The sequence below is a fragment of the Bifidobacterium callimiconis genome (assembly GCF_003952005.1).
Lineage (GTDB): Bacteria > Actinomycetota > Actinomycetes > Actinomycetales > Bifidobacteriaceae > Galliscardovia > Galliscardovia callimiconis.
The window spans coordinates 1-115,343 of the sequence record NZ_QXGJ01000006.1; the positions used below are offsets into that span (position 1 = coordinate 1).

96 protein-coding genes and 2 pseudogenes are annotated in these 115,343 nt (G+C 63.0%); 70 read left to right on the plus strand and 28 right to left on the minus strand.

Going from position 1 to position 115,343, the window contains the following annotated elements:
• The 9 genes and pseudogenes from D2E23_RS11820 to D2E23_RS06490 form a co-directional block, all read left to right on the plus strand.
• A pseudogene (locus D2E23_RS11820) lies at positions 1 to 181 on the plus strand (restriction endonuclease subunit S); the annotation flags it as partial.
• 15 nt (positions 182 to 196) lie between these two features.
• Positions 197 to 385, plus strand: a complete 189-nt coding sequence (locus D2E23_RS06455; RefSeq protein WP_093961269.1) for an antitoxin VbhA family protein — start codon at positions 197 to 199, stop codon at positions 383 to 385.
• Complete coding sequence (locus tag D2E23_RS06460) at positions 378 to 1,040, plus strand: Fic/DOC family protein (RefSeq protein WP_126030151.1); 663 nt, start codon at positions 378 to 380, stop codon at positions 1,038 to 1,040. The genes D2E23_RS06455 and D2E23_RS06460 overlap by 8 nt, the downstream gene beginning before the upstream one ends.
• A gap of 23 nt (positions 1,041 to 1,063) precedes the next feature.
• Positions 1,064 to 4,273 (plus strand): type I restriction endonuclease subunit R, encoded by a 3,210-nt coding sequence (locus tag D2E23_RS06465; protein WP_126030152.1) that lies wholly within the window; start codon positions 1,064 to 1,066, stop codon positions 4,271 to 4,273.
• 131 nt (positions 4,274 to 4,404) lie between these two features.
• Positions 4,405 to 5,883, plus strand: a complete 1,479-nt coding sequence (gene argH / locus D2E23_RS06470) for an argininosuccinate lyase (protein WP_093961272.1) — start codon at positions 4,405 to 4,407, stop codon at positions 5,881 to 5,883.
• A 172-nt stretch (positions 5,884 to 6,055) separates the two neighbouring features.
• On the plus strand, positions 6,056 to 6,622 hold the full coding sequence (ahpC, locus tag D2E23_RS06475; protein WP_126030153.1) for an alkyl hydroperoxide reductase subunit C: 567 nt from the start codon (positions 6,056 to 6,058) through the stop codon (positions 6,620 to 6,622).
• A gap of 128 nt (positions 6,623 to 6,750) precedes the next feature.
• Positions 6,751 to 8,511 carry an FAD-dependent oxidoreductase gene (locus tag D2E23_RS06480; protein WP_126030154.1) on the plus strand — a complete coding sequence of 587 codons (1,761 nt, stop codon included), beginning with the start codon at positions 6,751 to 6,753 and terminating at the stop codon, positions 8,509 to 8,511.
• Between the two features lie 136 nt (positions 8,512 to 8,647).
• Positions 8,648 to 9,235: an HD domain-containing protein gene (locus D2E23_RS06485; RefSeq protein WP_126030155.1), complete on the plus strand. Its 588-nt coding sequence runs from the start codon at positions 8,648 to 8,650 to the stop codon at positions 9,233 to 9,235.
• Positions 9,232 to 10,191 carry a putative ABC transporter permease gene (locus D2E23_RS06490; RefSeq protein WP_420829287.1) on the plus strand — a complete coding sequence of 320 codons (960 nt, stop codon included), beginning with the start codon at positions 9,232 to 9,234 and terminating at the stop codon, positions 10,189 to 10,191. The genes D2E23_RS06485 and D2E23_RS06490 overlap by 4 nt, the downstream gene beginning before the upstream one ends.
• A gap of 211 nt (positions 10,192 to 10,402) precedes the next feature.
• Here D2E23_RS06490 and D2E23_RS06495 read toward each other — a convergent pair whose 3' ends face one another.
• Together D2E23_RS06495 and thiS are read right to left on the minus strand one after the other, a co-directional pair.
• On the minus strand, positions 10,403 to 11,269 hold the full coding sequence (locus tag D2E23_RS06495) for a thiazole synthase (RefSeq protein WP_126030156.1): 867 nt from the start codon (positions 11,267 to 11,269) through the stop codon (positions 10,403 to 10,405).
• 117 nt (positions 11,270 to 11,386) lie between these two features.
• Positions 11,387 to 11,581, minus strand: a complete 195-nt coding sequence (thiS, locus tag D2E23_RS06500; protein ID WP_126030157.1) for a sulfur carrier protein ThiS — start codon at positions 11,579 to 11,581, stop codon at positions 11,387 to 11,389.
• A gap of 417 nt (positions 11,582 to 11,998) precedes the next feature.
• Between thiS and D2E23_RS06505 the strand changes: the two genes are divergently transcribed.
• The 15 genes from D2E23_RS06505 to D2E23_RS06575 all read left to right on the plus strand — a co-directional run bounded on the left by D2E23_RS06505 (position 11,999) and on the right by D2E23_RS06575 (position 29,949).
• The gene (locus tag D2E23_RS06505) at positions 11,999 to 12,328 is read left to right on the plus strand and encodes a putative heavy metal-binding protein (protein ID WP_126030158.1); all 330 of its coding nucleotides are present in this window, start codon (positions 11,999 to 12,001) and stop codon (positions 12,326 to 12,328) included.
• Between the two features lie 104 nt (positions 12,329 to 12,432).
• Positions 12,433 to 13,242 (plus strand): HesA/MoeB/ThiF family protein, encoded by an 810-nt coding sequence (locus D2E23_RS06510; protein WP_126030294.1) that lies wholly within the window; start codon positions 12,433 to 12,435, stop codon positions 13,240 to 13,242.
• 62 nt (positions 13,243 to 13,304) lie between these two features.
• On the plus strand, positions 13,305 to 13,634 hold the full coding sequence (locus D2E23_RS06515) for a rhodanese-like domain-containing protein (RefSeq protein ID WP_093961278.1): 330 nt from the start codon (positions 13,305 to 13,307) through the stop codon (positions 13,632 to 13,634).
• A 90-nt stretch (positions 13,635 to 13,724) separates the two neighbouring features.
• Positions 13,725 to 15,035 (plus strand): tyrosine--tRNA ligase, encoded by a 1,311-nt coding sequence (gene tyrS / locus D2E23_RS06520; RefSeq protein ID WP_126030159.1) that lies wholly within the window; start codon positions 13,725 to 13,727, stop codon positions 15,033 to 15,035.
• Positions 15,032 to 16,909: a tetratricopeptide repeat protein gene (locus D2E23_RS06525; RefSeq protein WP_240541565.1), complete on the plus strand. Its 1,878-nt coding sequence runs from the start codon at positions 15,032 to 15,034 to the stop codon at positions 16,907 to 16,909. The genes tyrS and D2E23_RS06525 overlap by 4 nt, the downstream gene beginning before the upstream one ends.
• A gap of 36 nt (positions 16,910 to 16,945) precedes the next feature.
• The gene (locus tag D2E23_RS06530) at positions 16,946 to 18,022 is read left to right on the plus strand and encodes an HAD-IIA family hydrolase (protein WP_126030160.1); all 1,077 of its coding nucleotides are present in this window, start codon (positions 16,946 to 16,948) and stop codon (positions 18,020 to 18,022) included.
• A 33-nt stretch (positions 18,023 to 18,055) separates the two neighbouring features.
• The gene (locus D2E23_RS06535; protein ID WP_126030161.1) at positions 18,056 to 18,265 is read left to right on the plus strand and encodes a hypothetical protein; all 210 of its coding nucleotides are present in this window, start codon (positions 18,056 to 18,058) and stop codon (positions 18,263 to 18,265) included.
• Positions 18,262 to 19,002 carry a TlyA family RNA methyltransferase gene (locus D2E23_RS06540; RefSeq protein ID WP_126030162.1) on the plus strand — a complete coding sequence of 247 codons (741 nt, stop codon included), beginning with the start codon at positions 18,262 to 18,264 and terminating at the stop codon, positions 19,000 to 19,002. The genes D2E23_RS06535 and D2E23_RS06540 overlap by 4 nt, the downstream gene beginning before the upstream one ends.
• 72 nt (positions 19,003 to 19,074) lie before the next feature.
• A complete protein-coding gene (locus tag D2E23_RS06545) occupies positions 19,075 to 20,100 on the plus strand; it encodes a YihY/virulence factor BrkB family protein (RefSeq protein ID WP_241227242.1) in 1,026 nt (341 codons plus the stop codon).
• Positions 20,101 to 20,344: 244 nt separating this feature from the next.
• Positions 20,345 to 21,973 carry an ABC transporter substrate-binding protein gene (locus D2E23_RS06550; protein ID WP_093961282.1) on the plus strand — a complete coding sequence of 543 codons (1,629 nt, stop codon included), beginning with the start codon at positions 20,345 to 20,347 and terminating at the stop codon, positions 21,971 to 21,973.
• Between the two features lie 270 nt (positions 21,974 to 22,243).
• On the plus strand, positions 22,244 to 23,269 hold the full coding sequence (locus D2E23_RS06555) for an ABC transporter permease (RefSeq protein WP_241227248.1): 1,026 nt from the start codon (positions 22,244 to 22,246) through the stop codon (positions 23,267 to 23,269).
• A gap of 1 nt (position 23,270) precedes the next feature.
• Positions 23,271 to 24,404, plus strand: coding sequence for an ABC transporter permease (locus D2E23_RS06560; RefSeq protein WP_126030164.1), 1,134 nt, complete (start codon positions 23,271 to 23,273; stop codon positions 24,402 to 24,404).
• A gap of 2 nt (positions 24,405 to 24,406) precedes the next feature.
• Positions 24,407 to 26,146, plus strand: a complete 1,740-nt coding sequence (locus tag D2E23_RS06565; protein WP_126030165.1) for a dipeptide ABC transporter ATP-binding protein — start codon at positions 24,407 to 24,409, stop codon at positions 26,144 to 26,146.
• A gap of 272 nt (positions 26,147 to 26,418) precedes the next feature.
• The gene (locus D2E23_RS06570) at positions 26,419 to 28,050 is read left to right on the plus strand and encodes an ABC transporter substrate-binding protein (protein ID WP_126030166.1); all 1,632 of its coding nucleotides are present in this window, start codon (positions 26,419 to 26,421) and stop codon (positions 28,048 to 28,050) included.
• A gap of 306 nt (positions 28,051 to 28,356) precedes the next feature.
• Positions 28,357 to 29,949 carry an ABC transporter substrate-binding protein gene (locus D2E23_RS06575; RefSeq protein WP_126030167.1) on the plus strand — a complete coding sequence of 531 codons (1,593 nt, stop codon included), beginning with the start codon at positions 28,357 to 28,359 and terminating at the stop codon, positions 29,947 to 29,949.
• 45 nt (positions 29,950 to 29,994) lie between these two features.
• On the opposite strand, the gene D2E23_RS06580 is transcribed toward D2E23_RS06575, so the two are convergent.
• Positions 29,995 to 31,527 carry a PASTA domain-containing protein gene (locus tag D2E23_RS06580; RefSeq protein WP_164520720.1) on the minus strand — a complete coding sequence of 511 codons (1,533 nt, stop codon included), beginning with the start codon at positions 31,525 to 31,527 and terminating at the stop codon, positions 29,995 to 29,997.
• A gap of 10 nt (positions 31,528 to 31,537) precedes the next feature.
• Here D2E23_RS06580 and D2E23_RS11610 point away from each other — a divergent pair, with 10 nt between their 5' ends.
• Both D2E23_RS11610 and xylA read left to right on the plus strand, forming a co-directional pair.
• Complete coding sequence (locus tag D2E23_RS11610) at positions 31,538 to 31,864, plus strand: hypothetical protein (RefSeq protein WP_164520721.1); 327 nt, start codon at positions 31,538 to 31,540, stop codon at positions 31,862 to 31,864.
• Positions 31,865 to 32,108: 244 nt separating this feature from the next.
• Positions 32,109 to 33,458, plus strand: coding sequence for a xylose isomerase (xylA, locus tag D2E23_RS06585; RefSeq protein ID WP_126030169.1), 1,350 nt, complete (start codon positions 32,109 to 32,111; stop codon positions 33,456 to 33,458).
• Positions 33,459 to 33,714: 256 nt separating this feature from the next.
• On the opposite strand, the gene D2E23_RS06590 is transcribed toward xylA, so the two are convergent.
• Entirely contained in the window at positions 33,715 to 35,241 is a 1,527-nt protein-coding gene (locus D2E23_RS06590) for a xylulokinase (protein ID WP_126030170.1), read from the minus strand.
• Positions 35,242 to 35,570: 329 nt separating this feature from the next.
• Between D2E23_RS06590 and D2E23_RS06595 the strand changes: the two genes are divergently transcribed.
• Entirely contained in the window at positions 35,571 to 36,869 is a 1,299-nt protein-coding gene (locus tag D2E23_RS06595) for an ROK family protein (protein ID WP_126030171.1), read from the plus strand.
• A gap of 107 nt (positions 36,870 to 36,976) precedes the next feature.
• Here D2E23_RS06595 and D2E23_RS06600 read toward each other — a convergent pair whose 3' ends face one another.
• The 3 genes from D2E23_RS06600 to D2E23_RS06610 form a co-directional block, all read right to left on the minus strand.
• The gene (locus tag D2E23_RS06600) at positions 36,977 to 37,258 is read right to left on the minus strand and encodes a hypothetical protein (RefSeq protein WP_126030172.1); all 282 of its coding nucleotides are present in this window, start codon (positions 37,256 to 37,258) and stop codon (positions 36,977 to 36,979) included.
• Between the two features lie 274 nt (positions 37,259 to 37,532).
• Complete coding sequence (locus D2E23_RS06605; RefSeq protein WP_126030173.1) at positions 37,533 to 38,033, minus strand: NUDIX hydrolase; 501 nt, start codon at positions 38,031 to 38,033, stop codon at positions 37,533 to 37,535.
• 2 nt (positions 38,034 to 38,035) lie between these two features.
• Positions 38,036 to 39,655, minus strand: a complete 1,620-nt coding sequence (locus tag D2E23_RS06610; RefSeq protein ID WP_126030174.1) for an aminopeptidase P family protein — start codon at positions 39,653 to 39,655, stop codon at positions 38,036 to 38,038.
• Between the two features lie 255 nt (positions 39,656 to 39,910).
• Between D2E23_RS06610 and D2E23_RS06615 the strand changes: the two genes are divergently transcribed.
• Positions 39,911 to 41,326 (plus strand): bifunctional folylpolyglutamate synthase/dihydrofolate synthase, encoded by a 1,416-nt coding sequence (locus D2E23_RS06615; RefSeq protein WP_126030175.1) that lies wholly within the window; start codon positions 39,911 to 39,913, stop codon positions 41,324 to 41,326.
• Complete coding sequence (smc, locus tag D2E23_RS06620) at positions 41,326 to 44,925, plus strand: chromosome segregation protein SMC (protein ID WP_126030176.1); 3,600 nt, start codon at positions 41,326 to 41,328, stop codon at positions 44,923 to 44,925. The genes D2E23_RS06615 and smc overlap by 1 nt, the downstream gene beginning before the upstream one ends.
• Positions 44,926 to 45,124: 199 nt before the next feature.
• Here smc and D2E23_RS06625 read toward each other — a convergent pair whose 3' ends face one another.
• The 5 genes from D2E23_RS06625 to D2E23_RS06645 form a co-directional block, all read right to left on the minus strand.
• The gene (locus D2E23_RS06625; protein ID WP_126030177.1) at positions 45,125 to 45,841 is read right to left on the minus strand and encodes an aspartate/glutamate racemase family protein; all 717 of its coding nucleotides are present in this window, start codon (positions 45,839 to 45,841) and stop codon (positions 45,125 to 45,127) included.
• Between the two features lie 146 nt (positions 45,842 to 45,987).
• Positions 45,988 to 47,223 carry a carboxylate--amine ligase gene (locus D2E23_RS06630; RefSeq protein WP_126030178.1) on the minus strand — a complete coding sequence of 412 codons (1,236 nt, stop codon included), beginning with the start codon at positions 47,221 to 47,223 and terminating at the stop codon, positions 45,988 to 45,990.
• 36 nt (positions 47,224 to 47,259) lie between these two features.
• Positions 47,260 to 48,846 (minus strand): UDP-N-acetylmuramyl-tripeptide synthetase, encoded by a 1,587-nt coding sequence (gene murE, locus D2E23_RS06635; RefSeq protein ID WP_126030179.1) that lies wholly within the window; start codon positions 48,844 to 48,846, stop codon positions 47,260 to 47,262.
• A gap of 87 nt (positions 48,847 to 48,933) precedes the next feature.
• Positions 48,934 to 50,400 (minus strand): UDP-N-acetylmuramoyl-L-alanyl-D-glutamate--2,6-diaminopimelate ligase, encoded by a 1,467-nt coding sequence (locus D2E23_RS06640; RefSeq protein ID WP_126030180.1) that lies wholly within the window; start codon positions 50,398 to 50,400, stop codon positions 48,934 to 48,936.
• A 203-nt stretch (positions 50,401 to 50,603) separates the two neighbouring features.
• Positions 50,604 to 51,350, minus strand: a complete 747-nt coding sequence (locus D2E23_RS06645) for an exonuclease domain-containing protein (protein WP_126030181.1) — start codon at positions 51,348 to 51,350, stop codon at positions 50,604 to 50,606.
• Positions 51,351 to 51,434: 84 nt separating this feature from the next.
• Here D2E23_RS06645 and D2E23_RS06650 point away from each other — a divergent pair, with 84 nt between their 5' ends.
• Together D2E23_RS06650 and D2E23_RS06655 are read left to right on the plus strand one after the other, a co-directional pair.
• Positions 51,435 to 52,154, plus strand: coding sequence for a sigma-70 family RNA polymerase sigma factor (locus D2E23_RS06650; protein ID WP_206432009.1), 720 nt, complete (start codon positions 51,435 to 51,437; stop codon positions 52,152 to 52,154).
• Entirely contained in the window at positions 52,151 to 52,450 is a 300-nt protein-coding gene (locus D2E23_RS06655; protein WP_126030182.1) for a hypothetical protein, read from the plus strand. Before D2E23_RS06650 ends, D2E23_RS06655 begins: the two co-directional genes overlap by 4 nt.
• Before the next feature lie 147 nt (positions 52,451 to 52,597).
• On the opposite strand, the gene D2E23_RS12030 is transcribed toward D2E23_RS06655, so the two are convergent.
• Positions 52,598 to 52,672, minus strand: coding sequence for a 50S ribosomal protein bL37 (locus D2E23_RS12030; RefSeq protein WP_369299097.1), 75 nt, complete (start codon positions 52,670 to 52,672; stop codon positions 52,598 to 52,600).
• Positions 52,673 to 52,813: 141 nt separating this feature from the next.
• Complete coding sequence (locus D2E23_RS06660) at positions 52,814 to 53,764, minus strand: aldose 1-epimerase family protein (protein WP_126030183.1); 951 nt, start codon at positions 53,762 to 53,764, stop codon at positions 52,814 to 52,816.
• Between the two features lie 184 nt (positions 53,765 to 53,948).
• Here D2E23_RS06660 and D2E23_RS06665 point away from each other — a divergent pair, with 184 nt between their 5' ends.
• Positions 53,949 to 54,938 (plus strand): 4-hydroxy-3-methylbut-2-enyl diphosphate reductase, encoded by a 990-nt coding sequence (locus D2E23_RS06665; protein ID WP_126030184.1) that lies wholly within the window; start codon positions 53,949 to 53,951, stop codon positions 54,936 to 54,938.
• 74 nt (positions 54,939 to 55,012) lie between these two features.
• Positions 55,013 to 56,374, plus strand: coding sequence for a zinc ribbon domain-containing protein (locus D2E23_RS06670; RefSeq protein WP_126030185.1), 1,362 nt, complete (start codon positions 55,013 to 55,015; stop codon positions 56,372 to 56,374).
• Positions 56,375 to 56,384: 10 nt separating this feature from the next.
• Here D2E23_RS06670 and ybaK read toward each other — a convergent pair whose 3' ends face one another.
• Positions 56,385 to 56,894: a Cys-tRNA(Pro) deacylase gene (gene ybaK / locus D2E23_RS06675; RefSeq protein ID WP_126030186.1), complete on the minus strand. Its 510-nt coding sequence runs from the start codon at positions 56,892 to 56,894 to the stop codon at positions 56,385 to 56,387.
• A gap of 179 nt (positions 56,895 to 57,073) precedes the next feature.
• On the opposite strand from ybaK, the gene D2E23_RS06680 reads away from it, so the two are divergent.
• The 4 genes from D2E23_RS06680 to D2E23_RS06695 all read left to right on the plus strand — a co-directional run bounded on the left by D2E23_RS06680 (position 57,074) and on the right by D2E23_RS06695 (position 63,024).
• Complete coding sequence (locus D2E23_RS06680) at positions 57,074 to 58,567, plus strand: alpha/beta hydrolase (RefSeq protein ID WP_126030187.1); 1,494 nt, start codon at positions 57,074 to 57,076, stop codon at positions 58,565 to 58,567.
• 203 nt (positions 58,568 to 58,770) lie between these two features.
• Positions 58,771 to 61,254 carry a phosphatidylglycerol lysyltransferase domain-containing protein gene (locus D2E23_RS06685; protein ID WP_420897297.1) on the plus strand — a complete coding sequence of 828 codons (2,484 nt, stop codon included), beginning with the start codon at positions 58,771 to 58,773 and terminating at the stop codon, positions 61,252 to 61,254.
• Between the two features lie 216 nt (positions 61,255 to 61,470).
• Complete coding sequence (gene gap, locus D2E23_RS06690) at positions 61,471 to 62,526, plus strand: type I glyceraldehyde-3-phosphate dehydrogenase (protein WP_126030189.1); 1,056 nt, start codon at positions 61,471 to 61,473, stop codon at positions 62,524 to 62,526.
• Positions 62,527 to 62,646: 120 nt separating this feature from the next.
• Positions 62,647 to 63,024 (plus strand): arsenate reductase family protein, encoded by a 378-nt coding sequence (locus D2E23_RS06695; protein WP_126030190.1) that lies wholly within the window; start codon positions 62,647 to 62,649, stop codon positions 63,022 to 63,024.
• A gap of 55 nt (positions 63,025 to 63,079) precedes the next feature.
• Here the strand turns inward: D2E23_RS06695 and D2E23_RS06700 are convergent, their stop codons facing one another.
• Positions 63,080 to 63,847, minus strand: a complete 768-nt coding sequence (locus D2E23_RS06700) for a thiamine diphosphokinase (protein WP_126030297.1) — start codon at positions 63,845 to 63,847, stop codon at positions 63,080 to 63,082.
• A 41-nt stretch (positions 63,848 to 63,888) separates the two neighbouring features.
• The gene (locus tag D2E23_RS06705) at positions 63,889 to 64,458 is read right to left on the minus strand and encodes a TetR/AcrR family transcriptional regulator (protein ID WP_126030191.1); all 570 of its coding nucleotides are present in this window, start codon (positions 64,456 to 64,458) and stop codon (positions 63,889 to 63,891) included.
• 272 nt (positions 64,459 to 64,730) lie between these two features.
• On the opposite strand from D2E23_RS06705, the gene D2E23_RS06710 reads away from it, so the two are divergent.
• The 3 genes from D2E23_RS06710 to D2E23_RS06720 all read left to right on the plus strand — a co-directional run bounded on the left by D2E23_RS06710 (position 64,731) and on the right by D2E23_RS06720 (position 69,006).
• Positions 64,731 to 65,432 (plus strand): ABC transporter ATP-binding protein, encoded by a 702-nt coding sequence (locus D2E23_RS06710; RefSeq protein ID WP_126030192.1) that lies wholly within the window; start codon positions 64,731 to 64,733, stop codon positions 65,430 to 65,432.
• 10 nt (positions 65,433 to 65,442) lie between these two features.
• On the plus strand, positions 65,443 to 68,481 hold the full coding sequence (locus D2E23_RS06715) for an ABC transporter permease (RefSeq protein WP_126030193.1): 3,039 nt from the start codon (positions 65,443 to 65,445) through the stop codon (positions 68,479 to 68,481).
• Between the two features lie 120 nt (positions 68,482 to 68,601).
• Positions 68,602 to 69,006 carry a pyridoxamine 5'-phosphate oxidase family protein gene (locus tag D2E23_RS06720; protein WP_126030194.1) on the plus strand — a complete coding sequence of 135 codons (405 nt, stop codon included), beginning with the start codon at positions 68,602 to 68,604 and terminating at the stop codon, positions 69,004 to 69,006.
• A 172-nt stretch (positions 69,007 to 69,178) separates the two neighbouring features.
• Here the strand turns inward: D2E23_RS06720 and D2E23_RS06725 are convergent, their stop codons facing one another.
• Both D2E23_RS06725 and D2E23_RS06730 read right to left on the minus strand, forming a co-directional pair.
• Entirely contained in the window at positions 69,179 to 70,888 is a 1,710-nt protein-coding gene (locus tag D2E23_RS06725; protein ID WP_241227249.1) for a PH domain-containing protein, read from the minus strand.
• Positions 70,888 to 71,388, minus strand: a complete 501-nt coding sequence (locus D2E23_RS06730; RefSeq protein WP_164520722.1) for a PH domain-containing protein — start codon at positions 71,386 to 71,388, stop codon at positions 70,888 to 70,890. The genes D2E23_RS06725 and D2E23_RS06730 overlap by 1 nt, the downstream gene beginning before the upstream one ends.
• 108 nt (positions 71,389 to 71,496) lie before the next feature.
• Between D2E23_RS06730 and D2E23_RS06735 the strand changes: the two genes are divergently transcribed.
• Positions 71,497 to 72,294, plus strand: a complete 798-nt coding sequence (locus D2E23_RS06735; protein ID WP_126030197.1) for a Cof-type HAD-IIB family hydrolase — start codon at positions 71,497 to 71,499, stop codon at positions 72,292 to 72,294.
• 60 nt (positions 72,295 to 72,354) lie between these two features.
• Here D2E23_RS06735 and D2E23_RS06740 read toward each other — a convergent pair whose 3' ends face one another.
• Complete coding sequence (locus tag D2E23_RS06740; RefSeq protein WP_126030198.1) at positions 72,355 to 72,708, minus strand: VOC family protein; 354 nt, start codon at positions 72,706 to 72,708, stop codon at positions 72,355 to 72,357.
• Positions 72,709 to 72,810: 102 nt separating this feature from the next.
• Between D2E23_RS06740 and D2E23_RS06745 the strand changes: the two genes are divergently transcribed.
• The 13 genes from D2E23_RS06745 to D2E23_RS06805 all read left to right on the plus strand — a co-directional run bounded on the left by D2E23_RS06745 (position 72,811) and on the right by D2E23_RS06805 (position 85,673).
• The gene (locus tag D2E23_RS06745) at positions 72,811 to 74,481 is read left to right on the plus strand and encodes a spermidine synthase (RefSeq protein ID WP_240541566.1); all 1,671 of its coding nucleotides are present in this window, start codon (positions 72,811 to 72,813) and stop codon (positions 74,479 to 74,481) included.
• 345 nt (positions 74,482 to 74,826) lie between these two features.
• Positions 74,827 to 75,570, plus strand: a complete 744-nt coding sequence (gene infC, locus D2E23_RS06750; RefSeq protein ID WP_126030199.1) for a translation initiation factor IF-3 — start codon at positions 74,827 to 74,829, stop codon at positions 75,568 to 75,570.
• Positions 75,551 to 75,745: a 50S ribosomal protein L35 gene (rpmI, locus tag D2E23_RS06755; protein ID WP_093961319.1), complete on the plus strand. Its 195-nt coding sequence runs from the start codon at positions 75,551 to 75,553 to the stop codon at positions 75,743 to 75,745. Before infC ends, rpmI begins: the two co-directional genes overlap by 20 nt.
• Before the next feature lie 48 nt (positions 75,746 to 75,793).
• On the plus strand, positions 75,794 to 76,177 hold the full coding sequence (rplT, locus tag D2E23_RS06760; RefSeq protein ID WP_093961320.1) for a 50S ribosomal protein L20: 384 nt from the start codon (positions 75,794 to 75,796) through the stop codon (positions 76,175 to 76,177).
• A 119-nt stretch (positions 76,178 to 76,296) separates the two neighbouring features.
• Complete coding sequence (xerD, locus tag D2E23_RS06765) at positions 76,297 to 77,250, plus strand: site-specific tyrosine recombinase XerD (protein WP_126030200.1); 954 nt, start codon at positions 76,297 to 76,299, stop codon at positions 77,248 to 77,250.
• 122 nt (positions 77,251 to 77,372) lie between these two features.
• Positions 77,373 to 78,212 carry a ParA family protein gene (locus D2E23_RS06770; protein WP_093961324.1) on the plus strand — a complete coding sequence of 280 codons (840 nt, stop codon included), beginning with the start codon at positions 77,373 to 77,375 and terminating at the stop codon, positions 78,210 to 78,212.
• A gap of 14 nt (positions 78,213 to 78,226) precedes the next feature.
• Positions 78,227 to 79,120 carry a segregation and condensation protein A gene (locus tag D2E23_RS06775; RefSeq protein ID WP_126030299.1) on the plus strand — a complete coding sequence of 298 codons (894 nt, stop codon included), beginning with the start codon at positions 78,227 to 78,229 and terminating at the stop codon, positions 79,118 to 79,120.
• Entirely contained in the window at positions 79,121 to 79,711 is a 591-nt protein-coding gene (scpB, locus tag D2E23_RS06780; protein WP_126030201.1) for an SMC-Scp complex subunit ScpB, read from the plus strand.
• 155 nt (positions 79,712 to 79,866) lie between these two features.
• Positions 79,867 to 80,955, plus strand: a complete 1,089-nt coding sequence (bglB, locus tag D2E23_RS06785; protein WP_206432010.1) for a beta-galactosidase BglB — start codon at positions 79,867 to 79,869, stop codon at positions 80,953 to 80,955.
• A gap of 213 nt (positions 80,956 to 81,168) precedes the next feature.
• Positions 81,169 to 83,091, plus strand: coding sequence for a translational GTPase TypA (gene typA, locus D2E23_RS06790; protein WP_126030203.1), 1,923 nt, complete (start codon positions 81,169 to 81,171; stop codon positions 83,089 to 83,091).
• Positions 83,092 to 83,269: 178 nt separating this feature from the next.
• Positions 83,270 to 83,671, plus strand: a complete 402-nt coding sequence (locus D2E23_RS06795; protein WP_126030204.1) for an alcohol dehydrogenase — start codon at positions 83,270 to 83,272, stop codon at positions 83,669 to 83,671.
• A gap of 2 nt (positions 83,672 to 83,673) precedes the next feature.
• Positions 83,674 to 84,636 carry a prephenate dehydratase gene (locus D2E23_RS06800; RefSeq protein WP_126030205.1) on the plus strand — a complete coding sequence of 321 codons (963 nt, stop codon included), beginning with the start codon at positions 83,674 to 83,676 and terminating at the stop codon, positions 84,634 to 84,636.
• On the plus strand, positions 84,627 to 85,673 hold the full coding sequence (locus D2E23_RS06805) for a prephenate dehydrogenase (RefSeq protein ID WP_126030206.1): 1,047 nt from the start codon (positions 84,627 to 84,629) through the stop codon (positions 85,671 to 85,673). The genes D2E23_RS06800 and D2E23_RS06805 overlap by 10 nt, the downstream gene beginning before the upstream one ends.
• A 7-nt stretch (positions 85,674 to 85,680) precedes the next feature.
• Here D2E23_RS06805 and D2E23_RS06810 read toward each other — a convergent pair whose 3' ends face one another.
• From D2E23_RS06810 to D2E23_RS06820, 3 genes are all read right to left on the minus strand, one after another.
• Entirely contained in the window at positions 85,681 to 86,280 is a 600-nt protein-coding gene (locus tag D2E23_RS06810) for a TetR/AcrR family transcriptional regulator (RefSeq protein WP_126030207.1), read from the minus strand.
• Positions 86,281 to 86,387: 107 nt separating this feature from the next.
• Positions 86,388 to 86,648: a DUF6725 family protein gene (locus tag D2E23_RS06815; protein ID WP_126030300.1), complete on the minus strand. Its 261-nt coding sequence runs from the start codon at positions 86,646 to 86,648 to the stop codon at positions 86,388 to 86,390.
• Between the two features lie 316 nt (positions 86,649 to 86,964).
• Positions 86,965 to 88,440: a DASS family sodium-coupled anion symporter gene (locus tag D2E23_RS06820; protein WP_126030208.1), complete on the minus strand. Its 1,476-nt coding sequence runs from the start codon at positions 88,438 to 88,440 to the stop codon at positions 86,965 to 86,967.
• 265 nt (positions 88,441 to 88,705) lie between these two features.
• Between D2E23_RS06820 and D2E23_RS06825 the strand changes: the two genes are divergently transcribed.
• Both D2E23_RS06825 and D2E23_RS06830 read left to right on the plus strand, forming a co-directional pair.
• Complete coding sequence (locus D2E23_RS06825) at positions 88,706 to 90,337, plus strand: NAD-dependent malic enzyme (RefSeq protein ID WP_126030209.1); 1,632 nt, start codon at positions 88,706 to 88,708, stop codon at positions 90,335 to 90,337.
• A gap of 109 nt (positions 90,338 to 90,446) precedes the next feature.
• Complete coding sequence (locus D2E23_RS06830; protein WP_126030210.1) at positions 90,447 to 91,415, plus strand: LysR family transcriptional regulator; 969 nt, start codon at positions 90,447 to 90,449, stop codon at positions 91,413 to 91,415.
• A gap of 527 nt (positions 91,416 to 91,942) precedes the next feature.
• Here D2E23_RS06830 and D2E23_RS06835 read toward each other — a convergent pair.
• A pseudogene (locus D2E23_RS06835) lies at positions 91,943 to 93,727 on the minus strand (bifunctional ADP-dependent NAD(P)H-hydrate dehydratase/NAD(P)H-hydrate epimerase); the annotation flags it as partial.
• 219 nt (positions 93,728 to 93,946) lie between these two features.
• On the opposite strand from D2E23_RS06835, the gene D2E23_RS06840 reads away from it, so the two are divergent.
• Together D2E23_RS06840 and D2E23_RS06845 are read left to right on the plus strand one after the other, a co-directional pair.
• Positions 93,947 to 94,600, plus strand: coding sequence for a GNAT family N-acetyltransferase (locus D2E23_RS06840; RefSeq protein WP_164520723.1), 654 nt, complete (start codon positions 93,947 to 93,949; stop codon positions 94,598 to 94,600).
• 132 nt (positions 94,601 to 94,732) lie between these two features.
• Positions 94,733 to 95,452: an SGNH/GDSL hydrolase family protein gene (locus tag D2E23_RS06845; RefSeq protein ID WP_126030212.1), complete on the plus strand. Its 720-nt coding sequence runs from the start codon at positions 94,733 to 94,735 to the stop codon at positions 95,450 to 95,452.
• Between the two features lie 84 nt (positions 95,453 to 95,536).
• Here D2E23_RS06845 and D2E23_RS06850 read toward each other — a convergent pair whose 3' ends face one another.
• A complete protein-coding gene (locus D2E23_RS06850) occupies positions 95,537 to 96,607 on the minus strand; it encodes a glycosyltransferase family 2 protein (RefSeq protein ID WP_241227243.1) in 1,071 nt (356 codons plus the stop codon).
• 243 nt (positions 96,608 to 96,850) lie between these two features.
• On the opposite strand from D2E23_RS06850, the gene D2E23_RS06855 reads away from it, so the two are divergent.
• The 8 genes from D2E23_RS06855 to acnA all read left to right on the plus strand — a co-directional run bounded on the left by D2E23_RS06855 (position 96,851) and on the right by acnA (position 108,231).
• Positions 96,851 to 97,837 carry a tyrosine recombinase XerC gene (locus tag D2E23_RS06855; protein ID WP_126030214.1) on the plus strand — a complete coding sequence of 329 codons (987 nt, stop codon included), beginning with the start codon at positions 96,851 to 96,853 and terminating at the stop codon, positions 97,835 to 97,837.
• A 57-nt stretch (positions 97,838 to 97,894) separates the two neighbouring features.
• Positions 97,895 to 98,755: an exodeoxyribonuclease III gene (locus D2E23_RS06860; RefSeq protein ID WP_126030215.1), complete on the plus strand. Its 861-nt coding sequence runs from the start codon at positions 97,895 to 97,897 to the stop codon at positions 98,753 to 98,755.
• Between the two features lie 58 nt (positions 98,756 to 98,813).
• Positions 98,814 to 99,689 (plus strand): DUF3710 domain-containing protein, encoded by an 876-nt coding sequence (locus tag D2E23_RS06865; RefSeq protein WP_126030216.1) that lies wholly within the window; start codon positions 98,814 to 98,816, stop codon positions 99,687 to 99,689.
• Between the two features lie 6 nt (positions 99,690 to 99,695).
• Positions 99,696 to 100,430 carry a DUF3159 domain-containing protein gene (locus D2E23_RS06870; RefSeq protein WP_126030217.1) on the plus strand — a complete coding sequence of 245 codons (735 nt, stop codon included), beginning with the start codon at positions 99,696 to 99,698 and terminating at the stop codon, positions 100,428 to 100,430.
• 170 nt (positions 100,431 to 100,600) lie between these two features.
• Positions 100,601 to 101,923 carry a class I SAM-dependent RNA methyltransferase gene (locus D2E23_RS06875; RefSeq protein ID WP_126030218.1) on the plus strand — a complete coding sequence of 441 codons (1,323 nt, stop codon included), beginning with the start codon at positions 100,601 to 100,603 and terminating at the stop codon, positions 101,921 to 101,923.
• Between the two features lie 45 nt (positions 101,924 to 101,968).
• Complete coding sequence (locus D2E23_RS06880; protein ID WP_164520724.1) at positions 101,969 to 102,547, plus strand: substrate-binding domain-containing protein; 579 nt, start codon at positions 101,969 to 101,971, stop codon at positions 102,545 to 102,547.
• Positions 102,548 to 102,994: 447 nt separating this feature from the next.
• Complete coding sequence (locus D2E23_RS06885) at positions 102,995 to 105,490, plus strand: cation-translocating P-type ATPase (protein ID WP_126030302.1); 2,496 nt, start codon at positions 102,995 to 102,997, stop codon at positions 105,488 to 105,490.
• 41 nt (positions 105,491 to 105,531) lie between these two features.
• Positions 105,532 to 108,231 (plus strand): aconitate hydratase AcnA, encoded by a 2,700-nt coding sequence (gene acnA / locus D2E23_RS06890; protein ID WP_126030220.1) that lies wholly within the window; start codon positions 105,532 to 105,534, stop codon positions 108,229 to 108,231.
• A gap of 164 nt (positions 108,232 to 108,395) precedes the next feature.
• On the opposite strand, the gene D2E23_RS06895 is transcribed toward acnA, so the two are convergent.
• Both D2E23_RS06895 and D2E23_RS06900 read right to left on the minus strand, forming a co-directional pair.
• Positions 108,396 to 109,148, minus strand: coding sequence for a response regulator (locus tag D2E23_RS06895; RefSeq protein WP_126030221.1), 753 nt, complete (start codon positions 109,146 to 109,148; stop codon positions 108,396 to 108,398).
• A gap of 5 nt (positions 109,149 to 109,153) precedes the next feature.
• Positions 109,154 to 110,632, minus strand: coding sequence for a sensor histidine kinase (locus D2E23_RS06900; protein WP_126030222.1), 1,479 nt, complete (start codon positions 110,630 to 110,632; stop codon positions 109,154 to 109,156).
• Between the two features lie 198 nt (positions 110,633 to 110,830).
• Between D2E23_RS06900 and D2E23_RS06905 the strand changes: the two genes are divergently transcribed.
• Positions 110,831 to 111,439: an Ltp family lipoprotein gene (locus D2E23_RS06905; RefSeq protein WP_206432011.1), complete on the plus strand. Its 609-nt coding sequence runs from the start codon at positions 110,831 to 110,833 to the stop codon at positions 111,437 to 111,439.
• A gap of 329 nt (positions 111,440 to 111,768) precedes the next feature.
• Here D2E23_RS06905 and D2E23_RS06910 read toward each other — a convergent pair whose 3' ends face one another.
• Positions 111,769 to 112,161, minus strand: coding sequence for a hypothetical protein (locus D2E23_RS06910; protein ID WP_126030223.1), 393 nt, complete (start codon positions 112,159 to 112,161; stop codon positions 111,769 to 111,771).
• Between the two features lie 49 nt (positions 112,162 to 112,210).
• Between D2E23_RS06910 and D2E23_RS06915 the strand changes: the two genes are divergently transcribed.
• The 3 genes from D2E23_RS06915 to D2E23_RS06925 all read left to right on the plus strand — a co-directional run bounded on the left by D2E23_RS06915 (position 112,211) and on the right by D2E23_RS06925 (position 114,948).
• Complete coding sequence (locus tag D2E23_RS06915) at positions 112,211 to 112,930, plus strand: response regulator transcription factor (RefSeq protein WP_126030224.1); 720 nt, start codon at positions 112,211 to 112,213, stop codon at positions 112,928 to 112,930.
• On the plus strand, positions 112,927 to 114,243 hold the full coding sequence (locus D2E23_RS06920) for a sensor histidine kinase (protein WP_126030225.1): 1,317 nt from the start codon (positions 112,927 to 112,929) through the stop codon (positions 114,241 to 114,243). The genes D2E23_RS06915 and D2E23_RS06920 overlap by 4 nt, the downstream gene beginning before the upstream one ends.
• Positions 114,244 to 114,333: 90 nt before the next feature.
• Complete coding sequence (locus D2E23_RS06925) at positions 114,334 to 114,948, plus strand: isochorismatase family protein (protein WP_126030226.1); 615 nt, start codon at positions 114,334 to 114,336, stop codon at positions 114,946 to 114,948.
• The last annotated feature ends 395 nt before the right edge of the window (positions 114,949 to 115,343 follow it).

Below are 115,343 nucleotides of genomic sequence, written 5' to 3' on the forward strand. Positions count from 1 at the left end.
GGTCAATAACCTCAATAAAGATCTTGTCGGTAATGCAATGGTTCTTGTGCCGGGTAAGCATGAACAAAAGTTGATTGGTGGTTGCCTTGATTCTTTGGATTCCCTTATCACCCTTCATCAGCGTAAGTTGGAATTGCTGCAAAATATCAAGAAATCACTGCTTGAGCAGATGTTCGTCTGAGAATCGGAGGGAATCATGGATCGCAAACGCATCATGGAAGAGGCCATTCATTCCGGCGAGATGGAAGGCGCATACGTCTCTGCCGAATTTCGCAGTGACGCCGAACAGTACGTGAAGGGCGACTTTACGATCGAAGAGCTCATGACCAGAACCAAGCGCCGGTGGAAGATTGATAAGCCTGAAGCTAGGGTCGCTCATGCCTGATCGATTCGTTGACCCATATCTTGATCCGGCAAGCGGTGTACTGCGCAACCTCATCGGTGCTACAACCTATGATGAACTGCAGAACGCGGAAGGCGAGTTCGTTGCATTGCGAATGAACGAGTTTTTCACCCGCCCGATCCCTCATATGAGCGGATCGTTGGATGATTTCCGCATGCTGCACCGCAAGCTGTTTCAAGATATCTATGCTTGGGCCGGTGAAATCCGTATCGTGGAGATTCGCAAGAACGTTGCCGGAGCTGAGTTCTTCCTACCCTCCACAAACATCGCCATGGGTATCGGCTGGGCGCAGAATGAACTCAAAAAAGACAACATGCTGGTGGGATTTGAGCCGGAACGATTTGCGCAACGACTGGCCTACCATTACGACAACTACAATTTCGTGCACCCATTTCGTGAAGGCAATGGTCGGGTACAACGGCTGTTCTGGACCCTGCTGTGCCATGATGCTGGATACGACCTCGACTGGCGACTCGTCAGCGGCGAGGAAAACGACGAAGCGAGCCGACTCGCAGCGGAGAATCAGGATTATGAAGCGTTGGAGGCGATGTTTCAACGCATCGCGTCACCATGCGATCCACAAATGCCCATCAATGGAGAGTCACTGAGCGTTGGGCATCTACGTGCTAATGCGTAAGGAATGAGATACAGGAGGCGATCGTGATATTCGATAAGGAGTCGGATTTCGAGGAGAGCGTTATTTCGGTGCTTCAGCAGCATGGCTGGACGGACGGCGTGCTCACATATCCTACCGAGGCGGAGCTCATCGAGAACTGGAAGGGCATTCTCAACCGGCGCAATGCAGGCAAGGACTGCCTCAACGATCAGCCGTTGACCGACGGCGAGATGGCACAGATCATCGAGCAGATCGAAACGCTGCGCACCCCATTGGCGCTAAATTCATTCATCAACGGCAAAACCGTGTCCATCACGCGAGACAACAGAGATGACAAGGCTCACTTCGGTAAAGAAATCAGTCTAAAGATCTATGACCGCAACGAAATCGCCAGCGGCCACAGCGTCTACCAGATCGCCCAGCAGCCGGTCTACCCAGCCAAGAACAAGATGGTCAATTCCCGACGCGGCGACCTGTGCCTGCTCATCAATGGCATGCCACTCATTCATCTCGAACTGAAACGTAGCGGCATACCGGTGAGTCAAGCAATCAACCAAATCGAAAAATACGCACATGAGGGCGTCTTTACCGGGCTGTTCCGTCTCGTGCAGATTTTCGTGGCCATGAATCCGGACGATGCCTTGTACTTTGCCAATCCGGGAGTGGACAAGTTCAACCCGAGCTACTACTTCCACTGGGCGGATTTCAACAACGAGCCCATCTGCGGAGGTAACAAACCGGGTGCCGACGAATGGAAGACTTTCTGTGCAACGCTGCTCTCTATTCCCATGGCACACAAGCTTATTGGCTTTTACACCATTGCCGATTCGGCGGACGGCTGTCTCAAGGTACTTCGTAGCTACCAGTACATCGCCGCAAATGCGATTTCTGATACCGTTAGCACCTGCGATTGGGATTGCAAGCCTGCTTTGCCTGGCCGGCCTGGTGGCTACGTGTGGCACACCACTGGTTCTGGCAAAACCATGACTAGTTTCAAGTCCGCGCAGCTCATCGCCGACTCCAAGGACGCAGACAAAGTAGTCTTTCTCATGGACCGTATTGAACTCGGTACCCAGTCCCTGAAGGAGTATCGCAGCTTCGCTGATAATGAAGACGACGTGCAGGGCACCGAAAACACCGGCGTGCTGCGTACCCGACTCGCCAGCACTGATCCCTCAGACACCCTTATCGTTACCTCCATCCAGAAGATGAGCAACATCAAACTCGGCGAAGCCGGCGTCACCCAAGCTGAGCTGGACAGGATGGCGGACAAACGCATCGTCTTTATCGTGGACGAATGCCATCGATCCACCTTTGGCGACATGCTGCAGGATATCCGCCGGTCCTTTCCCAACGCGTTGTTCTTCGGCTTCACCGGTACGCCGATTCTGGATGAGAATCAAAAGAAGAATTCCACCACAGCCATGGTGTTCGGCAAATGTCTGCATCGTTATAGCATCGCCGACGGTATCCGAGATCATAACGTACTTGGTTTCGATCCGACCATGGTTACCACCTACCGAGATGATGATGTGCGATTGCGTGTGGCTCTGGATAAGGCGAAAGCTTCTGATGTGCCTTCGGCGTTAGCTGATCCGACCAAGGCCAAGGTATACGAACACTACATGGACAAGACCACAGTGCCGATGGGCGCGACCGTTTCCGAAACAGGTGAGCGCATAACTGCCATCGAGGATTTCCTTGACCGCGATCAGTACGGTGTCGGCAGTGATCATGAAGACATGGTCATCGCGGATATCCTCAGGCAATTCCCCGTGCTCAGCCATGCGAACAAATTCCATGCCATGCTTGCCACAAACTCCATTCCAGAGGCAATCAGCTACTACCGCTTATTTAAGGAACGAGCGCCCGAACTGCGTGTGACCGCATTGTTCGATCCGAACGTGGACAACAGCGCCGGCGCCACCGTGAAAGGCGACGCGCTCGCCGAAATCATGAGCGACTACAACGCGGCGTACGGGAAGGATTTTGGCATCGTCGACTGGCCTGCCATGAAGAAAGATATCTCAGCGCGTCTCTCGCACAAGACACCCTACGGTACCATTGATGCGAACCGAGAACAGCGACTCGATTTGCTCATCGTGGTCGACCAGATGCTTACCGGGTTCGACTCGAAATGGGTAAACACACTGTACTTGGACAAGGTGATCGAATACGAGAACATCATCCAAGCGTTCAGCCGTACCAACCGACTGTTCGGCCCGGACAAGCCGTTCGGCACCATCCGGTACTACCGGAAACCGCATACCATGCGCAAGAACATCGAACGTGCCGTGAAATTGTATTCCGGTGACCGGCCGCTCGACCTATTCGTACAGAAGTTACCGCAGAATGTGGAATCGATGGATTCACGGTACAAGGAAATCCTTGACGTGTTTTCGTCATCGGGACAGGGAGATCTACGGCAGCTACCCGAATCAGTGGAGGACAAACGCAAGTTCGCTAAGGAGTTCGTGGAACTCAGCCGATTCCTCGAAGCCGCGAAAGTGCAAGGATTCACTTGGGAGAGTGACTCGTTCGTATTCACGGACGAGAACGGCGAACAAGTGAGCGTACAACCGGAACTTGACGAACGCACGTACCTGATTCTGGCGCAACGATATAAGGAACTATTTGATGATCAGGAGCAGGGAGACGGTCAGGGAGACGGAGATAACGCGCCGGAAGCTCCTTACGAGCTGGACGGTTATCTGACCGCAATCGATACCGGTCTCATCGACACCGACTATATGAATGCCAACTTTGTCAAGTGGCTTAAGGCATTACGCGAGAATAGTCCTGAGCTGGAAGCAGCAGCCGCTCAGTTGCACCGCTCGTTCGCCACGTTGTCCACTGACGACCAGAGATTGGCGGAACTGTTCCTGCATGATGTGGAACGAGGGGACGTGGTTGTCGAGAATGGTTTAACCCTACGTGACTACATCACTCGATATGCAAAGCGTGAGAAGAATGAGCAGATCGACAAACTTGTGGAATGCTTCGGTGTGAAACGTTCACTGGTGGAGGAGTTCCTTGCCCGTCGTATCACCGAGACGAACATTGACGAATTCGGACGCTTTGGCGATTTGTATGCATCTGTTGACAGGAAGCGTGCGAAGGCCATACTTGAGGAATGGCAGCATACGACCATACCTCAACCCAAGGTGAACCGTAAGGTGCGCAGCCTGCTCCGGCGATTCGTACTCGAAGGTGGATTCGATATTGATGTGGCGCTCAGTCAAGGCGATGACTGAAGTGGCCCCCGATGTATCCGCGCGCTGATAGGCTGGCAGACGGTCGAAAACGTACGGAACGTTGATTTCGTTGATTTCCGCAAGCACTCAAGTACAAGCACCAAGCACAAGCATCATGAAGGAGAACATGCATGGCTGAGCAGTCCGAACACCTCGCCCTGTGGGGCGGCCGATTCACCTCCGGTCCCTCGCCCGAGCTGGCCCGTCTGAGCAAGTCCACCCAGTTCGACTGGCGACTGGCCGACGATGATATCGCTGGCTCCCGTGCGCACGCCCGCGCTCTCGGCCGCGCCGGACTGCTCACCGACGACGAGCTCAAGCGCATGGAGGACGCCCTCGACGAGCTGCAGCGCCGCGTCGACTCCGGCGAATTCACGCCGATCGAGGACGACGAGGACGAGGCCACGGCCCTCGAACGCGGTCTTATCGACATCGCCGGTGACGAACTCGGCGGCAAGCTGCGCGCCGGCCGCTCCCGCAACGACCAGATCGCCTGCCTCATCCGCATGTGGCTGCGCCGCCACTCCCGCGTGATCGCCGGCGAACTCATCAAGCTCGTCAACGCGCTGATCAAGCAGTCCGAAGCCGCCGGCCACACCGTGATGCCCGGCCGCACCCACATGCAGCACGCCCAGCCTGTGCTGCTCGCCCACCAGCTCATGGCCCACGCCTGGCCGCTGATCCGCGACATCCAGCGCCTCATCGACTGGGACAAGCGCATCGACGCCAGCCCGTACGGCTCCGGCGCGCTCGCCGGCAACACGCTCGGCCTCGACCCGGAGGCCGTGGCCCGCGAGCTCGGCTTCTCCCGCGTGACCGACAACTCCATCGACGGCACCGCCTCCCGCGATCTGGTGGCCGAGTTCGCGTTCATCGCCGCCATGACCGGCGTGGACATCTCCCGTCTTTCGGAGGAGATCATCATCTGGAACACTCAGGAGTTCGCCTTCGTCAAGCTCGACGATGCCTACTCCACTGGCTCCTCGATCATGCCGCAGAAGAAGAACCCGGACATCGCCGAGCTCGCCCGTGGCAAGTCTGGCCGTCTGATCGGCGACCTGACCGGTCTGCTCGCCACGCTCAAGGGTCTGCCCACCGCGTACGCGCGCGACCTGCAGGAGGACAAGGAGGCCGTGTTCGATCAGGTCGACACGCTCGAGGTGCTGCTGCCCGCCTTCACCGGCATGGTCGCCACCATGCGCTTCGACGCCGACCGTCTGGAGGCCGAGGCCCCCACCGGCTTCGCTTTGGCCACCGACATCGCCGAATGGCTGGTGAAGAACGGCGTGCCGTTCCGCCACGCGCACGAGCTCTCCGGCGCCTGCGTCAAGATCGCCGAAGGCCGCGGCCAGGAGCTGTGGGATCTGACCGACGACGACTTCATCGGCGTGTTCGCCGACTTCCTGCCCGCCGACAAGGCCCCGCAGGTGCGCGAGGTGCTCTCCAGCCGTGGCTCCGTCGACTCCCGCAACGGCAAGGGCGGCACCGCCTATGGTCGTGTGCGCGAACAGATCGTGGACGCCAAGGCCACCGTGGAGCCGCTCAAGCTGTTCGCCGACTCCACGTCGGACGGCTCCGCCTACAAGTCCCCGCGTGAGGTGCTGCGCTAGTCCGCATAGACCTGCACGGTCAAATCGCATGCGCCGCATGCGACAAATGTGATGTTGCTCATGCTCATTCTGCCGGCCGCGTTTCTTCAACGAACCTGAATCGCGGTCGGATACACTGGGCGTGGAAGCACAATGGTCGTACCGATCACGACCTTTTCGGAAAGGAATGTGCATGGGCAACTACATCAACACCGAAGTCGAGGACTTCACCGTCAACGCGTACCACGACGGCGAAATCGAAACCGTCTCTAAGCAGGATCTGCTGGGCCACTGGTCCGTCATCTTCTTCTACCCGGCCGACTTCACCTTCGTGTGCCCCACCGAGCTGGGCGATCTGGCCGACCACTACACCGACTTCAAGGCCGCTGACGCCGAGGTCTACTCCGTGTCCGAGGACACCGAATTCGTGCACAAGGCCTGGGCCGAGGCCACCGACACCATCGCCAAGGTGAAGTACCCGATGCTCGCCGACCCGGCCGGCAAGCTCGCCCGCTTCTTCGACGTGCTCGACGAGGAGTCCGGTCTGGCCTTCCGTGGTGTGTTCATCATCGACCCCGAAGGCAAGATCAAGTCCTACACCATCAACGACAACGGCATCGGCCGCAACGCCGAGGAGATCCTGCGTACGCTCGAGGCCGCCAAGTTCGTCCGCGAGCACGGCGACAAGGTGTGCCCGGCCAACTGGCATCCGGGTGAGGACACCATCGCCCCGAGCCTCGACCTCGTCGGCAAGATCTGATCGTCGCAGTCACTCCATCGATGATCAATCCGTCGATCATCGGCGATAGCACAACGCGATAACGTATCGTTTCCAAGGCGCCCGAATCATATTCGAGCGCCTTTTTCAGCAGTAAGGCAAGAATCATCATGAGCAACGAACATATCTACGACGTCGTCATCGTGGGCAGCGGTCCCGCCGGACTCACCGCCGGCATCTACGCGGGCCGCGCCACCATGGACACCCTGATCATCGAGAAGGACCAGGTCGGCGGTCAGGTCACCACCACGTCCGTGGTAGTCAACTATCCGGCGGTCAAGGAGATCGAGGGCACCGCCCTGATGAACCTGATGAAGCAGCAGGCCGAGGACTTCGGCGTCCAGATCGCGCACGACGACGTAACCGCCTACGAGCTCGACGGCGACGTGAAGGTGCTGCACGGCAAGAACCGCGACTATCGTGCCCGTGCCGTGATCATCGCATCCGGAGCCCAGCCCCGCCAGCTCGGCATCCCCGGCGAGCAGAAGCTGCGCGGCAGGGGAGTGGCCTACTGCTCCACCTGCGACGGCGAGCTGTTCAGCGGCCTGCAGGTGTTCGTGGTCGGCGGTGGCTACGCGGCCGCCGAGGAAGCCGACTACCTGACCCGATACGCCCGCAAGGTCACCGTGCTCGTCCGCGGCTCGCAGTTCAGCTGCCCGCCGCTCACCGCCGCCCGCGCACTCGACAACCCCAAGGTCGAAGTGCTCTACAACACCGAGGTCGAATCCCTCGACGGCGACGACTACCTGACCGACGCCACGTTCGTGAACAACAAGACCGGCGAGAAGACCCACTACCACGTGGCCGACGGCGATAACGTGTTCGGTATGTTCATCTACGTGGGCACCAAGCCTGAAACCACCGGTCTGGACGTGCTCGCCAAGGACGATCGCGGCTACATCACCGTGGACTCCTGGCAGCAGACCAGCATCCCCGGCGTGTACGCGGCCGGCGACGTGGTGTCCAAGCCGCTGCGCCAGATCGTGACCGCAGCCTCCGACGGTGCGATCGCCGCCACCGGCGCCGAGGAGTATGTGACCGCCGAGAAGAAGCGCCTCGGCATTCCCGTGGTGCCCAAGACCGCCAAGCCCAAGACGTCCGACGCCAAGAACGGCAATGACGGCGCCAATGCCAATGCCGCCGCCGCGACCGCGCCGAAGAAGTCCGCCACCGTGGGTCAGACCAGTACGATCTCCGACACCCCGTCCGTGCCGCAGCACAAGGGCGTGTGGTTCAGCGCCGAAATGAAGCAGCAGCTCGTCGGCATCTTCAACCGACTGACCGAGGATGTGACCCTGCTGCAGGTGGACGACGGCGGCCAGCCGAGCGTGGAGCTCGCCAGCTTCGCCAAGGAGTTCGCCTCCATGCACGAGCGTCTGCACTACCGCAGCGTGGCCGCCGATTCCGACGAGGGCAAGGCGATGATCGGCACCGCCGCCATCGTACGCTACCCGGTCTTCGTGCTGCTCGACAAGGACGGTACGTACACGGGCGTGAAGTTCAGCGGCATCCCCACCGGCCACGAGGTCAACTCGCTCGTCCTCGGCGTATACAACATCGCCGGTCCCGGCCAGGCCGTGGAACCGGAGCTCGCCGAACGCATCAAGGCCCTACCCGAAACGCACATCGAGATCGGCGTCTCGCTCACCTGCCACTTCTGCCCGGACGTGGTGGCCGCATGCCAGCACATGGCCGCCATGAACCCGAACGTGACCGCCGAGATGATCGACCTCGGGCTCTTCCCGGAGCTGCGCAAGGAGCGCAGGATCATGAGCGTGCCCGCCACCACCATCAACGACGGCGACATCCTGTTCGGCAGCCAGACGCTCGAACAGCTCGTCACCGCCTGCGAGAACGCACCCGCAGTCTGAGCGTTCATGACGCACTGGTGACCGGCATGTGACGGCCTTGTCAAATCATCCATACGGACGAAGTCATGCCCGTTATTGGTCATTTACAATCGGACTGACCAATAACGAGCATGACTTTTGTCGAAAAGGGGCTATTGTGCTGGCACGCCAGAGAATCCACGAAATCGTGCACGAATACGGGCGGGATGTACTCGAACACGAACGGATGCGCATCGAAAAGCACTGCTATCAGCATGGTGCCGTGACCACGTTCGAGCATTCGGTTCGCGTGGCCTGCCTCGCCGTGTATTTTGCCGACCGTCTGCACCTATGGCGGCACGTGGATCTGCGCTCGCTGGTTCGTGCCGCGCTATTGCACGACTATTTTCTGTACGACTGGCATTACGACGGCGACGGCTCGCACAAGCTCCATGGCTTCACCCATCCGCGTCGCGCGCTGACGAATGCGCTGCACGACTTCGACCTCAATCCCGTGGAACGTGACTCCATTCTGCGTCACATGTTCCCGCTCACACCGGTACCGCCTCGCTACATCGAAGGCTATCTCGTCACCATGGCCGACAAGATCAGTGCCACGCGTGAGACGTTCTCCATGGCGCGATTCTCCAAGCCCCAGCTCGACCCTGTTCCCGCCCGTCTTGCTCTGACCGACGGATCCGAGTCCGCGCAGAAGACGAACGACGGCGACGACGAGGCCGAACATCAGGAGGAAACCATCCGGTGAGCCATGACATCGTGTTGAGTGCGGGCATGACGTCCATGGACGCGGCTGTCACCGTACTGTATCTGGAGCATCTGTTCTTTTGGGCCGTGTGCTACAGCTTCCTCGGCTGGGTGTATGAGACGATCCTCGTTTCCGTTCAGGAACGACGATTCGTGAACCGAGGATTCCTCAACGGCCCGCTCTGCCCGATCTACGGTACCGGTGCGGTGGTCGCCATCGTGGTGCTCACCCCGTTGAAGGACACGCCGATGGCTGTGCTCACCATGTTCCTGCTGGGAGCCGTGGGAGCGTCGGTGCTGGAATACGCCACGTCATGGGTGATGGAAAAGGCGTTTCATGCCCGCTGGTGGGACTATTCGCATTTCAAATTCAACCTGAACGGACGCATCTGTCTGATCGGCGCGATCGTGTTCGGCGTGTTCGGCGTGCTGATCGTGGACGTGGCGCAACCGTGGGTGGAACGATGGACCGCACTGATCCCGTTGACGGCGTTCCATATCATCATCGCGGCGCTTGTGATCACGATCTTCATCGATTTCCTGATCACCGTGATCGGCCTCAGCGGCTTCGCCAGGCGTCTGGCCGAATTCACGCAGGCATTGGAACGCAGCCGCGACATCATTCGCGAACGGCTGGGCGACTATGGGCTCGATCCGATCGAGGCGCTGCAGCGGTATAGCGACGCAGCAGCCGGACGACTGCAGTCCTACACCGGTGCCGCCGCGGAGCGAATGCGTGATCTGGCCGACAATCTTCCCGAACTGCCGTCCTTGCCATCTCTGCCGCGTGTGCATGGTGTCGGCCGTCTGTATGACACATTGACCGACGCGCTCAACGCACAGCAGAAGCGTATGCTCCGTTCGTTCCCGCGTATGACATCCGTCGATTATGGCGAAACGATCAAGCAGCTGCGTGAGATGCTCAACCGCAACGACCGCAAGCACGACGACAAGTAGGGTCAGTTATTTTCCTTCCCCTTGAGGGGAAGGTGGCCGTCGAAGACGGACGGATGAGGTGACTGAGTTTTGGTGCCTTGTAGGGACGGGATCCCTCCCTCAGTCCGCCTTTGGCGGCCAGCTCCCTCCCTTGGAGGGAGCACGAAAAATTGGAGGTTCCCTCCGTAGAGAGGGGAACCTCCGCAAGAACGAACTCTGCAAAGAGCCAGGATCAGTGCAGGTAGCCGGTGGTGGGGCTGGACGGCACGGCCTGGCCTTCCGTCACCTTGCCCAGACCGGCCAGATAGGCGGCACGGCCGGCCGCGATCGCATCCTTGAACGCGCGAGCCATCAGCGGAATGTTGCCGGCGCTCGCCACGGCCGTGTAGGCCATCACCGCGTCGGCGCCCATCTCCATCGCATCACACGCCTGGCTCGGGCGGCCGATGCCCGCGTCAATAATCACCGGCACGTTGGCGTTGTCGATGATGATGCGAATGAAATCGCGCATGCGCAGACCCATGTTCGAGCCGATCAGCGAACCCAGCGGCATCACCGCCGCCGCGCCCGCCTCCTCGAGCTGACGGGCCGCGATCGGATCCGGGAACATGTACGGCATGACCACGAACCCTTCCTTCGCCAGCATTTCGGTGGCACGGATCGTCTCCGCGTTGTCGGGCAGCAGATACTTGGTCTCATGCTCGATCTCCACCTTCACGAAATCCGTATGGCACACCTCACGGGCCAGACGCGCGATGCGCACCGCCTCCTCGGCGTTGCGGGCGCCCGATGTGTTCGGCAGCAGCGTGATGCCCTCGGGAATGTAGTCGAGCACGCTGTTCTCCGTGGTCTGCGCACGACGCAGCGCCATCGTGACGATCTGCGTGCCGGCATGCTCCACCGTGGCCTTGATCAGGTTGAGATCGTAACGGCCGGAACCCAGAATGAAGCGGGACTCGAACTCATGGCCTCCAAGGTTCAGCGGCTTGTCGACCACCTCGGGAACGGGGGCGGCGGTGCCCACCGGATTCGTGACCGCCGGCTGCGGCGGCAGGGGAGTGGCGGCGACGGACTCTTCGGTGACGGGATTGGGAATCATGGTTACTCCTTTGTGCAATCGGCGCGATTGGGGTGATCAACGCGATTGCGTTCCAACGATTACGGACAATGAATGAACTGGCTGACTATTGATGATGTCTGTCGGCATGACCCGAACTCAGCCGCCTTGGACGAACTGGACGATCTCCATTACGGACTGATCGCCGAGCATGACGTCGGCGCGCTTGTCACGCGGCACAATGGCACCGTCCAGCTCCACCGCCACACGTTCGGCACGATAGCCGTGCTGCTCCAGATAGTCGGCGACACTCACCGCCTTATCCAGCGTGACCTGTTCTCCGTTGACCTGCATGGGCTCCTCCAAACTCGGCGAATATGAAAAAAGGGTGCACGAAACCAAGCCGTACCCTACGTGGTGCGCCCGTTCATGAACCCGTCATGCCATATTCGGTTATCGTCGTGGACACGGGATCGCGAAGAAAGCAAAGAAGAAACAGCCGTTCACGACGTGGGATTTGAAGACCATGCACTGCGTTGCGCAATCGAAGACGATTCCTTACGGCGGCATGACCCGCACAAGTTCCACGGTCGAAGCGATGCTTCCTCTCAGCCTTGCGGCTCCCGTTCGTTCGCAATCCACCCTACCCGTCCGCCCAGACTCCGGCGTGCCGCCGACATGTGCCGGGGCGGCGATGAAGGCACGGCGGCGGAATGACGGTAAGGTGGAAACACGGCCCCGATATCGCGGGGCACCGATTCGAAGGGAATCATCATGATCGTCACCACCACCCCCAGCGTCGAGGGATACACCATCACCGGCTACTACGGCATCGTGTTCGGCGAGGTCATCTCCGGCGTGAACATCCTCAAGGATCTTGGCGCCGGGCTGCGCAACGTGTTCGGCGGCCGCAGCCAGGGCTACGAGGACGAACTGGTCAAGGCGCGCGAGGAGGCGCTCGCCGAGATGCAGCAGCGCGCATCCGCGTTGGGTGCGCACGCCGTGGTGGGCGTGGACATCGACTACGAGGTGCTCGGTCAGGGTGACATGCTCATGGTCACCGCGTCCGGTACCGCCGTGCAGCTTGCCGCCAAGGGCTGATATCCGTCCAGCCTTGAATTCAAGATGTTGAGCGACCGACCGGCAAGGAGAACGACTTCATGGAACCGCAGCAGACCCAGCAGACGAACGCACCGAAACCGCGCATCTCGCTTTCGGACGACCAGGTCGAACGGTACGCCCGCCATCTGATCCTCAAAGGCGTGGGCGTGCGCGGTCAGAAGCGTCTGCTCGCCGCCAAGGTGCTGATCGTGGGTGCCGGCGGCCTCGGTTCCCCGGTGGCGCTGTATCTGGCCGCCGCCGGCGTGGGCACGCTGGGCATCGTGGACGACGACGTGGTCGACATGAGCAATCTGCAGCGCCAGATCATCCATGATTCCGGCAAGATCGGCACGCCCAAGGCCGAATCGGCCAGGGAAAGCATTGCCCGGCTGAATCCTGACGTGACGGTGAACACGTACGTGACGTCGTTCAACGCCGATAACGCCGCCGAACTGATCGCCGACTACGACGTGGTGGTGGACGCCACCGACAATTTCGCCGCGAAGTTCCTCATCAACGACGCCTGCGTGCTGGCCGGCAAGCCGTTCGTGCACGGCGGCGTGGTGCAGTTCGCCGGGCAGGTCATGGACTATGTGCCTGGTGAAGGCCCCTGCTATCGCTGCATCTTCCGCGAGATGCCCGCCGCCGGCGAGGTCCCCACCTGCAAGGAGGCCGGGGTGCTCGGCGCCGCCGTGGGCGTGATCGGCAGCCTGCAGGCCGTGGAGGTCGTGAAGATGATCACCGGGGCGGGCGATCTGCTCACTGCACGCATGCTCACCGCCGACCTGCTCACCATGCGGATCCGCACTGTTCCTCTGCCGGAGCACGAACCGGACTGCCCGGTATGCGGCGATCATCCCACGATCACCGCACTGGAGCCGGACAACTACATCCAGCCGGCGTGCGCGATCTGACATCGAACATCACGCTTGAACGCCTGCACATCGGAAGAGACAAGGAACGACAAGGGGAGACCATGATCGGTAACGAATTCGACGAGGTCGAGATCCGTCAGATGTCGCCGGAGGAATTCGCGGCACTGGACTATTCCACGGTCACGCTGCTGGACCTGCGCGAGCCTCATGAAGTGGCGGCGCACGGCATCGAAGGCGCCATCAACGCGCCATTCGACCCGTTGGCCAAGGTGCTGCACACCGTGCCGAAGGACAAGCCGGTCATCGTGTTCTGCCGGGAGGGCAGCTGGAGCGAGGAGGTGGCGGAGATCCTCATGGATCGCGGGTACGACGCCGTGAACCTGACCGGCGGATTCCAAGCGTACGAGCGGTATCTCGCACAGCGCGGATAATCATGACGCGCACTGTCGTGATGTCCTGAGAAACTGTAGTGTTGCTGGAACCAGCAATATTCAACACGATTGAGGAGTGACAGGGAACACATGTCTCAGGTCAGAAGCTACAAGGAAGCGGGGTTCGATTCTCTTCTCGAAGAGCTCGAATGGCGCGGTCTGGTCAATCAATCCACTGACAAAGAGCAGCTCGCCGAAGCATTGAACGGCGATCCCATCACCTATTATTGCGGCTTCGACCCCACGGCCGCCTCGTTGCATATCGGCAATCTTGTGCAGCTGATCAACATGCGTCATCTGCAGGAGGCCGGCCATCATCCCATCGCGCTGGTCGGCGGCGCCACCGGTCTGATCGGCGATCCCCGCCAGTCCGGCGAGCGCACGCTCAACCCCAAGGAGACCGTGGCCGGATGGGCCGACCGTCTCAAGGCCCAGATCGGCCGATTCCTGAAGACCGAGGGCGACAATCCCGTGCGGTTCGTCAGCAACTACGACTGGACCGCTGAGATGAGCGTGATCGACTTCCTGCGCGATGTGGGTAAGAACTTCCGTCTCGGCACCATGCTCGCCAAGGACACCGTGGCCCGTCGTCTGAACTCCGAGGAGGGCATCTCCTTCACCGAGTTCAGCTACCAGGTGCTGCAGGGCAACGACTTCCTGCACCTGTTCGACGAGTACGGCTGCACGCTGGAGCTTGGCGGCTCCGACCAGTGGGGCAACCTCACGTCCGGTCTCGACCTGATCCGCAAGGTGCGCGGCGAGAGCGTGAACGTGTTCACCAGCCCGATCATCACCGATGCGCAGGGCAAGAAGTTCGGCAAGTCCGAGGGCAACGCGGTGTGGCTCGACGCCACCATGCTCAGCCCGTACAAGTTCTACCAGTTCTGGTTCAACCGCCCCGACGTGGAGATGGAGAGCCTGCTCAAGGCGTTCACCTTCCTGCCGAAGGACGAGATCGAACGTCTGGTGGAGGAGAGCCGTACGAACCCGGGTGCCCGCGAGGCACAGCGCACTCTGGCCTGGGAGGTCACCAGCTTCGTGCATGGCGAGCAGGCCACGCAGGCGGCCATCGATGCGGCCGCGGCCCTGTTCGGTCGTGGCGGCGATCTGTCCGCGCTGGACGAGGGCACGCTCGAGGCGGCGCTGGAGGGCCTGAAGGTGGACGGTGCATTCCCGCAGTCCAAGGCCGGCGAGCGCATCATCGATGTGGCCGCGGCGGCCGGGCTGTTCAAGTCCGCGTCCGAGGCACGTCGTGCGATCAAGTCCGGCGGACTGTACCTCAATAACGCACGTGTGGAAGAGCAGGAACAGACATTGACCGACGACGACTTCCTGCAGGGACGTTTCGCCCTGCTGCGTCGCGGTAAGAAGGCATTGGCAGCAGTGGAGGAGACTCGATGAGCGAAGAACGCAACCATTCCGCGGGACGCGGTGGACATTCCGGCGGCTATGGCAAGGGTCGCGGCAACGGCGGCGGTTACGGCAAGGGCCGTGGCGGCAAGTCGTTCGGCGGCGGCCGCGGCCGTGACGACCGTCGTGGCGGCTACGGCAACCGTGGAGGCAACGGCGGTGGCCGTCGTTTCCAGCGCGACGGCGAGTTCCGTCGTTACAACGACGATCATGGCGATCGTCGCGAGGGCCGTGATGGCGACGATTCCCGTGGCGGCTTCAAGGGCGGCTACAAGAAGAGCTACGGCAACCGTGGCGGCAACGGCGGCTTCCGTCGTGACGGTGAGCGTCGTTTCGACCGTCGTGACGACCGTCGCGATGGCGGACGTCGTGATTTCCATCGTGACGACCGCCGTTTCGATCGTCGCGATCATGACGGTGAGCGTGACGATCGTCGTTTCGAGGGTCGTCGTGACTTCCGCCGCGATGATCGCAGGGATGATCGTCGTGATGGCGAGCGCAAGAACTTCCGTCGTGACGGTGAGCGTCGTTTCGACCGTCGTGACGACCGTAAGGATTTCCACCGCGACGACCGCAGGGGCGGTTTCCGCGGAGACCGTGATGATCGCAAGCCCCGTCGTTCGTTCGACGACAAGCCGCGCAATCCGCGCTACGCGAAGGATGGCGACGAGTTCAAGGGCGGCGATCGCCGCGAGCGCACAAACAACTACAACCGTGACGGCAAGGGGTCTCACGCCTTCTATCAGGGTGGTCGCCGCAACTCCGACGGCACTGTGTCGTACCCGTCGCAGAACCCGTACACGGATCGTCGTCCCGATGAGCCCAAGATGCCGAAGGGTCTGGAATGGTCCATGCTGTCTCCGGACGAGCGCGAGCGTCTGCGCGGTCTGAGCAAGGAGCACGCCGAGAACATCGGTCTGCACATGCTGGCCGCCTACACGCTTGAGGAGAGCGACCCGGAGTGGGCTCTCGAGCACGCCAAGTGGATCGCCCGTCAGGCGTCCCGCATCGACATGACCCGTGAGACGCTGGCTCTGGTGGCCTACCGTCAGGGTGACTACAAGCTGGCCCTGCGTGAGTTCCGCACCGCCTACCGTATGAACGGCTACGTGGACTACCTGCCGTTCATGGCCGACTGCGAGCGCGGTCTGGGCAATCCGAAGAAGGCCATCGAACTGGCCATGTCGGACGACGCCAAGCAGCTGCGCGGCGAGGCCAAGGCCGAGATGTTCCTGGTGGTGGCCGGCGCGTACGCCGATCTGGAGAATTGGGACAAGGCCATCGACATGGTGCACACCATCGGTCATGCCAAGGGCATTTCCGGCGGTTATCGCATGCGTGCCGTGCAGGCCGAGCAGTACTTCCTGGAGCAGGCCGGACGTACCGAGGAGGCCGCGAAGCTCGACGACTTCGTGGGTCGTCTCGAGGATGAGTACGCGGATGTCGAGGACGATGACGACACGATCATCGACAACGATCTTGAGGACATCGACGACGAACTGCTTGAGGGTCTGGGCATCGACCCGACGGCGTTCGCCGACGACGAGGATGATGAGGAATCCGACGATGAAAGCGCCGATTCCGATGATTCCGATGACGTCGAGAACGCGGAGGCCGTGTCCGACGAGGACGACGTGACCTCGGACGAGATCGACGTGGCCTCCACCACCGTCAACGAGCTCGACGAGCACGATACGGACGCCGACAACCCGCGCAATGCCGACGATGAGGAGACCCTCCCCGCCGAGGAGACCCAGCAGGGCGCCGACTCCGATTCCGATCCCTCCGATCCCGATGTCTCTGACGGCACCGAGGATGACGCCTCCGATGCGGAGGCCGAGGACGGCGTCGAGCAGGCCGAGTGAACAGCACACACGAGTAAACACGAATAGGGGAGCGGCATGACGCAATACATCAAGGGTTCGGACGCGCCGATCAGCGAGCGATACCGTCTGGCGCTGCTGGATCTGGATGGTGTGGTTTACCGGGGCAAGAACCCGGTGGAGCATGCCGCCGACTCCATTCGACAGGCGCAGTCGGCGGGCATGGTCATGGAATACACGACGAACAATTCGTCGCGCTTCCAGGCCGTGGTCGCCGACCAGCTGCGTGGGTTCGGGCTGGATGTCGAACCGTGGCAGGTCATCACCTCGTCGGTGGTGGCCGCCCGCATGGTGGCGCACCATGTGCCGGCCGGCGCCAAGGTGCTGGCCGTCGGCGCGCCGCATCTGCGCGAGGAGGTGACCCGCGCCGGTCTGACGCTGGTCGACCGTGTGGAGGATGGCCCGGACGCCGTGATTCAGGGATGGTATCCCGAGATCACATGGAACGAACTGGCATCCGCGGCGTTTGCCGCCCAGCGTGGAGCCCTGTATTTCGTGACCAATCGTGATCTGACGATTCCCCGCGAGCTCGGTATCGCGCCGGGTTGCGGGTCTCTGGTCAATGCCGTGATCGAGGCGGTTGGCCATCAGCCCCTCGGCTCGGCAGGCAAGCCCGAGTCCGCCATGTACGACGAGGCTCGTCAGCTGGTCGCCGACTCGCTGGCCGAAGCGTCGGGCGACCATGTCGACCCGATCGCCAAGGATCGTTGTCTCGCCATCGGTGACCGTCTGGATACAGACATCGAGGCGGGCAACCGCGGCGGCTACGATTCGCTGGTGGTGCTCACCGGCGTGTCCACGTCGAACGAGATCGTGCTTGCCGAACCGGTGCTGCGGCCGTCGTTCATCGCCAAGGATCTGCGCGGACTGAACGAAGCCCATCCGGAGGTTTTGCCGCAGGCCGACGGCTCGTGGGTATGCCGTAACGCCGTGGCCCGCGTGGCCGATGGCACGCTGCAGGTGCAGGAGAACGGCGATGCCGATCAGGCACTGGGCTCTCTGGACGCGCTGCGTGCCGCATGCTGCGCGGTCTGGCAGGCCATTGACGCCGGTGCGGACCGAGACGCCCTGACCATCCCCGAATTTCACATCTGAACATCTGAACATCACCACATCCGAGGACACGGCATGGCAGCAATGCATGACACAGCAATGATGACCGTCGACGCGCCCGCGGCATCGACCACCGAACCGGCCGATGATCGGCTCGACGTCTCGTCGGAATTTCCCCGTCTGTCCGGGCTCGATGAACGATCGTTCGACGATCAGATCGCCGCATATCGTTCCGTGCTCGATCAGCTGAAGGCGGAGCTCGACGGACTCCGCATCGAATCATGAGCAGGCTGGATCAGGAACTGGTCGAACGCGGTCTGGCGCTGTCCCGTTCCAAAGCACAGCGTCTGATTCGTCAGGGCGCCGTGACCGTCGACGGCGCGACTGTGACCAAACCGGCTGCCACGGTCGACGCCACGTCGGCAATCACGGTGACGGCCGACGACGATTACGTCTCACGCGGCGCGTACAAGCTCGTGGGCGCCTTTGACGCGTTCGGGCCACAGGGGCTGCCAGCTCCCGAAGGCTTTGACTGTCTTGACATCGGCGCATCCACCGGAGGGTTCACCGACGTGCTGCTGCGCAACGGTGCGGCTCGCGTCGTGGCGCTCGACGTGGGTCACGGTCAGCTCGACCCGCGTATCGCCGGCAATCCTCGGGTGATCGAAATGAGCGGCGTCAACATCCGCGACGTGCACGCCGAGGACCTGCCGTTCGTGCCGCGCATGATCGTCTCCGACGTCTCGTTCATTTCGCTGACGTATGTGATTCCCGTGATCGCGCGCATCGTTGGCCCGGTCGTGGACATCGTCCTGCTCGTCAAGCCGCAGTTCGAGGTCGGCCGTGGCAATCTCGGCAAGAACGGCATCGTGGAGAGCGAGGAACTGCGTCGGGGAGCTTTGGACAAGGTCATCGCCTGCGCCCGTGAACACGGATTGTCGGTGAAGGCCACTGCCGACTCGCCCATCGAAGGCACACACGGCAACCACGAATATCTGCTCTGGCTGCAAGGGCGGCAGTAATAGCGACGGCGGATAGTCGGACTTGACGACAGACGATGACGGCAAATACCCGAACGGGGGAGGGGAGTGACCGTGGGTGGATCCGCAGGGGAACTGATCGCCACTGTGATGCACTGGTGGAAGCGGTCGCTGCCCGGACGCCTGATCGACCGCTATCTTTCGCATCGTGGTTCGCTCATGGGCAACGGACTGGCCTACGGACTGCTGTTCGCCTTCTTCGGCGGCGTATGGATGGCGCTGTCGCTCGCCGGCGTGATCGTGATCGGCAACGAGCAGCTGCAGCGGATGCTGATCGACGCGGTGAACACGGTGATTCCCGGCAGTGCCGACACGTTCCTGTCCGCATCGGTACTGGCCAAGGCCTCGAACACCTTCACTTGGACCGGTCTGGTCACCGTCGTCATCTTCTGGTGGACGGTCACCGGATGGATGGATTCGCTGCGCACCGCGGTGCAGGACATGTTCGACGACTATCATGACGACGTCGATCTGGTCAAGGCCCGTCTGCGCGACACCGCCGCGGCCATGATGGTGACGCTGCTGTTCATCCTGTCGACCGTCGCTGGCACCGTGTCCAGCGGTCTGGTGCGCGCCCTGCTGACCTGGCTGGGCATTCCCGGCGATTCGTTCGCCGGATCGCTAGCGTTGGACGTGGTCGGTCTGTGCTCCGGACTGATATTGAACTTCCTTCTGTTTCTTCTGCTGTTCCGCGTGGTCGCGCACATCCATGCCGGCCGATTCATGATCGCCGCATGCGCATTGGGAGCGGTGACGCTTACCGTCATGCAGCTGTTCGGCACCAAGCTGCTCGGCGGCGCGTCAAGGAATCCGCTGCTCGCGCCGTTCGCCGCCATCATCGGTGTGCTCATCTGGTTCAATCTGGTGGCGCAGGTGATCATGATCTGTTCGGCGTTCATTGCTGAATGCCGTCACGATCCCTCCCTGTGCGTTCCCACGTCGGGTGATCGCACTGTGAACGACCGCACTGTGAGTAACCGCACTGTGAGTGATCGACCTGTGAACAATCACACGGCGTCGGACGTCGTGGAGGATCACGGGGAAACGGAACCGTCACGGCATGACTCGCGTTCGCTGTGAGCGTAGAGCCAGCCAAATCGTCTTGGTTGGGTTGATACCGCGGCTGACCGACCGGTCATATTCCGTTAACCCTACCGTATACCGAGATAAACCCTATGAATATCCTAGGTATTCGCTATAACACTTATTTGTACTTTTGTACCCTGATATGGCCCTGACCCATGCGGAACATGCGGACGGAATGGGACCTGTGATGTTCAGGCCGCCGGCAACGGCGGAAGGAAACAAACGAAGAGAGGTACTCGTGCAGAGTAAAAAGATTCTCGCGGCGCTCGTGTCCGTCGCCGCGATCGCGTCGCTCGCAGGCTGCGGCGGCGTCAAGGATGACGCGTCCTCCGCGGATTCCAACGCCATCACCATCGGCACCACCGACAAGATCGTCAGCCTCGATCCTGCCGGTCAGTATGACAACGGCTCCTTCGCCGTGATCATCAACGTGTTCCCGTTCCTGTTCTCCCAGAACTACGATGAGTCCGAGATGAGCCCGGACATCGCCGCCGACGACGGCAGCTGGAACGCGGACGGCACCGAGTTCACCGTCAAGATCAAGCCGGGCCTCAAGTTCGCCAACGGCCACGATCTGACCTCCTCCGATGTGAAGTTCTCGTTCGATCGCGTCAAGAAGATCAACGACGAGAACGGCCCCGCCTCGCTGCTGGCCAACATCGAGTCCATCGACACCCCGGACGACACGACCCTCGTGTTCCACTCCGCCGTGAAGAACGACGTGACCCTCAAGCAGGTCCTCGGCTCCCCGGCCGGCCCGATCGTCGACGAGCAGGTGTTCTCCGCCGACAAGCTGACCGACGCCGACACCATCATCAAGGGCAACGCCTTCGCCGGCCCGTACAAGCTGACCTCGTTCAAGCTCAACGAGGCCGTGGCCTACGCCAAGAACGACGCCTACAAGGGTCTGACCCCGGCCAAGAACAACGCCGTACAGGTGAAGTACTTCGCCGACGCGTCCAACCTGAAGATGGCCATCGAGCAGGGTCAGGTCGACGTGGCGTACCGCACGCTCACCCCGACCGACATCTCCGACCTGAAGAAGAACAACAAGGTCAAGGTCGTCACCGGCCCCGGTGGCGAGGAGCGCTTCATCACCTTCAACATGAAGGTCATGCCGTACGGTGAGTCCCAGCCGAACGCCGACGCCAACAAGGCTAAGGCCGTGCGTCAGGCCGTCGCAAGCCTGATCGACCGCGAGGAGCTCGCCAACACCGTGTACAAGGGCACCTACACCCCGATGTACTCCTACATCCCCGACGGTCTGACCGGCCACGAGGATACCTTCAAGACCACCTACGGCGACGGCAAGGGCGGCCCCAGCGTCGACAACGCCAAGAAGATCCTCTCCGACGCCGGCGTGTCCACCCCGGTGGACCTCAAGCTCCAGTACAACGCCGAGCACTACGGCTCCAGCTCCGCCGACGAGTACGCGGCCATCAAGTCCCAGCTCGAGCAGGGCGGCCTGTTCAAGGTCGATCTGCAGCAGACCGAGTGGACCCAGTACCAGAAGGAACGCGTCGTCACCGACAGCTCCGACGGTGCCTACCCGGCCTACCAGCTCGGCTGGTACCCGGACTACTCCGACCCGGACAACTACCTGTCCCCGTTCTTCCGTGATGGCAACTTCGTCAACAACGGCTACTCCAACAGCCAGATCAACGACCTGATCGTTCAGCAGGCCGGCGAGCAGGACTCCGCCAAGCGCGTGGAGCTCCTGAAGCAGATCCAGCAGCTGGAGACCGAGGACATCTCCACCCTGCCGCTGCTGCAGGGTGCTCAGGTGGCCGTGACCGGCACGAACATCTCGGGCGTCAAGCTCGATGCTTCGTTCCGCTTCCGCTACTCCTCTGTGACCAAGTCCTGAGGCTGACCCACGTAGAGAACGGCGGTCCCGTGACGTTCGCGACGTTTTCGTGAAACATAGCAGGACTACGCTCTACACATAAATTGCAAGGGGGATGCCCGACGCCGCCAGTCAAGGCGCGTGCCGGACATCCCCCTTTACCCAGTAAAGGCCCTGAAACGATCGGGGCACCAATCCAAGGAGAAACGAGTGGCGTCGAAAGCCCAAGCTCTCAACGAGCAGCCGCAGAACGCAGCGGCTGAAACTCCTGAGCAACCCAAGAAAAACAGGATATCCGGCGGGTTCTTCCGATTCGTCATCGTCCGATTCCTGCTCATCATCCCCACCATCTTCATTCTGGTCACCATCGTGTTCTTTGTGATGCGAGCCACCGGTGACCCCATCACCGCGGCCCTCGGCGGACGACTGACCCCGCAGGAGCTGCAAGCCCGAATCCATGCGGCCGGATACGATCGACCGCTCATCGTGCAGTACATCGACTACCTTGGTGACCTGCTGCACGGCGACCTCGGCACCACGCTCACCGATAACCAGCCGGTGATCTCCGTGCTCAGCCGCTATGGCGCCGCCACCTTCGAGCTGGCCATCATGGCCCTCGTCATCGCGCTGATCGTCGGCATCGGCCTGGGTCGCATCGCCGCCCGCCGCCGCGACCGCGCCGTGGACGCCGGCATCCGTACCTTCGCCATCCTGTGCTACGCGACCCCCGTGTTCTTCCTGGGTCTGCTGCTCAAGCTCATCTTCTCCGTGTGGCTGGGCTGGCTGCCGAGCTCCGGCCGTTCCTCGCTGTCGTCCGAAATGCAGTTCAGCCGTCTGGTCTCGCCCACCGGCCTGTACATCGTCGACGCGCTGCAGCTGGGCGACATGACCGTGCTGGCCGACGTGCTCCAGCACGCCGTGCTGCCCGCACTGGCCCTGGGCCTGCTCACCGCCGGCGTGTTCATCCGCCTGGTGCGCACCAACGTGATCAGCACCTACACCTCCGGCTACGTGGAGGCCGCCCGCTCCCGCGGCGTCTCCGAAAAGCGCCTGCTGAGCAAGCACGCCTGGAAGCCGGCCCTGATCCCGATCATCACCGTGATGGGCATGCAGATCGCCCTGATGCTCGCCGGTGCCGTGCTCACCGAGACCACCTTCGAATGGAAGGGCCTCGGCTTCATGCTGTCCACGTATCTGAAGGCGCGTGACTTCACCGCCGTGCAGGGCATCGTGATCCTCATCGCGATCATCGTGTCGGTGGTGAACTTCATCGTCGACGTGATCAGCGCCCTGATCGACCCGAGAGTGAGGTACTGACATGACCGCCGCCAATTCCACGCCCACCGTTCCCGGCGACGATCGTCTCGCCGAGCTCAAGGCCAAGAACCAGCAGTCGTTCTTCTCCAAGCTGCCGATCGTCAAGCAGCTGCGCATCGCCGTCGGCTGGCAGAAGGGCATGCTCATCACCGGTCTGGTGCTGTGCGCGTTCTTCCTGCTCGTGGCCATCTTCGCCCCGCTGATCGCGCCCTATGGATACTCGCAGATCAAGGACGCCAGCGGCAAGGCGTTCCCGACGCAGGCCGCGCCGAGCGCCGACCACATCTGGGGCACCACCGTGGGCGGCTTCGACGTGTTCAGCCGCACCGTGTGGGGCGCCCGCACCGCCGTCATCGCCATCCTCGTGGCCGTGGTCTGCTCGATCTTCATCGGCGTGATCCTCGGTCTCGTCTCCGGCTACTTCGGCGGCTGGGTCGACCGCGTGCTCGTGGTTATCGCCGACGCCATCTACTCCTTCCCGTCGCTGCTGCTCGCCATCCTCATGGCCATCATGATCTCCGGCGGCCAGTCCGGCCTGTGGGCGGGCATCCTCTCGTCCGGCCTGTCGATCACCGTGGTCTACATCCCGCAGTACTTCCGCACCATCCGTGCCGAGGTCGTGCGCATGAAGGAATCCGCGTTCATCGAATCCGCCCGCGTGATCGGTGCTCCGACCTGGCGCATCATGACCAAGCACCTGCTGAAGAACTCCACCCGTACGCTGCCGGTCATCCTCACGCTGAACTCCTCCGAAGCCATTCTGACCCTCGCCGGTCTGGGCTTCCTCGGTTTCGGCATCGAGCCGACCGCCGCCGCCGAATGGGGCTACGACCTCAACCGCTCCGTCTCCGACGTGACCGCCGGCATCTGGTGGACCGCCGTGTTCCCGGGCGTGGCGATCGTGCTCATCGTGCTCGGCATTACCCTGGTGGGCGAGTCCCTCAACGATCTGGCCGATCCGCGACTGCGTGCCCGCAAGTCCGCCGGTGAAGTCATCGGCAGCATCGAGGACACCTCCGTCGACCCGTCCACGCAGAAGGACGCCGCCGAGGTCGTCTTCACCGATCCGAAGGTCGCCGCCGACTCCGCCGCCGGCGAGACCGAATCCACGTCCACCGCGAGCAAGGGAGAATGATCATGGCTGATTCCGTGAAGAACACTGCCAACGCCGTGAGCGACGGCGATCTCGCAGCGATCAAGGACCTGAGCGTCTCCTTCGTGACCGACGCCGGTCCGATCAAGGCCGTGGACAAGGTGAACCTGACCATCCCGCGCAAGTCCATCGTGGGCATCGTGGGCGAGTCCGGTTCCGGCAAGTCCGTCACCGCGCGCTCCATCCTCAAGCTGCTGCCCGAGACCGCGTCCACCGCCGGTGCCATCTACCTCAAGAGCCGTGACGGCTCCAAGGAGATGGACGTGCTCTCGCTGTCCGGCGAGGATCTGCGCAAGATGCGCGGTGAAGAGGCGGCCATGGTGTTCCAGGAGCCCAACTCGGTGCTCAACCCCGTGTACACCATCGGCTGGCAGATCGCCGAGGGCCTGCGCGCCCACGGCATCACCGACAAGCACGAGCAGCGCGCCAAGTCCATCGACATCCTCAAGAAGGTGGGCATCCCCGACGCCGAAACGCGCATCGACTACTACCCGCATCAGTTCTCCGGCGGCCAGAAGCAGCGCATCGTCATCGCCATGGCGCTCGTGCTCAACGCCGGCCTGATCCTGGCCGACGAGCCGACCACCGCACTCGACGTGACCGTGCAGGCCGAGATCCTCGACCTGCTGCGCATGGCCCGCGACGAGTTCGACGCTTCCGTGCTGATCATCACCCACAACATGGGTGTGATCGCCGACGTTGCCGACGACGTGATCGTGATGTACCGCGGCCACGTGGTGGAGCAGGGTAGCGTGGAGCAGATCTTCTACTCCCCGCAGCACGACTACACCAAGCGACTGCTCGCAGCCGTGCCCCGCATCGGCCAGAAGCTCATCGTCAAGGACGAGAACGGCAATGTGATCGACCGCAAGGTGGACTGGCGTACCCAGCCCATCGCCGTCAAGGCCCGCGGTCTCGAGATCACGTACCCCGGCCACCTGATGCAGCCCGACTTCAAGGCCGTCCGCGGCATCGACTTCGACATCCACCGTTCCGAAGTGGTGGGTCTCGTGGGTGAGTCCGGTTCCGGCAAGTCCACCACCGGCCGTGCCATCGCCGGTCTGCAGCGCATCTCCGGCGGTTCGCTCAACGTGCTCGGCATGGAGATGAAGGGCTTCAAGGAGCGCGACTTCAAGCCGAAGCGTGCCGACATCGGCTTCGTGTTCCAGGATCCTGGCAGCTCGTTCAACCCGCTGATGACCATCGCGCAGAATGTGGCCGAGCCCCTGCTCGTGCACAAGAAGTACGATTCGCTGGCCTCCGCCCGCAAGTATGTGGAGGAGCTGCTCGAGATGGTGCAGCTGCCCAAGGCCTACATGGACCGCTTCCCGCACGAGCTGTCCGGCGGCCAGCGTCAGAGGGCCTCGCTGGCCCGCGCCCTGGCGCTCAAGCCGCCGCTGCTGATCGCCGACGAGCCCACGTCCGCGCTGGACGTGTCGGTGCAGGCCAAGGTGCTTGAGCTGTTCAAGCGCCTGCAGGTGGAGATCGGCTTCGCCTGCCTGTTCATCACCCACGACCTCGCGGTGGTCGACATGCTCGCCGACCGCGTCATGGTGATGCACAAGGGTGAGATCGTGGAGCACGGTGACACGGATGACATTCTGCGCAATCCGCAGAACCCGTACACCAAGAAGCTGCTCGCCTCGCTGCCGATCCCGGATCCGCGCGAACAGGCCAAGCACCGCGAGCATCTGCACGCCCTGCTTGCCGAGGAGAACAAGTAGTCTCCATTCGCCGCGACCATAATCGCCAAGGCTCCCGCCCCCCGTTCATGGGGACGGGAGCCTTTTTGCGATATCGACCGGTGCCGGTGTCAGTGTCAGTGCCGGGGGATAGGGCGGCAATGATCCGAAACCGTGCCGTCGTGAACCGGAAACAAAAGACATCTGTTTGGTTGTTTCAACTAACGAAGGGGAAACCGAAGCGCAACATGGCAGACGGATAGTCAGGGCAATCCCGCACATCGAGCGGGAGCGTCAGGAGGAAGACGAATCCCATGAATATCAAGAAGATCGGAGCGGCCATGGTATCCGTGGCCGCCGTGGCGTCGCTGGCCGCATGCGGCGTCAAGGATGGCGGATCGTCGTCATCATCGTCCGGTGACACGCTGACCATCGGCACCACCGACAAGATCGTGAGCCTCGACCCGGCCGCGTCCTACGACAACGGTTCGTACGCCGTGCAGATTCAGGTGTTCCCGTTCCTGTACGCGCAGGATTACGGACAGTCCGACATGAGTCCGGACATCGCCGCCGACGACGGCAGCTGGAATGCGGACGGCACCGAGTTCACCGTGAAGCTCAAGTCCGGCCTGAAGTTCGCCAACGGCCACAAGCTCACCTCCTCCGACGTGAAGTTCTCGCTCGATCGCATCAAGAAGATCAACGACGAGAACGGTCCCGCCTCGCTGCTCGCCAACGTGGAATCCGTGGCGACTCCGGACGACACCACCGTGGTGATCAAGGATTCTGTGAAGAACGATGTGACCCTGAAGCAGGTGCTGGGGTCGCCGGCCGGCCCGATCGTGGACGAGGAGGTGTTCAGCGCCGATAAGGTGACCGACGCCGACACCATCGTCAAGGGCAACGCCTTCGCCGGCCCGTACAAGCTGACCTCGTTCAAGCTCAACGAGGCGCTGGCCTATGCGAAGAACGATTCGTACAAGGGTCTGACCCCGGCCAAGAACAACGCCGTGCAGGTGAAGTACTTCGCCGATGCCTCCAACCTCAAGCTCGCCATCCAGCAGGGGCAGGTGGATGTCGCCTACCGTCAGCTCACGCCGACCGACATCGCCGACCTGAAGAAGGACAGCAAGGTCAAGGTCGTCAACGGCCCCGGCGGCGAGGAGCGCTTCATCACCTTCAACATGAAGATCATGCCGTACGGCGAATCCCAGCCGAACGCCGACGCCAACAAGGCCAAGGCCGTACGCCAGGCGGCGGCCAATCTGATCGACCGCGAGGCGCTGTCCACGAACGTGTACAAGGGCACCTACACCCCGCTGTATTCCTTCATCCCCGACGGCCTGTCCGGTCATGACGACACGTTGAAGAGCGCGTACGGTGACGGCAATGGCAAGCCGAGCGTGGAGAAGGCGAAGAAGGTGCTCGAGGACGCCGGCGTCTCCACTCCGGTCGAGCTGAGCCTGCAGTACAACGCCGAGCACTACGGCGCGAGCTCCGCCGACGAGTATGCGGCCATCAAGTCCCAGTTGGAGAACGGCGGCCTGTTCAAGGTGAATCTGCAGCAGACCGAGTGGACCCAGTACCAGAAGGAACGTGTGGTGACCGAGGATTCCGATGGCTCCTATCCGGCCTACCAGCTGGGCTGGTTCCCGGACTATTCGGATCCGGACAACTACCTGTCCCCGTTCTTCCGCGATGGCAACTTCGTGAACAACGGCTACTCCAACAGTCAGGTCAACGATCTGATCGTGCAGCAGGCCGGCGAGCAGGACAAGTCCAAGCGTGAGGATCTGCTGAAGCAGATCCAGCAGCTGGAGACCGAGGACCTGTCCACCCTGCCGCTACTGCAGGGTGCTCAGGTGGCCGTGACCGGCACAAACGTGTCGGGCGTCAAGCTCGATGCCTCGTTCCGCTTCCGCTACGCTTCCGTGACGAAGAGCTGACCGGCGATACGCAGCGGCCGTACCTTACGGGTGCGGGCGATTCCATGATCCAATGATCATGAGAGTCGCCCGCACCCGTTTTTCGTGTCCGTGTTCGCGTGTTCGTTCATGTATTCGCCCCATGCGGCATCGTGCCATAATGAAATGCGGCCGCTGGCCGAATCTTGCCGAATGGGGAATGCAAGGAACACGAATAGGGGGAAACGGACGTTGACGTATCTGTCATCGTATGGCTTGGACCGTGGCGTATCGGGACCGATCCGATCGTTGTGGAGACATGTCGGTGTTCTGATCGGCGCATTGCTGATGACTGTGTCGGTGCTGCTGCTGTCGGGCTGTGGGGGAGTGAGACCCGACACGGCGATCTCCGGCGACGTCATATCCGTTGGTACTACCGACAAGGTGAACATGCTCGACCCGGCAGGCACCTATGAGACCGGTTCGTACGCGGTATTCATGCAGATCTACCCGTTCCTGTTCTCGCCCGACTATGGGCGGTCCGACATGAGTCCGGATATCGCCGCCGACGACGGCACGTGGAGCGCGGACGGCACCGAGTTCACCGTCAAACTCAAGCCGGGTTTGAAGTTCGCCAATGGCCATGCACTGACATCCTCCGACGTGAAATTCTCGCTCGACCGCATCAGGAGGATCAACAGCGCCAACGGTCCGTTGCCGCTGATGGCCAATATCGAATCCGTGGAGACGCCCGACGACACCACCGTGGTGATCAGGGATTCCGTGAAGAACGATGTGACTCTGAAGCAGGTGTTGGGTTCTCCGGCCGGTCCGATCGTGGACGAGCAGGTGTTCAGCGCTGGCAGGCTGACCGACGATTCCGTCATCGTCGCATCCAATGCATTCGCCGGTCCGTATACACTGACCGATTTCAAGCTCAACGAATCTGCGATCTATCGGCGTAATACGGCGTACCGTGGGCTCACTCCGGCAAGGAACGCCGCCGTGCAGGTGCGGTACTTCGCCGATGCGGCCAATCTCAAACTCTCCGTCCAGCAGGAGCAGGTGGATGTGGCATACCGGACGCTCACGCCCACCGATATCGCCGATCTGCGGCGTGATTCCCGTGTGCGGATCGTCACCGGTCCCGGTGGCGAGGAACGATACCTCGTCTTCAATATGAAGATCATGCCGTATGGCGAGGCCCGTCCGAACGCCGACCAGGGCAAGGCGTTGGCCGTGCGCGAGGCGGTCGCGGATCTGGTGGATCGGTCGGCGTTGGCGAACGGCGTGTACAAGGGGACGTATACGCCGCTGTATTCCTTCATTCCCGACGGTCTGTCCGGTCATGACGACACGTTGAAGAGCGCGTACGGTGACGGCAACGGCAAGCCGAGCGTGGAGAGGGCGAGGAAGACGTTGACGGACGCCGGCGTGTCCACTCCGGTCGTACTTGATCTGCAATACAACACCGACCATTACGGGGCCACGTCGACCGACGAATACGCAGCCGTGAAGACCCAGTTAGAGAACGGCGGTCTGTTCAAGGTGAATCTGCAGCAGACCGAGTGGACCCAGTACACCAAGGACCGTGTGGTGACCGACAAGTCCGACGGTTCGTATCCGGTCTACCAGCTGGGCTGGTTCCCGGACTATTCGGATCCGGACAACTACCTGTCTCCGTTCTTCCGCAGCGATAACTACCCGAGCAACGGCTACAGGAACGCGCGCATGGACGAGCTGCTGGCGGCCCAGGCCGGCGAACAGGACTCCGCCAAGCGCGAGGATCTGCTCAAACAGATCCAGCAGCTGGAGACCGGGGACTTGTCGACCATCCCGCTGCTGCAGGGCTCACAGGTGGCCGTGACCGGCAGGGATGTGTCGGGTGTGAGGCTCGATGCCTCCTTCCGCTTCCGCTACGCCTCGGTGACGAAGGACTGAGCTGGCCGCAACGTCCGGTAGGTATTCAGATTGCGGTGTGGAACATCACTGCTTCTCCGATGCGTCGGACGATGCCGACGAGCTTGGTGTGACGTCGATGCCGGGCAGTGAACTCCAATCGATATCCTGCAGGCCTTCGACCAGGTAGTACACGTTGTTCGCGTTGGGTGCCTGCTTGAACGGTTTCATGCTCGGACCGGGAGAGTAGGGATCGACGGTGAGTGTGGAACCGTTGTCGGCCTTGACCGTCTTGTACGCGGAGTTGTCGCGGCGGATCAGATACACGCGGTTCGCGTCGGGCTTGTAGTTGGATGATCCGTCGAAGTAGCCGTCTGCCTTGAGCTTGTCGAGATCGGCTCCGACCGGCATGACCACGAAGAATTCCTTGGGAACGTAGGTCAGGTCGCTCTGGTCGCCGCTGGCGCCGGATATGCCGGAGGTGCCGAATACGGTCTTGCCGTTGACGCAGGAGACGGGGCCGTCGCCCACGAATGGATTGTCTCCACAGTTGGGCAGGCCGAAACCGGAGAACAGTTCCATGGCGCCGGTGTCGCCGTCGATGAGGAAGTCCTTCATGGAGTCGGTCATGTAGCTGGCGCTGGGGTTCGGGACGCAGCCGTAGGCGTCCTGCGAATATGCGCAGAGTGAAAGACCGTCCCAGACGGTGTCGGAACCATAGTCGCCGACGTTCTGCTGTCCGTCGACGGCCAGGGTATACGGCTTGCTGCTGGTCGCGGCCGTCTTCAACGTTACGCAGTCGCCGTTGTCCGTGCAGTACTTGCCGGCCAGAGCCGTGGTGTTGGTCATGGCGATGTCGGTGCTGCCATATCCGAGTTCCTGTCCGACGACGTCGTTCTTCTGGCTGGCGTCCACGCCGTAGTACAGCGTCACCGCCGATCCGGCGCTGCGGACAACGCCGGGTTTCGGTTCGGAGTCGACGATCTTGCCGAGATACTGCTTCGACGAGAAGCGCGGTGTCATGGTCACCGTAAGTCCCTGGGAGACGAACTTCGACTGTGCCTCGTCCTTGTCCATGCCGATGACGTCGTAGCCGACGGTGTTCACTTGCGTCGTGGCGGTGGCCACGCCGACCTGGATGCCGGTGGACTTGTCGGTGACCGCCGCGCCGTCGGCCGGATAGGTGGCGAGAACCGTGCCCTCCGGATGCTTCGACGTGTCGGTGACCGGCATCTGGTGGAACGTGACCGGCACGTTCATGTCCTTGAGCGTGGTCACGACATCGGCGGCCTTGCTTCCTTCCGTGCCTTTGGGCACGCCGGGACCCATGGACTCGTTGACGGTCACGGTCTGCCCGTTTTTGACGGTGTCGCCGGGCTTCATGCCGTCATATCCGGTGAACGCTCCTACGGTCTTGCCGGAGTAGACCTTCTGCACCTTGGTCTTGATGCCCTGCCTGCGCAGTTCGGCGACGACGTTGACCGCGGTCGGATTCTTGTCGCCCGTGGTGCTCGAACCGTTCGACTGCGGGATTTCACTGGCGGCGGGCAGTGCGTACGCCTCGTTCCGCTGCCAGCCTTGATGATAGGTGAAGAACAGGGCGCCCAATACGACCGCCACGATCGCGACGATGAGCAGGATGTTGAGGGGGAGTCGTTTTGCCGTTGCGGCGGACGTCGGTGAGGTTGCGGGCGTTCCGTTCGTCATCGTTCCGGTCGGAGGTTGGGTTCCCATCGGGGATGTGCCGTTCGATGGCGGTGTGGATTGCCACGAGGGTGTTGCGGCCGGCGTCGTTGGCGTGGACTTCAGCGGACGGCCGCATCCGACGCAGAATTTCTCGCCGTCATTCGCCTTCGTGCCGCAGTATTTGCAGAACATGGGTGCCTCTTCCTTCATTGATCGCCTTTCTCCAGTGTATTCCCCCGTGGAAGATCAACGGATGGGGCTGATCGCGTGACTGGCAGAGAGACGTGTGGCGGTGATGAAGAGTTGGGTGAATACCCCCGATGGCATGTGGCGTCCGGCGGTGGCGACACACCGGATAGCCAATAAGTTTTTTGATTTGACAAACATTATTCAATGGTTTTACTATATAGATGTTCGCGGCGGGCGGATGAGGTTTCCGACAGGCCGTGGGATAGTGCATCATCGCGATGCAGGGCAAGAATATGACTTCGCCAGACAAGAGCAAAGGAGTTCTCATGGCACTGTGGGACATCGACAAGATTCCGTTCGTTGGCAAGGAAAAGGGCCTGCAGCAGGGCCTCGGCTTCCATTACTACGACGCCGACCGTGTGGTCGCCGGCAAGAAGATGAAGGATTGGCTGCGCTTCGGCGTCGCCTGGTGGCACACCTTCGACGCCGAGCTCGTCGACCCGTTCGGCGTGGGCACCGCGCATCGTCCGTGGCAGGGCAAGTACTCCGATCCGATGGACGAAGCCCTCGCCAAGGTGGACTACGCCTTTGAGTTCTTCACCAAACTTGGCGTGGAGTACTTCTGCTTCCACGACCGCGACATCGCCCCCGAGGGCGACACCCTGCGCGAAACCAACGCCAACCTTGACAAGGTCGTTGACAAGATCGAGGAGAACATGAAGTCCACCGGCGTCAAGCTGCTGTGGAACACGTCCTCGCTGTTCACCAACCCGCGCTTCGTGGCCGGCGCCTCGACCTCGCCGTACGCCGACATCTATGCCTACTCCGCCGGCCAGCTCAAGCATTCGCTGGAGATCGCCAAGCGTCTCGGTGCCGAGAACTACGTATTCTGGGGAGGTCGTGAGGGTTACGAGAACCTGTGGAACACGCAGATGAAGCGCGAGCAGGAGCACATGGCCAGGTTCTTCCACATGTGCCACGACTACGCCAAGGAGATCGGTCTGGACGCCCAGTTCCTGATCGAGCCGAAGGCCAAGGAGCCCACCACCCACCAGTACGACTTCGACGCCGCCACCGCTATCGCGTTCCTGCGCGGCTACGATCTGATGGACGTCATGAAGCTGAACCTGGAAGGCAACCACGCCAACCTGGCCGGCCACACCTACCAGCATGAGATCCGCACCGCCCGCGACGCCGGCGTGCTTGGCTCCCTTGACGCCAACCAGGGCGACAAGCTGCTCGGCTGGGACCTCGACGAGTTCCCGACCGACCTCATGGAAACCGTCTCCGTGATGTGGGAGGTGCTCGACGAAGGCCAGATCGGTCCCCATGGCGGTCTGAACTTCGATGCCAAGCCCCGCCGCTCCTCCTTCTACGCCGAGGATCTGTTCCGCTCGCACATCGCCGGCATGGACACCTACGCCGCCGGTCTGCTCGTGGCCGCCAAGCTGCACGAGGACAAGGTCATCGAGAACCTGACCGCCGACCGCTACAGCTCCTACGACTCCGGCATCGGCGCCACCATCGAAAACGGCACCGCCACGCTGGCCTCCCTGGAAGAGTACGCGCTCGACAAGCCGCAGTCCGAACTGATCGCCGCCACCAAGTCCGATCACCTCGAGTGCGTCAAGTCCACCTTGAATAACTACATGGTCCAGGCACTCGCCGAAGCGTGATGTTCGGTCTTCTGAAACCGGCCCCGTAAGAGGAAGCCCGGTGTGTCCCAGTGTGGGATGCGCCGGGCTTTTCTGATGCTTCTTTGACGCGCGCCTGTGTCGAATACGCCGCGCGGGAGGGGCTTTGGGTCCTCTTTGACGCATGCGTACGACAAAGAAACACCGTACCGTCCTCTCCAGTGCTCAACCGACGCGAATGTGCGTCAAAGAAGCATCGAAGAGGACGGTACGGTGGAATCCCGATATGCGGCCTTGCTCAGCCGCGACGCCTGGCGTAGGCCTCGTAGACCTCGGGCGTCGGCTCGGCGGACTCGACGCCATCGATCGTGATCCGCCATGCCGGGGGTTCGCAGGCCGTTCCCGAGTCGGTCTGGGCCGCGGCCAGCACCCAGGCCGCCTGACGGGCCGCGCCGATGGCCACGTACTCGTCGGTCGCGGGCAGCGTCACGTCCATGCCGAACACGGCGGGCGCAAGCGCACGCACGGCCGGGGACTTGGCGCCGCCGCCGATCAGCAGAATGCGGTCAATGCGTGCGCCGAGTGCGCGCACCAACTCGATGCAATCGCGCTGCGAACACAGCAACCCCTCTACGAACGCCCTCGCCAGATGCTCGCGCGTGGTGTTCGCCAGCGTCAGGCCCTCCAGACGGGCCGTGTCGTCGGGACGGTTCGGCGTGCGCTCGCCGTCGAAGTAGGGGACCAGTGTGATGCCGCCGGCGCCGGGTTCCGACGCGAATGCCAATGAGGCGAGTTCGTCGTAATCCACGCCGAGTGCGTGACGGCCGGCGTCAAGGATGCGCGAACCGTTGATCGTGCAGGCGAGCGGCAGGAAATGACCGGTGCAGTCGGCGAATCCGCTGATCGCACCGGTGAGGTCGTACGTGGGGTTCTCTGCGATGGCCGCGGCCACGCCGGACGTGCCCAACGACACCGATACGTCGCCAACACCCATCGACAGGCCGAACGACGCCATGGCGTTGTCTCCGCCGCCGGGTCCGATCAGGCATCCGCCTTTGACGGCGCCGCCGGCGATCTCCGGAGAAGTCTTGATCGGCGCCGCCTCGGACGGGCCGAGTACGCGCGGCAGGATGACATCATGCCGGCCGAGCGCCAGATCAAGCAGATCGAGACGGTACTCGTTGGTCGCGGCATCGAAGTAGCTGGTGCCGGACGCGTCAGAACGGTCGGTGAACAGCGCATCGAGATGCGCGTTCTCACCGTCGGCGACCGGCCCATAGCCGGCGATGCGCCAGCTCAGCCAATCATGCGGCAGACAGATCGCGGCGATGCGCGCCGCGTTGTCCGGTTCGTTCTCGGCGACCCATGCCACCTTGGTCAGGGTATAGGATGCGACGGGGGAGGAACCCACCGCCTTCACCCAGCGTCGCACGCCACGCGCGTGGATCGCGTCCTCGTCGTTGCCGTCCGGTTCGTCGCTTTCGGCGTCGGTCGTTCCAAGTGTGCGGATCAGAGCCTCGGCCTGCGGCGCCGAGCGGGTGTCGTTCCACAGCAGCGCGTCGCGGATCACGGCACCGTGTTCGTCGAGCAGCACCATGCCGTGCTGCTGGCCGCCGACGGCGATCGCGGACACGTCGTCGAGTCCGCCGGCCTGTCGGGCCGCTTCGCGAAAGGCCTTCCACCATGCCTCGGGGTTTACGCTGGTGCCGTCGGGGTGCTTCGCCGAGCCGAATCGTACGAGTTCTCCCGTCTTGGCGTCGGTGACGCGCACCTTGCATGATTGTGTGGAGGTGTCGACGCCGGCCACCAGAATCCGTTCTGTCATAACCGCTCCCATCTGTTCGTTGTCGATATGGTGATGTGATATGCATACGTTCGTCCGGCCTCGTGGCGTCACGGCGATCGACGTCATCGTGATCGGCCCGGCCGGATTCCGTCTTCCAGTATACCAATTAATTAGACGAAAAAACTAATTGTCGGGAAAGTGATGACGAACCAGTGTGACGGCTCAGGATTGCATCGCGCCGAACATGTTGTAAGGTAAAGGAAAAGCACTTAGTTCAACGACGTTCCAAACTGACGCATATGCGGCGACGAAGCATACCCGGCGCGGCGTCATACAACACGGGATCATAGGATCAAAAGGACACTGTCATGTCGCGATCGCGAAGTATCAATCAGGACGACCTGCGTAACCACAACCTGTCGGTGGTGCTGACCACACTGCTGCAGTCGGATGCGCCGATGAGCCGTGCACAGCTGGCCAAGTCAACCGGTCTGACCAAGGCGACCATGTCACTGCTGTCCGACATTCTGCTGACCAACGAAGTGGTGGAGGAGCTCGACCCGCAGCAGAAGGCGGGAAACGGGCGGCCCAGCACGCCGCTGGCGTTCCGCCCGGGCTGCTGGGTGGGTATCGGCATGCAGATCAATACCGATGGCTACGGCTACACCGTCACCGACATCGCCGGCGAGACCGTGATGGGGGAGTGGGTGGACCGCCCGATGACCGGTGTGACGCCTGATGAGGCATTCGCCGCCCTGGATGAGCTGCTGCTGCCGGCGGAGGCCACCCTCAAGCGTCGTAACTACCGCATTGTGGGCACCGGACTCGCCTTGCCCGGTCTGATCGCCGGACAAGGAACCGGAGAGCAGCGTTTGCTCATGGCACCGAATCTCGGTTGGACGAATATCGACCTGCATCAGTACGACGCGGTACGGCGTCTGGAGGCGTTGGCCGACAACGAGGCGAATCTTGCCGCCATCGCGCAGATCCCCGGATACGCGTCGTGCCGTCCGACCGCGCAGGTCGAGGATGTGGCGCGGGAGACGGAACGTGAGCATGCCGATGAGGATGCACGGCCCGGGGAGACGCTGTCTCCCAACGACTCCTTCCTGTATATCTCCACCGACGTCGGTGTGGGCGGAGCGTTCGTGCGTTCGGGGGCTCTGGTACGTGGCGATCACGGATTCGCCGGTGAGCTCGGCCACGTGTCCGTGGACATGAATGGTCCGCAATGCCGGTGTGGCAGGCGGGGCTGCTTGGAAATGTACGCGGGACGGCGTGAACTGGTGCGTGCCGCAGGAATCGCCGACGGCGACGAGGCCGTGCAGAGTCGATACGTGCAGGAGCTTCATGACCGGTGGCGCGATGGAGACGGCAAGGCGGCGAGTGCCATCGATCAGGCGTTGAATGCCATGGCCTCCGTGGCGGCGACGGTCATCAATGTGCTGGACGTCGACACCATTGTGCTCGGAGGGTTCTGGTCCGTGTTCGGCGAGGAGCTGGCCGCCCGACTGCGTGAGCGCGTCGTGCCGCAGATTCTCGCCGGCGGTTCGATCGACCTGCGTGTGCTGTCCTGCGCGTCGCAGGAGCATCCGGCATTGCATGGTGCCGCCGCCTATGGTCTTCGCCGCTTCATCGAACGGCCGATGGATTTTCTGGACATCTGAACGATATCCGTTGAACGCATGATGGGAGTGGAACCGGCCATGTTCGGCTGGTTCCACCCCCATCATGATTCTGATCGTCGGCCAGGGGCGGCCGATGTTTGACGGCGTCAGCGGAAGTCGAAGATATCCCAGTGCGAGGCAAGGAAATCGTTGATCGGACGCAGGTGGCCGATCACGTATCCCACGACGGCGGTGATCAGGATCACCCAGGACTCGGTGTCTGAGCCGATGAAGTACATGCAGATCAGCATGCCGATGAGCGCGACCACGAGCACGAGCGACAGGCCCATTTGGGCGCCGTCCATCATGCGTGCGCTGGTCGGCAGCGAGGCGAACAGCACGCCGATCACGAACGCGATGATGCCGAAGATGATGGTGAGAACGGACATGGATTCCTTTCGGTAGAGGATGGGTGGATGATGCGGGGAAGGACTTCGTTGGCGATGGGGCCGCATCTGATGGTTGGAGGAGGTCGGAGGGCATGGAAGGATTCCCTCCCTGTCACGGCATACGCAGGTGTCGGGCCCTCCCTCAGTCCGGCTGCGCCGGCCAGCTCCCTCCCTCGGAGGGAGCACATGCTCTTTCTCTTCGTTCTCCCTCCTGGGGAGGGAGATGCCGTGGCGCAGCCATGGCAGAGGGAGGGCCCAACCCGGTCCTCAGCGTCTACTCCAGCGAGAACAAGGCCTTCCCGTCGCCGGCGTCCTTCCATCGGCGCACGTACCCCATGCGCTCCACGGTGGTGGCCGCCAACGGCGAGGGCAGATCATCCACGTCGAACCAGCCCACGTTCAGACTCTCGTCGTCACCCACGAACGGATCGGTGTTGCCGCCCTCGGTCAGCCGGCAGACGAACAGATGGTCCATGTACATGGCCTGGTCGCCGTTGCCATAGGTGAGCATGCGCGTGGACGACTTGACGGACACCAGATCGGTGGGCACGCAGTCCACGCCGGTCTCCTCCTTCACCTCACGCACCACGGTCACGGCCGGCTCCTCGCCAGGCTCGTTGATGCCGTACACCATGGCCCATTCGCCGGTGTCGCTGCGGCGACCCAGCAGCACGCGACCATCGGCGTCCTCCACATAGGCGGAGACGCCGATCAGCCACAGCGGGTCATGACCGATCTTCTTGCGCAGCTCGAGAATGAATTCCGGAGTGGCCATGCTCAGCGCTCCTCGGCACTGGAGCTGGCTGCACCGGCGGCGGCACGCTCGGCCATCCACGCCTCGACATCGTCGGGCTGCTTCGGAATGTCATGGCTGATCCATTCGGGACCGTTCTCCGTCATCAGCACGTCATCCTCGATGCGGATGCCGATGCCACGGTATTCCGGCGGCACGAGCAGATCGTTCTCCTTGAAGTAGAGACCTGGTTCGATGGTGAACGTGATGCCCGGCGTGATCGGACGCTCCTGATACGACTCGAAACGAGCCTGCGCGCAGTCATGCACGTCGAGCCCCAGATGATGCGCCACACCGCAGGCGAGCCAACGACGATGCTGCTGGCCCTCGGGGGAGAGGGACTCCTCCACGCTCACCGGCAGAATCCCGAACTCATGCAGCGACTCGGCGATCGAGCGCATCACCGCATCATGGATGTGATGGTAGGTGACACCCGGCTTGGCGGCGTCGAAACCGGCCTGCTGCGCCTTGAGCACGGCCTCGTACAGGCGGCGCTGGAACGGTGTGAACTTGCCGTTGGTGGGGAAGGTGCGGGTGATGTCGGCGGTGTACAGGCTGTTGACCTCCACGCCGGCGTCGATGAGCAGCAGATCGCCGGTGTCGATGCTGCCGGTGTTGCGCACCCAGTGCAGCGTCGCGGCGTGCGCGCCGGAGGCCACGATCGTCTCATAGCCCTCGTCGTTGCCTTCCTCGCGGGCGTTGGCGTTGAACGCACCCTCCAGGATGCGTTCGCTGCGCGGCTTGTCGAGTGCGCCGGGCAATGCGGTGAGCATACGGTCGAAGCCACGCTTCGTGGCGGCCACGGCCTTGCGGATCTCACCCACCTCGTACTCATCCTTGACCATGCGCGCCTCGGCCGCATACTCGTGCAGACGATCGTCGGCGGCACGGTTGCGGTCGGGATCGGCCCAGCCGTTCTGCTCGCGGATGCGCTCCACCTCGCCGGTGATCTGCGGATCGGCCTCGCGCACCACGCGCAGCTGCACGGCGCCCTCCTCCGGGCCCACGTCCTTGGACAGCGCATCGAACAGCTGCGAGATGTCACGGGTGTCCAGACCGGTCATCGTGGTGAATTCCTTGAGACCCGGACGGGCGCCCACCCAGTATTCGCCGTAGCCGGAACGATAGTAGTCCTCGGTCGTCTGATCGGCGCGCGGCTTGAGGAACAGCGTGGCCGTATGCGTGCGTCCGGCCTTGGCGTCCTCCCCGTTCGGATCCACCGGGTCGAGCACCAGTACGGCGCCAGCCTCGTAGTCCTCGCCGAGTCCCGTATAGTAGGCGAACGTCGTATCCGGACGGAACGCGTAATCGCAGTCGTTGTTGCGGGTCTTGGGCTGGCCGGCCGGGATGACGATGCGGCTGCCGGGGAATCGCTTGCCAAGCGCCTCAAGACGTGCGGGAATGTACTTGCTGGACTCCAGCGGCGTGACCCCGGGATCCACCTCGCCCCAGCCCTCGGTCATGAACTGTTTGAATGATTCCGAACGCGGGGAGAGCGTACGATTCGCCACGCGCTCGCCCACGGCCTGCGCGCTCAGCTCCTCCTCGTCCTGCTGATACCTTTTCTCCGCCTGTGCGCTTCGTGCCTCGTCGCTTGCCGACATCGCGCCGCTCCTTTCGATCGTGCCCGTGCAGCGTCCGCATGACGTCTGCATCGCTATCGCTCATCTTAGGAGATGCTTCACGCGAATGGCGTTCATCATGCCACCGGCGTCGTCACGATGTACGCCCGCCGCGTATGGGCGCGCATGGTCACAGCGATTGCCTAGAATACATCGAGCATCGATGTGCATCGACCATTGCCGTGCGCATCGGATACTTCAGACGTGACGCGCGGAAAGGGCATGAAGGCAAGAGGTATGTCTTTCGAACATCCGAACACTGCAGGAACAAGCCTCAACGAGGTGTATCGCACGATCATGAAGCGGGCTCCCGAGCACGATTTCGATCCCACGCTCGACCGCATGCAGATGATGATGGACCTGCTGGGGCATCCTGAGCAGTCGTTCCGTGTGGTGCACATCACCGGCACGAACGGCAAGGGGTCCACCGCCCGCATGGTCGAGTCGATCTGCCGCCATTACGGTCTGCGCACCGGACTGTACACGTCGCCGCACGTGGAATCGATCACCGAACGCATCTGCATCGACGGACAGCGCCTGTCCGACGACGAGTTCGTTGACATCTGGGATCAGATCAAGGACTTCGTGGACCTGGTCGACGCCAAGTCCGTCGAGCAGGGTGGCCCGAAGATGAGCTTCTTCGAAGTGCTCACCGCCATGGCCATCTGGGCATTCGCCGACGCGCCGGTCGATGTGGCCGTGATCGAGGTCGGCATGGGCGGCCGGTGGGACGCCACCAACGTGCTCAATGGCGACGCGTCGATCATCGGTCCGGTGGACATGGACCACATGCAGTGGCTGGGCGACACCGTGGAGCAAATCGCCACCGAGAAGGCCGGCATCGTCAAGCCCAACTCCACCGTGATCGTCGGCCCGCAGACCCATGAGACCGTGCTGCCGATCATCGAGGAGGCCGTACGCGAGCAGGGCGCACAGGGACTGGTGCGTGATGGCCAGGAGATGGAGGTCGTCTCCCGCCAGCTCGCCGTCGGCGGTCAGATGGTCACGCTGCGTACGCCGAACGGCGTGTACGAGCAGGTTCCCGTCGCCATGTTCGGCGAGCATCAGGCGCACAACGCTTTGTCCGCGCTCGCCGCGGCCGAAGTGGTGATTCCGGTCAACGGTCCGCTCGACGGCGACGTGGTCGCCGAGGCTCTGGGCAGCGTGAAGGTGCCCGGTCGCATCGAGGTGGTTCGCAACTCGCCAACGATCATCGTGGACGGCGGCCATAACATCCAGGCGGTCACCGCACTGCGCGAGGCCATCGAGGAGAACTTCTCCTTCCAGCACCTCATCGGCGTGGTCTCCATGATGGCCGACAAGGAGGTCGAGTCCGTGCTCGGCATCCTCGAGCCGATCCTCGACACCATCGTCGTCACCCAGAACTCGTGGACGAGCCGCGTCATGCCCGCCGAGGATCTCGAGAAGATCGCCATCGACGTGTTCGGCCCCGACCGCGTGATCCGCAAGGACTTCCTGCCCGACGCCATCCAGGCCGCCGTCGATCTCGCCGACGAATCCGACGAGACGGGCATCGGCTACGGTCAGGGCGTCCTCGTCTGCGGCAGCTTCGTCACCGCCGGTGACGCCCGTCATCTGCTGAAGGAACAGCCGAACGCCGACCTCGCCAAACCGAAGTCGGAGCGCGCCTAGTGTATCTCAAGGAACTCACGCTCAAGGGCTTCAAATCCTTCGCCTCCGCCACCACGCTCCGCTTCGAGCCCGGCATCACGGCAGTGGTGGGACCCAACGGCTCTGGCAAGTCGAACATCGTCGACGCCCTCACCTGGGTGATGGGCGAACAGGGCGCGAAGAACCTGCGCGGCACCTCCATGGAGGACGTCATCTTCGCGGGCACCACCTCGCGCCCCGCACTCGGCCGTGCCCAGGTGTCGCTGACCATCGACAACTCCGACCGCGTGCTCGACATCGACTACACGGAAGTGACGATCAGCCGCACCATGTTCCGCGGCGGCGGTTCCGAATACGAGATCAACGGCACACCATGCCGTCTGCTCGACATCCAGGAACTGCTCAGCGACACCGGACTCGGCTCGCACATGCACGTGATCGTCGGCCAGGGACGACTCGACCAGATCCTGCACGCCGACCCGGCCGGCCACCGCGCGTTCATCGAGGAGGCCGCCGGCATCCTCAAGCACCGCAAACGCAAGGAACGCGCGCTCCGCAAGCTCACCGCCACCGAAGCGAATCTGGCACGCCTCGACGATCTGCTCGGCGAAATCAGGCGCCAGATGGGACCGCTCGGCCGCCAGGCGCGCATCTCACGCAAGGCGGACGCCATCCAGGTGTCCGTGCGCGACGCGCAGAGCCGCATCATGGCCGACGACGCCGCACAGCTGATCGAACGACGAACCGCCAACCGTGAGGAACTCACCCGCGTGCGCGGCGAACTCGCCGGCGAACAGCGCACTCTGGCCGAGGTCAAGATCCGCATCGAACAGGTGGAGGCCGCCTCGCGCGAATCCTCGCCGACCATCGCCAAGCTCACCGCCACATGGCATGAGATGAGCCAGATCCACGAACGACTCGAATCCCTCGCGTCCCTGGCCGACGAACGACGCAGCTCGCTCCTCGGCCAGATCACCGACAATCTCGGCGAAGACCCGGATCTGCTCGCCCGCCGCGCCGACGAACTTTCCGTACAGGCCAAGGACCAGCACATCAAGGCCGCCGAAGCGCAGCAGACACTCACCCAGGCACAGGAGCATCGCGCCGATCTCGAACGTCAGCTCGCATCCCTGCGGCAGACCATGACGGAACTGCGCAAAAGCACCCGCGAACGGGAAACCCGCATCGCCCAGCTTCGCGAGCTCATCGCCCGTGAAGAGGCGCTGCTGCAATCCACCACGGCGCAGCGCACCGATCTCAATGGCCAGGGGGAAGCCCTACGAGCCCAACTGGATACCGCCGTCGCCGAACAGGCCAAACTCGAACACCGAATTCCGACGGACGATGAGCCCGACGACACTGCGCTCGTCGAAGCCCGTACGGCGCTCGATCAGGCCCAGGCGCAGGTACGAGAGCTTGAGGACCGCCGCCGCTCGGTAGAAACCCGTATTGTCTCACTCACCGCCAAGGCCGACGCGCTCGCGGACACCCTCGATGGTCGCAACGCGGCAGGTGCGCTGGAACAGGATCCACAGACGGGCGCACTGGGCCATCTCACCGACTTCATCCAGGTGGAGGATGGCTGGGAGGAAGCGGTCTCCCACGCACTCGACGTGTTCGCCGGTGCGATCGTGGTGGCCGACGACGAGAACATCGATCATGCGTTGACCCGCGCAAAGTCGGACCGGCTGGGCAAGGCCGTCGTACTCAGGACGATCGCCGCGGCGGGAACGGGTGAGATCCCGTCTCCGACGGATCGGACGGAGACGTCTGCCGCCGACCGGGCCGATCTGCCCGGCATCGCCGACTTCATCCACGTCAATCCGAACGCCGCGAACGCGGACACCGCACAGGGTACGGTCCGAGCCGTCCGCCGGCTCATCGCCGACGTGGCGGCCGTACGATCGCGCGACGAGGCCATGCACGCCGTCCGTCACGGTTGGCACGCCGCGGTCACCATGGACGGAGAACTGTTCCGTGGCGGTGTAGCGGCGGTCGGCGGTTCGGCCCTTGCCCAGAGCGATCTGAGCTTGGCCGCACGCCGTAATCGTGCACTGGCCGAAGTGGATACGCTGAACGGCGAACTTGCCACGCTGGACAACACGCTGACGACAGCCCGCGAACGATCGGGGCAGGCCGCTGAACGGGTGCAGACCGAACAGTCCCGGCTTGCCGAACATCGTCTGCAGGTCCAGCGATCCCGCCAGATGCTGCAGGCCGCCGGCGAGCGCACCGAGTCGCTGCGCGGCAGACTGGATGCCTTGGAACACAAGGCCTCCGCAATCGACGAGGAACAGCGCGCCCATACGCTCAAGCTCAACGATCTCAATCGGGCCATGACCTCCGCGAACGCCGCTCAGGACACGCATACGGACATCGACGATCTGGACGCCCGCGAGCACGAACTGGAGAACGCGCTGGCAGTGGCCCGCAACGACGAACTCGCCGCCACCATGGCCTGGAACGAGACATCACGTCAGGCGCAGTCGTTCGCCCGCCAGGCGGCCCTTCTGCGTGACAACGCGCATCAGGCCGAGCAGCGTCGCAGCAGAATCGAAGAGCTCAACGCCAAGCGCCGCGCACAGGCCGGACAGGCCGCCCGCGTCGCTGAACGTGCCAGAGCCGTGGCTCGGGATCTGGCACGACGCATAGCCCAAGTGGAGGAGCGTCGTACCACCGAGCAGCGATCCGCCGCCAAAAACGACGACGCGCTCGCCGACCTGCGTACCCGCCGCGACCACCTGGAGCCGCGTGTGTCCGATCTGCGCAGCCGGGAACATGGTCTCGACATGAATCGGGAACGTATGGCCGCCGACTACGAGCAGCTCGCCGACCGTATCTCCGAGACCCTGGGCATGACCGTGGAGGAGATCGTCCGCGACTACGGTCCCGACAAACCGGTTCCGGTGTTCGACGAAACCGGAAATCCGAACGGGGAGACCGCCTACGTGCGCGACGAACAGGTACGACGACTGGAGCAGGCCAAGCGCGACCTCATCAAACTCGGCAAGGTCAACCCCCTTGCCACCGAGGAATACGATGCGCTCAAGGCCCGTAACCAGTACCTCAACGATCAGCGCAACGACGTGGCCCGCTCCCGCGACGACCTGATGGCCCTGATCAGACAGCTCGACACCACCATGGTCGAGGTGTTCCGCAAGGCGTTCGACGACACCGCCGAAGCGTTCACCACCATGTTCGGCGTATTGTTCCCCGGCGGCCACGGCATGCTGAAACTCGACAACCCGAACGATCCGCTCAACTCTGGCGTGATCGTGCAGGCCCGTCCCGCCGGCAAGCGCGTGAAGCGGCTGAGCCTGTTGTCCGGCGGCGAGCGCTCGCTGACCGCGTTGGCGTTCCTCTTCGCGATCTTCACCGCACGTCCCAGCCCGTTCTATGTGATGGACGAGGTGGAGGCCGCGCTTGACGACGTGAACCTGACCCGTCTGCTCGACGCGTTCGAGAAGCTGCGCGAGCACGCCCAGCTGATCGTCATCACGCATCAGCAGCGCACGATGGGCATCGCCGACGCGCTGTACGGAGTGACGATGCGTGCCGACGGTGTGACCGCCGTGGTGAGCCAGAAGCTGGAACGGGAGAAGGACCTGATCGGCGCGTGAGCGCGGTCATGACGTGGTGCCTGATTTTGTTGAATCATGCACCACGTCATAGTGAAACAACAAGGCCGGTGGGTGGCCGCAGACATGTATCAATGTCTGCGGCCACCCACCGGCCTTTATATGTAGTAAGCGATACTCCCCTCAGTCTGCTGCGCAGACAGCTCCCCTCAGAGAGGGGAGCCAGGACGCAATGAGACGATCATCCGCGGAGGGCCTTGGCGCGGGCGACGGTGTCGTCCACGAGGATGGCCTGCGCGTCGATGATGGGCTTGTCCGGCATGGGGAACGCCTCGTTGAGCACGGACAGTTCGGTGCAGCCGAGGATCACCGTATCGCAGCGGTAGTAGTCAAGCATGGTGTCGATGGCTGCCTTGTAGCGTTCCTGATTGAGCTCGCCGGTGCCCTTCACGTCGTGGTAGATCAGATAATCCACGCGATACTGCATGCTCTCGTCCGGTTCGACGAACTCGTATCCGGCTTCCTCCACGGCCTTGCGGTACACGCCCGAGGCGCGGGAGCCCTCGGTGCCCATGAACCCCACGCGTCGGTACTCGCCGGCCGGATACAGGCGGCTCATGCGCCGCACGGCGCCGCGCGGCATATGCAGGATCGGCACATCGGTGAGCGCCTGGAACCGGTCGTAGAAATAATGGGCCGTATTGCAGGTGAGCACGATGAAGCTCGCCCCCATGGCCGTGGCCTTCTCGATATCGTCGGCGATCACGGGGAAGGGATCCTCGTCGCTGCGGCCGAGAATGAACTCGGTACGATCGGGCACGCTGGCGTCGTTGAACACCACATAATCAAGGAACTCCTGATCACGATGCGCGTGCGTGGCCTGATTGACCAGACGCACGTAGCTTTCGGTAGCCAGGGATCCCATACCGCCCAGAACAGCGAAAAACGGTCGTTTCATGTACGCTCCACTTGCCTTGTCCGCCTCCTGCGGCATCGAAGGTGTCCGGAACGATCCGGAACCTCCGCTGCCGCGAGGCATGTTCGCGTTGATTGTCGAGGTTATTGTCGAATTTGCCTGAAAAGCAATGATAGCGCGGGATCCGCCTACTTCTTGATGAAGTACTTGGCGTAGCTCTTCTTGTAGATGGAGAACATGTGGCGGATCATGAGCCAGCGCAGCGGATTCATGTCCTTGGCGTACTCGAGCGTAGTGCCCCAGTTGCCCGCCTTGAGCATGGACTCGCCGCGACGCTTGTCGTCGCCCTCGGCCACGTAGTCGGTGAAGATGGAACGCGGGATCTCCAGCCACAGCTTGGATCCATGACCGAACACGGTGTTGCCGTCGAACGGCGTGTCCTCCACCAGATCGTCCACGAAGTACTTGGCCAGATTGAAGCCGTTGAGCGTGACGAAGTAGCTGGAACGGCCCTGACGCAGATTGATCTCGAACAGCTTGTACTTGCCGTCGCGCTCGTCGTACTTCATGTCGAAGTTGGCGACGCCCTCGTACTTGATGTCCTCGAGGAACGTCTTGATCGTGCGGAACACCTCCTCGTTGTAGTCGGGGATGATGGCCGCGTAGTTGCCGGCCGCCACGGGGGAGGGGTCCTCAAGCAGCGGATGGCCGAGGAACATCATGCGCACGCGATGATGCTTGTCCACGTACGCGTTGAGCACGCGCATACGGCTATCGTCGCCGGGGATGAAGTCCTGGATCACCATCTCGGACGTGTATCCGGCGTCGTAGGCGCGCTTGATGATCGTCTCGAGCTCGGCCGGATCCTGGAAGATGTACGCCTTGCGACGGCCCTCGAAATCGATGTTCAGCCATTCCACGCTGTTCGCCGGCTTCATGGCCACCGGATAGTCGAACGGCAGGTTCCGGTATTCGCCGGCGCGCACCTCGTCCGCGGTCAGGGAGCGGGTCTTCGGATGCGGCAGACCATACTGCTCGCAGATCTCATAGAACGTGGTCTTGTAGGCCAGACGGCGCGACAGACGAATATCGAGCGTGTTGTACACGAAGCATTCACGCAGGTCGTCGCCGCACTGGCTGAGCAGGTTCGCGTACACGTCGCCGCAGGGGATGAGCAGCAGCGTACGATCCGGGTCCTCGGCCTTCATGCGCTTGCCCAGATCGAGCATGAAATCACGGAACTTCACGAAGTTGTTGAAGTCGTCCACGATATGCACGTTGACGATCTTGCTGAACTTGGTGGGGCTCAGCTGGAAGTAGGCGTACGCGTCGGACACGATGCCATACTCCTCGTGGAACGCGCGGGCCATGCCGTACACGTTGATGTCGCTGCCCAGCAGAATCGGCTGGAATTTCTTCGCCATGATGTGTTGTAGTCCTCTCTTTGGGAACGGTATATGTCAGTCCAGTCCGAGCTCGCGGCGCACGATCGTGGCGTCGCCGGGCCAGTAGACGGCCTTGCCGTCGATGATGTTGCGCGTCTCGTGGCCCTTGCCGATCACGAGCACGATGTTGAATCGGCCATCGTGGTCCACGGATTCACGACCCTCACGGATCGCGGTGATGATCGCCTGCTCGCGGTCCACGATGATCTGCACCTCGGCCGACTCGTCGCTCACGAACGACGCCATCTCCTCGCAGATCTTGCGTGGATCCTCGAAGTTCGGATCGTCCAGCGTGAAGATGAACGACTCCGCGCGGCCCAGCGCACCCTTGACGATGCCCTCACGGCGGTCGATGGCCTTGCCGCCCGTCGTGCCGGCCACCAGCGTGATCCGCGGATTGCGCTCGCCGTATACGCGCAGCATCTCGTCGACCAGCGCCTTGGTGGACAGGTAGTTGTGTGCGAAGTCCACGTACACATGCAGTCCGTCGCCGCCGACGAATCGCTCCATACGGCCGGGCACCTGCACACGTTCGATCGCACGCATCGCCGGGTCGTCGAACGGTACGCCGGCACGCATGGCGAGCGCCACGGCCGAAGCCGCGTTGAGGAAGTTGAACTCGCCGAGCATGTCCAGTTCGAACGATTCCGTGACACCCCCATAGGTGAGGTCGAAGCCGGTCTTGCGACTCGGGTCGGGCGTCATGATCACGTCGACGACGGTTTGTGATTCGTGTCCGCCGTCCGCGGCGTCGATGCCGAACGTCGTCACCGTCACGTCGTGTCGTGTCGCCTCCTGCATCAGCAGACCGAGATGATCGCTGTCCGCGCCGATCACCATGGTGCGGCTGTTGGTGATGATCTGGCGTTTGCAGTGGAAGTAGTCCTCGAAGGTGGGGTGTTCGATGGGGCTGATGTGGTCGGGGCTGATGTTGAGGAAGGCGCCGACGTCGAAGGTGAGCCCGTGGACGCGGTGGACCTTGTAGGCCTGGGAGCTGACCTCCATGACGAGGTATTTCATGCCGTTGTCGACCGCCGTGCGCATCATGCGGAACGCATCCAACGACTCAGGCGTGGTCAGATGCGCAGGCTCCCACGTACGGCCGTCAAGACAGACGGCGATCGAGCTCATCATCGCGGCGTGGCCGTCGGAATACGCGTTGAGAATCGCGTGGGTGAAGTAGTTGGTGGTGGTCTTGCCCTTGGTGCCGGTGATGCCCACCACGGTCAGGGAGTCCTGCGGGCGGCCGTAGAACTCGGCGGACAGCAGACTCATCGCCTTGTGCACGTCGTTTACGATCAGACCAGGTGCCGTGGTGCGGTCCTCATAGTCGGTTTCCGCCACGTAGCAGGCGAGACCCTTGTCGTCGATGTTGTCGAGGAATTCGGGCTCGAACCGTCCCTTGACGAACAACAGGCTTCCGGGCCGCACCTCGCGGGTGTCGTAGGTGATGGCGGTGAACGGCGTCTCGCTATGCGGCAGATCATGCGCGTCGAGCGTCCACGTGTCGCCGGCGATGATCTCACGCAGCAGTCCGTGCTGGGTGAGCAGTTCCACGGCCGAAGCCAGGCATAATCCGGAACGATTCGATTCCTCGGGCATACGGTCCTCTTCCTAGATATCCGTCGTGCATGCCATAACCACAACCGGCACGCACGACGGATATTCTACAGCGACCGCGTTCCGCCGTCACTCCTGTGTGCCGAACAGTCGGGCGACCAGACGATCGTCGCCCTCGTAGGCCACATGACGGTTGTGATCCTTGATCCAGCGTTCGTCGCCCTTGCCGATGAGCAGCAGCACGTTGAGCCGATCCTGACGCTCGCGGGCGCGGTCCACCGCCCAGTTCACCGCCTCGGTGCGATCCACGATGATCGTGGACGCCACGTTCGGGTCGGTGATGTAGCCCTGCATCTGGTTGCAGATGTCGAGATACGGTTCGGTGTCGCTGTCCTCGGTGGTGAACACGAACTGGTCGATGCGCGACTGCGCGGCGTTGACGATGCCGTCGCGACGGTCGTACGCCTTGTTGCCGGCCGAACCGGTGACCAGCGTGATATGCGGATGACGTTCGCCGAAGCGCTTGTCCACGAAGTCGAGCAGCGCGTTCACGCTGGCGTAGTTGTGCGCGTAGTCGACGATCGCCACGGTGTCGCTGTGCGTGTCGTGGAACTGCTCCATACGGCCGGCGATGCGCACGGTATCCATGGCGTGCAGTGCCGGATCGCCGTCCGGCACGCCGATCACGTGGGCGATCGCCAGCGCCGCGGCGGCGTTCGCGTAGTTGAAGTCGCCGTCGATGGCAAGATCATGCGACTCCATCACCTGTTCGCGCGGCGCGGTCTCGGTCACGTCGATGCCGGCGCGGGCCGCGTCCTGACGGATCAGATCGGCGTGCGCACAACCGTCGCCGAGGACGAGTGCGCGGCTGTTGGTGATGATCTGGCGTTTGCAGTGGAAGTAGTCCTCGAAGGTGGGGTGTTCGATGGGGCTGATGTGGTCGGGGCTGATGTTGAGGAAGGCGCCGACGTCGAAGGTGAGCCCGTGGACGCGGTGGACCTTGTAGGCCTGGGAGCTGACCTCCATGACGAGGTACCTCATGCCGTTGTCGACCGCCGTGCGCATCATGCGGAACGCATCCAACGACTCAGGCGTCGTCAGATCGGATTCCTCGTAGTGCTTGCCGTCGAGGCAGTTGTCCACCGACGAGAAGAGGGCGGCCTTGCCGCCGGACCAGGCGTTGAGCACGGCTTGGGTGAAGTAGGCGGTGGTGGTCTTGCCCTTGGTGCCGGTGATGCCCACCACGGTCAGGGAGTCCTGCGGGCGGCCGTAGAACTCGGCGGACAGCAGACTCATCGCCTTGCGCGCATCATCCACGATCAGGCCGACGGCATCGGTGCGCTCGGAGAAGTCGGTTTCCGCCACATAGCAGGCGAGTCCGGCCTCGTTGGCGGCCGTCAGATACTCGGCCTTGAAGCGGCCCTTGCAGAATAGCAGCGTGGTGGCGTCCACGGCCCGGGAGTCGTAGGTGACCGCGGTGAATGCGATATCGGTGAAATCCTGCGGATCAAGCGACCAACGATCGTTCTGGATGATTTCTCGAAGCAGACCATGCTGGTCGAGCAGGCGGGCGGCGGATGCAAGTGAGAGCGTCATGGTTTCCATTGTTCCTGACTGGGCGTTGCGGATGATCGGTAAATCCGTCCGGCGGTGGTTCGAGTCATGCCCGTGTCGCCGGAACCGGTGACAGTGTATCTCTGCGCACGTTCAAGAACGCTGGGAACAGCGTGGTAATTCTGTGATGATCTCGCTTGTCTTCTGGACTTTCGATGAATCATCCGATCAATGGTTCGGCCGGACTATTCGAACCAGCCGCCGGTGATCGGGGAACGCCCCTTGGAGACAAGCCACTGGTTGAACGAATCCTTCCAACGACGGTGGGCGTCGCGCTGCCAGTCCATGATCTCCCCGAGCGTCAGCCGGCCGGTCTGCGGATAGAGACGGGTGATCGGTTCGATCAGATCCACCGCGGCCGTAGTATCGGCGGTGGCGTTATGGAAGTCGCCGTGCGGTTCCACGCCGTAGTAGAAGGTGGTGTCGGTCAGCGTGCGCTTGCCCTTGCGATGCGAGATCTCACGGTCGATCACCAGCGGGTCCACCACGATCAGTTCGCCGTCCAGCCGATCGTGCAGCGACTGCAATCCCCATCGGGCGAGGTCGCCTTCGAGCATGTCCACGTCGAACGGGGCGTTGTAGGCGAGCAGCGGAATGCCGTGACGTTGCGCGGAGGCGATGATGGAGGCGATCCGCTCCAGCAGTTCCGTAGGCTCCCCGCCGTGCTCCTGAAGGAATTCATCGGTGAATCCGTTCACACGGCTCGCGGCCGGCGAGATCGGACGATGGGGGTTGATCAGCCATTCACCGACCACATCGCCGTCATAGCCCTTGTCGGGGTCACGCAGCACCAGGGACGCCGAGCAGATGGCGTCCCGTCCGGCGGCCACGCCCGTGGTCTCGGTGTCGAACCCCAGCAGCCATGAATCGGCCAGTGTCTGATCTGCGGTCTGATTCGGTGCGGCGTCGATCGCCGTAAGCAATTCGGTCATGCCTTGTATTGTCTGTGTGCTCAACGACAAAGGATCGTCGACTACCGGCTTCGCGGTTCCGCGGATCGTTCGTGGCACAATGGAATGGTGGTTGACAACAAGACTCCAGGCGTAACGGACGGGGACAGGCGCGCCGAATTCGAGGCGCTGGCCATGCCCGTGGTGGATGGCCTCTACCGTCAGGCGATGAAGCTGACCAACAATCCCGAGGACGCGCAGGATCTGGTGCAGGACACCTTCGAGCGTGGATTCAAGAACTTCGATTCGTTCACGACGGGCACCAATTTCGCGGCGTGGATGACCACCATCGAACGCAATCTGTACTTCAATCAGTACCAGAAGGCGAAGCGCCGCCCCCAGCGAGCCAACGATTCGACCGGCGAATACGACGACTGGGACATCTACTCCGCGTCCGAGCACAGTGGCGAGGGGCTCAAGTCCGCCGAGCAGACCTACTGGGATGCTTTTGCGCCCGAGGAGATCATGGCCGCGCTGAACAAGCTCAGTCCCGAACGTCGTCAGGTGTTCATCGACGCCGCCATCGACGGCAAGTCGTATCAGCAGGTGGCCGACGAGCAGGGGGTGAAGATCGGTACGGTGATGAGCCGGCTCAATCGTGCCCGCACCCAGCTCAAGCACGAGCTGGAAAGCTATGCGCGGGAACGCGGATACGGCAAGGCCGCGGTTTCACCGAACGCGAACCCCAAAGGCGACGATCCGGGCGATAATGGACGTAGGAAACGATCGCATGCCGGTCGACGGGAAACGACCGCCGGCCATAGCGGGAGGAAGGAGCGCTCATGAACGGTCAGATCGAACGCCATACCAGCGTCAGCATCACGAGCGACCCCAGCGGCGCGCTCCGCCATACGACGATCACCCAGACCGTGGTCAATGTCACGCCCGTTCCTGCGGTCCCGGTGGCGCCCGCGCCCGAAGGACTTGCCGCGTCGAACGGCGAATGCTTCGACATCAATACCTGCTGCGATGACCGGGAGAAGGCCATGATCGAGATGCTGCGGGCCTATCTGCGTCCCGACGGCGCCCCCGAATGCCTGATCGAACGCCTCCACCAGTGCCTTCGCAACGACGCCAGCTGAATTCCATCGGAGTGCTCCCTCCACGGGGGGGGGGCTGGCCGACGAAGTCGGACTGAGGGAGGGATAAAAACCCTCGCATACGAAAAAGAACCCCGGACGCATATCGCGTTCCGGGGTTCTTTCGCTTGGAAAAGCCTGCCTTGAAGATCAGGCATTCGGCCTCTTGCCGTGGTTTGCAGCCTTCTTACGGCGGTCACGACGCAGACGTCCGCGCTTGCCCATGATGGACTCCTTTACTGATGATGAAATAAGCCTGATGGATTATCCCATATTTGCGCGACAAACACAACTTGGGATCAACCCACGGTTCACTGTGCGGTCATTCGGCTCGAGCCACCGGGCGTCGGCACGTCTTGCTCGGCGTCACAGGCTGGCGTTGATGAACAGCTTGCTCGTGAAGGTCTCGCCGGGCTTGATGCTCACCAGGTCGATGCCGGTGTTGAAGGTGTTCGCGTACGCGGTCTGCGGCTCCACCGCGGTGCCGGCCGGGTGCATGAACGCGGGGAAGCCGGTGCCGGTGCACACCTGGAACGAGGTGATGGTCTCGTCGCCGCCCACCTTGACGGTCAGTCCGTCGGGGCGCGTGAACGTGGCGGTCACGGTGCCGTCGGCGTCGTGATGCAGGTCGGTCCACGCGTCATCGAACGGCTGGTTCACCAGCAGCGGGCCCTGACGCAGGTCGTACTTGGTGCCGTCCACGGATTCGGTGCCGGTGGGGATCAGGTTCTCATCCACGGTCACGTGCGTGTCGCCAGGCACGGTCAGGTGGCACTGCGCGTTGGCGCCGTCGATTTCGTCGCCGTAGCCGTTGAAGCCGTTGTCGAGCCACGGGTGGATGGCCATCGCCCACGGGGCGTTGATGTCGCCGTTGTTGTAGGCGCTCACGGTGACGTGCATGCCGTTCTCGTCCAGTTCGTGCGTGCAGCTGACCAGCAGGTCGAACGGGTAGCCGTTCATGTTCGGCACGCGCCACGTCTGCGTGACGGAGGATTCGGTGAGCGTCTCGAGATTCCAGAAGGAGCGGTAGCCGTAGCCGTGGATGGCGTTGTTGCGGTCGTGCTCGTCGATGGGCAGCTCGTAGGTCTTGCCCTCGAACGTGTACTTGCCGTCCTTGATGCGGTTGGGGAACGGGATGAGCAGCTGGCCCTGGCAGCAGGTGATCGGATCGTCCGGGCCGAGAGGCACGATCACGTTCTTGCCCTTGTAGGTGATCTTGCGCATCGTGGAGCCGAGTTCGGTGATCACGGCCTCGTAGTCGCCGTATGAGATCGAGTACTGCTGGCCGGTGCGCGGCGGCAGGTTCTTGGTTGCCATATCCATCACTCCCATAGTGAACATCCATGCGAACGCATGTCGATTGGTCGGTGCGATAACCGAAATGTTACCGCTCTCATAAGTGTACCCCGCGAACGCCGCGTGCGTTTTTTCGTATCGCACCGCCGCGATGCCTTACCATGGGTTGCAGTTCGCACGGCAACGATAGGGAAAGGCTGTATTCATGGGCAAGGGCATTGTACTGGCGGATCCGCGCGGCTTCTGCGCCGGGGTCGACCGCGCCATCCAGACCGTCGAGACGATCCTCAAGGCGGCCAAAAACAGTGCCGACGAACGCCCGCAGGGGCTTCCCCCCGTATATGTGCGACGTCAGATCGTGCACAACCGTCACGTGGTGGGGGACCTGGCCGCCCAGGGCGCGGTGTTCGTGGAGGAGCTCGACGAGATCCCCGACGAGGCCGTGGCCGCCGGCATCCCCGTCGTGTTCTCCGCGCACGGCGTGTCCCCGGCCGTCCAGCATGAGGCCGCCAGGCGCGGCATGCACGTGGTGGACGCCACCTGCCCGTTGGTCAGCAAGGTGCATCGTGAGGTGCTGCGATACGTCAAGGATGGCTACGAGATCGTCTACATCGGACATCGCGGCCATGACGAGGCCGTGGGCGTGGTGGGGGAGTCGCCGAAGCACGTCCACCTGATCGAGCACGCCGACGACGTGAGCGCATTGGACTTCCCGCCCGAATCAAAACTCGTCTACCTGTCCCAGACCACGCTGTCGATCGACGAGACCCGTGCGGTGATCGAAGCACTCAAGAATCGTTTCCCGTGGATCATCGAACCGCCGAGCTCCGACATCTGCTACGCCACGCAGAACCGGCAGACCGCCGTCAAATCCGTGGCCGAGAAATCCGACTGCGTGGTCGTGGTCGGTTCGGCGAACTCCTCGAATTCGGTGCGGCTCATGGAAGTGGCCGAACAGGCGCTTGCCGGCCGTGGCCGTGCCTGGCGCGTGGACGACGCGAGCGAGCTCGACCCGGCATGGTTCGAACACGCATCCTCGGTAGGCGTGACTTCCGGCGCATCCGTGCCCGAGGCACTGGTTTCCGGCGTGGTGACGGCGCTGAAGACCATGGGGTACGAGGACGTGTCGTATGTGACCACCACCAAGGAGAAGATGCATTTCGTGCTGCCTGCCGAACTGCGTCGCGCTCGCTGAACGGGCGGAGGCGTGGATCGTTCGCCTTCCGTTCTACAATATCCAGCGATTGTCGTTGAGGGAATGGAGAGGCGATGAAATGCGGTAATTGCGGGGCCGCCTGCGAAGACGGTGATGTATTCTGCCCCAGTTGCGGTGCTCCGGTGGAAACGCCGAAGAAGAAGGCCGAGCCGAAGCCCAAGCAGCAGGAGCCCAAGGCTGCGCCGAACCCGGCGTCTGCGCCCCAGACCGCTCCCGCCGATGAGGCGACCCAGGTCATGAACCCCACTGGGCTCAGGGCCGATGCCGGAACCCACACGCCGAGCACATGCCCCGTCTGTGGTCGTGCACTCGACCCCGACGAGGCGTTCTGCAGTGGATGCGGCGCCCGTATTCCCGGCGTCGTGGCTCCCGAGGTGCCGCCGGCCCAGTCCGCGCCCAACGGCCCGATGCAGGGGCCTGGACCGATGCCATTCCCCGGGAACGTTCCCGGTCAGCCGGGCATGCCGAACGGCCAGCCGGGCATGACCGCTGCCGTGAAGAAGAAGATCCCCCCGCTGACGATCGCCCTGATCGCCGCCCTGATCGTGGTGGTGCTCTTCGCCGCCGTGGCCCTGTTCGGCGGCAAGGGCAATTCGAGCAGCGGCACGGCCGGGACGACCGCCTCGGATCAGGGAACGTCGTCCTCGTCCTCATCGTCGTCCGGTGGTTCGTCGACCTGTAGCACCGCGCCCAAGGCGACCGTCGCCACGGTCGACACGATGAACGACTATCTGGTGACCACCGTGCATTTCTCCTCGTCCTGCTCGGGCTCGTCCAAGGACGTCTTCGGCTCGAACAACACCGAGATCAAGATTTCCGACTCCGACGGTCTGGTGGCATCCGCCGTATTCGATTTCTCCTCCGATCCCGTGGATATCTCCTCGTCGTCGGCGCAGGCCCGTCTCGCCTTCGCCACAAACCAGTACTGGCGCGTGCCCGAGCAGATCGACGCCACCGACCTGACCGTGACCGTAAGCACGGCCACCGCGGCCGACGGCTCGGCATCCTCGCCGGCCAGCGGCGTGATGGCCGGCGCCAACGCCATGGGCAACGACGACCGCGAATCCGCCGCCCATCAGGCACTGGAAGACCAGATCAGCCATGACAAGTCCGCGGCGTCCGGCTTCTACTACACGTACACCACGCAGCTGTCGAGCAAGCGGCTCGACCTCGATGCGGAAGGCAAGGTCTGGTCGTATCAGGACATCTGGGCGGAGTTCCTCGGATTCAAGAGCCGGTATCCGAACGCGCTGCTGATCTGGTCGAACGATTACCCGACCTACACCAAGAAGGGGCCGAGCGAATACTACGTCACCCTGTCCGGCGAATCGTTCTCCTCAACGGACGACGCCACCGGCTGGTGCTCGGCCAACGGCTACGATTCCGACCACTGCCTCCCCGTCGACCTGTCCTGAAAACCGAACCTCACCACGTGGCGATCGGCGCGGTGACGGCGTTCAGCACGGCGATCAGGTCCTTCGGAGCCACGCCGATGCTCAGTCCGCGCTTGCCTCCGGAGACCAGCATCTCGTCAAAGGCAAGCGCTCCCTCGTCGATCACCGTGCGATGATGGGTCTTCTGACCGAGCGGCGAGATGCCTCCCACCACATAGCCAGTCTGCCGCATGGCCTTCTTCGGGTCGGCCATCTGCGCCTTCTTCGCGCCCACGGCCGCCGCCAGCGCCTTCATGTCCAGATGCCCACTCACCGGCACCACGGCGGTCACCAGCTCATCACCGGTGTCGGCCAGCAGCGTCTTGTACACCTGATGCTGGTCGTAGCCGAGCTTTGTGGCGGCCTCCACGCCATAACCGTCGTCCATATGATCGTTGGAATGCTCGTACTCGTGCAGGGTGAACGCCACTCCCGCGTTCTCCAGCTGCAGCGTGGCGGGTGTGGATCCCTTGCCTTTGGCGTTCTTTGCTTTCTTTGACATGCCTTCAGTAATACCCTCAGCGGTCAACTGCGCCATGCCGTACGCCATGCCGGTGTCGCGTCGGTCAAATCAATCCTGAGGATGATGACTATGATGCCGTGCCGGGCCTATCGTTTCTGGGTTGGGAATCCAATCAACGATACATGGCATGCACGTGACAAAACGGGAGGTGATCCGGCGTGCGTTCGAGGTGGGTTCGGGAGCTGTTGCGTATCCGCATCGACTCGGGATGGCTGCCGATCGGACTGTTCGTACTGGTATGCGTCGGCGTGGTCGTGCTGTTTGCGCTGTCATTCGGTACGACGTCCGGCAAGACGGTCGTGGGCGACGATGGCGAATCGGAGAGGGCCGGGAGGTCGTGGCGACGGCGGTCCGTGCTCGGTCGCGGTCTGTCCGCGCTCGCCGGGCATCGCGTATGGTGGATGCCGTCGGGGATGGTTCTTGGATTCATCGGCGGTTTCGGCATCGCATTCCTGCTTGACCGACTGTTGGTGTTCGGCGTGGAGCTCGGGCTCAAGGTCGATCTGGTCATCGGGCTCGGCTGCGCGATCGTCGGCGCGCTGATCGCGGCCGTCGCGCTGTTCCGTGGCCGGCGACGCGTGCTGGCCGCCATACTCATACCGTTCGCCGTGCTGTCCTGCGTCGTGAACGTCAACGGAGTGTACGGGGAGTATCCCACGGTGAGCAGCGTGCTCGGCATCTCCACATTCCGCGAATTCGATCCCTCGACGATCCACCGCGCCACGACCACGGTCGAACGATGGAACGCCGCCGCGGAACAGGGCAACGCGCCGCAGACGCCCAAGCACGGACTGGTGGCTTCGGTGGCCATTCCAGCGACCAGATCGGGATTCAAGGCCCGCGACGCCGTCATATACCTGCCCCCCGCCGCGCTGGTCGACAACCCGCCGAAACTGCCGGTGTTCATCATGATGGCCGGTCAGCCGGGCAGCCCCGATCGCGCATTCCTCGCCGGGCATCTCAAGGAGATCTTCGACGACTATGCGGCCGCCCATCATGGTCTCGCGCCCATTGTCGTATCCCCGGATCAGCTCGGCAACGCCTTCCACAACACGCTGTGCGTGGACTCAAGCAAATACGGCAATGCGGAGACCTACCTGACCCGTGACGTCACGGACTGGATCACGCGCACCCTGCCCGTCGAAACCGGTGCCGAACACTGGGCCATCGGCGGGTTCTCGCAGGGAGGCACCTGCACGATTCAGCTTGGCCCGTCGCATCCGGATCTGTACGGGCACATGTTCACCGTGGGCGCCGAGCTCGGTCCGCACAACGGCAGCGAACGGTCGATGATCCACACGTTCTTCAACGGCGACGAGCAGGCCTACCGCCGGCATGTGCCGATCGATATCATGCGGGCGCGCGGTCATTCCGATCAGACGCTGATCATGGCCGCCGGGGAACTGGACGACGAATCCGTGTCGAACATCACGCAGGTGGCCGGCGTGGCACAGGGCATCGGCATGGAGGTGACCACATTCGTCGTGACCGGCACCGGCCACGACTGGCACGCCGTGCAGTCCGCGTTGCGAGCGAGCACCGATCGTTTGGGAGCGCAGCTGGGACTTGGTGGCGAGGCGCGACCATTGCAGGATTTCACCAACGTACGGCCACTTGAAGTGGCGACGATTCCACGGGAGGAGGAACGATGACCGATACCACAGCAGACAACGTCAAACCGGGCGAACCGGTCGGCTCAGGCAACCCTGTCAGTCCGGACGAACCGGTCACGACGAACGAACACGCTCAGGCAAACGGGCAGCAGGACCGGAAACCTACGAGGAACGAGCAACCGAGGAACAAGAAGGCAAAGGGCTCATCCGAACACGGCCGTTTCCGCTCCTTCGGACCGGTGATGCGGGACGTGACTGGGTGGGTACGTTCTCATCCGCTGACCGTATCGTTCGCCGTCGTCGTACTGGCGATCAATCTGGCCTTCGTCGTATGGGCCGCCGTCACCGACGGCGTATTCCCGCCGCAGCCGGCGCGCATCAGCTACGACAAGCTTGTCCAGGGCATGCTCTATGTGGTTCCGCTGGCCCTGCTGCTCGTCATGCATCCGCTGCGTCTGCTGCTCGACATCCCCGTGCTGCTAGTGGCCGGTTCGGTCGCCGAATCACGGTTCGGGGCCGCCAAGACCGCATGGGTCGCGCTGATCTGCTCGATCGGCGGCATTGCCGCGGGTATGGGCGTCTCCGTCGCGGTGAACGGCCATAGCGTGGCATGGAGTTCCATGGCACGGCTGGGCACCGTGCTCGGTCCGCTCGCCGTGGCCGTAGGCCCTCTGATGGCGGCCAGCGCATTCACATCGCTGCTGTGGCGTCACCGCATTCGCGTGATCGGCTATGCGATCGTGGCCACGTTGGTGCTCTACCGCGGCGAGCCCGGCGACTATTGCATTCTTGCGGCCGCGCTGTTCGGCCATCTGCTTGGCTATCTCATGGCGCAGCGCGACGAGGAGCACATGCAGTGGAACCACGGCAGCGTGTTCGAGACCAGGCGCATGCTGGGCATCGTCTCTGCCGTCTTCGCGCTTGGCCCTCTGGTGGCCATGTCGTCGCCGATCCACCATGGGCCGCTGTCCACGCTTGGTTTGCTGCTCGGTCCGAACTCGCTCGACAACACCCGTCTGCAGCAGTGTCTCAACGGCGCCAACTCCATGGACTGCTTCGTGCAGTATCGTCTGCAGCGCCTCTCCATGCCGGGCGGCATCATCGTCTCCCTGCTGCCATGCGCCTTCATGCTGGCCGTCTCATGGGGCCTGTTCAAAGGACGCCGTCTGGCCGCATGGACCAGCATCATCGCCAACATCGGCACTGCTGCCCTCGCCGTGGTGTACTACCTCGTGTTCCCGCTCTCGCAATCGCCCGACGGCATGCGTGCGCTGATCGCGCATGGCGCATGGCGTTCCGCGCTGTTCACCGCCCTGCTGCCGATCGCGTTCGCCCTCGTCGTGGCCATGTCCATGCGATGCTTCCGTCTGAAAACGAGCGGACGTCGTCTGGCGACGGCACTGACCGGTTCGCTCGGCGCCCTCATCGCGTTGTGCGCGGCATACCTGATCATCGGACTGACCCGTCCGAACGAGTTCACCATCCGTCCGGGCATGGGGCTGCTGATCGAGGAGATGCCACGTCGATTCCTGCCCATCGGATTCCTCAACGAGGTGACGCCCGACTTCCTGCCCCGGCCGCATACGATCGCCTCCGCGGTCTACCAGGGCATCGGGCCGGTGTTCTGGATCGTGGCGATCCTCGCCGCGCTCTGGTGCTTCACCGACGCCGCGCTGGAAGGCCACGAAGCGCAGGCCAAGGCCTCGAAGCTCGTGGAGATCGACGGCGAATCCATGTCGTTCATGGGCACATGGGACGGCAACCGCTACTGGTTCTCGCCGTCCGGCAACTCCGTGATCGCCTATCGTGTGGAGCACGGCATCGCCCTGACCGTCACCGGCCCGTTCGGCGACAAAACCGAATGGGAACAGGACTTCAGGGACTTCATCGCCTACTGCACCGAACAGTCCTGGACCCCGGTGTTCTACAGCGTGCATGCCGAACAACGCGAGCTGCTTGCCTCAATGGGATGGCAGTCGCTGGACGTCGGCACCGAAATGGTGGTGCTGCCCGCGCAGTGGCAGACCCGCGGCAAGAAATGGCAGGACGTGCGCACCGCCATCAACAAGGCCAAGCGCGACGGCGTCACCGACGTGCTCACCACATTCGAGCAGGCGCCGCTGAGCGTGCAGTCCCAGATCATGGACATCTCCGAACAGTGGGCCGAGGAGAAGTCGCTTCCCGAGATGAAGTTCACCCTCGGCGGCGTGGAGGAGCTGCTCGACCCGCGCGTGCGACTCCTATGCGCCGTGGACGCCGACGGCACCGTGCAGGCCGTGACCAGCTGGCTGCCCACCTGGCGCGACGGGCAGATCGTCGGCTGGACGCTCGACTTCATGCGGCATCGTCCCGACAGCGCCAACGGCGTGATGGAGTTCCTCATCGCCCGCATGGCCGAACGGCTCAAGGACGAGGGCGCCGAGTTCATGAGCCTGTCCGCCGCACCGCTCGCCGGCATCAGCGTGATGGAGCTCGAGAATCAGAGCGCCGGCGTCGAGTTCCTGCAGCACGTGCTCATGGCCGTGGCCGACATCATCGAACCCGTATACGGCTTCCACTCGCTGTTCCGCTTCAAGAAGAAGTTCCAGCCGCAGGAGCAGGGCGTGTACATCTGCTATCCCGATTCCTCGCGTCTCGTGCAGATCGCGCTCGCCGTGGTGCAGAGCTACCTGCCTGGCATGAAACCCGCCGATGTGGTGCGATTCGTCAAGGCGTTGCGCGACTGAACGCGGAACGGGTCGATCGTTTGCCGTTCGGACCGTCGGTCTGGACGGCAAACGACACTTCAGCGACAAATGGACAAACTTTCAGCGGAAACCCCCAAAAAGTACAGATAACCAAGTAGTATGGGGAACGTTGGCAACAGCTGGCAGAGGTGTGCGAACGCTCACATGGGTGTTCGTCTCATGCGCCCCCGCCACTTCCATTCAGGAGATAAATAAATGACAGTAAAGATTGGTATCAACGGCTTCGGCCGCATCGGTCGTCTCGCTTTCCGCCGCATCTTCGAGCTGCAGGCTCGCGGTGGCCAGGCTGGCGATATCGAGGTCGCCGCCATCAACGATCTGACCACTCCTTCGATGCTCGCCTACCTGCTCAAGTACGACAGCACCCACGGCACCTTCCGTCACGATGATGGCACTCCGGTCGAGGTCTCCTCCACCGACACCGCCATTGTGGTGGACGGCAAGGAATACACCGTGTACGCCGAGAAGGATGCTAACAACATCCCGTGGGTGAAGAACGATGGCGTCGAGTACGTGCTCGAGTGCACCGGCTTCTACACCTCCGCCGAGAAGTCCCAGGCTCACATCAACGCTGGCGCCAAGAAGGTCCTCATCTCCGCTCCGGCCAAGGATGACACCACCCCGACCGTCGTGTTCGGTGTGAACCACGAGATCCTCAAGCCCACCGACGTGATCGTGTCCGCCGGTTCCTGCACCACCAACTCCATGGCCGCCATGGTGAAGCTGCTGCAGGAGAAGTGGGGCATCAAGGCCGGCTTCATGACCACCATCCACGCCTACACCGGCACCCAGATGATCCTGGACGGCCCGCGTGGTTCCAAGCCGCGCAACAACCGCGCCGCCGCCATCAACACCATCGAGCACTCCACCGGTGCCGCCAAGGCCATCGGCAAGGTTGTGCCCGAGGTCAACGGCAAGCTGCAGGGCCACGCCCAGCGCATCCAGGTCCCGGACGGCTCCGTCACCGAGCTGACCTCCGTGCTTGAGAAGCCGGCCACCGCCGACGAGATCAACGCCGCCTTCAAGGAAGCCTTCTCCAACACCGAGTACTTCGGCTACAACGGTGATGGCATCGTGTCCTCCGACATCATCGGCGACACCCACGGTGGCGTGTTCGACCCGACCCAGACCGACGTCAACACCGTTGACGGCGTGACCCTGGCTCGTACGGTCACCTTCTACGACAACGAGTACGGCTTCACCTCCAACATGATCCGTACCCTGCTGTACTTCGCCGAGATCTCCGAGTGAGTATAGCGAGACACTGATCGTTACTGATTAGTCAACAGGGGCCTCTCCATCCGGGCGACCGGGGGAGAGGCCTTTTCGTTTGCCATCCCACCTCATTCACCATCAGACAAGGACCGCACCATGACCCAGCCGCTCTTCCTCTGTCACCCCCGTTGCTCCACCTGCGCCAAGGCCCGCGCATGGATGGGCGAACACGGCATCGACCATACGGAGCGCGACATCCGCATCGACAACCCCACCGTCGCCGAGCTCACGCTATGGCATACCGTCAGCGGTTTGCCCATCCGCCGTTTCTTCAATACCTCCGGTCGGCTTTACCGGTCCATGGGGCTTAAGGACAAGCTTCCCTCCATGAGCGACGAGGAGGCCATCGCCTTGCTGGCCACCGACGGCATGCTTGTCAAACGACCGTTGCTCGTCATCCCTGACGGCGCCGGCGATCCCGTTACAGTTCTCGTCGGCTTCCGGCAGAACGAGTGGGAGGCCGCACTGCTGTAGAAAGCCGACGACAAGCAACGCATCGTCGGCGATGCGTCGTATCCTGCCGTGCCTTCTACCGGCGGGCCAGCAGGGCCGATATTTCGGTATCGAGCCCGCCGAGTGCGTTGGGTCCCTCCGTCTCGTGCGTGGTGCGCCATGTGGGGGAGGGCGCTTCGGCGGCGAAGGTGATGCTCAACGTGCCGTCTCCCACGCCGATCGTCGCCGGCCGTCCGGGCAGGAATTCGTTGCTCACGCCGAGCGCTCGCGTATTGCGCAGCTCCACGTCGTCCACCTCGTACTTGAGGCCACGAATGCTCACATGTTTGGCGCGGTCGGAATGGGCGAACACCGAGACCATGCGTCGCTCCGGCGCGTCCCATGCGGGGAAGTCCAATGTGGCGTCGGCGATCGCTGTGGCGACGAATCCGTTGCCGTGCAGGAAGCCGATGCCGCCGTGATAGGCCATGCGGGCAAGCATCTGCATGTTCGCGAGCGTATGGTCGAGTCGTCCGCCGAGACCGCCGTAGATGTGGAAGCGGCGCGCACCCTGCGCCCAGCCGATCTTCACCGCGGAAAGCATGTCGGTCTCGTCCTTTTCACTGGGCAGACGGGTGATGTTCCTCAATCCGATATACGCGGAGAAATCGTCGGCCACCGAATCGAAGTCGCCGATGATGGCGTCGGTTTCGATGCCGTAGGAGCGCGTGTGATCGAGTCCTCCGTCGGCGGCCACGACATACGCGTCCTGTGGGACGTCCGGAATCTCGTCATAGTATTCGCCGGCGCCGAAGATCACGCAGTCGGTGATGCCTCGATCGACGGATTCGTGTTCATGAATCATGCCCACTGTCCTGTGCTCCTTGTCATTCCTGATCGTCGCCGTCATTCCCGGGGAAGGCTGACGAACACGTTGCTCATGATAAAGGCGATGAACCGGTCGATCGGCATCCGATTGCTCATCGACAGCCATGTGGTCACCGCCGCCACCAGCCCGGACAGATAAAACTCCTTGAGCAGTCGTCGCTCGTCGTCGCTCATGTCGGGCGACTTCGTAATGCCGAGGTACCGGTCCACCAACGGCCAGATGATTTCCTTGAACCGGGTGACGAACGTGGGGTCGCCGCGGTCGCCGAGCAGCACTGACATGTAGGCGTAGTGCGATTTCGCCGCCTTGAGGATCACGCCCATATTCGACTCGATGTCGATGCGGTCGTCGTCCACAAGCATGTCGGCCACCAGATCGTCGATCATGTTCAGCAGACTTTCCTCGATCTGCGAGAACATGTCACGTACGTCACGGTAGTACAGATAGAACGTGCCGCGGTTGTACCCCGCCTTCTCCGTGATCTCCCGGACCGTGATCTTTTCGATCGGCCTGATGCGATACAACGACCAGAACGCCTTGCACAGCATCGCCTTGGTTCGCTCGGTCACCTGTGGTTGCTTGTTCATGGCCGCTCCCTGTCCGTCCGTTCCGTTCGTCCGATCACCGTTCGACATGCGCCGACACCGGCCGATATGCGCGGGAACCACGTCGCACGCCCACGGCGTCGGGAGCGTGTCGCGAATCGCACATCGGCGGTGATCGCTTCAATTCCAACCGTTTGCCGGAACATCGCTCAACATCATGCACCGCACATGTTGAGTGATGGCCGTCAACGATGCCGATACAGTGATTGTATAACACAACATGATGTTCAGTGGCGAGCCTCGGGAGGTGTGTGATGGCCTACATCGAATTCAACGACGTGACCAAACGATACGGTGCCGGCGACACGGCGATCCTCGCGCTCGACAAGGCGTCGTTCCACGTGGAGAAGGGCGAACTGGCGGTGGTGCTCGGCGCATCCGGCGCCGGCAAGACCACAGCCCTGAACATCCTTGGCGGCATGGATCGCGCCACGTCCGGCACGGTGAGCGTGGACGGCCGCGACATCACCGCATGCGGCGAGAACGAACTCGTCGACTACCGTCGCTTCGACGTCGGATTCGTGTTCCAGTTCTACAACCTCGTCCCCAACCTCACCGCACTCGAAAACGTGGAACTCGCCTCCCAGATCTGCGAGCACGCATTCGACCCCGCGCAGACGCTCGCCAAGGTCGGACTCGACCATCGCATGATGAACTTCCCCGCACAGCTGTCGGGTGGCGAACAGCAGCGCGTGTCCATCGCCCGCGCGTTGGCCAAGAACCCCAAACTGCTGCTGTGTGACGAGCCGACCGGCGCGCTCGACTACGCCACGGGCAAGCAGATCCTTCAGCTCCTGCAGGACACCTGCCGCAAAGACGGCATCACCGTGGTGCTCATCACGCATAACTCCGCGCTCGCGCCCATGGCCGACCGTCTGATCCGATTCCGTTCGGGAACGGTGACCGACATGACATACAACCCGCATCCCACGCCCATCGCCAACATCGAATGGTGAGGTGAGACCAATGACGCAGCAGACGGCAGCAGGGCGGATCCGACCCCGTCGAGGACCAGGCAGGAGGCGCCCGGCGCATTCGGCCAGGGGCCGGCGCCCGCCACGCTTCAACACCGCGTTCGGCAAGGACATCCGACGTACGATCGCGCACAACGGCAAACGATTCGTCTCGATCCTCATCATCACCGCGCTCGGCGTGACCATGGCCACCGGCCTGCACGCCGCGTGCGATGATCTGCTCAGATCAGCCGACACATTCTTCGACAGCCAGGATCTGTACGATGTATCCGTGGTCTCCACCACGGGACTCACCGACGACGACATCACGGCGCTCGCCAAGGTCAAGGGGGCGGACGCCGTGCGAGGCGGACGTTCGGAAGAGGTCGGCGTCACCGTGGACGGCGGCAGGACCACCGCCACGCTCAGCCAGATCGTCACGGACTTCAATACGCCATACGTGCTCGATGGCCGACTGCCACGCAACGGCGACGAGGTCGCGACCACCAGCGCCTACCTCAACGACAGCGGCGCGAAGATCGGCGACACGGTGAGCCTCGGCGACGCCGCGAACGACGACGGAACCGACACCGCGCAGGACGATGCCACGCGGATCTTCGCCCGACGCGACTACACGATCGTCGGCACGGTGATCGACCCGACCAACACCAACAACAGCGAAGGCGCCACCGCGTTTCGCGACACCTCGGCAACCCCCGACTACACGTTCTTCACGACCGGCGAGGCCGTGGACGAATCGGCGAAGAACACCTACACGGCGGCCTACATGCGCGTCGCCGGCGCGTCGTCGGAACGCGCCTACTCCGACGCCTACACGAATCTGGTGGATGCGACGAAGAACAGGGTCGAGGCCATCCAGTCCGACCGGGAGAAGGCACGAACGCAGTCGCTCAAAGCCGATGCCTCGGCCACCGTGGACGAGGAGGAGCGCAAGGCCAACGACGAACTCAACGACGCCCAGACGAAGATCGACAACGCCCGCGCCGAACTCGACGACCAGCGGAACCAGCTCGACGAGCAGGAACGACAGCTGGACGCGCAGGAGGCCCAGCTGAAGGAAGCCCAGAACACCGGACAGACAGAGGAACAGACCGGCGGTCAGGAATCCCGAAACACGGCGGGAAGCGCGCAGGCCCAAACCCGACTGCAGGCGGCGCAGGCCCAAGCCGAAGCGGCCGCGCAGCAGATCGCCGACGGTCGCGCCCAGATCGAATCGGCACGGCAGCAGATCGCCGATGCACAGCACCAGATCGACACCCAGCAGGCGGAGCTCGACCAGAAGAAGGCCGAGGCACAGCAGAAGATCACGGACGCCCGAGCCGACGTGGAGAACATCGACGACACCCGCTGGTACGTCCGCGACCGCATGGGCCTGAGCGGCTACGCCAGCATCGACAGCGACACCAAATCCATCAACGCGATCGGCACCGTCTTTCCCATCATGTTCCTGCTGGTCGCCGTACTCATCAGCCTCACCGCCATCACCCGCATGGTGGAGGAGGAGCGCGGTCTGATCGGCACCTACAAGGCGCTGGGCTACCGTCGCGGAGAGATCCTGCGCAAATACGTGGTCTACGCGCTGCTCGCCTGCCTTGCCGGTGGCGTACTCGGCGACCTGCTTGGATTCATCGCCATGCCGAAGATCATCTTCTCGATCTTCGAGACCATGTACCTGCTGCCGGCATTCACCCTGCACTTCGACTGGGTGTACGGTCTGGCGGGAATCGCCCTGTTCGTCATCGCCATCGTGGGCAGTGCCGTCTGGGCGTGCCGCAGCGAACTGCGGCTCAGCCCGGCCGCGCTCATGAGGCCCAAGGCACCGCGCGCCGGCAAACGCATTCTGCTCGAGCGCATCGGCTTCCTCTGGAAACGCATGTCGTTCCTCAACAAGGTGACCGCACGCAACCTGTTCCGCTACAAGTCACGAGCCTTCATGACCATCGCCGGCATCATGGGCTGCACCATGCTGCTCATGTGTGGATTCGCCATCAAGGACTCCGTCGTCGAACTCTCGCCCAGCCAGTACGGCGGCGTCTACGACTACGATCTCATGGCCGTCACCGGCGACAACGATCACGATTCCGCACTCGACGAACTCGGACACAGCAAGCAGGTCAAGGACGTGCAGTCCGTACGCATCGACTCCGGTACGCTCAACGCCATCGGCGGCAGCCGTGAGGAGAGCGTGCAGATCATGGTCGTGCCCAAGGGCGGCGACATCAGTGGATACATCCATCTACGCGAAGCGCAAAGCGACTATAGCGCGGCGATCGGCGGGGGAGCGGCGGTGACCCTGTCCGACTCCGGCGTGGCCGTGACCAAGAACGCACAGCAGATGCTGGGGCTCGCCGAAGGAGGCAAGGCGCATCTCAAGGACTCGGCACTCAACGGCGTGAACGTGACCGTCGACTCGGTGGTCGAGAACTACCTCGGCAACACCGTGTACATGACACAGCCGCTGTACGAGAAACTGTTCGGCGAATACAAGGCCAACGGCATGCTCGCCCATCTCAACGGCGACTCGGACAAGCAGATCGCCTTCTCCGACACACTGCGGCACGACGACCGCTACCTGTCCGTCACCAGCACCGCCGAACTCGTCCGTGACTTCCGGAAGAACTTCACGCTCATCAACACCGTCGTCTACGTGCTGCTCGTACTTGCCGGCGCGCTCGCCTTCGTGGTGCTGTTCACCCTGGGCACCACGAACATCTCCGAACGACAGCGCGAACTCGCCACCATCAAGGTGCTCGGCTTCCGCAAGAGCGAGGTACGGCATTACGTGAACAAGGAGATGATCATCCTGACGCTGATCGGCGTGCTGCTCGGCCTGCCGTTCGGCCGGCTCGTGGCCGAAGGCTTCACCGTGGCGCTGCGCATGCCGAGCATGTACTTCGCCGTGCACGCGCACTGGATCAGCTATGTGTATTCCGCGGCGCTCGCGCTCGGCTTCGCGCTGATCGTCACACTGGTGACCAACCGCATGCTCGACCGCATCGACATGGTCTCCGCATTGAAGAGCCCGGAATAATCCGATCGAGGCGGAAGCAATGGCACGGAGTGATGTTTCTCACAGGTTGAAATCATGTGCGCCATCGCCGTTGCGGAGTAGGGTAGACGTTGGACGGAACCGAACGTTGAAAGGATGCATATGGCAACGCTCACCGCTGAAATGAAGACCTTCATCGAGAACAACCTGGGTTGGATCGCCACCCAGAACGAGGACGGCACGCTGGACCTCGGTCCGAAGATGTCGCTGTTCGTGCTCGACGACAACCACATCGCCTATCACGAGCGCACCGCCGGTCAGGCCTACAAGAACCTGCAGGCCAACGGCAAGCTCGTCATCGCCTTCGCCAACCTGGCGGAGAAGAAGGGCTACCGCTTCCGCGGCAACGTGGTGCTGCACACCGACGACGCCATCTACGAGGAGCAGGTGAAGGTGGCCGAGGAGAAGGGCACCAAGAAGCCCGCCGCCATTCCGGTGCTCGAGATCACCGAGATCGAGGACCTCGCCTCCGGCCCCACCGCCGGCAAGACCATCGTCAAGGACTGATCGCCGATCCCCGCTGATCGTCGTCATCTCTCAATCGATTTCAGGGCCCCCCTAGCCGGAGGCCCTTTTTCATGCCGTCACACTATGTGCTCCTTCCGGGGAGGGGGCTGTCACGCAACGCGTGACTGAGGGAGGGCGTGCACCCGACGATCGGAATATCCAAAGATCCCCATCAACCCCGATCCCGCACAGGCCCGGACGACTCCCCGGCACCCGACGCCCAATCATGCAGACGCTGCGCCTCACCGGACCGTATCACGCTGAACCGCAGCCACGAATACCCGTTCATCACGAACAGCGGCAGATCCAATGACTCCACGCCCGCGGCGACGCGCCACGGCAGCACACGGCGCAGCACGCACTGGATGCGCGACCGGTGCGTGAACATCGTGACGAACCCGACTCCGCGGGCGCCCGTGACGACGATCCGTCCGTCGTCGAGCAGCGCATACCCCTCCGAATGCAGCTTCATCCAATGGCACAGGACCAGGTACCCGCCAAGTGACGCCGGTATCAGGGCCAGCCACAGCAGCCATAGGACTCGGAACGCTCCCATGAGCGAATCCGAATCCGCTCCGTCCGACAACGTCGCGGCGGTCATGGGAATCCCCGTCTGCGAGGCGCGGTAGGCGGCGAACGCCGTCACGCCGATCACGATCGCGGTCACGGCGACGAGCGTGCCCAGCAGGGGAGCGAGCAGCAGGTATCGGCCCAATCCCCGTGCCGTGCGACGCACGCGCGGGCGTGCCAGATCCCACTCCGGCAGCATGTTCCGCAGCGTCCCGTACAGTCTCCGATCGGCGATGACCGGCAGGATGCCGCCATGCATGCGCCTGTCCTCGTCGTCATGGGATGCGCCCGTCGTGGCCAAACCCACCTGGACCGAACTCAGATGCAGCAGCCTGCGCAACACCGACTGCCGTATGGTGACGGTCTGGATATGACGGACCGGGATCGTCACCGACTTGCGCGTGACCAGCCCCCTCACGATGATCAGTTCGCCGCCACGACGCCAGACCTCGAACCGGTAGTAGCGCATCAACGACCTGACGATGCTGATGACCAGCATCGACGCCAGAACCAATACGATCGTCAGCACGATGCTCAACGTGCTGTGCGTGGACAGGCGAATGACCGAATCCTGCGCGGAATCGTAGACGTTTCCCGGAACCACGTCGCGCAGATTCTGCACGAACCCGTAGAGGACCGCCAGAGCGGCGAGGAAACCCAGATCGGTCACGGCGAACAGCAGCGTGTCCCGGATCGACGCGCGGAACACCAGAATGCGTTCCACGTTGCCGCTTCCACGGCCGCCATCGACATCGGTCATAGAACGGGAACGACGAACGGCGTCGATGCTGACGGCGGAGGATCCGCAGTCCCGCATAGCATCCCGGCGCAATCGCTCCAGACGATCCGGAAGCGTTGCCGGCACTGCGGACAGTGTGATCGACGAGCCATCCGACGAGCCGCCCGAATCCACGATCATCGTCACCAGTCCGAACGGTCGGAGGATCATCGGCGACGAGACGTTGACAGCGTGCATGTGGTCATAGGGGATGGTCGTGCGCGTGGTGGTGAACAGGCCGGACCTGACCGTAAGCGCATCGTCGTCCAGCCGGTACCGTCTCGCCGACCATGCGGCGACGCGGAAGACGACGCCGACGATCAGCGTCGCCGCGGTGATCGCGCATATGAGCCGGAACGACAGATGGAATCTGGAGAACACCACCAGCATGGAGACGACGAATCCGATGATCCACCTGCCCCATCCATAGATGTCGAAAATCAGCGACAGCGGATGCGTCCGATGCCACGAATGCTCCGATATGCCGCGGGCCATGGAACCGGATGCTGGCGTGGTGGTTCGGGACGGGACCATCACACGTCATCCCTCGACGCCAGCACGCGGGCGCTGATCTGCTCCACGATCGCGGCCGCCTGCGCATTCTCCAGCGCGGGTATCTCATGCTCGCCCACCGCGGTATGGATCTCCACCGCCGTCAGGCCGAACCTACGCAGCAGCGGTCCCTGCTTGGTCTCGACATGCTGCACGCGATTGTAGGGAATCGTCGTGGTCGTGCGAAGCAGCCATCCCCGGTGCAGCATCACGTCGTGCTCGCCGATCGAATATCGGCTGAACCGATAGGCGTATCGTGTCTGCAATGGTTGGGTGGCCAGTTCCAGCATGGCCAGCACGACGATGCTTGTCAGCACGAGCGTATGGCACCATGACCACCATCCGACGATGTGGCAGACAACGGCCGTCATCCCGCACGCCGCGATGACGCACAGATCCATGATCAGCGACCGCAGCAGCCACACCCGTCTGACGGATTCCGGCAGACTTCGCCACGGTCGCACCGTACTGGATTGCGTCATGAAGCCTCCTTCGCTCGCGTTGGAATACAGCATAGCCGAAGCCGGCGGAGACCGTGACCGGGAATCTTGATAAGCTGAGGCCGGAAACGCAATGGAGGGAGCCCACGCATGACACAGCAGATCAAGGCCGCGTTCTTCGACATCGACGGCACGCTCACCAGCTTCAAGACCCATGAGGTTCCGCAGTCCACCAAGGACGCCATCGAGGCGCTCAAGGCCAAGGACATCAAGGTGTTCATCGCCACCGGACGCTCGCCCACGCAGATGGGCGTCGTCACCGAACATCTCGGCATCACCTTCGACGGCTACATGACCATGACCGGACAGTACTGCTTCGACTCCAATGGATTCCTCTTCAAACACGACATCGACAAGCGGGATCTGCGCATCTTCTTCGACTACCTCGCCGCCCACCCCGATGTCGGCGCCAACTTCGCCGAAGAGGATTACGTGTACTTCAACCAGATCAACGAGACGATCCGCATCCAGTATGCAGGGCTCGGCGCCACCGCACCCTCGCTGGTGGTCGACGACGTCAACCGCGTGTTCGACCATCCCACCTACCAGTTCAGCGCGTTCGTCGGCGAGGACGAGGAGCGCCGCATCGTCGACATGCTGCCCAACTGCCGTTCGGTGCGCTGGCACCCCATGTTCTGCGATTTCATTCCCGCGGACGGCGGCAAACCCGCCGGCATCAAGGCGTTCCTGAAACTGTACGGATTCAGCCGTGAGGAATGCATCGCGTTCGGCGACGGCGGCAACGACGCCGACATGCTCGCCTACGCCGGCATCGGCGTGGCCATGGGCAACGGCGGCGAACTGGCGAAGGCCGCCGCCGACTACATCACCGCCGACGTGGACGACGACGGCATCCTCAAGGCCCTCCAGCACTTCCACGTGCTGTAGGGAGTCGTGCTGTAGGGAGTTCCGTATCCAATGTATACGGAACGATGACAACGAAAACGGTCAGTGCGTGCAGGCCTCGATGTTGTTGCCCTCGGGATCGTGCACGAACGCCGCATAATACGTCGGACCGTAGTTCGGGCGCGGTCCCGGCGCGCCATTGTCGGTGCCGCCGGCCGCAAGCCCGGCCTCATGGAACGCCTTGATCGCGGCCTCGTCGCCCGTGAACGCCACATGCGCCGGCGTCACGTCGCCGTCCGCCTGACTCACCCACACGCTGCTGCCGTCCTCGGACACGAACTGCACGGCACCGGGAAACTCCACGCCCTTCGCATAGCCGAGCGGGGCAAGCGCCGCCGCATAGAACGCGGCCTCCTTACCGACATCCTTCACCTTGATCGTCAGATGGTCGATCATCGTATCCTCCTTCGTCATTGATGGAACGCAACACCCACAATTCTAGACTTCTTCCCATAATTGGGTGGAATGCCATCACGAACACGACGTAAGGCGGAAACCATGAGGAAGACCGAACCGAGCAACCGACCGATCCTGAAATCGAAGATCTTCCTCTACGTCACCGAATTCTTCTCCGGCATGGCGGTCATGGCCGCCGAGCTCGGTGCGTCGCGACTGCTTGCCCCATACTTCTCCAGTTCGCAGATCGTATGGACCATCATCATCGGCACCATCATGATCGCCCTCGCACTGGGCGCCGTGATGGGCGGACGCTGGGCCGACCGGAACCCCGATCCCGACCTGCTCTACCGACGCATCGCCATCGCCGCCGCATGGATCGCGCTGATCCCGCTTGTCGGCAAATACCTGATCCTGCTCATCTCCGGACTGCTGATCGTCACCGTATCCACGAACTTTCTCGCGATAGCCGCGTTCATCAGCTGCATGATCATCTTCGTGCCGCCGCTCTTCCTCCTCGGCACCGTCACCCCCGGACTGGTCAAGTTCACCACCGACTCGCTCGACGACAACGCCACCATCGTCGGACGGCTCTCCGCATGCAACACGGTCGGATCCATCCTCGGCACGTTCCTGCCCACGTTCGTCACCATCCCCGCGGTCGGCACGTTCGTCACCTTCCTCATCTTCTCCGGACTGCTGCTCGTCATCGCCCTGGTCTACTTCATCGCCTCGCGCATCAAACCGATCACCGGAGCCGTATGCACCGTGCTGTTCATCGGCTCGGCGGTCTGCTCGCCCATGAGCGGATTCGCGTTCTGGGAGAACAACCTCGCCTACGAAGGCGAATCCATCTACAACTACCTGCAGGTCAAGAACCTCGCCGACCGCACCATCCTGTCCACCAACGTGCTGTTCGGAGTGCAGTCCGTCACCATGAAATCCGAAGGCCTCACCGGCATGTACTACGACACCGCACTGGCCGCGCCCGCGCTCGCCGATCACGCCGACTCCGCGCTGATCCTCGGCATGGGCACCGGCACGTACGCCCGGCAGCTGCGCCGATACTATCCCGACATGAAGGTGCAGGGCGTGGAGATCGATGGAAAGATCACGCGGCTGGCGGGGGAGTACTTCGACGAGCCGAGCGACATTCCGGTGAGCACATACGACGGTCGTGCATGGCTGGCCGCCAGCGACGAGACCTATGACGTGATCATGGTCGATGCGTATCAGGACATCACCATCCCGTTCCAGATGAGCAGCGTCGAATTCTTCCGCATGGTCGAACGCCACCTCAATCCGGGCGGCGTGATGGTGGTGAACATGAACATGATCTCCGACGGCGAGGGGTCGATCAACGAATCGCTGCAGGCCACCATCGCGTCCGTGTTCGGCAGTGGCAACGTGATCACCGCCGACGTGCCCGGCACCACCAACCGGGAGCTGTTCGCCAAGACCCAGGGTGAGGACAAGTCGTTCAAGGGTGTGAGCGATCTGGCCAAGGACTCCAAGGCGATCCCGTTGCGCGCCATCACCTACATCCGCACGCACGACTCCGAACTGCGCGACTACATGTCCGACGTGGCGCACCGGTTCGTGAAGGTGGAGGAGCCCGACCCCGACAGCCCGCTCATCCTCACCGACGACAAGGCGCCCGTGGAACTGCTTGGCATGCGTGCCATCGACCAGCTCATCGCCGAGGAGGCCGGCCCCTACCGGACGATTCTGAAGGAACAGGGCATCCGAGGTCTGCTCGACGCGGTCCGCTGATCGTCAATGCCGTCATGGCCATATGCGACACGCGCCACGCTGGTTGCGCGACAGAAAAACTGTGGTATTATCTTCAAGGCTTGAGAAATCAAGAAAGTGGAGAAATCCCACCTGGAAGCCTCTTATGGCCTCGGGTCCAAGGCCTACAGCCTTCCGAATCTCGATCGTGAATCATTCCGATCATCGGATTCGGCCGGTGATGTCGCGACATATGACATTGCCGAGGAATCGCACGCCGCTCATCGTCGTGTTCAGGATTCCACACACGTATGGTCGCCATTGCGAAGCATGCCTTCATGAATGGCGGTCGGTTGGACGTGTGCATGCTGTATGTTTCGGACGCAGATGGAATTTCGCCGGGCAGTAGGGAATGGAGTCATCATTAGCGCCGAACCACGTATCAACGAAGAGATTCGCGTACCGCAAGTACGCCTGATCGGCCCGAAGGGCGAGCAGGTGGGCGTCATCGCGACCTCTGTCGCGCTGAATCTTGCGCGTGAGGCCAGCCTCGACCTCGTCGAGGTGGCGCCGAATGCGAAGCCTCCGGTGGCCAAGCTCATTGACTACGGCAAGTACAAGTACAACGAGAAGATCAAGGCTCGTGAGGCTCGCCGTAACCAGAGCACCGCGGAGATCAAGGAGATTCGTTTCCGCCTGAAGATCGACGACCATGACTTCGACGTCAAGAAGGGTCATGTCGAGCGGTTCCTTTCCGGCGGCGACAAGGTCAAGGTCACCATCATGCTGCGTGGCCGCGAGCAGTCCCGTCCGATCGGCGGTGTGGAGCTGCTGCGTCGTCTTGCCGACGAGGTGGCCGAGCTGGGTACGATCGAATCCCAGCCGCGTCAGGAAGGCCGCAACATCATCATGGTGCTGGCCCCCAAGGGCAAGAAGGTGCACACCCAGTCCGAGCAGCGCCGTCGTGGCGCCTCCGCCCGCGCGGAACGCCAGGCCCGCCAGGCCGCGCGACTGGCCGCGAAGAAGGAAGCCCAGGCCGAGGCCGCAGCCGAGGCCCATGCCGAACTGAACAAGACTTCCGTGAAGGAACATACTCAAAAGGAGGGCAGCAATGCCGAAGATGAAAAGTAACTCCGCTGCATCCAAGCGCGTCCGCGTCACCGGTACGGGCAAGCTGATGCACGCTGGTAGCTCCATGCGCCACAACCTTGAGCACAAGTCGGCTCGTATGCGCCGCGCTCTGAAGGCCGACAAGGTGCTGGCCAAGACCCAGACCGCCAACCTGAAGAACATGCTCAACCACTGATCCGTGGTCTGCACAGAAGACGACTTAGGAAAGCTGAGGAATTAAGATATGGCACGTGTCAAGCGCGCAGTCAACGCCAAGAAGAAGCGTCGCGTCGTTCTCGAAAGGGCTTCGGGTTACCGCGGCCAGCGTTCCCGCCTGTACCGCAAGGCCAAGGAACAGCTGCTTCACTCCTTTAACTACAACTTCCGCGACCGCAAGGCTCGCAAGGGTGACTTCCGCAAGCTGTGGATCCAGCGTATCAACGCTGCCGTCCGCGCCGAAGGCATCACCTACAACCGCTTCATCCAGGGCCTGCGCCTGGCTGACATCGATCTCGACCGTCGCGCTCTGGCCGAGCTGGCCGTCTCCGATCCGGAGACCTTCAAGACCATCGTCGAGGCCGCCAAGGCCGCTCTGCCCGAGGACGTGAACGCCCCGGTCAACGCCTGATCCATTTTCAGGTTCGATGATTGAAAACCCCGTCGCGCTTCCCGCGTGACGGGGTTTTCTGGTATGGCGGCACGAGTGATATGGCGGCACGAGTGCGGAGGATCATTCGGAGGATCATTATGGACAAGTCGGAGTCGAATGGAACGGTCGGAGCCGCGTCGGATGCGTTGAACGGGCTGATCGAGCGCTTCCTGGCCTACATCGACGTGGAACGTGGATTGGCCAAGGCCACGGTGAACGCATACCGTTCCGACCTGCGCCGGTACACGCAATGGCTGGATGCCCGAGGCGCCGACTCGCTGGCTGAGGTCTCGCGTCACGACGTCGAGGACTTCATGGCATCGCTCGCCGAGGAAAGTCCACGAAGCCGTGCCCGGCGTCTCGCCGCGGTGCACGAGCTGCACCGATTCGCCGTCTCCAACGGCGAGGTCATGACCGACGTCTCCGAGGGAGTGAAGCCGCCCAAGGGCGCGTCCACGCTCCCCGACGTGCTCAGTGTGGACGAGGTGGCCGCACTGCTCGACGCGGCCGCGCCACAAGGGGCGAACGACCCCGTCTCCCTGCGGGATCGAGCCCTGCTGGAATTCATGTATGCCACCGGATGCCGCGTCTCGGAGGCGGTGGGGGCCGACCTTGCCGACATCGATCTCGACCAACGCGTGGCTCGGCTGACCGGCAAGGGCTCCAAGCAGCGGCTGGTCCCCATCGGCTCATACGCCTGCGCCGCCATGCGCGAGTATCTGGCCAACGGCCGTGAGCCGCTCACGTGCAAGGCGAAGAAGAATCCCGAACTACGCGCGATCTTCCTCAACAAACGTGGTCGTAGACTCTCCCGGCAATCCGTGTGGGAGATCGTCAAAACGGCGGGGGAGCGGGCCCATATCGACAGGCCGCTGCATCCGCATACGCTTCGCCACTCCTTCGCCACGCATCTCATCCAAGGCGGCGCCGACGTGCGCACCGTGCAGGAGCTGCTTGGCCACGCGAGCGTCACCACCACGCAGATCTACACGCATGTGAGCCCCCAGGTGCTCATGGAGACGTATCTCACCTCCCACCCGCGGGCCCGGTGACGCCGCCGTCCCCGGCCATCGCCGCTCCCATGGCCACGATGCCGACCCACGGATGACACGTCGACGAATTTCCGCGATTCGGGTGCCGAAAACTAGGCACGGTTGTTGTTAGCATGGAGATTATGCCTACTGATCTGTTAGGGCGCGAATATGAGACCTTCCCCGCGCCGCAAGCTTTGGACCATCACGGACCCGCACGAATCATCGCCATGTGCAACCAGAAGGGCGGCGTAGGCAAGACTACCTCATCGATCAACATCGCCGGAGCGTTGACGAACTTCGGACGCAAGGTGCTCATCGTCGACTCCGATCCGCAGGGCGCGTCCTCGGTCGGTCTCGGCATCAACGCGAACTCCGTGGACAACACTATCTACACGGCCATGTTCAACCCGTCGATGGACCCGCACGAGGTCGTGCACCATACGCGGTTCGAGGGGCTGGACATCATTCCCGCGAACATCGACCTGTCCGCTGCCGAGGTGCAGTTGGTCACCGAGGTGGGCCGCGAGCAGGTGCTTGCCAGCGTGCTGCGTCCGCTGCGCGATGAATATGATCTGATCATCATCGATTGCCAGCCGTCGCTGGGCCTGCTCACCGTGAACGCGCTGACTGCAGCCGACGGCGTGATCATTCCCGTGGCCGCCGAATTCTTTGCGCTGCGAGGCGTGGCGTTGCTCATGCAGTCCATCGAAAAGGTCAAGAGCCGCATCAACCCCGGCCTTGAGGTCTACGGTGTGCTCGTGACCATGTACACGCGCACATTGCACTCCGAGGAGGTGCTCGACCGCATCTACGAGGCATTCCAGGAAAAGGTGTTCCACACCGTGATCACCCGATCGATCAAACTGCCCGACGCCACGATCGCAGCGGCCCCGATCACTATGTATGCGCCGGAGCACAAGACCGCCAAGGAGTACCGCGAGGTGGCGCGTGAGCTAGTGGCGCGCGGAGTGGTGGCGTGACGACCACCGACACGATCGCGGATATCTCCCTGTCGCAGACCGGCGGTGATGCCCTCGAATCCGAGGCCACCGCCGGTTTCCATGTCGAACTCGACTCCTATCAGGGACCATTCGATGTGCTGCTGGGATTGTTGGCCAACAAGCGACTGGAACTGACCGAGGTGTCGCTGGCCACGGTCACTGAGGAATTCATCGCCTACATCAATGCCATGGATCTGACGGCGAACATGGACGAGGCGAGCGGCTTCATCGATGTCGCCTCGGTGCTGGTGGAGGCAAAAAGCGCCGCCCTGCTGCCGTCCTTCGATGACGGCGAACGCGACGAGCACAGCATGGACGCATTGCGCGAACGCGATCTGCTGTTCGCCAGACTGCTGCAATACAAGGCGTTCAAGCAGGCCGGCGTGGATTTCCGCACACGTATGGCGGCCAATGCCGGCAGGGTGGACCACCCAGGGTATGTGGATGATGCGATCGCCGCCATGATGCCGAAACTGCAGTTGACGGTCGATGCGGAATCGCTGGCGCGGCTGGCCGCCCGCGCGCTCGCCGGCGCTCCGCCCGAGGAGGTGTCGGTTAGCCAGTTGCATGTGCCGCTGGTGGATCTTCGCGAGCAGGCGTCCATGGTCAGGGATCGTCTGCGTATGCTTCCCGCGGGCGATTCCATGACGTTCGATCAGCTGACGGCCGACACGGATACCCGCATCGAGGTGGTGGCCAGGTTCCTGGCGGTGCTGGCGTTCTTCAAGCAGGGCGATCTGCAGTTCAAGCAGGAGGGGCCCTATGCCGATCTGCATCTGCGATGGGCGGCCGGCCTACGGTCCACGGCGGATTCCGTCAAGGGCGGGGACGCCGGGAGCGACAGTGATGACGGTGACGTGATGATCAGTGAAAAGGATTTTGCATAGATGGTGAATGTGGATGAGTTCCCCGGCGGTTTGGCGGCCTGTCTGGAATCGGTGTTGATGGTGACCGACCATCCGCTGACGGAGGATGCGTTGGCGACCGTGTTCGGCGTGGACGCCGATCGTGTGGCTCAGGTGCTGGAGACCTTGCGCGACGACTACGACGGCGTGGATGGCGCACGCCGTCGCGGCTTTGAGCTGCGGCACACGGTTCGTGGATGGCGTCTGGCCAGTCGTCAGGAGATGGAGTCGGTGGTGGAGGCCTTCATCAACGATGGCAGGACGGCTCGTCTGTCGCAGGCCGCCATGGAGACGCTGGCGATCATCGCGTATCAGCAGCCGATCACGCGTGCGCGGATCTCGACGATTCGTGGAGTGAGTTCCGATGGTGTGATCCGTTCGCTGACGTTGCATGGTCTGGTGGAGGAGCGGGGCAACGATCCTGATTCGCATGCGGCGCTTCTGGTGACCACCGATCTGTTTTTGGAGAACATGGGTCTGGACGGCCTGGATCGTCTGCCGTCCCTTGCGCCGTTCCTGCCCGAGTCGGCGAGCGCCGTGGAATCCGCGGGACAGGAGTCGGTAAAGCAATAGTGCAAGAAAAGACACGTTCTTGATATAAGTTTTCAAAAACTGGAATTTATTTCTGAAAATTTTGCAGAAATTTGCGTTACGATGGGAAAGTCAACAAAGTCAACGATGTCATTGTGTCTTTCCCGCGAAACGAGGTTCCAATGGAAACGATATCCATGCCAATCACCAAGGAACGTCTTCAGCAGCTCATGGACGTCATGATCGCCAATCTGGTGTCCATCTCCAGCAAGGACGGCGACGGTCTATGGACGCAGGGCGGCGTCGTGGTCGACGACAAAAGCTGGGACGTATGGAACTGGCCGCAAGGCGTAGGCCTGTACGGCCTGTGCCGCAACTACGACGTCACCGGCAACGAAGCCGCCTGGCAGGCCGTGATCTCCTGGTTCGACCGTACCCTGGCCAAGGGCACACCGTCCAAGAACGTCAACACCATGGCGCCGCTGCTGGCCATGGCGTTCCTGTACGAGCGCACCGGCGAATCCCGTCTGCTGCCGTATCTCAGGCGTTGGGCCGACTGGGCCATGACCGCCATGCCGCGCACCGAAGAGCTCGGCATGCAGCACATCACGTTCGGCGAGCCGCACCACAACCAGCTGTGGGCCGACACCCTGGTCATGACCGTGCTGCCGCTGGCCAAGATCGGCATGCTGCTCGGACGCAAGGACTACGTGGAAGAGGCCAAGTACCAGTTCCAGATCCATGTCAAGTACCTTATGGACCCATCCACCGGCCTGTGGTTCCACGGCTGGACCTTCGACGGACGCAACAACTTCGCCGGGGCCCACTGGGCGCGCGGCAACTGCTGGGCCACGATGGCCATCCCCGAGATCATCGACATCCTGGAGCTCGAGCCCGGCGACTCCCTGCGCACCTGGCTGGTCGAGGTGCTCAAGACCCAGGTGGACGCGCTGGCGAAGCATCAGGACGAATCCGGACTGTGGCACACGCTGATTGACCACGACGACACGTACGTCGAATCCTCCGCCACCGCCGGCTTCGCCTACGGCATCCTGCGCGCCGTGCACGGCGGACTGCTCAACGAGTCGTACGCGGCGATCGCCTACCGAGCGATCGAGGGACTGGCCGATCAGGTTGGCGAGGACGGCGCGGTGGCCAACGTGTCGGTGGGCACCGGCATGGGGAGCGACCTCGACTACTACCGCGCCATCGAGCGCACCCCGATGCCGTACGGCCAGTCGCTGACCATTCTCGCCTTCACGGAGATGCTCGTCTCCTACTGCTGATCCGACACCGAGCCGTCGTCGTGGCGTCGACGGCGTTTCGGCGCCACGAACGCCGTCGGCATGCCATGATGCCGATTGGGCACTGTCAAGGAATACGGCTACTATTGGTGCGGTTTGTGTATAGGGAAACGGCAACGACCAGTCCGAATACTCCAAAAGCGACGCAAATACTTCATTGCGACACAAATAGACAGTCAATTAAGAGAGGTTTTCATGGCGGTACGCGGTGATATCCGTAATGTGGCGATTGTGGCTCACGTCGACCACGGCAAGACCACGCTGGTGAACGCAATGCTTCAGCAGTCCCACGTGTTCAACGAGCGTGAGGAAGTGCCGGATCGTGTGATGGACTCCAATGATCTGGAGCGCGAGAAGGGCATCACCATTCTGGCCAAGAACACGGCCGTCGAGTACACCGGCCCGCTGGCCGCCAAGTACGGCCACCCCGAGGGCATCACCCTCAACATCATCGACACCCCCGGCCACGCCGACTTCGGCGGCGAGGTGGAGCGCGGCATCTCCATGGTCGACGGCGTCGTCCTGCTCGTGGACGCCTCCGAAGGCCCGCTGCCGCAGACCCGCTTCGTGCTGCGCAAGGCCCTCGAGGCCAAGCTGCCGGTGATCCTGTGCGTGAACAAGGTGGACCGCCCCGACGCCCGTATCGAAGAGGTCGTGGGCGAGACCTCCGACCTGCTGCTCGGTCTGGCCGACGACGTGCAGCACGAGGGCATCGACCTCGATCTTGACCAGCTGCTCGACATGCCGGTGATCTACTGCGCCGCCAAGGCTGGCTACGCCTCCACCAACCAGCCCGCCGACGGCGGTCTGCCGGACAACGACAACCTCGAGCCGCTGTTCGAGGCCATCATCAAGAACATCCCCGCCCCCGAATACGACGAGGACGCCCCGCTGCAGGCCCACGTGGCCAACATCGACTCCTCCGACTTCCTCGGTCGACTCGGTCTGGTCCGCATCTACAACGGCACGCTGAAGAAGGGCGCCACCTACGGCCTGTCCCGTGTGGACGGCTCCATCGAGAACTTCCGCGTCTCCGAGCTGCTGCGCACCCAGGGTCTCGACCGCCAGCCGGTCGAGGAGGCCGGCCCCGGCGACATCGTGGCCGTCGCCGGTGTCAACGACATCATGATCGGCGAGACCATCGTCGACCCCAACGACCCCAAGCCGCTGCCGCTCATCCACGTCGACGACCCGGCCATCTCCATGACCTTCGGCGTCAACGACTCCCCGCTGGCCGGCACCGAGGGCAAGGACCACAAGCTCACCGCCCGCATGATCAAGGACCGTCTGGACCGCGAGCTCATCGGTAACGTGTCGATCAAGGTGCTGCCGACCGATCGTCCGGACGCCTGGGAGGTCCAGGGTCGTGGCGAGCTGGCGCTGGCCGTGCTTGCCGAGCAGATGCGTCGCGAAGGCTACGAGCTGACCGTCGGCCGTCCGCAGGTGGTCACCAAGACCATCGACGGCGCGGTCAACGAGCCGATGGAGAACACCACCATCGACGTGCCTGAAGAGTACATGGGCGCCGTCACCCAGCTCATGGCCGACCGCAAGGGCCGCATGGACAACATGACGAACCACGGCTCCGGCTGGGTGCGTCTGCAGTTCACCGTGCCGTCCCGCGGTCTGATCGGCTTCCGCACCGCGCTGCTGTCCGCCACCCGCGGCACCGGCATTGCCTCCTCCATCTCCGCTGGATACGCCCCGTGGGCTGGCGAGATCACCATCCGTCAGAACGGCTCCATGGTCTCCGACCGTCAGGGTGTGGCCACCCCGTACGCCATGCAGCGTCTGCAGGCCCGTGGCAACTTCTTCGTCGAGCCGCAGTCCCCGGTCTACGAGGGCCAGGTCGTGGGCATCAACAACAAGCCCGACGAGCTCGACGTGAACATCACGCTGGCCAAGCACATGACCAACATGCGTTCCGCCACCGCCGACGTGCTGGAGACGCTCACCCCGCCGATCAAGATGAGCCTCGAGGAGTCCCTCGACTTTGCGAACGAGGACGAGTGCGTGGAAGTGACCCCCGAGTCCATCCGCGTGCGCAAGATCATCCTCAAGCGTGACGATTGGTACAAGTGGCGCGCCAAGCAGCGTCGCCAGAACAAGAACGCCTGATCGGTAAACACTCGTTTCCCGAACGTTTACCGGGCGTTGGCCGTCGATCTCGGCAGGTGGAATTGTGAAGCACTTGTAGAGGCCGGCGGCCATACTAAACCATATGACTACACGAATGGAGATGACTCCACGGCGAGGCCGGGCGGATCGAAACGCCCTCAAGCCGTGGAGTTTTCGTTTGCCCCTGTGGGGTCGCATCCTTGTCAGTGCGGCCTCGGGTGCGCTCGTCGGCTTCGTCGGCGCGGCGGCCCATCGCATGGGCGTCCAGTGGAGCATCCCCTACGGACTGGTGCTGTCGTTCCTCCTACTCGGCATATCCACATGGTCGGCGCGGGCGAGATCCGGCAGCGCGGGCGTGGGATTCCATCTCATCGCCTCCGGTGCGGTGACCATGCTGATCCTGCAGATGTCCACCCAGTCCCGTGCGATGCTGATTTTCGGGTATACCTCGGACTCCTACACCTTCTTCATGCAGAAGACCGGCATCATCTGGATGCTGGGCATGGTGGCGTTGCAGGTGTTCATGCTGCTGCTGCTGCCGAAACGATGGTTCGACGTGCCCGATAGAAGGATTCGCTGATTATGACCGTGTCATTGCATTATCTCGGGCCGCAGGGCTCGTTCACCCATCAGGCCGCGTCGGCCGCCGCACAGCTCATCCCCGACGGTGGCGAGTGCGTCGCGGCGCCGAACGTGCCGGCCATCTTCGACGCCGTGGCCAACGGCAACGGCTGGGGAGTGGTCGCCTGGGAGAACAATGTGGAAGGCTATGTGGTGCCGAATCTCGACGCCCTGATCGACGCCGAGGATGTGGCCGGATTTGCCCGCGTGCGCGTGGACGTCACGTTCGACGCGCTGGTTCGTCCCGGCCATGGCGATCTGACCGTGGTCCGCGCCCATCCACACGGGTTGGCGCAATGCTCCAAGTTCATCGCCGAGCATGCGCTGACCGCCGAACCGTCGTCGTCGAACGCCGCCGCATGCCGCGACATCGCCGCCGACGAGGTGGCGCTCGGTCCCTCCATCTGCGCTGGATTGTACGGGCTGAACGTGCTGTGCAAGGGCGTGCAGGACTTTGACGGCGCCTCCACCGATTTTCTGGTGCTCGCCCCGCGCGAGCAGGTGCGCGAACAGCTGGTGCAGGCCGAATCGCAGGGCGTGACGGAATTCGAGTCCATCGTCGCGTTCATTCCGCTGAATACCGGCCCCGGTGTGCTTGCCGACCTGCTCGACGTGATCCGCGACGCCGGTCTGAACATGACCAGCTTCATCTCCCGCCCCATCAAGGGCCATGCAGGCACCTACAGCTTCATCGCCACGCTTGACGCGGCGCCGTGGCAGCCGCAGTTCAAGGCCGTGCTCAACACCGTGGTGGCGCACGGCGACTGGGTGAAGACCCTGGCCGTCTATCCGCGACAGGACCGGCCCAATCCGCCGGTGAGTGCGTGGATGCTGCCCGAGGGCGGTGTGCGGCGCACTCCCGAGGACGTTGCCTCCGGCATGCCGTTCGAGCCGACCGACGACAAGGAGCTGCTATGGGCGTGAACACGGAACCGGACGTCCTGCCCGAGGCACGTGTGATCGCCGTCGCCGGTCTGGGGCTGATCGGCGGTTCGCTGGCCCGTCGTCTGGCGGAGTGCGGTCGTCGTGTGATCGCATGGAACCATCGGCCGGCGCCATACGAGCAGGCGCGTGCGGCCGGCATCGAATGCGTGGACGACGTGACCGATCTGGCACGGGCCGTCCCCGACGTGCTGGTGCTGTGCACGCCGCTCAAGGCCATGCCCGACGTATTGGCGAAGCTGGCTCCGGTGCTCGATTCCCGTACCGTGCTCACCGACGTGGGCAGCGTCAAGGGACAGGTGCGCGACGAGGTGAAGGCAGCCGGGCTGAACGACCTCTATGTGGGAGCACATCCGATGGCCGGCAACGAATTCTCCGGCTATGCCGCCTCCGACCCATCGCTGTACGACGACGCTCTGTGGGCGGTGACCTTCGACGAGTGCACGTCCTATGACCGTCTGCTTGTGGTGATCGACATGATCTGCGAAGGCGTGGGCGACCGCATCATCGCGATCGACGACGACACGCACGACCAGGCCGCCGCGCTGATCAGCCACATGCCGCACGTGGTGTCCACAGCGCTGGCCAACGAGCTTGCCGAGACCCCCTCACGCAACATCGCCCAGGCACTGGCCGCCGGCTGCTGGCGCGACATGACCCGCGTCGCCCTCACCGACCCCGACCGCACCCGCGCGATGGTGGAGGAGGACGCCGCCAACGTGGCGCAGCTACTGCACCACATGAGCGATCGACTGGAGTCCATGGCCACACTGCTGGAGTCGGGTGACGACGAGGCGCTGGCGCAGGTTCGCGACTTCTTTGCCGTAGCCCGTCCCTATCGTGAATACAAGGCCCGCGAGCGCGGGGGAGCGGCGCACGAGAGCGTGACCGTGCGCATCGGCGGCGACGAGGCCTCATGGCGCGACCAGCTGCTGGCCTCCGCCAAGCGAGGCGAACACATCATGCATATGACCGACCGCACGCACGCCATCGCCGAGATCCGCACCGCCCTCGTCTAACGGTTCCTCAGTTCAGCAGGTCCGCCGGAGCCAGCGTGCGCGCATGATCGATGATCGTGGCGATGGTCTCCGGCGACTCCTCGCATCCACGCTTCAGCCACAGCCAGACGATGGCGGTGAGCGACGCCGCAAGCATTTCGCGCGCATATACCGCGGGAATGTTGTCCCGTCCGGGCTTCTTACCCACCTTCTCCGCCTCGATGAGCAGCAGCTCGGTGATGATGTCCTTGGTGCGGTTGTACAGCTGCATGTCGTTGCCGCTGTGCGAGATGGCGTCGAAGAACGCGAAGTCGTTCTTGATGTAGCGCAGCCCGCCGAGCAGGGCCGCATAGGGGATGAGCTGTCCTTCGGGGCCGGAGGTGGCGGGCTGTTCCAATGCGGAGCCCGGATTGAGCATGATCTGCGTCAGATCGCTCATGGCGTTGGCCAGCAGCTGCTGGCGCAGATCGAACTTGTCGGTGTAATGCGTATAGAACGTGCCGCGGTTGATATGCGCCTCGCGGGCGAGATCGCTGACGGTCATGGCGTCGAAGCCCTTGGCGTTCGTCAGCGTGATGAACGCCTCCTTGATGGCGCCTTCGGTGCGGGTGTTCCTATGCTGGACCATAACCTCTCCTCGTGATCGGTGATGCCGTGCAAGTGCGTTTCGTCCTAGCCTATCACCGGTCATGATCAACACGTTGTTCGTATAGTCCGGGGAGAACGACGTTGCCGTCATATGCGTGGAGTCGTGAACCGCGGACGTTCGGGCACCGGCTTGAGTCGTACGATGCTCGTCGCGTCGACGGAGACGATCTCGGCCTTTCGCCGTCCGTTCGCCGACTCGTCGCGCAGCATGGTCAGCGTCCGGCCGTCCCAACCGGTGACATGACCCACGTAATCGCGATACTTCTCCCGGCCGTCGTTTTCGTCTACGCCGATGAGGGTGCGCACCACAATGCGCGCGCCGATCGGAATGTGCTTCGGTAGGATCATGGTTTCGAGTCTAGTCACGAGGTGGGGCCATCATACGGATGACGTCTGATCGCCGCTGGTGTGATTTGCGTCACATCAATCGGTTGCCATCGGTTTCCTCGAGGTGCCGTACCACGGTCAGGAGTAACGTGAATACCGATTGGTGGGAAGCCCTGCTCCGGACGAATTTCCCGGATGCCAACGGGGATGAGAAAAACCTCTTCGCGGACAATGATGTGCGAAGAGGTTTTTCTTTGCGTTCAGGTTCGGTTTGTGATGGTTCCCGTTCTGTGCGGTGCCATGGAACGGGAACCACGGATCGATTGCTACAGACCGGTCACCACAGGCCGATGATCTTCCACCATCCCATGCCCACGGTCAGCCAGATCGCCACCGTTACGATGCCGCACAGGAAACCGATCTTCAGAAACTCCGGCGTCTTGAGATAACCGGCACCGTAGATCAGGGCGGCCGGGCCGGACGCGTAGTGCGTCATGGCGCCGATCAGACCGGTGGCGCAGCCCAGCATCAGCGCCGAGGCGACCGGGGGAGCGCCGGCCGCCACGGCCACGCCGAGGAACAGCGTGTACAGGGCCACCGCCTGGGCCAGCTCGGCGGCGAACATGTAGTGCATCAGGAAGTAGCAGACGGTGAGCAGGGCGAGCACTGCCATCCATGGCATGCCCAAAGTGGCGTCGGCGATCAGATCGCCGGCCCATTCGGTCACGCCAAGCGCGTTGAGCGGCGTGGCCATGCCCACCAGCACGCCGAAGAAGATCAGCGTGGACCATGCCGACTTGTTGGCGGCCATATCCTGCCAGCCGATGATGCCGGTGGCCAGCAGCACGGACACGCCCAGGAACGCCACGGTGGTCGCATTGATGCCGGTCATGGAACCGGTGGCCCACAGCACGAGCATCACCACGAACGTTGCGGCCATGATCCATTCCTGCGCGCTGAGTCGTCCCAGCTGCCGCAGCTCCTCACGGGCGTCGGACTGGGCGGACGGCACGTGCTTGATCGTGGGCGGATACACCTTGTACACCAGTGCGGGGATGATCAGCAGGCTGAGCACGCCGGGCACGATGCCGGCCAGCGCCCACGTGCCCCAGCCGATCGTCACGTCGCTGTCGGCGGCGAGCTGCACCACCACCGGGCCGGCGGCCATGGACGTGACGAACATGGCGGAGGTGATGGCGTTCACGTTGTTCGCCGTCACGGCCAGATACGCGCCGATGCGCCGACGGGACTCGTCGTTCTCCGGCGTGGACTGCTGCACGTCGCTGATCGACGTGATGATCGGGAACAGGATGCCGCCCAGACGCGCGGTGTTCGACGGCGTGGCCGGTGCCAGCAGCAGGTCGGCCGCGGACAGGCCGTAGGAGATGCCGAGTGTGGATTTGCCGAGCAGACTGATGAATACCAGCGCCACACGACGGCCGAGACCGGTCTTCACGAATCCCTGGGCGATGAAGAAAGCCGCCACGATCAGCCAGATCGAGGCGCTGCCCAGACCGGAGAACGCCGCCGTCTTCGGATCCATCGTGCCGGTGAGCATCGCCACCGTGAGCCCGATGATCGCCACCGCGGCAGTGGGTAGTGGCTGCAGGATCAGGCCGAGGATCGTGCCGAGGAAGATCGCCAGCATATGCATGGCCTGTGGTTCAAGACCGTCCGGCGCGGGAATGACGTAGATCGCAACGGTGACGGCCACGCAGATCGCCGCCTTGATCAGTCGCATCGGTTCGATGGCTGTTCGTGACGAGTCCTTGGTGGTCCGTGCGGCGGTGTTGATGCTCGCTGCTGCTGCCATGATGTGCTCCTTTACACGAAAGATGGGTGGCTCGTCGCGGCGTCCTTGTGGCGACGGACTATGGTCCCGAGCATAGAAATCTGTGACCAGCCTCACAAATAACAAATGGCAATATGGGGCGACTCACCGTGCCGCATGCCGTAATCGTTGCGATATCAGGCGTGTCGTGCATATAAACGATCGTTATTTGTGAGGCGGACGGCATCTTCCTAATTTGGGAGACAACAACCGGGCAAGGAAGCCCACCCCATTCCAAGAAACGAGGATGATCGACATGACCGGATTCGCCACCCTGAAGGACTCCTTCGTCAACAAGGGCATCGCCTATACCGCCGATGAGCGTGTGGCCGCGGACGTCGACGGCCTGCTGCCCGCCGCCGTGCAGTCGCTCGACCTGCAGGAGCAGGTTATGTACGCGCGATTCCAAAGCTTCGACAAGGACATCGAAAAGCGCCTGTACCTGATGAGCGTGTGCCGTGAGAACCGCCGCCTGTTCTACCACGGCATGGCCAAGCATCTGACCGAATACATGCCGATCGTCTATGCACCCACCGTGGCCCAGTCGATCCAGCGCTACGACGAGTTCTACTTCGGCTCCGACGTGGCCTACGTGTCGATCGAACACCCCGAACGCATCAAGGACGCGCTGCGCCAGTACGCGCAGGATCGTGACATCGACCTGATCGTCGCCACCGACGGCGAAGGCATCCTCGGCATCGGCGACTGGGGTGCGCAGGGTGCGGAGATCCTCACCGGCAAGCTCGCCGTGTACACGGCCGCGGCTGGCATCGACCCGGCCCGCGTGCTGCCCGTCATGATCGATGTGGGCACCGACCGCAAGGAACTGCTCGACAATCCGCACTACGTGGGCAACCGGTTCCCCCGCGTCCGTGGCCAGCGCTACGACGATTTCATCGAAACGTTCGTGCGCGACAGTCTGGAACTCTATCCGGATGCGCTGCTGCACTGGGAGGACTTCGGCCGTCCATGCGCCGCGCCGATTCTGGAACGCTACCGTCACGACGTGCTCACGCTCAACGATGACATCCAAGGCACCGGCGTGACCGTGCTCGCCGCGCTCGTGGCCGCCCGTCGCATCGCCGGTACAAGCTATGACGATACGCGCATCCTCGTATTTGGCGCCGGCACCGCCGGCGTGGGCATCGCTGACCAGCTCGTCGACGACATGGTGCTCGAAGGCGGCATGGACCGCGCTGACGCCATGAGCCGTGTGGCGCTTGTGGACCGCTATGGTTTGATCCTCGCCGGACAGGACGGGCTGACCGAAGGCCAGGCCAAGTATGCGCACGATCCGGCCGAATTCGCCGGCCTCGACGACATTACCGATCTGGCCGCCGTGGTCGACGCGTTCAAGCCGTCCGTGCTCATCGGCACCTCCACCCGTCCCGGCGCGTTCAACGAGCAGGTGGTTCGCGCCATGGCCTCCCATGTGGAACGCCCGCTGATCTGCCCGATCTCCAACCCCACCGAACTGGCCGAAGCCAAGGCCGCCGACGTGATCCGCTGGACCGAAGGCCGTGCGTTCGTGATCACCGGCACCCCGTCCGCCCCCGTGGAGTACGACGGCGTGACCTACCACATCGGCCAGGGCAACAACGCGCTCATGTACCCCGGCATCTGCTTCGGCGCGATCGTCGGCAGGGCCCGACTCATCAGCGACCGCATGCTGCTCGCCGCGGCCCACGCCATCTCCGGCATGATCGACGTGAACGAACCCGGCGCCGCCGTGCTGCCGCCCGTGTCGTCGCTCACCGAAATTTCCCGCCGTGTGGCCATCGCCGTGGCCGAACAGGCCATCGCCGAAGGACTCAACCGTGAGCCGGTGCCGGATGTGGCCGCCGCGGTGGAGGCCAACACCTGGCATCCCGAGGCATAGTGGCATAGGGCATATGCTCCTCGCCGCGTTATGAGCCTCCCCGCCACTTCCCGGGTTCTCCACGTACAATGACTGGAGAACAACGGTTGGAAGCGGGGAGGCTTTGCTCATGGCGTCAATCGACAATGTGCGCGACATGGAACTGTTCCAGCTCGTCGCCGAGCTTGGCAGTTTCACCGACGCGGCGTCCGCGGCCCGAGTCTCCCAGCCCACGGTGTCGTTGGCGGTCAAACGCCTGGAGCAGCGTCTTGGCGCGACTCTGGTGGAACGTCACCGGTTCGGGGCCAAAGGCGGGATTTCCCTCACCGAAGCCGGACTCGTGGTCATGCGGCATACCGCATCCATCCTCAACGAACTTGACCGGCTTTCCGAAGAGCTGCAGGAGACGCAGCGCGCGAGCCGATACAACGTGGGCCTGCCACCCATCATCTCCGCCTATCTGCTTGGCGCCGACTCGCTCGGTACGCTCGCTCACCGCCTTGGCGGACAGGTGGATGTGCAATCCGTGGGCTCGCAACGGCTCATGCGGCAGATCGAACGGCATACCGTGGATTTCGGCGCCGTGGCCAGCGTGGACCAGGCGCCCAGCATCGGCGGCATCCGGACGTTCCGCATCGCCTCGTTCCCGTTCGTGCTCGCCTACGCGATCGGCAATCCGCCACAGGGCCTGACCGCAGTGGGGGATCGCACGGTCTTCGACTTTTCCAATACGGCACTGGTCGATTCCCTGCGATTCGTCACGCTCGGCGACGATTTCGTGCATTCCAAGGCCGCCACCACGTTCCTGCGTTCGCAGGTGGACGCCACGCGACTCATCGAAGTGGCCGATGTGAACACCATGAAGGCGATCATCGCCTCCGGACTGGCCGTGGGGCTCATGGCCTCGGTGGCCGTCGACCATGACGACCGGCTGGCCTCGATGCCGGTCGTCGGCGTGAACCTACCCGACTTCGACGTCTACGTGTTCAACGACGAGACACGTGAGGCCGCGAACCGGGACGGCGTGGAGGATTCCGGCCGTGAAACCCCATCGCAGACCTTTCTTGGCATCATCGGGGAGCATCTGTCCCGGAGCTAGGTGGGGTGTATGGGGCTGTAGCCCTCCCTCAGTCCGGCCTCCGGCCGGCCAGCTCCCTCCCTCGGAGGGAGCACGAAGGGAAGAAGCATGTGCTCCCTCCGAGGGAGGGAGCTGTCACGCGCAGCGTGGCTGAGGGAGGGATCCAAGCCAATCACCCTCAGTCACGCTGGAATGACTCTCCTTTTCCGTGATCGCTCCGGAAGTCACTCCTCCCGATCCGTATACCGGGCCAGCAGCGCATCGGCCAGAGCATCAAGCTCCTCATCCGTGTAATCGCGATCCGCATCCAGCACGATCTCATCATCCGATTCGCCGCCAAGATTCACACCGGCAAGATCGGCGACATCATGCACGCCGTCATCGCTAACAGTCAGCGGCGTGCCATCGGAGGAGTACACGCGCACGTCATCCGAATCGTCCTCCGCGTCGTTCGCGATATCCGGGTCGACCGTGGGGCCGTCTCCGTCATCGTCGCCATCGGAGTCCGCGTCGTCATCGCCGTCGTCGTCCGGCTCATCGTCGTACAGGCGCACCAGATCACCGAACGCCAACGGCAGATGCGCCGCCACGTCGCCGGCGCGAATCGGCAGACCCAACGTGCCCGCGACCGCATCATCCGATGCGACCTCCGGTTCCATGGCATTGAGGAACGCGATCGGATGCTGACCGTCATAGACCACTGGCTCGCATAGGCCCGACTGCGTGGAAGCGGACGCCATGGCCGCAGCCAAACCATGAATATAGGCGCCGACCGCCGCATAGATCGCCGTCTGATCGGGAAGCTTCTCCAGCGTCATGGCATTCTGCGCCATCACGGCGCCCAGCGTACCGGCCAGCACGTCACCCGCGCCGGCGCTCGCCAGCCAGGCCGGAGCCGAACCGGACACGAACGTCTGCGCATTGCCATCGCCGTCATCGCCCACCACCACGGTCACCGCGCCCTTGAGCAATACGGTCGCGCCAGTGAGCTCCCACGCGCGCGTGGCCCAGACGAGCGGCTCGGCCATCACCTCATCGGCGGTCACATCCTCGTCACGTTCGGAGATGAGCCGCGCCAGTTCGCCGGCATGCGGGGTGATCAGCACCTGCGGTACGCACGACTCGGGCAGCAGATCCAATGCCCCGGCATCCACCACGATCGGCGGCATCTCGTCGCTGCCCTCCTCATCCACGGCATAATGGGCGAGCAGCGCGGCGATACGCTTGCGCTGCGGATCCATATCGCCCTCATCCGGTCCGGCGGGCACGCCCGAACCCACCACCCAGGACTGCACGTGCCCCTTGCCCATCACGGCTTCAGGCACGCCGCGCAACACCATGTCCTGCGCGCGCACCGGACCCACATAGCGGATCATGCCCACGTTCGCGCTCGCCGCCGCCTCGCTGGACAGCACGGCCGCTCCCGGATACTCGTCCGAGCCGGTGACCAGACCCACCACGCCGCGTGAATACTTGGCGTCGTTGATATGCGGCAGGCGAATGGCCTGCGCGGCGGTACGACGGGTGACCGCCTCAACGGCCGGAGCGAACGGCTCGGTGTCGAATCCGAAGTCCACCAACACCTGACGGCCGCACACATACGTGGCCGGTGGCAGCAGATCGCACGGCTTCAGCGCGCCGAACGTGATCGTCACATCGGCGGGAATGTACGGGCCGGGCAGGGAACCATCGTTGATGCCCACGCCGGACGGCGTATCCACGGCCAGCACAAGCGGGAACTCGTCACCGCCACGTCCATGCGGCAAAGCGATCGTGTCAGGCAGCTCGCCGTTCTCGCCGATCTCCGCGGCGATATGCGCGGGAATACCCCGCAGTGCGCCGTTCAGTCCGATGCCGGTCATCGCGTCGATCACCAGATGCGAGGTCTCGATCACGCCGATCGCATCATCGAACAGATCGGCGGCCTCCTGCTCGTCCTCAGGGCCGGAGAATCCGGGAATATCCGCGTCGGGGTCCAGCACGATCACTTCGCCGCCCTCGGCGCGCAACGCGGCCAGACCCTCCTCGTGCAGACTGCGACCCACGGCCACCACGGTCACTTCGACGCCGTCATGCGCCAGCTCCGCCGCGGCGAACAGGCCGTCACCGCCATTGTCGCCGCCGCCGGCAAGCAGCACGATGCGCGCCGTATCGGGGGAGACATGGGCTCTGGCCATCATCACGCGCGCCGTCATGGCGGTCGCCGAAGCGGCCATGCGCATCAGCGGCACGCCGTCGTCGAGCAACGGCCTTTCCATCGCGCGCACATCGTCCGAAGTGAATGCTGCGGACTTGAACTCGTCCTCCAGCTCGGCGTCGTCATCGAACAACATCGACATCATCGTACCCAGCCTTCCCGCCGGAACCATGGTGCCCTTCACCATTGCCGGCCTGCCCCACCATTGTCCCTCACCGCGAGGAAAAACACGGATGATTCGCTGAACGTCGCGTGAATGTTCCCGGCGGGTTTCCCGATCGTCACGTCCGGCGATTGGCGTTCCGCGCACGCATCGGATAAGGTGAGGGACCGACTGAATGGAGGTTATGCATCAATGACGTCGCAAGCCGTGCTGAGGGCCATGCGTGCCGAGGACATGCCAAGAATCGAGAGGATCGTCCGTCGTACCTGGAATTACGATGACCAGGTCTCGGAACGCACCGCCGAACTGCTGGGCCGGATCGACACCTGCAACTGCCTGTCCCGCCGCACCTACATGCGTGTGGCCGACATCGATGGCGATGTGGCCGGGTTCATCGTCGTCAACGATCGGCGCAATCCCCGCCGGGACGTGCGCCTGCGAGCGCTGCAGGCCATATCCATGCTCCGTCTGCTGGCCAGTCGTGACGGTCGTGAGGGCCTGACGATGTTCCGCCGATACATGGCCACCGACCGACTGCTGGACAGGGACGCGCAGGAACAGGGCAAGCGCTACGACGGCGAGATCGTCCTGTTCATCGTCAACGACGAATACCGCGGCTATGGTCTCGGCCGTCTGCTGTTCGACGACGCGCTGCGGCATTTCCGCGAGATCGGCGTCGAGGACTTCTTCCTGTACACGGACACTGACTGCGATTTCGGCTTCTACGAGCATCGAGGCATGAGCCGTCGCGCGGCGCGATCGGTGAGTGTCACGCTCGGTGGACAGACCGATTCCATGGAGATGTACATCTATGACGATGTCGTCTCACGCCATCTTGGGAATTGAACGGCCAGGCCGGTGATCCCGAACGATTCCGGGCAGGTACCGTGCCGTGCCTCTACAATGTGTCGTTGACATGTATGGCGTCGCATCGTGGGGCTTGTGCGGCGCAAGGTATGGAAGGATGAGAGGCCGACGATGAATCTTGCACGGAAGACCAGGGTGCTGGCCGAGGCGTGGTGGGCCAAGCACCATGTGCATCTTGCCGAGGAGCCGGTGGGGGAGCGTTCCGGCGTGGTAGGGCCAATGGCCGCCGAGCGCAGTCCATTGAATCTGGTGGCCGTCGGCGACTCCATGGTGGCCGGCTGCGGCGTCGACGACCAGAAGGATGGGCTCATTCCCGACATCGCCAGAGGAATCGCCGACACGCTGAACCGACAGGTGCAGTGGCGGACGTACGGCAAGCTGGGCGCCACCATGCGTCGTGTGCGCTACCGTCTGCTGCCCGAGGTGGACGGCACCCCGGACCTGCTGATCGTATGCGCCGGGTCGAACGACATCATGGCCCAGCGCAGCGTCAGCGAATGGAAGGCCGATCTGGCGGCGGTGCTCGACGAGGCTCTGCCGCTGACCGACAACATCGTGGTGTTCAGTTCCGGACAGTTGTACAACAGTCCGTCGCTTGGCCCCGCGCTGCGCGAGTTCCTTGAGGGGCGTATCGACGCGCAGACCCGGGCCAGTCGGGAGATCTGCGCCGAACGTGGCGTGTTCTTCCTCGACATGACCCATGAGAATGTGCGCGCCGACACGGACGAGTTCTATGCGTCCGACCACTTCCATCCCGGCGCGTTCGGCTACCGGTACATGGCCGACCGCACCGTGGAACTGCTTGACGACTATTTGAAGCGCTTTCGCTGAAATACCGTGTGGCCGGACCGCTCCGACGGGCGTTCCGGCCACACGGCGCCGTGCTGATGTACAGCGGCTAGTTCACGCCCTGCGCTAGTTCACGCCGAACACGTTGTGCGCGATGCCGTAGCCGACATGCACGAGCATGCGTCCGATCGGACCGGGCACGTTGAGCAGACGGCCGATCATCGTGCGGCACACCGCCTCGTTCGCTTCCGGTGCGTGCTCGGCCAGATACGTCCACAGCTCGTCCTTGCGGCGGTAGTTCTCCTTGTCCTTGGACAGCACCATGAACACCGAGTCGATCGCCATGTTGATGGTCAGATAGTGGATCATGTACCGGTAGAGCCCGTCCGGCACCGCGTCCGGCGACGGCGTGGCGTCGATCATCGTCCGCACCACGCGGATCAGCTGATCGATGCGACGGATCATCGTGTCCTTCTCGACGGACTGGCCTTCACGGCCGATGAAGTAGCGGTAGAGGTCCTCGTCCATGTACATGAGCGTGCGCACCTGCGGCAGCGGCGCATACGCGTAGATGTTGTCCACGTAGAACGTGTGCTCCGGCAGGGCCAGGCGGGCCTTCTCGCGCAGCACCTTGGTGCGGTAGATCAGCGAATGCATGAGCAGGTTCTGATCGGGGCGGAACCGCCTGACGTCGTTCCAGCCGAGAATGCGGTTGACGGGCAGCACGCCGCGGTAGCGGATCGTCTGCTTGATACGCTTGCCCTGCTTCTCATACGTGTAGTTGGTGATGAGCAGGTCCACCGGCGCCTCAGCTTTGGCCTGGGTGCGCAGCTCGGCGAGCACGTTGCGCAACGCCACCATGTCGAGCCAGTCGTCCGCGTCGACGACCTTCACGTACATGCCGCGCGCGTTGGCCACTCCCGTGTTCACTGCGCCGCCATGACCCTTGTTCTCCTGGTCGATCACACGGATCACGTTCGGATAGCGCTTCTCGTATTCGCGGGCGAGCGCCGCGGTGCCGTCCTTGGAGCCGTCGTTGACGATGAGGATCTCGGTGTCGCTCAGATCCTGCTCGATGAGCAGCGAGGACAGGCAGCGGCCCAGATAGTCCTCCACGTTGTAGGAGGGGACCACGAAGGTGAGTACGATGTCGCCGGCCGTTGCGGTCGGATTGCTGGCGTTGTCGGTAGTGTTCACCCCTCTGTTAAACCATATATTCGCCCGGAGGCCAAACGCCACGCCCGAAATGCCCATTTCCGGTTCACGATTTGAAGGGGGGTTTGTATCGTGAACCGGGGTCGTTGATCGTGCGTTTGAGGAATCCGCGGAATTCCGGCGGTTTGAGGAATCGCGGAATGCAGGTGCCGGTTCACGATATCCAGCCCCCTCACAATCGTGAACTGTACGATGGCACATGAATGCCGATGAAAGGGGTTTGAGGTGGAGTACGACCGTCAATTGGACGCGTTCCTGGAGTATCTGGACCGCAACCGCGGACTGAGCGCGAACACCGTACGCTCCTACGGCGCCGATCTGGCCGAATGCCTGCATATCCTGCACCTGTATGGCGTGACCTCGCTCAACGCGGTGACGGTGGATGACCTGCGCTCCTGGCTCGCCCATGAATCGCGTTCGCACGCTCGCTCCTCCATGGCGCGCAAGGTGGTGTCCGTCCGCTCGTTCTTCGCGTTCCTTCAGGATCATGGCATGATCGCCTCCGACCCGGCGGCCGGACTCAAGACCCCGAAGATCCCCACGACCCTACCCGCGGTATTGAGCGAATCCCAGGCGGAGACCCTGATGAACAGCGTGGACGCCGCCGCCTCTTCCGCGCCGCGTGCCGCTTCCCCCGTCGCTCCGGATGGGGGTAGCGGGTCGAAGGATTCGTCCCACACCTCCGCCTCTCCGCAGCATCATGCCCTTGCCTTGCGTGACGCCGCGATCATGGAACTGCTGTACGCCACCGGCATCCGTGTCTCCGAACTCACCGGACTGGACCTCAACGACATCGACTTCTCCGCCCGCACCATCCGCGTGACCGGCAAGGGCAACAAGCAGCGTGTGGTGCCGTTCGGCGCCCCGGCGTCCAAGGCGTTGTCACAGTGGCTGGAAGAGGGAAGACCATGGATTCTTGAGCACGCCGGACGTTCGGAGACCGCCGTGTTCCTCGGTGCGAGAGGAAAGCGCATCGATCCGAGACAGGCGCGCACGGTGGTGCACCGGAGCGCGGCCAAGGCCGGCGTGCCGGACATCGGCCCCCACGCGCTGCGACACTCCGCAGCCACCCACATGCTCGACGGCGGCGCCGACCTGCGCGAGGTGCAGGAGATGCTCGGGCATTCCTCACTGCAGACCACGCAGCGCTATACGCACGTGTCCATCGAACAGCTCACCCGCCGCTACAATCAGGCCTTTCCGCGCGCGTGAGTCGATTGGCCCAAGCCGCCCACCGACACCGACCGCACCTACTACACTAAGGAAACCATGACGATCACGATCACCACTTCGAACATGAACGGCATCCGCGCCGCCCGACGCAAGAACGTCGGCAAATGGGTCGACGGCCACACTCCCGACGTCTGGTGCATGCAGGAGGTGCGCGCCCCGCAGACCGAGATCGATCCGATTTTCAACGACTTCGCCCGGCGGTACGCCGAACATGGCGCCGTGACCGATCCCGCCGATCTGCATCGCATGAACGAGGTGTGCCGCGTCAAGGGCCGTGCGGGCGTCGGCATGCTGACCACGCTGCCCGTGGCCGCCACCCGATACGGTCTGCCAGGCCTCGACGAGGACGTGGACTCCGGACGTTGGATCGAAGCCGATGTCGTCACGCCGGAAGGCTACACGATCACCGTCGTCTGCGTGTACGTGCATGCGGGAAGCGCCGAGGACGAGACAAAGATGGCGCAGAAGTACCGGTTCCTCGACCACATGCTCGTCCGACTCGGCGAACTGCGCGACGAGGCCGCCCGTGGCGGCAGACAGGCCGTGCTGTGCGGCGACTTCAACATCGCGCACACGCCGCTCGACATCAAGAACGCCAAGGGCAACGTCAAACATGCCGGATTCCTGCCCGAGGAACGCGCCTACGTGGACCGCTGGCTCGACGAATACGAGTTCGTCGACGTGATGCGCGACCTCGCCGGAGACATCCAGGGACCATACACATGGTGGAGCCAGCGCGGCCGTGCGTTCGATAACAACGTGGGCTGGCGTCTCGACTACCAGTTCGCCACACCGGAACTGGCCGAGACGGCCTGCGGGTTCATGATCGACAAGGCCCCCACCTATGAGACCCGCTGGTCGGACCATGCTCCGCTGAGCATCACGTACAACGTGTAACCTATGTAGCGGAAACAACGGAAACCCACCGTTCGTACGCTTGAAGAAACGAGGCACCATGGGACTGTTCGGATTCGGCAGGAAGAAGCACGCCGAGGAGGAAGCCAAGGAGAACGAGACGGACAAGGCCGTCGACACCGCCGAAGACGCCGAGACCGCCTCCGACGACTCCGAAGAGAACGAGGCCACCGAGGAGCGCGCCGACCGTCAGCCCACCGCCGACGGCGAGCGCGGCGAGAACCAGGGCCCGTGGGATGTGGACGATGAGAACATTCCCGACTACGACGACTACCTCGACATCGGTTCGCTCTATCTGCCGTTCCTGCAGGGCATCGAACTGCGTCTGAAGGGCAACCGTCAGACCAATCAGATTCTGGGCGCCACCATCACCTGGGGTGATTCCAGCCTGGAGCTCGAGGCGTTCGCCGCCCCCAAGTCCTTCGGCCTGTGGGATGACGTGCGCAGCGACCTCATGGATGCCAACCGTGGCGCCGAAGAGCAGGAGGGCACGTTCGGTACCGAGCTAATCCTGCCCGTCAAGGTGGGCAAGAAGATCCTCAAGACCCGCATCGTGGGCGTGGACGGTCCGCGTTGGATGCTGCGCGGCGTATTCTCCGGTCCAGCCGCCACCGATGAGGGCAGCGAGGAGAAGAAGACGCTCGACAAGTACTTCTCCGACGTGGTGGTCGAACGCGGCGAGGAGCCGCTCGCCCCGCGCGATCTGATCCCCATGCATCCGCCGATCGGTCCGGCCGAACGCGCCAAGCAGGCCGCTGCCGAAGGCGAGATCGAAGACGGCGAAGACGGCGAGGACTCCGGTGAGTCCAAGGCCGCAGAGATTCCAGGCAAGCCGAAGGGCCCGCTGAGCAAGACGCTCGAAACCGAAACGCAGACCACGCTGCGTCGCGGTCCGCTGTTCTCCGAAGTGCGCTGATCCGGCATGGGCCTGTTTGATCGCAAGACCGGCGACACGGGTGCTGGCGGTGTCGGCGAGAACGGCAAGCGCAGCGGCATGGCGTCCCTGGCGAATGAGGACTTCTCCGTCATCGACGCCATCGGCGGCCCCCGCGGCGTGCTCGAATCCGTTCTGCCCGGCGTGGTGTTCGTGGTGCTGTTCGTCGCCACCCGTGACCTGCATCTGACGGTCATGGTCGCCGCCGCGCTCGCCGTGGTCCAGGTGATCGTGCGCCTGTTGCAGAGACAGTCGGCCATGGGCGCGCTCGCCGGCGTGTTCGCCGTGGCGATCTGCCTGGTGTGGGCGTGGTTCAGTCATGATGCGAGGAACTATTATCTGCCGGGATTCCTGGTTAACTCGTTCTGGATCGTGGTGTTGGCGATCTCGCTGATCGTGCGGATTCCGGGCATCGGCGCGCTGGTGGAGTTCGTGCGCAATCCGGTGACCGAGCGTCCGCGCGCATGGCTGGCCGCGTGGCGTGACGACAAGCCGTTGCTGCGCGCGTACATGATCGTCACCGGACTGTGGATCGCGGTGTTCGCCGCCCGACTCGGCGTGCAGATCCCCATGTATCTGACGAACCATGTGGGCTGGCTGGGTACGGCGCGGCTCATCATGGGTGTGCCGATGTTCGCCGCCGCCATCTGGGTGACCTGGCTCATCATCGCCACCCCGCTGCACCGTCACCGCCTCGTCGAGGCCGCCGCCAAAGAGCAGTAGATACCGCGTAATGTGCTCCCTCCCAGGGAGGGAGCTGGCCGGCGAAAGCCGGTCTGAGGGAGGGATTGCACGGCACATGCTTTGCGATCCCTCCCTCTGTCACGACACCGTCGTGACATCTCCCTCCCATGGAGGGAGAACGATGCGAAATGGAAAGGAACCATACCCATATGAACACTCAGGTCCGTATCGAACGCTATGCCGATCAGGGCCGGTGCGTGGCGCATATCGACGGACGTGTGGTGTTCGTCCGCTTCGCGCTGCCCGGCGAACTTGTGACCATCCGTCTCGACGAACCGCATGATCGCGACGACCGGTTCTGGACGGGCGAGGTCACCGAGGTGATCGAGCCGAGCCCCGACCGCGTGGATCCCGTCTGGCCGCTGGCCGGACCGCTCGCATGGGGCGGGGGAGTGGGCGGCGCCGACATGGTGCACGTCTCCATCCCCGGACAACTCAAGTGGAAGTCCTCCACGATCAGCGAACAGATGCGACGCCTCGGCCATATGGACGTCGACGTGCCTGTAGCTGGTGTGCCGGACGACGTGGAGCGCCGTGGTCTCGGCTGGCGTACGCGCATCGAGATGATCGCGGACGATGACGGCCGTCCGTCCATGCGTCGCCGTGAATCGCACACTCGCGTGTCGCTCGACGCCATGCCGCTCGCCACCGACGCGCTCAACGCCGTGGCCGATGAGCTTCATGTCTGGGATGGCGGCTTCACCCCCGGCTCCCAGATCCGCCTCGCCGTTCCCGAACCCCGCAATGCTACCGCAGGGCTCCCCCCGCAGCGGGGGGAGCTGTCTGCGCAGCAGACTGAGGGGGGACTTGCATCCTCGAACTCTTCCAACTATGCCCTCCTCATCGACGGCAAGCTCAGGGCCGGCTCCCAGACCCTCACCGAAACCGTACGTCTCAACGACGGCCACGAATTCACCTACACCGTGGACGCCGGCGGCTTCTGGCAGGTGCATCGCCAGGCTCCGATCGCCCTGGCGAACGAGGTGATCGATCTGGTCCGCCAGCAGCTCGACGGCGCCACCTCGGCCGTGCTGTGGGACCTGTATTCCGGCTCCGGCCTGTTCACCCTGCCGCTGGCCAGCGCGACCGCCGAACGCACGCAGGTGCTCAGCATCGAGGGTGCCAAAACCGCCGTGAAGAGCGCACAGCGCAACCTGCGCGCCGCCGGTCTCGACAACGTGGACTCCCGCGCCGGCGACGTGTCGAAGACCCTGCGCAACATTCCGAAGAACCTCGCCCTGCCGGACGTGGTGGTGCTCGACCCGCCGCGCGCCGGCGCAAAAAGGCACGTATGCGAGCAGATCGCCGACTCCGGCGCCCGCAGCGTGATCTACGTGGCCTGCGATCCGACGAGCCTCGCCCGCGACACCGCCACGCTCACCGACCTCGGCTACGATCTGGCGCACATCCAGGGCTTCGACATCTACCCCAACACCCACCACGTCGAAACCGTGGCCCTCTTTACCAAATAGCCGCATCTGGTTGGCCAACATACAATGACGGTGATGAACAGTCGAATGGTGAGATGGGGCAGACGCGCCGCGGCGGCGGTCATGCTGACGTGCATGATGGTGCCGCTGGCCGGATGCATGCCACAGGACAAGGCGGTGGGGGACACGCAGGAGACCGCGGCGGCGATCGCGCATGATGGCGTGGATCGTGCCGACGCCACGGTCGGTGTGGTCGGCAGCACCGATGCGGCCAAGACGAGTCTGGACTCGCAGGTGGTGGAGGCGATCGGCAACGATCGCATGCCCGCGCTCTACGCCGCCGGCAATACGGACGCCGGCAGCCAGCAGAAAGCGGTGCGTGACTTCCTCGATCGCAACGTGAAGGCCATCATCCTGCATGCCGACCAGTCCACCGGCTGGGAGGAGACGCTCACCGCGGCCCGCAAGGCCGGCATTCCCGTGATCCTGCTCGCCAGCGCGATCGAACCCGACGATCAGACCCTGTACGCGGCCCGGTTCGTGGTGGTGCCGCGCGACACGCAGACCGGCGGCGTGAACTACGGCATCGGCGACGCCCTGATGCGCGTGATCGACGACAAACCCCACGCTAAAACCATGAACGTGCTGCTGACCGGAGTGGAGTAGGAGCTCTGCGGATTCCGTACGGGGAATGTACGTGTGAGCGGCAATGCGGATCGGCGTGCGCGCGGAATCGGCCTTCGGCCGATGCCGTTTGTGTTGTTCGCTTCGCTCACAACGAGTCACCTCATCCGTCCGGCTGCGCCGGACACCTTCCCCTCAAGGGGAAGGCGGCAGATCCCATATAAGCCCGTCTGCCAACCACCCGGCTTCCCCTTGAGGGGAAGCTGTCACGCGTACGCGTGACTGATGAGGTGATCCGTTTCCGCGACGGCGGAAACGAAGATACTGCATCGGCGGAGCCGATTCCAAGGAAAGCAGCCAATCCTCTCATCCCCACGGCTGATTTTCCTCCAATTCCTCCGTTCGCTACACCGTGAAACCCACCAGCGCTGACATAATGAATACGGTACGCGTGGGAAAGGCGGCGAATCGGTGGCACAGCAGATCACAATGCCCGATGTGCAGATGACGGGACTCACCGGCGAACAGGTGAGCAAGCGCGTCATGCAGGGCGACATCAACATCGCCAAGGACAAATCCTCCCGATCGATCGGACAGATCATCCGATCCAACGTGTTCACGCTGTTCAACGCGATCATCGCCGTGGCCATGGTCATGGTATTGCTCACCGGCCAGTGGCGCGACTCCGTGTTCGGATTCGTGATCATCCTCAACACGGGCATCGGCATCATCACCGAACTCAAGGCCAAGCGCACGCTCGACAAGCTGTCGATTCTTGTGGCGTCCACGTATCTGGTGCGCCGCGACGGCATCGACCAGGAGATCGCCCACGACCGCATCGTCAAGGACGACCTACTGTGGGTGCGCGCCGGCGACCAGGTGCCCGCCGATCTGGAGATTCTGAAGACCTGGGGTCTGGAACTCGATGAATCCATGCTCACCGGCGAATCGCGCACCGTACGCAAGAACATCGGCGACACCGCGTACTCGGGCGCCACCGCCGTATCCGGTCTCGCGCTGGGACGCGTCACCGCGGTGGGGGAGCGCAGCTACGCGGCCACGCTCACCGCGCAGGCCAAGGTGTACAAGAAGACGCATTCCGATCTCAACGCCGGCATCAACACCATCCTCAAGTTCATGACGTTCCTCGTGGTGCCGTTGTGCATCCTGCTCATCTGGACGCAGCTCAACACCGTGGGCGGCTGGCATGCGGCGCTCGTCACCGGCGCTTGGCGGCAGGCCGTGGTCTCCGCCGTGGCGGGCGTGGTCGGCATGATCCCCGAAGGGCTCGTGCTGCTCACCTCGCTGAATTTCGCCGTGGCGGCCATGCGGCTCGCACGGAAGAACACGCTCGTGCAGGAGCTCGAATCCGTGGAGACGCTGGCCCGTGTGGACGCGCTCAACCTCGATAAGACCGGCACGATCACCGACGGCGGCATTGCCTTCGACCGTCTGATCATGCTCGACGAGCCTGACAGCGATGCCGTTGATTCAACGAACGAACAAAACAGGAGGAAGCATGACGCCGCCCGTCATGCCGCCGAACAGGCGCTGTACGATCTCGCCAACGAGGAGCAGCCCAACGGCACCGGTCGCGCCATTCTCGCCGGACTGCGCGAGAAGGGTGTCAGCGCAAGCAGGGTCGCCGAACGCGTGCCGTTCTCGTCGGCCCGCAAATGGAGCGCCATCACAACGAACGATGGCGTGACGTGGTACATGGGCGCGCCGGAGGTCGTGATCGCCGCACTCAACGACACGTACTCCGACGTACTGAAGCGGGCGAATGCATGCGCGGCGCAGGGAAGCCGCGTGGTGCTGCTGGCACGGACGGCGGCGGAGATCCCCTCCGAGGACGGCGATGAACCGACCCTGAATCCGAACGCGGTCCCCGTCGCACTGGTGGTGTGCACGGAACGAATCCGCCCGGATGCGGAGAAGACCCTCGCATGGTTCCGCGAGCAGGGGGTGCGCTGCCGCATCATCTCCGGCGACAATCCACGCACCGTGGCCGCCATCGCCGGCAAGGTGCGACTGACCGGCGACCAGGCCCCGCGATACATGGATGCGCGCGAACTGCCCGACGTGAACGACCTCGACGCGCTCGCCGACGTCCTCGAGAACGTGGACGTGCTCGGCCGCGTGCTGCCCGACCAGAAGAAGGCCATCGTCCAGGCCCTGCATAAACGCGACCACGTGGTCGCCATGACCGGCGACGGCGTCAACGACACGCTCGCCCTCAAGGAGGCAGACCTCGGCATCGCCATGGGCAACGCCGCGCCCGCCACCAAGGCCGTCGCCCAGGTGGTGCTCGTCGACTCCAAATTCTCCCACCTGCCCGACGTGGTGGCCCGCGGACGTCAGGTCATGGCCAACATGGAACGCGTGGCCAGCCTGTTCCTCGTCAAGACCGTCTACTCGGCCATCATCTCTCTCGGCGTGGTGCTCACCGCCATGCCCTACCCGTACCTGCCGCGCCACATCACCTACGTGGGCGCGCTCACCATCGGCGCCCCCGCGTTCATCCTCGCGCTCGCGCCCAACACGCGCCGGTACATCCCCGGATTCCTCAAGCGCGTCGTCGCGTTCGCGCTGCCCGGCGGCATCGCCACCGGCCTGTCCGTGCTGCTCAGCGCATGGATCGTGCCGCGCGTGATGGGCTGGAACCTCGCCAGCCCCAAGGATCTCGAATCCCTGCGCGCCACCAGCGCGATCATCCTGTTCCTCATGGGCGTGTTCGTGCTTTCGCGTGTGGCGCGACCGCTCAACTCATGGCGCGGCGGGCTCGTCGCGTTCTTCGCCGCGTGCGGCGTGATCGGCATGTTCATCCCGTTCGTCGCGAACTTCTTCGCCCTGATCATCCCCACCGGTGTCACACTGGCCGCCACGGGTGCCGCGCTCGTCATCGCCGCGCTCATCTTCGTGGTCTGCATCTGGGGTGTCCCAAAGATCGGGCGCATTATTACACACGAAACAAAAACACGCTAGAACGGACCTGTTAATGATTTCATAAAAATCACGGAGGCCGTATGTCCATCCATGACGATCAGCTTGCCACGCTCAGCGCGGCGGGCAAGGATTATGACTACTATGCCATCGCCGACCTGCCCGGCATCGACCACCTGCCCTACTCCCTGAAGGTGCTGGTGGAGAATCTCGTACGCAACATCGACGGCGCTAACATCACCGATGAGCACGTCAAGGCGCTGCTCGACTGGGACCCGAACGCCGAGCCCAGCCACGAGATCCAGTTCACGCCCTCCCGCGTGGTCATGCAGGACTTCACCGGCGTGCCGTGCATCGTCGACCTCGCCACCATGCGCGACGCCGTCAAGGAGCTCGGCGGCGACCCTGAGGTCATCAACCCGCAGGTCCAGTCCGACATGGTCATCGACCACTCCGTGCAGATCGATAAGTACGCCCTGCCCGACGCCGTCGAGCAGAACATGGACATCGAATACCAGCGCAACGGCGAACGCTACCAGTTCCTGCGCTGGGGACAGCAGGCCTTCCGCAACTTCCGCGTCGTGCCGCCGGGAACCGGCATCATCCACCAGGTCAACATCGAATACCTGGCCAAGGTGGTCATGACCAAGGCCGAACAGAACGGCAACACGCTCGCCTACCTCGACTCCTGCGTGGGCACCGACTCCCACACCACCACCGAAAACGGCCTCGGCGTGCTCGGCTGGGGCGTCGGCGGCATCGAGGCCGAGGCCGCCATGCTCGGCCAGCCGATCTCCATGCTCGTACCGCGCGTCGTCGGCTTCAAGCTCACCGGCTCCATCCCCGAAGGCGTGACCGCCACCGACGTGGTGCTCACCATCACCGACATGCTCCGCAAGCACGGCGTGGTCGGCAAGTTCGTCGAATTCTACGGCGAGGGCATCGCCTCCGTACCGCTCGCCAACCGTGCCACCATCGGCAACATGAGCCCCGAATTCGGCTCCACCTGCGGCATCTTCCCGATCGACGACGTCACCCTCGACTACCTGCGCCTCACCGGCCGCAGCGAGGAGCAGGTCGCCCTCGTCGAAGCCTACGCCAAGGCCAACAAGCTCTGGGGCGACGCCAAGGACCCCGACTACGTGGAACCGCAGTACTCCGAATACATGGAGCTCGACCTCGGCACCGTGGTCCCGTCCATCGCCGGCCCGAAGCGCCCGCAGGACCGCATTAAGCTCACCGAATCCAAGCGGACGTTCGAGGAGACCCTGCCCGCCTACGAGACTGAGAAGACCGTCAAGGAGCCCGTGGCCGTGTCCACCGACTTCCGCGGCGACTTCGACCTCGAGAACGGCGCCGTGGCCATCGCCTCCATCACCAGCTGCACCAACACCTCCAACCCGAGCGTGATGGTCGCCGCCGGTCTGATCGCCCGCAACGCGCACGCCAAGGGACTCGTCCCCAAGCCGTGGGTCAAGACCTCGCTCGCCCCCGGCTCCCAGGTCGTGGCCGACTACCTCAAGGCCGCAGGACTCCAGGACGACCTTGACGCCCTCGGCTACGAACTCGTCGGCTTCGGCTGCGCCACCTGCATCGGCAACTCCGGCCCGCTGCTGCCCGAGATCAGCGAGGCCATCAACGCCAACGACATGACCGTCACCGCCGTGCTCTCCGGCAACCGCAACTTCGAAGGCCGCATCAGCCCCGACGTCAAGATGAACTACCTGGCCTCCCCGCCGCTCGTCATCGCCTACGCGCTCGCCGGCACCATGGACTTCGACTTCGAGGCCCAGCCTCTCGGCAAGGACAAGAACGGTGAGGACGTGTACCTCAAGGACATCTGGCCCACCAACGCCGAGGTGGAGGCCGTGGTCAACGGCACCGTCAGCCGCGAGATGTTCCTCAAGGACTACGCCTCCGTGTTCGACGGCGATCACCGCTGGAAGGGCCTCGACGTGCCCGAAGGCGAACTGTTCGCCTGGGATCCGAAGTCCACGTACGTGCGCAAGCAGACGTTCTTCGACGGCATGAAGGCCACGCCCGATCCCGTCCAGGACATCCACGGCGCCCGCGTGCTCGCCCTGCTCGGCGATTCCGTGACCACCGACCACATCTCCCCGGCCGGCGCGTTCAAGGCGTCCAGCCCCGCCGGCAAGTACCTGACCGAGCGCGGCGTGGAACCGAAGAACTTCAACTCGTATGGCTCCCGTCGAGGCAACCACGAGGTCATGGTGCGCGGCACGTTCGGCAACATCCGTCTGCGCAACCAGCTGCTTGCCTCCACGGGCAACGAGGTGACGCCCGGCGGCTTCACCTACGACTTCACCACCGGCAAGCCGTCCACCATCTTCGACGCCTCGCTCAACTACAAGGCCGCGGGCACCCCGCTGGTCGTGCTCGCCGGCAAGGAGTACGGCACCGGCTCGTCCCGCGACTGGGCCGCCAAGGGCACGCTCATGCTGGGCGTGAAGGCCGTGATCACCGAGAGCTTCGAGCGCATCCACCGCTCCAACCTCATCGGCATGGGCGTGCTGCCGCTGCAGTTCCCCGCCGGCGAATCCTACACGTCGCTCGGCCTCGACGGCACCGAGACCTATGACATCGACGGCATCGAGGAGCTCAACAGCGGCGTGACGCCGAGCACGGTGAAGGTCACCGCCACCAGGGCCGACGGCTCCACCGTGAGCTTCGACGCCGTGGTGCGCATCGACACCCCCGGCGAGGCTGACTACTTCCGCAACGGCGGCATCCTCCAGTACGTGCTGCGCAACCTCATGAAGTAGCGCATCCACCGAAATGAAGCACAGCGGCCGTCTCTCCTCAGTCCGGGAGAGACGGCCGCTGTGCTATCTCGTGCTCCCTCCTAGGGAGGGAGCTGTCCGGCAAAAAGCCGGACTGAGGGAGGGCTCCATCCCCTTCAGGAAGGCGGTTCGCGTCTTGTCGGCAATCATCCCGCTTCCGGCAGATCCGCCCGCTCCACCAGCCGCGCCAGCTGGATCCTACTCATCGCGAGCTTGTCCGATGCGCTCGACAGATGCGCCTTGGCGGTGCGTTCGCTGATGAACATCCGCTCGGCGATCTCCTGATTCGTGCACCCCTCCGCAGCCAGCACCACCGTCTCGCGCTCCCGTTCGCTGAGCATGCCCAGCAGTCGTCTCGCTTCATCCCTGCGGGCCAGTGGCTTCCGACGATTGAGATCCTGCAGCAGCTGACGCTGGCTGGCCGGGTTGAACTGCGGTGAACCGGCACAGGCGCCGAGAATCCGTCTGATGATCTCCTCGGGCGCGTCCGTCTTCGACACGAACCCTTCCGCACCGGCCTCGGCGGCGCGCTCCACCGTGTTCGACGGCGACAGCGACGTCAGAATCAGCACATGCGGGGGAGCAGGCAACGTCCGCATGCGCGCGGTGGCTTCAATGCCATCCCCATTCGGCATGGCGATGTCCATAAGCACCACGTCCGGCCGTTCGTCGCGCGCCCGTTCCACCGCATCCACGCCGTTGGTCGACGTGGACACCACCGTGATCCGACCGTCCGAATAGTCGTTGAGAATCAACGACATCGCCTGACAGATCATCGGATCGTCATCGACGATGCTCACCGTGATCGGTTCGGGCGGGACTGGAGAAGTTGCATCGGAGCCATCGGGGGTTGACGACGGTGGCAGAGCGGCGGGGGAGTCGGCGTAGGAGAGGGTCATGCCTCTCATCGTATCCGGGCGAACGGAAGACGGAAGTCGAGATGGAAATCATTGCGTTCGTCATATCCGTACTGGCAGTCACCGCCGACGGCGAGGACACGCGCCTTCAGCCCAGGCAGCCCATTGCCCCCGCTCTTGGTGTCATCGCTCTCGTTCTCTGGCATCGTGCCGTCGCCATGGTCGATCAGGCTGGTTCGTCCCATGCCGTTCACGGCGTTGAACACGGTCGGATTGGTGAATCGCACGTTCACGCCGGTCTTTGGTTCGGCGGAGATCTCCAATGCGACACGCGCTCCCGGTGCGTGCCGTCGTGCATTCGTCAGCCCTTCCTGAATGCCGCGGAACGCGATCTTGCCGATCTCCACGTCCAACGAACTCAGTTCGCGAATATCGATCCACGTGTCCAACGTCATGCCGGCATCACGGGCGTCGTCGATCACCGCGTACAACGCCTCACGGGTCAATGCGGTATCGGAGTCCGGCATCAGCAATATCTGTGCCTGCTGCGGATGGCGCAGCATGTCGATGATGCTGTGTGCCTCGTCGAGCGCGCCGGCCGCCTGCCGACGGATATCCCCGGCGCGTTCGGCCAATCGGGCGAGGTTCCGTCCCGCTTCCGTATCGCTCTCGGCTCCTGCGTATCTCGGATCCCGGCTCAGCTTCAATGCCTCCGCCTGCAGGGCGCTCGCGTTCACTGCGATCAGCGACAGGCTGTGCGCCAGCGTATCGTGCGCTTCGGCCGCCACGGCGTCCGCGAACCGTTGTGTGTTGAGATCGTTTTCCAATACATTCGCACGGTTGCGTTCCATGTCCATCCGCACGTCGGCGGCCTGTGCGTACGCCCGACTGCGCAGGTGCAGGCCGGAAAGTATCGCTGCGGCGAACGTGCAGACCGACCAGACCACAGCAGCCACGACGATCGACGACAGATCCGAGTCCACCACGGCCGGTACGCCGTTGACTCCAGTGCCGGGCTTCGCGAACAGATGGCCCCAAAGTAAATAGTCCGCAGGTCGGGCGATGTCCCGAACATGCGCCACGATCATCACGATCAGACTTGCGGCGGTACACACTCCCAATATCCTGCGATCACTGCGTCGAGCCCACACCCCGCACAATCCGAACAGACTGACCGTGGGACTGAACGGCAGCAGCAGCACCGATGCGGACGCCGCCAACGACACCAGTTCGGGACGACGTTCGCGCCATCGCAGTATGATCGGCGTCACGAAGGCCAGCAGCAATCCCACCACGGTCCACAGATAGCCGAGCTGCATGCCCATGGCCTCGAAATACGACGACGTGTAGGCATCCTCGGCAAGATTCATCATGATGGCGCAGATGATCATCACGATCGTCCATCGACGGCGGGCGGGAACCGGACAGTCGGGGCGGGATTCGGAGCCGTCATCGGTGAACGGCGTATGCGCGGGGCCGCCGGCTGGAGAGGCCGAGGGAGGAACGGGAGATGTCTGCGTCGTCATAATACCTGAAGCATACGGTTGCGCTCACGACAACGCCATTGTCCACATCGACATGACCGACCTGCCCGAAAGGGCGAACAGAACGGTCCGTTCGGACACTGACGGAACTGCTGCGATTCCCGTACGGTTGGCCTCGTCAACATCATTCGTCGACGACCATGACGCTCGTCGACGTATCAGGAAGAGAGAGGCAATACCATGACCCAGCCCATCCAAGGAAGTCCCCAGCCGGTGCAGCCGCAGCAGCCGGTTCCCCAGATGACTCCGCAGCAGGCGCCGCCGTTCCAGCAGCCGCAGCAGCCGAAGAAGAAGCCGATTTTCAAGCGTTGGTGGTTCTGGGTGCTGATCGTGGTCGTACTGATCATCGGCATCAGCAATATGAATGGCGGCGGTTCGTCAAGCTCCGATACGAACAGCACCTCACAATCGCAATCGGCCCAGTCAGGCTCGGCATCCAGCAGCGGTACCACCGAACAGAAGAAGAGCGAGGAGCCGTCCGTGCCGGCCGACTACAAGTCCGCCCTTCGTCAGGCGGAAAGCTATGCGAACACCATGCACATGTCCAAGCAGGGCGTATATGACCAGTTGACCAGCGAATACGGCGGACAGTTCTCCGCCGAAGCCGCGCAATACGCCGTAGACAATGTCAAGGCCGATTGGAATGCGAACGCGCTTGCCAAGGCCAAGGACTACCAGAAGAGCATGGCGATGTCGCCCGAGGCGATCCGCGACCAGCTGACCAGTGAATACGGCGAAAAGTTCACTGCCGATGAGGCGAACTACGCCATCGAACACCTCAACGACTAATAGGATCATGGGCGAAAGCCCAAGCAATGAGGGGATTCGGTCGGATCGCTGTTCAATGGGGTTCCGGCCAAATCAGGTATGCGTTCCCTCCCTCAGTCACGCTGTCGCGTGACAGCTCCCTCCCTCGGAGGGAGCACGCTGATGTTGAGCGTGTGCGAGAGCTGTGGGGCATGAACCTTGCCGCGCGGCATGCCCAGTACCCTGCGTGCTCCCTCCAGGGGAGGGAGCTGGCCGCCGCAGGCGGACTGAGGGAGGGATTCACTCCCATACAAGCCCGTTTCCCCCAGTCCGGAATCCGCGGTTGAAATGTCGGGGAGAAACGTAGACGTTCACCCAAGCCTCGATCGTTCGCCACCGAACTGACGCCACAACCCGTCAACGACGATGGGCAGCAGCGTAAGCACTGTGGTGGTCCAATACATCAGATCATCGAACGAAATCCCGGCGAACACCACATGATGCATCACCGGATCGGCCGCACAGATATAGATGGCCCCGGTCAGGCACGCCACCGTCCAGCACACCGCGTAACAGACGATACGTGCCCTCACACTCTTCGAATACGGCTTCAGCATCGCTTTTACACCCATCATGCACCTCGCTTTCACGACCACGGATCCGACCATGATCCAACTGACGGGAACCACGAAAATCAGTGGTTCCTCCGTCCTTCTATGGTCATTGTAGAAAGCGTTGATCCGCGAACCCAACGGCGTAGACATTCGTCCATGGCGTTCGACATCAGACGTCAGCCCGGCATATGGTGAAGGCATGAACGGACAGCAGAACACGAATCGACGCATTGCCATCGTCGACAACGACGTCCTCGCCCTCACCGCATTGCGGGCGCTGATCGAACAGCAACTGCCGCAATGCACGGTGACCTGGACCACCGACGACGGTCAGACCGCGGTGGACCGTTGCCTGACCGCGGCGACCCGCCCGGAGCTGCTCCTCGTCGACATGTCGATGGAAGGCATGTCCGGGATCAGCGTCTGTCGACGCATCCGCACCGAAACCCCCGACGTGACACTGCTCGCGGTCACCTCATTCACCGTGAACACCTACGCCGCGGCGGCGGCCTCCGCAGGCGCGCAGGGCATCGTCGGCAAGGCCGATGTGAACCGGTTGTGCCAAGGCATCGAGACGGTGCTGAATGGCGGTACCTACGTTCATATCCGCTCGGACGACGAGCCCGCGACCGATCTGCCGCCGTCCGTGACGTTCCAGACCGCGCAACAGGCGTATGAACGACTGGATGGTGGACATTCCATCGGGGCGGGAGGGAAGGAGCCCTACGCCCTATCCACACAGGAGACAACCATCATGGACCTCTGCTGCAGCGGACTGGACTTCACCGAAATCGCCGAACGACTCAACATATCGCCATCCACGGTACGCACGCACATCGGACACATCAAAACCAAGCTGGGCGCCCGCAACCTCAGCCAGGCCGTCGTGCGCTGGATGACGGGAAAGGGGCAGCTATGAACACGCTCGCCAACCGACTGCATCACTGGTACCACACCCATCCCTGGCGAATCCTCATCACCGTGGCCGCTTTTATCGTCACGCTGATCGAATTCGCGCTTATGCCGATTCCCCACGGTCCCATCGCCGACGGGCTGGTCCCGTTCCTGCTGATCTGCTACGCGTACGCCGTGGCATCCATGGCATGGCATCCTCGCGTGGGCGGCATTCTCACGGCGGTCCTCTACATTCTGATCGCTCAACTGCGCAACTGGTGCAGCATCGATCTGGGTATTCTGCCGTTCATTCCCGGAGTCATGCTTGCGCTCGCTCTGATGGTGTACGAATACACGCCCACTCTACGCAGCCGCGTGCAGGAATGGCGGGACGAAGGCATCCTGCACGTGCTGTTCTGGACGCTCGGCCTGATCTACCCGGTGGCGCTCGCCATCTACGTGCTGGTATCCACGTTCGGCTACTACATGCACGGATGGATGGACCTGTCGGCCGGAGCCTGGATGTCTTCGATCGGCATCGCCTCGCAAATGGCCATCGCGCCGTTGGTCGCCTATGCGTTGCTTTGTCGCAACCGGGCGCAGCGGGCCATCGAGGAGGCATCCCGGCTGCGCGATCGGGAACGGGAATTCAAGGCACGCGAACGCGATCTGGTGCTCGCCGGCAACATTCACGACGCGGTCACCAACGAGCTGTCGTCGATCGCGCTGATCGCCGGCCGCAAGGCGCGTTCGACGGATCTGCCGAACGGGGAACGCGAGACGTATGACGGCCTATATCGTCAGTCGTTGCACGCGCTGGACGAATTGCACCGTGTGATCGATATGCTACGCGTGCCGGCCGTCGTCGATTCGTCGGATACCGCCGGACACGCGTCGGCGTCCGCAACCGTGGACGGCGGTGCCTGCGATGCGGACGATGGGCCAGCTATGATCCGCGCGACGCTTGACGGGATCGACCATCAGCTGCATCGGGTCGGGTTCGACGGAACCGGCACGCTGAGTATTGACGAGAGCGCTCCAAAGGCGCTTTCCCCGGTCGTTGCGGATGCCATGCGTTCGTTGTTGCGGGAGATCTGCGCGAACATCATGCGTCATGCCGATCCTACTCAGCCGTACATGATCGCCGTACGCATCGGCGAGCATACGATCACCGTCACCGAGACGAACTCGTGCGCAGCCGACGAGTCGTGGCGTGGCAGGTCCGGGGGAGTGGGCCTCGCCTCTCAGCGATCGCGGATCGAATCCCTGGGCGGGGTCGTGCGCACGACCCGGCAGGACGATTCCTGGATCATTCATGTGGAACTGCCGATCGAATAAGGCGGACGGCGTCTGTGACGGCATCCTTGCCGTCCGACGCAGACATGGCAGAATGGAGACGAACCAATCGGCCCATTCAGGAGGCAACCTATGACCAGGGCATTGATCATCGTTGACGTGCAGCCCACATTCTGCGAGGGTGGCGAACTCGGTGTGGAAGTCGGCAACGCGGTCGCCGAGCGTATCGCCGACTATGTGCGTGCGCATCGTGACGAATACGCATACATCGCCACCACGCAGGACTGGCATATCGTGCCGGGGAAGCACTTCTCGGCGAATCCCGATTTCGTGGACTCCTGGCCTCAGCATGGCGTGGCCGGCACCGCGAACGCGCAGCTGCATCCGGCCATCGCCGCGCTGGACATCGCCCATCATTTCAAGAAGGGCCAGTATGCGGCCGCGTATTCGGGATTCGAGGGCATCGAGGACAATAGCGACCGGCAGCAGTCCCGTGCCGAGGTGCGCATCGCCACGGAGGAGGGGCGCACGCTGGTCAATGCGTTACGGAAGGCAGGGGTGACCGATGTGGATGTGGTCGGCATCGCCGAGTCCCACTGCGTCAAGGAGACGGCGTTGGATGCCGTGAAGTTCGGATTCCATGTTCGTGTATTCACTGACCTCACCGTGCCGGTGAGTCCTGAGCTTGGCGAGCAGGCTCGTGGCGAGATGGCGTCCGCCGGCGTGGAGTTGGAGCCATCCCGCTGAGCGTCGGCTCCAGGACGCTGGTCACGGGAATGCGGTGACCTTGCCCGGCGGATGGTTTACCCCGTCCGCCGGGCATATTCGTATGTTCGTTGAACAATCGTATCGATGTGAACGTGAACACAAGGATTGGAGACCGACCGCGTAGATGGGGTCGGACGGTGTCCGCGGGCTAGGGGGTATCGATGCACCGGGGTGGTTGGGCTGATGAAACGTAGCAAATGAGCCGACACGACACGCCAACGCTGTTCATTACGTCACGTTTTTGGACCTGTAGCTGTACCGGAGGGGGCATGTGGTCTATTGTCGAATAGTGAAGGGGCAGTGAACGGCGCATGGCAGCGGCATTCGGCGCCTTCGGAGAGAAACGAAAAATGAATAGAACAACAGCCACAGGA

Coding starts and splice junctions, on each gene's coding strand:
- D2E23_RS06455 (WP_093961269.1), top strand. CDS start 197: ATGGATCGCAAACGCATCATGGAAGAGGCCATTCATTCCGGCGAGATG.
- D2E23_RS06460 (WP_126030151.1), top strand. CDS start 378: ATGCCTGATCGATTCGTTGACCCATATCTTGATCCGGCAAGCGGTGTA.
- argH (WP_093961272.1), top strand. CDS start 4,405: ATGGCTGAGCAGTCCGAACACCTCGCCCTGTGGGGCGGCCGATTCACC.
- ahpC (WP_126030153.1), top strand. CDS start 6,056: ATGGGCAACTACATCAACACCGAAGTCGAGGACTTCACCGTCAACGCG.
- D2E23_RS06480 (WP_126030154.1), top strand. CDS start 6,751: ATGAGCAACGAACATATCTACGACGTCGTCATCGTGGGCAGCGGTCCC.
- D2E23_RS06495 (WP_126030156.1), bottom strand. CDS start 11,269: ATGATTCCCAATCCCGTCACCGAAGAGTCCGTCGCCGCCACTCCCCTG.
- thiS (WP_126030157.1), bottom strand. CDS start 11,581: ATGCAGGTCAACGGAGAACAGGTCACGCTGGATAAGGCGGTGAGTGTC.
- D2E23_RS06515 (WP_093961278.1), top strand. CDS start 13,305: ATGATCGGTAACGAATTCGACGAGGTCGAGATCCGTCAGATGTCGCCG.
- tyrS (WP_126030159.1), top strand. CDS start 13,725: ATGTCTCAGGTCAGAAGCTACAAGGAAGCGGGGTTCGATTCTCTTCTC.
- D2E23_RS06525 (WP_240541565.1), top strand. CDS start 15,032: ATGAGCGAAGAACGCAACCATTCCGCGGGACGCGGTGGACATTCCGGC.
- D2E23_RS06530 (WP_126030160.1), top strand. CDS start 16,946: ATGACGCAATACATCAAGGGTTCGGACGCGCCGATCAGCGAGCGATAC.
- D2E23_RS06535 (WP_126030161.1), top strand. CDS start 18,056: ATGGCAGCAATGCATGACACAGCAATGATGACCGTCGACGCGCCCGCG.
- D2E23_RS06540 (WP_126030162.1), top strand. CDS start 18,262: ATGAGCAGGCTGGATCAGGAACTGGTCGAACGCGGTCTGGCGCTGTCC.
- D2E23_RS06560 (WP_126030164.1), top strand. CDS start 23,271: ATGACCGCCGCCAATTCCACGCCCACCGTTCCCGGCGACGATCGTCTC.
- D2E23_RS06565 (WP_126030165.1), top strand. CDS start 24,407: ATGGCTGATTCCGTGAAGAACACTGCCAACGCCGTGAGCGACGGCGAT.
- D2E23_RS06570 (WP_126030166.1), top strand. CDS start 26,419: ATGAATATCAAGAAGATCGGAGCGGCCATGGTATCCGTGGCCGCCGTG.
- D2E23_RS06575 (WP_126030167.1), top strand. CDS start 28,357: ATGACTGTGTCGGTGCTGCTGCTGTCGGGCTGTGGGGGAGTGAGACCC.
- D2E23_RS11610 (WP_164520721.1), top strand. CDS start 31,538: ATGAGCAGGATGTTGAGGGGGAGTCGTTTTGCCGTTGCGGCGGACGTC.
- xylA (WP_126030169.1), top strand. CDS start 32,109: ATGGCACTGTGGGACATCGACAAGATTCCGTTCGTTGGCAAGGAAAAG.
- D2E23_RS06590 (WP_126030170.1), bottom strand. CDS start 35,241: ATGACAGAACGGATTCTGGTGGCCGGCGTCGACACCTCCACACAATCA.
- D2E23_RS06595 (WP_126030171.1), top strand. CDS start 35,571: ATGTCGCGATCGCGAAGTATCAATCAGGACGACCTGCGTAACCACAAC.
- D2E23_RS06600 (WP_126030172.1), bottom strand. CDS start 37,258: ATGTCCGTTCTCACCATCATCTTCGGCATCATCGCGTTCGTGATCGGC.
- D2E23_RS06605 (WP_126030173.1), bottom strand. CDS start 38,033: ATGGCCACTCCGGAATTCATTCTCGAGCTGCGCAAGAAGATCGGTCAT.
- D2E23_RS06610 (WP_126030174.1), bottom strand. CDS start 39,655: ATGTCGGCAAGCGACGAGGCACGAAGCGCACAGGCGGAGAAAAGGTAT.
- D2E23_RS06615 (WP_126030175.1), top strand. CDS start 39,911: ATGTCTTTCGAACATCCGAACACTGCAGGAACAAGCCTCAACGAGGTG.
- D2E23_RS06625 (WP_126030177.1), bottom strand. CDS start 45,841: ATGAAACGACCGTTTTTCGCTGTTCTGGGCGGTATGGGATCCCTGGCT.
- D2E23_RS06630 (WP_126030178.1), bottom strand. CDS start 47,223: ATGGCGAAGAAATTCCAGCCGATTCTGCTGGGCAGCGACATCAACGTG.
- murE (WP_126030179.1), bottom strand. CDS start 48,846: ATGCCCGAGGAATCGAATCGTTCCGGATTATGCCTGGCTTCGGCCGTG.
- D2E23_RS06640 (WP_126030180.1), bottom strand. CDS start 50,400: ATGACGCTCTCACTTGCATCCGCCGCCCGCCTGCTCGACCAGCATGGT.
- D2E23_RS06645 (WP_126030181.1), bottom strand. CDS start 51,350: ATGACCGAATTGCTTACGGCGATCGACGCCGCACCGAATCAGACCGCA.
- D2E23_RS06650 (WP_206432009.1), top strand. CDS start 51,435: ATGGTGGTTGACAACAAGACTCCAGGCGTAACGGACGGGGACAGGCGC.
- D2E23_RS06655 (WP_126030182.1), top strand. CDS start 52,151: ATGAACGGTCAGATCGAACGCCATACCAGCGTCAGCATCACGAGCGAC.
- D2E23_RS06660 (WP_126030183.1), bottom strand. CDS start 53,764: ATGGCAACCAAGAACCTGCCGCCGCGCACCGGCCAGCAGTACTCGATC.
- D2E23_RS06665 (WP_126030184.1), top strand. CDS start 53,949: ATGGGCAAGGGCATTGTACTGGCGGATCCGCGCGGCTTCTGCGCCGGG.
- D2E23_RS06670 (WP_126030185.1), top strand. CDS start 55,013: ATGAAATGCGGTAATTGCGGGGCCGCCTGCGAAGACGGTGATGTATTC.
- ybaK (WP_126030186.1), bottom strand. CDS start 56,894: ATGTCAAAGAAAGCAAAGAACGCCAAAGGCAAGGGATCCACACCCGCC.
- D2E23_RS06685 (WP_420897297.1), top strand. CDS start 58,771: ATGCGGGACGTGACTGGGTGGGTACGTTCTCATCCGCTGACCGTATCG.
- gap (WP_126030189.1), top strand. CDS start 61,471: ATGACAGTAAAGATTGGTATCAACGGCTTCGGCCGCATCGGTCGTCTC.
- D2E23_RS06695 (WP_126030190.1), top strand. CDS start 62,647: ATGACCCAGCCGCTCTTCCTCTGTCACCCCCGTTGCTCCACCTGCGCC.
- D2E23_RS06700 (WP_126030297.1), bottom strand. CDS start 63,847: ATGATTCATGAACACGAATCCGTCGATCGAGGCATCACCGACTGCGTG.
- D2E23_RS06705 (WP_126030191.1), bottom strand. CDS start 64,458: ATGAACAAGCAACCACAGGTGACCGAGCGAACCAAGGCGATGCTGTGC.
- D2E23_RS06710 (WP_126030192.1), top strand. CDS start 64,731: ATGGCCTACATCGAATTCAACGACGTGACCAAACGATACGGTGCCGGC.
- D2E23_RS06715 (WP_126030193.1), top strand. CDS start 65,443: ATGACGCAGCAGACGGCAGCAGGGCGGATCCGACCCCGTCGAGGACCA.
- D2E23_RS06720 (WP_126030194.1), top strand. CDS start 68,602: ATGGCAACGCTCACCGCTGAAATGAAGACCTTCATCGAGAACAACCTG.
- D2E23_RS06725 (WP_241227249.1), bottom strand. CDS start 70,888: ATGGTCCCGTCCCGAACCACCACGCCAGCATCCGGTTCCATGGCCCGC.
- D2E23_RS06730 (WP_164520722.1), bottom strand. CDS start 71,388: ATGACGCAATCCAGTACGGTGCGACCGTGGCGAAGTCTGCCGGAATCC.
- D2E23_RS06735 (WP_126030197.1), top strand. CDS start 71,497: ATGACACAGCAGATCAAGGCCGCGTTCTTCGACATCGACGGCACGCTC.
- D2E23_RS06740 (WP_126030198.1), bottom strand. CDS start 72,708: ATGATCGACCATCTGACGATCAAGGTGAAGGATGTCGGTAAGGAGGCC.
- D2E23_RS06745 (WP_240541566.1), top strand. CDS start 72,811: ATGAGGAAGACCGAACCGAGCAACCGACCGATCCTGAAATCGAAGATC.
- infC (WP_126030199.1), top strand. CDS start 74,827: ATGGAATTTCGCCGGGCAGTAGGGAATGGAGTCATCATTAGCGCCGAA.
- rpmI (WP_093961319.1), top strand. CDS start 75,551: ATGCCGAAGATGAAAAGTAACTCCGCTGCATCCAAGCGCGTCCGCGTC.
- rplT (WP_093961320.1), top strand. CDS start 75,794: ATGGCACGTGTCAAGCGCGCAGTCAACGCCAAGAAGAAGCGTCGCGTC.
- xerD (WP_126030200.1), top strand. CDS start 76,297: ATGGACAAGTCGGAGTCGAATGGAACGGTCGGAGCCGCGTCGGATGCG.
- D2E23_RS06770 (WP_093961324.1), top strand. CDS start 77,373: ATGCCTACTGATCTGTTAGGGCGCGAATATGAGACCTTCCCCGCGCCG.
- scpB (WP_126030201.1), top strand. CDS start 79,121: ATGGTGAATGTGGATGAGTTCCCCGGCGGTTTGGCGGCCTGTCTGGAA.
- bglB (WP_206432010.1), top strand. CDS start 79,867: ATGCCAATCACCAAGGAACGTCTTCAGCAGCTCATGGACGTCATGATC.
- typA (WP_126030203.1), top strand. CDS start 81,169: ATGGCGGTACGCGGTGATATCCGTAATGTGGCGATTGTGGCTCACGTC.
- D2E23_RS06800 (WP_126030205.1), top strand. CDS start 83,674: ATGACCGTGTCATTGCATTATCTCGGGCCGCAGGGCTCGTTCACCCAT.
- D2E23_RS06805 (WP_126030206.1), top strand. CDS start 84,627: ATGGGCGTGAACACGGAACCGGACGTCCTGCCCGAGGCACGTGTGATC.
- D2E23_RS06810 (WP_126030207.1), bottom strand. CDS start 86,280: ATGGTCCAGCATAGGAACACCCGCACCGAAGGCGCCATCAAGGAGGCG.
- D2E23_RS06815 (WP_126030300.1), bottom strand. CDS start 86,648: ATGATCCTACCGAAGCACATTCCGATCGGCGCGCGCATTGTGGTGCGC.
- D2E23_RS06820 (WP_126030208.1), bottom strand. CDS start 88,440: ATGGCAGCAGCAGCGAGCATCAACACCGCCGCACGGACCACCAAGGAC.
- D2E23_RS06825 (WP_126030209.1), top strand. CDS start 88,706: ATGATCGACATGACCGGATTCGCCACCCTGAAGGACTCCTTCGTCAAC.
- D2E23_RS06830 (WP_126030210.1), top strand. CDS start 90,447: ATGGCGTCAATCGACAATGTGCGCGACATGGAACTGTTCCAGCTCGTC.
- D2E23_RS06840 (WP_164520723.1), top strand. CDS start 93,947: ATGACGTCGCAAGCCGTGCTGAGGGCCATGCGTGCCGAGGACATGCCA.
- D2E23_RS06845 (WP_126030212.1), top strand. CDS start 94,733: ATGAATCTTGCACGGAAGACCAGGGTGCTGGCCGAGGCGTGGTGGGCC.
- D2E23_RS06860 (WP_126030215.1), top strand. CDS start 97,895: ATGACGATCACGATCACCACTTCGAACATGAACGGCATCCGCGCCGCC.
- D2E23_RS06865 (WP_126030216.1), top strand. CDS start 98,814: ATGGGACTGTTCGGATTCGGCAGGAAGAAGCACGCCGAGGAGGAAGCC.
- D2E23_RS06870 (WP_126030217.1), top strand. CDS start 99,696: ATGGGCCTGTTTGATCGCAAGACCGGCGACACGGGTGCTGGCGGTGTC.
- D2E23_RS06875 (WP_126030218.1), top strand. CDS start 100,601: ATGAACACTCAGGTCCGTATCGAACGCTATGCCGATCAGGGCCGGTGC.
- D2E23_RS06880 (WP_164520724.1), top strand. CDS start 101,969: ATGGTGAGATGGGGCAGACGCGCCGCGGCGGCGGTCATGCTGACGTGC.
- D2E23_RS06885 (WP_126030302.1), top strand. CDS start 102,995: ATGCCCGATGTGCAGATGACGGGACTCACCGGCGAACAGGTGAGCAAG.
- acnA (WP_126030220.1), top strand. CDS start 105,532: ATGTCCATCCATGACGATCAGCTTGCCACGCTCAGCGCGGCGGGCAAG.
- D2E23_RS06895 (WP_126030221.1), bottom strand. CDS start 109,148: ATGACCCTCTCCTACGCCGACTCCCCCGCCGCTCTGCCACCGTCGTCA.
- D2E23_RS06900 (WP_126030222.1), bottom strand. CDS start 110,632: ATGACGACGCAGACATCTCCCGTTCCTCCCTCGGCCTCTCCAGCCGGC.
- D2E23_RS06905 (WP_206432011.1), top strand. CDS start 110,831: ATGACCCAGCCCATCCAAGGAAGTCCCCAGCCGGTGCAGCCGCAGCAG.
- D2E23_RS06910 (WP_126030223.1), bottom strand. CDS start 112,161: ATGTCTACGCCGTTGGGTTCGCGGATCAACGCTTTCTACAATGACCAT.
- D2E23_RS06915 (WP_126030224.1), top strand. CDS start 112,211: ATGAACGGACAGCAGAACACGAATCGACGCATTGCCATCGTCGACAAC.
- D2E23_RS06920 (WP_126030225.1), top strand. CDS start 112,927: ATGAACACGCTCGCCAACCGACTGCATCACTGGTACCACACCCATCCC.
- D2E23_RS06925 (WP_126030226.1), top strand. CDS start 114,334: ATGACCAGGGCATTGATCATCGTTGACGTGCAGCCCACATTCTGCGAG.